The organism is Arthrobacter sp. ZGTC412 (assembly GCF_002929215.1).
GTDB lineage: Bacteria > Actinomycetota > Actinomycetes > Actinomycetales > Micrococcaceae > Arthrobacter.
This window is the reverse complement of the sequence record NZ_PJII01000005.1, coordinates 1-112741: the sequence shown is the minus strand read 5'-3', so window position 1 is coordinate 112741 and position 112741 is coordinate 1. Positions and strand designations below refer to the sequence as shown.

Sequence of the window (112741 nt, the reverse complement as noted above, 5' to 3'; positions counted from 1 at the left end):
CGGGTACGTAACCCTCGTGGGCCTGAAGGACGCGCCCTCCGCAATGCCGTACGACGCCTCCCGTCTGTACGCCAAAAACGTCGCCAACCTGCTGGCCCTCATGATCCGGGACGGCGCACTGGCCCCCGATTTCGCCGACGAGGTGCTGGCAGGTGCCTGCCTGACCCATGACGGCGCGGTGCGGCACCGACCCACCGCGGAACTGCTGGCCGCGAGAGCCGGCAGCCGGCGGGAAGGGATTCTCTGATGGACGGGATGAGCCTGCTGACCATCACGGTCCTGGCAGTTTTTGTGGGCTTCGAGGTGGTCTCCAAGGTCTCCAGCACCCTGCACACGCCGCTGATGTCCGGCGCCAATGCCATCCACGGAATCATCCTGGTGGGTGCCATTATTGTTGCCGGCCAGGCAACGGACCCGTGGATGCTCGCGGTGGCGCTCCTCGCCGTCGTCCTCGCCACCGCCAACCTCGTGGGCGGATTTGTGGTGACCGACCGGATGCTGCACATGTTCCACGCGCGCAAACAATTGGCCGGTAAAGAGGCCGCCACTAAAGCGGCAACGGGGGAGGTGGACGGAAAGTGACCCTCCTTGACCCGGTCTGGACTTCTCTCCTGTACCTTGCCGCGGCCGTTTTCTTCATCCTTGCCCTGCGCGGACTCAGTTCCCCGAGGACCGCACGCCGGGGCAACCTGATCGGCGCGCTGGGCGCCCTGATCGCCGTCGTCACCGTGTTCCTGTCCTCGCGGCTGGAGAACATCCCCTGGATCCTGTCCGCGATAGCCGTAGGCACAGTGGTGGCCGCCCCGGTAGCCCGCCGGGTCAAAATGACCCAGATGCCACAGCTTGTGGCGCTCTTCAACGGGGTGGGCGGCGGTGCGGCGGCCCTGGTCGCACTCCTGGAACTCAGCCATGCGGACGATCCCTGGGTCCGCCTGGCCATCGTTTTCACCCTCCTCGTCGGGGCCGTTTCGTTTGCCGGGTCCGGGGTCACCTTCGCGAAGCTGCAGGAACTGATGACCACGCGGCCAGTGGTCTTCCGGGGCCTTCCAGCAGTGATGGCCGCAGTGCTGCTCGCAGCGGTGGCGGCCGGCGTCGCCGTCATCATGTCGGGCTCTGCCGCGCTCGCGGTGCTGCTCCTCGTCTTGGGACTCCTCGCCGGAGTCCTCCTGGTGCTGCCGGTGGGCGGCGCCGACGTCCCCATCGTCATCTCGCTGCTGAACGCGTTCACCGGCCTGGCCGTGGCGGCGTCCGGCGTGGTGCTGGGCAACGTGGTGCTCGTGGTGGCGGGCACGCTGGTGGGCGCCTCGGGCACCATCCTCACCCGCGCCATGGCAGCGGCGATGGGCCGCAGCGTGGCCGGCATCCTGTTCGGCGCCTTCCGGGGAGGTTCGACGGCGGGATCCACCGCCATGAGCGAGCGTCCGGTGCGGTCCTCCAGCGCTGAGGACGTCGCCGTGCTCCTGGGTTACGCGCAGCGCGTGATCATTGTGCCCGGCTATGGCCTGGCGGTGGCGCAGGGCCAGCACACCGCTGCGGAGCTGGCCCTGGCACTGGAAGCCCGCGGCATCGACGTCGATTTTGCCATCCATCCTGTGGCCGGCCGGATGCCCGGGCATATGAACGTGCTCCTCGCCGAGGCGAATGTGCCCTACGAATCGCTGAAGGAGATGGGCGAGATCAACCCGGAGTTCAAGACCGCCGACGTGGCGCTGGTGGTGGGTGCCAATGACGTGGTGAACCCCGCAGCCAAGACCTCCTCCGGGTCGCCCATCTACGGGATGCCCATCCTGGAAGTCGCGGACGCCCGGCAGGTGGTGTTCCTGAAGCGGTCCATGCGGCCAGGCTTCGCGGGGATTGAGAACGACCTGCTCTACGAGCCCCAGACGTCCCTGCTCTTCGGCGACGCCAAGGAGTCGCTTGCCCAGGTTCTTGGAGCAGTAAAGACCCTCTAGCCGCCTGCCGCTGTCTGGCCGCGAGCAGGCAAGCTACTCTTCTTTGAGAAGCACCCTTTCCATTCGCCACCAGAGGACGCCATGACTGCCAACAGCTCCACTGCCCCCCAGCGCGCAGCCATCATCATCAACCCTGCCAAGCCGGTGGACATCGACGTACGCGGACTCGTCGCAAAGCACTGTGTCGAAAACGGCTGGGGCGAGCCCATTTGGCTGGAAACCACCAAGGAGGACCCCGGCGTCGGCCAGGCGAAGGAAGCCCTCGCGCAGGGGGCTGACATCGTCATCGCCGCCGGCGGGGACGGGACAGTCCGCTGTGTGGCCGAGGTCCTGTCCGGCGGCGAAGTCCCCATGGGGCTGCTTCCGCTAGGCACCGGAAACCTGCTGGCCCGGAACCTCGGCATGGATGTTACCGACTTCGACGGCGCCATGGCCGGCGCGCTGATCGGCACGGAGCGGAAGATCGACGTCGTCCGCGCCCGCCGCAGCGACCCCGAAAAGGAGCAGCTCTTCCTGGTGATGGCCGGTGTGGGGTACGACGCCACCATCATGGCCGATACCAACGAGGACCTTAAGCACAAGGTGGGCTGGCTGGCCTACGTTGACGCCGGTATCCGTAATTTGCCGGGCAAGCCGATCAAGGCAACCATCGTGATCGACGGCAAACGGGCAGTGCGCCGCGGCGTGCGCAGCGTCATGGTGGGTAACTGCGGCAAGGTCCAGGGCGGCCTGGAGATCTTCCCGGAGGCCAAGATGGATGACGGGCTGCTGGACGTCGCGGTGTTGGCCCCCCACCATGGCCGGCTGGGCTGGCTCTCGGTGGTCACCGGAATGATCGGCAAGGGCCGGGGCAAGGACACCGCCGTGGAGTACTACCAGGGCAAGACCGTGGAGATCACCCTCGAACACAAGGATGACTACCAGTTGGACGGCGACCACGAGGGCAAGGGCAAGCACGTCCTGATGACCATGGACCCGGGCGCCCTGACCATCCGGATGTAACCCAACATGCGAGCTACTTGGGAAACCCCGCCGCCGGCTGGTGTGACAGGATCTCGGCGAGCTCTGCGAGCCGGTGGGCCCGGGCCGACTCGGCGGGGGTGAACGGCTCCCCGGGCCGGACGAAGGTAATGGGGCCGTGCCAGGCGGTGGGGATTTTGAGCCGCGTGCCGGCCTCGTGCTTTTCCAAGGCGGCTTCTGCCGGCGTGAGGATCCGCGCCCGGAGCAGCTCAGCCACCGCAAGCGGAAGCTCATCGGGTGCGTCCGCGATCCTGGCCGCCAGGCTAAGTGCCCTGGTCTGCCCGTCTGCCATGGCCAACGCGGTGGTGGGCCAGACGTGCGAACGGGTGCCGCCGCCGTCGTGCAGTGCCTCCAGGAGCGCGCGCTCGCCGAGGTACCCCGGCGCCGAGAGGACAAACTCGTCCAGCACCCCGTCCGCCACCGGATGGACGTGGATGCTCAGGATGTTGGCCCCCGTACGGGCAAGCGCCTGGGTGACCTTCTGCAGGTAACCGGGCTCGTCGCGCAGTACAGTCCGGGCCCGCCAGAGCGCAGGCGCCGCCCCCAGCTTCCGTCGCTGGCTCAGCGCCGGCGCGTGCAGCCAGCCGCGCAGCATCCGGGCAGCCGAGGGCTCGGCCACCCAGATCACCAGAACCGTGGCGGTAAGGGTGAGCACCAGGACCTTGGCCAGGTAGGGCAGGTGGGTTTCCACCACCAGGGCGTGGACCAGGAGTTCGATGGGCAGCATCACGGCCACGTTGGCCAGGGTCAGTCGCGCCTTGGGAGGTTCCGGCATCAGGCCACAGACTTCACAGCTCAATTCAGCGGAGGGTGTGTTCCGTTCGGGAGGCTTCATGCCTCAAGCATCAGGTGGTGCTGTTTCAGCGGTGTTGCCCTGCGGTTCCATTCATGGGAACGCCGGGGGCTGTTGCGGCGGACTGCACCGTAGGATTTAGCAGGAACGTCAGCGCGGCCGCCCGTCAGAAGGCCACCCGCAGGAAGGCGCCCCACGTGAAGCTGCTCGCTGAGATGTTCAGCATCGGTCCCGGCAACAAGGACCACCACCCGGCGCTGAGGTGCGCCGTGGGCGTCTTCGTTCCGCTCCTCACGCTGGTTCTGCTGGGCCGCCTGGACCTGGCGATCTTTGCGTCCTTCGGCGCCTTCACTGGAATTTATGGCCGTGGTGAACCCCACGGGGCCCGGTTCGGACTGCAACTCCGGGCAGGACTGCTGATGCTCGCGGTCATCCTGCTGGCCACGCTGTCTGCCCGCGTGGCGGCGTCCCTGGAGCTGGACGGCGCCGGCACGGCATGGCTCCTGGTTCCCGCCACCACGCTGGTGGCCGGTGCCTGCTCACTGATCATCTCCTGGTGGCGGATGCGCCCGGCCGGCTCGCTGTTCCATATCTTCGCGTTCGCGGCCATCGCCTCCATTCCCAACCAGCCACCCCTGTGGCAGGCCATGCTGGTGGCCGTCCTCACCACGGCGTTCTGCCTGCTGGTTGGCTTTTCGTCCCGGATTCTGCCCAGCCACCGGACCCCCTGGATCCGGACCCGGCCGGTCCGCCGCACGTCCAACGAGAAGCGGGCCGCCTGGCTGGAGGGCCTCGGTTACCTGATAGCCGCAGGGCTTGCCGGCGCCCTGGCGACCTGGGCCGGCCAGCTGCTGGGCTTCGGGCACAACTACTGGGCCATGGTGGCGGCCGTTGTGCCGCTGGTGGGGCACACCACCAGGCATCGCGTCCGCAGGGGCATCCAGCGAATCATCGGTACAGTCCTGGGCCTGGTGATCCTGGCCGGGATTGTGCTGCTGAACCTGGAGCCCTGGCAGACAGTGCTGGTGATGGCGCTGTGCCAGTTCGGCGCGGAAATGTTCATCATCCGCCAGTACCTGCTGGCCCAGCTCTTCGTCACACCCCTGGCCCTGATTTCCACACTTCTGGTGGTCCCGTCACCGCCCGCGATCCTGCTCCGGGACCGCATCATCGAGACCGTTATCGGGGCTGCCGTCGGGATCGCCGTGGTGCTGGCGCCGGAAGTATGGCGCCGTGTTCGGGAACGTACGACGGCGGCACACTAGCGGGTGCCCCAGCCGCCTAGTTGTCGCGAGGGTAGGCTGGAAACGTCCCATTGAACGGAAACGGGGTGCGTGGTGGCCAATTCCGCCTCAGGCGATTCGGTGGTGGACAGGATCGTCCGACTGATCGCTGCCTTCCCGCAGGACGTCCACACCCTGCAGCTCTCGGAACTTGCAGAACGCGCGGGCCTTCCCCTCACCACAACCCACCGGCTGGTACGCCAACTCGCCGGACACGGGCTCCTGGAAACCGGCCCCGGCGGCACGGTCCGGCCGGGACTCCGGCTGTGGGAACTGGTCAACCGGACGTCCCCCACGCTTGCGCTGCGGCAGGCGGCGATGCCGTTTATGGAGGACATCCAGCAGGTCCTCAACCAGAACGTGAACCTGGCAGTGCTTGACGGCTGGGAGGCGCTTTTCGTGGAGAGGCTGTCCCGGCGGGGTTCGGTGGCCAACCGTGCGCAGGTGGCTGGCAGGATGCCAATTCACATCTCGTCCGCCGGGCTCGCGCTGATGGCCCACCAGGACAAGGCGCTCCAAGGCCAATACCTCGACCAGTTCGCCGACCCAGACGGGAAACTCACCAGGGACCAGGCCCGTGCACTGCTCGCTGAAACTGCCCGTCAGGGTTTCGCCCAGCTCAAAGGCATTGTCGATCCGGACACCTGGGGGATCGCCGTTCCCGTGCTGAACCGCCGGCAGCACGCGGTGGCATCGCTCGGCGTCGTGGTGCCCCTGCAGGAGATGCGCCTGCAGGCGCTGGTGCCCGCACTGCAGACCGCTGCCCGGGGAATCGCCCGGCGTCTAGCGGATTCCTAACTTCCCATTCAACGGAATCGCCGTGTCGGCGATCACTTCCCGTGCTGCACACTGATTGCCAGACCTACCAACCGGCACCGCCTCAGCGGAGCCCCGCAATGAAGCGAGACCAGTCATGGCAGCACGGAAGATCATCACCACCCAGGTGGCCATCATGGGAGCCGGACCCGCAGGGCTGATGCTCTCCCACCTGTTGGCCACATCCGGTATCGAATCCACAGTCATCGAAGTCCGCAGCCACAAAGAGATCTCCGAAACCGTCCGGGCCGGCATCCTGGAGCACGGGACCGTGAACATGCTGATGGACAGCGGAGTCTCGGACCGGGTGCTGCGCGACGGCGACCGGCACGACGGCATCGAGCTGCGTTTCAACGGCGAAAGCCATCGCGTCGACTTCAAGGAGCTGGTGGGGGAGTCTGTGTGGCTTTACCCGCAGACGGACGTCTTCCTGGACCTCGCCGCGCGCAGGAAGGCCGACGGGGGCGACGTCCGCTACAGCGTCACGGACACTTCCGTCCACGACCTTGAGGGCAAGCCGAAAGTTTGGTTCACCGACGCGGAGGGCGTGGAGTTCGAAATCCAGGCGGACTTCCTGGTGGGCGCCGACGGATCCCGCAGCCACTGCCGGTTCCAGATCCCGGAGGCGAACCGCAAGTGGTACTTCCACGAGTACCCGTTCGCCTGGTTCGGCATTCTGGCGGAAGCGCCGCGCAGTTCCGATGAGCTGATCTACGCCAACTCGGCCAACGGGTTCGCCCTGATCAGCCAGCGCACCGAGACGGTCCAGCGGATGTACTTCCAGTGCGATCCCAAAGAAAACGTCGCAGAGTGGGATGACGACCGGATCTGGGCCGAGTTCCGCAGCCGGGTCAACGGGAACGGCTTCGAGCTCAAGGAAGGGCCGGTCATCGAGAAAATGGTCCTGCCGTTCCGGAGCTTCGTCCACACTCCCATGCGCCACGGCAACCTGTTCCTCGCCGGCGACGCCGCGCACACCGTGCCGCCCACCGGTGCCAAGGGCCTCAACCTGGCCATCCATGACGTCAAGGTCCTCTTCGAAGGGCTGGACAGCCACTACAACTCCGGTTCCGACGTGCTGCTGGACTCCTATAGCGACCGCGCGCTGGAGCGGGTGTGGAAGGCGCAGCAGTTCTCGTACTGGATGACCACCATGCTGCACACCCCCGCCGAGGCGGACGACTTCTCCCGCGCCCGCCAGCTCGGCGAACTGCACTCTGTGGTGTCTTCCAAACATGGAATGGCTTATCTTGCCGAGGCTTACACCGGCTGGCCGGGCGCCGTTTCCTAGCAGTAAGAAGGCAGGCAGTACGACGGCGGGCTGACGCGGGCGGTGGCGACAGGCCGCCGTCGCAAGGGGGAACGCCTCAGGGAGACAGCAGCCGCCGGATCGCCGCGGCGATGGCCGCAGCGTCAGGTTGCTCGTCCCGCCTGACGGTGAGCAGATGGAGCACAACACCGTCACCGTAGTCCGCCACATCCCGCGCCCGGGCCGGGGCATCGGGCACTCCCAATGCGGCTACCGCCTGCTGCAGGCTGCCCACCAGGCGGAAGTGCCCGGCAGTTACTGCCTCGGGCCGGTCCAGCGAGAGGGCCAGCCGGGCGCGGGTGAGGCCGGCATGCCGTCCGGCAAGTGCCAGCACCAGACTGGCAAGCTGACCTGCCAGCTCGTCAATGTTCTGCGGCGGACCGGCCGGTCCTTGATCCTGCAGGAGCGCGGCGTCCAGCTCCAGTAGGCGGCCAAGCACCGCTTCGACGAGGGAGGCGCGGCTCCGGTAATAGTTGGAAGTGGTGCCTTCGGGCAGCTGGGCCGAAACATCCACCGCGCGGTGGGTAAGGCCTTTCATTCCCTTGTCCGCCACGACGGCCAGGGCGGCATCCATCAATTCCGTGCGGCGGTCAGGCATGGGCCCAGTGTAATTGACCCCTTCCTAACTACTACAAAAGTAGTAGAATTGCCGGCATGGTATCCATTTCGATTGTTGGTGGGGGAATAGCAGGGCTGGCACTGGCTGCTTGCCTGGACCAGGACCGCTTCGAGGTGACCGTATACGAGAAGCGCCCCGGGCTGCCCACTGTCGGTACCGCGCTGGGAATGTGGCCGAACGCGCAACGAGCCCTGGACCGGATGGGGGTGCTTGAGAAGGCGCGGGCCGTCGGCCCGTTGATTGGCAGCGGGTCGGTCCGGAACGCCGCTTCCGGCGAGCCGTGGGTTACCGTCAACGGCGGCGAGATGTTTGCCATTTCCCGGATTGACCTGCTGCGGCTGCTTGACGAAGCATTGCCCGTGGCGGTGCGCCGGGTCACGAGCCATGTTCGGGCGCTTCCCGCCGACGGCGGCCTGGTGGTAGGGGCCGACGGCGTGCACAGCCTGGTCCGCCGCGAGGCCTGGGGTGCCCGCACCGCTGCCAAGCTCACACCCTACCTCGCCCTGCGCGGGACCCTGCCTTCCCGGGTCAGCCCCGACTCGGTCGGCGAGTACTGGGGCCGCGGGGACCTGTTCGGTATGGCCGCCTCGTACGGCGGTATGTTCTGGTACGCCAGCTACCGGTCCGGACTTGGCCCCTATGGCATCGACGTAGCGGCAGTCCTGGAGGAGGCCCGGGGGCGCTATGCCGGGCACTCGCCAGCCATCAGGCAGGTGCTGGCTGCCGCTACGCCGGAGGACTCACTGGTGCAGCGGATCTGGACAGTTCCCCATCTCAAGTCCTTCGTCCGCGGCAGGGCCGTCCTGGTCGGCGATGCCGCACACGGCATGATGCCTACCCTGGGGCGTGGCGCCTGTGAGTCGTTGGTGGACGCGGTGACACTCGCTGACCTGCTCAATACGTTGCCCGAAGACCAGGCACTGCGTGCCTACGACCAGCAGCGTCGGCTGCGGACTCGGGCCCTGAGCCTGGCGTCCTCGGCGCTCGGGCGCGTCGCGCTCGCGGACGGTGCCCAGCCGCTCCGTGACCGGCTGCTGGGGCTGGCCCGATGCCGGCAGGCTCGCGCCGCCGTCGACAGCAGTTCCGGCGGCTGATCAACGAACGGTGACTGCCGGCTGCGCGGTGTCCTCACCCGAAGTAGGGACGCCGGCGTGGGCGGTGCCTGCGACCGGTGCGGCAGGCGGGATGCCCCCCGGCCCCTTCTTCGTTGACCCCTGCCGGCGGGTCCGGCCGTAGACCAGGTACATGGTCACGCCAGTGATGATCATCAGGAGCACGGTATAAACGAAGGTGTTGGCCACACCCTGCACGCCTTCGGCCCCGTCCGTATTGGCCTTGATCACCAGGCCCAGGGGCTGGACGAGCGGGTGGGCCAGGAAGATGGCTGTGTCGTAGTCGTCCAGCAGGCTGTTGAAGTTCAGGGCCGCGATGGCGGCGGCCGCCGGCAGTACCAGCGGCAGGAGGATCCGCCGGAACACGTAGAGGGTCTTGGCGCCCATGATGGCTGCCGCTTCCTCGAGCGACGAATTTACCGAGGCGAAGGAAGCCTTAAGCATGCGGAGCGTAAAAGGGATCTTCACGGTGACAAAGGCGATCAACAGGATGACAGTGGTTCCGGTGAGTACTGCCCCGCCCACCAATGGATTCGGGTGGTCGTAACTGATGATCAGGCCCAGGGCCAGCAGCGCCGACGGCAGGATCCAGGGAATATGCAGCAGGTATTCGAAGACATTGGCCACCCAGTTCTTGTACTTCTGCAGCAGCCGGGCCACGAAGAGCAGGCCGCCAACGGCGATCACGGCGGCCAGGGCGCTGTAGACCACACTGACGACGAACGGACGGAGCCCGGACTGCTGGGTGAGGACGCGTACGTAGTTGTCCAGCGTCAGGCTTCCGGGCGTAAGGTGTCCGGTCTGGATGGCGGCACCGTCCGCGAACGAATACAGGACGATCAGCACCACCGGCAGGGTGTACACAGCAAAGAGCAGGTAGGCCACAGCGTGGACGGCTATGTTGGCCGCCGGGTTGGTGACGTCCTGCTTCTGCAGGGCGGAGGAAACCTTTGACACCGAAAAGTAGGTGCCACCTTTTTCGAGACGGGACATCACAGCGAGCATCAGGATGGTGGCCACGCCCAGGATGACTGCCAGCAGTGCCGCCAGGTCGCGAGAGGTGGGGCTGTTCGTAAAGGTCAGGATCATCGGCGTGATGGTCTGGAAATCCCGCCCGCCCAACACTTGCGGGGCGCTCAGCGCACCGAGGCCGGTGAGGAAGGACAGGATGGTCACAGCGAACAGTGTCGGTTTGAGCATGGGCAGCACAATCCGCCGCAGGATGGTCCAGGTTGAAGCGCCGAGGTTTTTTGCTGCTTCAACGGTCTGGTAGTCAATGCCCTTCAGGGCGTTTGCCACAAACAGCATGTGGTTGGTGGTGGTGGCGAAGGTCATCACCACCAGAACCGCGAAGAAACCGGAGAACCACCCAGGGTCCATGGCAGGGAAGACCTTCACCAGCAGCGACGTGACAATTCCCTTGTCCCCGTAGATGAACTTGTAGCCGGCGGCCAGCACGATGCCGCCGTAGATGAAGGTGGAGGCGTAGCCCAGGAAGAGGATCCTGGAGCCACGGATTCGGAAGTAATGTGTCACCAGGACAATAAAAATCCCCACCAGGTTCACGGTGACGGACAAGGCCACCGCGAGCAGGAAGCTGTTTCCCAGTGCTTTCATGGCTCGTTGCGAGGAGAGGAGCTTCTCAGCCGCCCGTCCGGAGAAGTTGCCGTCCGGAAAGAAGGTGGCAATCAGGACGTTGACGTTGGGCCACACCAGGAATGCCGCGATGAACCACGTCAGCACAACCCCCACGATCAGAACAAAGGGGGAGCGGGCCATGCTGCGGGCCGGTGTCCCGCCCGTCACAGGGGTACCGCCTGGTCTTCCCGGGTCAGGGCGGCACCGGTCCCGGGATGGTACTGCAGCACGTGTGCAGGCTGTACGTAGACGGTGGTTTCCGTGCCGGGCTCGGGGTGCGCGCCGCCGTCTTCCTTCACCAGCAAACGGATCTCTGCGCCATGGCTCCGCACCACGTAGCGGCTGTGGAGGCCGTGGTAGGTGCGGGAGGCCACCGTGCCGGGAAGTCCGACGGCGGCGCTTCCGTCCGCCGCCGGGTTCAGGGACGCCTTTTCCACCCGGAGATAGGACTTGGCGTCCGTGCTGAGCCCCGCCCCTGTGAGCCGGTTCAGCTCCGTTACGAACTCAGGCGTCAACGCGGAACTATCCCCGATGAAGTTGCACACGAACTCGGTGGCCGAGTGATCGTAGATCTCCTGCGGGGTGCCCACCTGCTCCACGACGCCTTTGTTGAAAACAGCCACACGGTCGCTCATCGCCAGTGCCTCGTCCTGGTCGTGCGTGACGTAGACGGTAGTGATGCCGAACTGGCTCTGCAGGTCCTTCAGCTGCTGCCGCAGCTGGTGCCGGAGCTTCGCGTCCAGGTTGGAAAGGGGCTCATCCAGCAGCAGAATCTTGGGCCGCAGCACCAGCGCACGCGCCACGGCCACCCTCTGCTGCTGGCCTCCGGACAGTTCCGCCACATTCTTGGACAGCTGCTCATCACTGAGCTCCACGCGCCCGGCGATGTCACGCACCAGGCGGTCGCTGTCCGCCGGCTTCTCCTTCCGCACCCGCAACCCGAACGCGATGTTCTCCCACACGCTCATGCTGGGGAACAGGGCATAGTTCTGGAACACCATGCCCACCTGCCTCTTGTCACTCGGAAGCCGCGTGACATCCTTGCCGTCCACATGGACGGTTCCCCCGGACGGCTGGATGAAACCCGCCAAGGTGCGCAACGCCGTCGTTTTCCCGCATCCTGACGGGCCCAGCAACGTGAAGAACTCGCCGGGCCGGACGTGCAGGTCCAGGTGTGGAATGGCGGTGAAATCACCAAAGGTCACTTTGATGTTGTCCAAGCGGATCATGGCAAACCTGTCTGGGAAGCGGGTGGGATGGCTGGAGACCGGGGGCTACGTCATGTACTCGAGCTCGATCTTCTCTACCCAGGCGCCCATGTTCTGCTGTACGAATTCCCAGTCGATGTCCTGCTGCTTGAGGTCCGCGAAAAAGGCCACCACCTCGGGGTTGGCCTCCGATTCGGCGGACTTGTTCACCGGCATGGAATTGAACTGCTTTGCGAACTCGCCCTGTACCTTGGCGCTGCCGAACCAGTCGATAAACTTCTGGGCCTGTTCCTTCTTCTCAGTGCCCTTAACCAGGGCGATCTGCTCTACGGCAAGCGGAACTCCGACGGACGGGATTACAGTCTCAACGTTAACGCCGAAGGACTTTTCACGCTCGGCGATGATCGAGGACGGCATTTGGCCCATGTCCACTTCGCCGGAGGCGATGCGGGCAAAGAGGTCCGTTTTGGCGACCGCGGGGCTGCCGTTCTGGAAGTACTGCTCCACCTGCTTCCAGCCTTCGTCAGAAATGCCAAGATCGCCGGCGTCGTCCCGGTAGCGGCTGAGGATGCCGGCGAAGACCAGCTGGGCTGTGGCCGTGCCCAGTCCGGTAACGCGCTCGTAGCGGGCCTTGAACTCGTCCTTTGCCCAAAGGTCAGTCCAGTCCTGCGGGGCGGCGTCCTTGGAGACTTTGTCGGAGTTGTAGCCCAGGAGGATGGCCTGCTTGACCAGCGGCCAGTAAGTCTCCCCGTCGCCAAGTTCCTTGTCGACTTCCCCGGCCCAGGCAGGCTCGTAAGGCTCAAGGGCGTCTTCGGCTTTGACCTGCGAGAAGTACATGTTGTTCAGCCCGAAGGCTACGTCCGCAATGGGGTTGTTCTTCTCAGCGATCAGCTTATTGGTGGCGTCTGCGCCGCCGGCACCGACAATCTCAATCTTGAAGCCGGCCTCGGCAGCCTTTTTGGTCCACCACTCACCGCGGCCTTCGCCATTGGAGTTGGTGTAGACAACGAGGGTTTCCCCTGAACCTCCCGCCGGAGACGAGGAGGCTTCACCGGAGGCCGCTGGTGTTGCTGTGCCCCCGCCGCATCCGGCGAGAAGGGTGGCGGCAACGGCCGCGGCAACCAAAGTCTGCAATTTACGCACGATCAGGACTCATTTCTGGACTGGAATCGGAGCATGTCCGGCCAGCCTATAGCCGGGCACGCCGAAAGTCCGGCTGTACTGCTATCGATTCGATAAACAGCCGGGCTGTCCACTGTGGTTTAGTCGCAGGAACGGCTGGTGCCGGGCGCGTGAACGGAAGGTAAATGTTGCAGCCGACGCGCCGCCGTGGCAGCACCTGCCCGCACCGTTCCTGCTTTGTGGTGGTCCTGCTGCGTCAGTCCTGCTGGAGTGTGTCTGTCAGGTGGTGCGTGGGGATCCGGTCCCGGTCATAGGTGATCTCGGTGTAGCCGTGTGGCTCCGGCTTGCCGGAGGCGCTCAGGTTCACAAAAACAATCTCCTCGATGGTGAGGATGCTCTGCCGCGTGATCATGTTCCGGACCTCGGCGCGCATGGTCAGGGACGTCCTGCCGAACCGGGTGGCGGTCAGGCCCATCTCGATCAGGTCACCCTGCACCGCGGAGCTGACGAAGTTGATTTCAGAGATGTACTTGGTGACGGCGCGCCCGTTGCCGAGCTGGAGGATGGCGTAAATCGCCGCTTCCTCATCAATCCACTTCAGCAGGCTGCCGCCGAAAAGGGTGCCGTTGGCATTGAGGTCCTCGGGCCGGACCCACTTTCGGGTGCGGAAGGTAATGTCTGCTGATTCCATAGGCCGAGGTTAGCCGAGCAGCGCCGGCGGCACCGAGTGTGACGGTCCCGTCCACTCGTCCCGGTCCCGCCCACGCTACGCCATGGCAGTGTGGGCAGCGCTGCGGGCATTAATGCTCTTGGCGTAGCAGTAGGAGTGCTTCACGCCGGCGTAGGCACCGAAGTTGGGGACGGGCTCGAAACCGGAGTTCTCGTAGAAGTTCCGCCCATCAGGCTGGGCGGAACCGGCTTCCGCCTTGATCCGGGTGATCCCCAGCTTAAAGGCCTCCGCTTCCAGGGCCGCCAGAATGGAGCTGGCTACGCCTGACCCCCGGGTATAGGGGAGAACATACAAACGCTTTATTTCTGCTGTCCGGTCATCCAGGAGCCGCAGGCCGCCGCAGCCGACAGGCTGTCCGGATCCCTTGTCATACGCCACCAGAAACACGGCGCAGTCAGCTTCCGACGGCGGGGTGCCGGGTTCGTGGTCAGGGGTACCAAAGCGGGCATCGAGTTCGGCCTGCTGCGCGCGGCGCAGGTCCGCGCCCACCGGGTTGGACCAGGCAACCTGCCGGATGTTCAGGCGCGGGTTGGTTTGCATGTCTGCCTCGATTCGCTGAAGGGATATGCACACCTAGCGTAGAAGCGCGGGGTTACGCTCGTGTTTCTGCCCGGTAAGCACACGAAGAACGGACCGGCGGCTAACTCGCTTGGTTGTCTAGATACAAGCCGGACTAGAATGTTTTTATGGTTTCAACCGGTAATGAAGGCTCTGGCTATTGGTATGGGCCGGACGGGCAGCTTGACTACAGCGCGGCAGTCCTGAAGTCCCTGCGGGACTACCGGGCTGCTGAAACGGCCGTGCGGAGGACCACCCGCGACTCCATGGGCATGGGCGAGACGGACATCCTCGCCCTCCGCTACCTCCTGCGCATGCAGGCCTCCGGGAAAGCGACAGCGCCGAAGGACTTGAGCCAGTTCCTCGGAATCACCAGCGCGTCCACCACTTCGCTCATTGACAGGCTGGTGGGCAGCGGCCACGTGCGGCGCGAGGCGCATCCGACGGACCGCCGCTCCGTGGTAGTGGTTCCAACAGTGGAATCCGATAAGGAAGTCCGGGTGACCCTGGGGGCGATGCACCGGCGGATGATGAGGGTTGCGGAAGAACTGAGTGCAGACGAGGCGCATGTCGTGATCGAGTTCCTGCAACGCATGGCCGATGCTCTTGCGGACATTGAAAGAGGGTACGAGCAGAAGTAGCTAGCCGAACTAGCTAGATTGGCTAGTAATATGTATGCTTACGATTAATCCTGAAATTTCTTCAGCTGGAGTCGTGAGTGTATTGGTAAATTTTACTGAGCTTGGCGCTCGGCATGCCTTGTCCAACAGGGCCTTGCAGGACGGCGCCGAGCACGCGTACGCCGGGTGGGAAGGCGCCGCTGTGCATTGCGGAACCGCCATGGAACTCGTGACGCCTGCTGTAGGTCCCACCGCCGTCGGCTATAGCTTCGAGCCGGACGACGGCGGTCCTGTCCAGCTTCCTCCTGTGTGGCGCTGCGCCTGCGGGTTTCAGCTCGACGCCTGGTTTCACTCGCCTTACGCTTCCCGTGACCTGGGTGTTGGTCCGGGAGCTGTGCATACCCCGGCCCTCTCCGCATGACTTTCGCCGTCGCGGAGCTGCAGCATCGCGGGGCCGGCCTTCTTTGCCGGGTGCCAGTGGTGGCGGGCCGTTACGAGCTCAAAGAACGCTTGGGCCGCGGCTCGTTGGCAGAGGTGTTCCGCGCTGCCGACCTGGAGGGTGGTCCTGATGTTGCCGTCAAAGTTGCCGTCGGCGACTCCGGACAGCACGTCGAGCGGATCCGTAATGAAGCCGCCGTCCTGGCAGGACTGAACCACCCCTCCATCATCAGATTCATCGCCCGGTCTGTCATCCCCGCCGCGAACCCGCTCGCCGGCCGTCCACTCCTTGTTGAAGAGCTGGCGTTCGGCGCCAGCCTTGCCGCGGCAACCCGCACCGGCCTGCCGCACCCCGGGGACGTGGCCGCCTGGGCCCGCGGCCTCTTCGACGCGCTTGCCCACCTGCATGAACAGGGGCTTGTGCACCGTGACATCAAGCCAGCGAACCTGATGCTCAGCGGTCTGCGACGGAGTCCGGTGCGCATCATCGACTTCGGCATCGTGGCTGCTGCCGGAGCGGCTCCGGAGCCAGGCATCTCGTCCGGAACGGTGCACTACATGAGCCCTGAGCAGGCGTCGGGCGGACCAGCCCGGGCTTCCTGGGACGTCTACGCCATGGGCCTGGTCCTGCTGGAGCTTCTCACGGGTTCCAAGGCCTTTCCCGGCACGGCCATTGAATCCCTCGTCGCCAGGACACTTCGGAGTCCCGAAATCCCGGATTCCCTGGGGCCGGGATGGTGCGCTTTTCTCAGGGCCCTTACCGCTACGGACAGCGCTGCACGGCCGACGGCGGCTCAGGCGGCCGTTATGGCCGGGAGGCTCGTTCCTCCGGCAGCCCAGCTGACCAACAGCACCTGCAGAAAAATGGCGGTGTTCCCGGCCCGCCGGATCAGGCAGCTGGTTTAGGGCTCCGCCACATTCCGTCCCATAGGGTCCTCAGCGGTCGGATCGGCGAGTGCCAGTCCGCCCACCGGGCTGCCGTCCCAATGGATCAGCCGCCACCCGCTGTCCGGATCACCTTCCAACGCCACAATTCCGGTATTGGCCAACACGTGCTTCGCGGCGAACTCGTGGTCTGCCTCCTGAGCGCGGCGCCCGGCCCAGGTGCGGATGGCCGCGCCGTGGCTGACGACTGCTGCCGTTGCCTGCTCCCCGGACGTACGTTCCAGGACGCGCGCAATAGCGGCATCAAACCGCTCGAAGAAATCATGGCCGTCCGGCCCGGCAGGGATGCGGCGGTCAAGATCACCGGCGGCCCAGGAAATCACTGTCCCCATGTACCGCTTGTGCGACTCGTGGTCCGTCAGCTTTTCCAGTGACCCGGCTTCGATTTCGTGGAGGCCGTCCATCACTTCGACGTCAAGGCTGTGCAGCCGGCCCAGCGGCGCTGCAGTGATCTGGGTTCGCACCAGGGTGGAGGCATAGAGCGCCTCGATCGGCTCGTTGGCCAGCGAACGGGCCAGGGCCTCCGCTTGCCGCTCACCCAGCTCCGTGAGCCCGGGACCGGGGTGGGCGGTGTCCAATTGGCCAAGCACGTTGCCCGGGGTTTGCCCATGGCGGATCAGGAGCAGCTTCATGTCTCCAGTTTCGCACTTGGAGGCGGGCCGCCTGCTGGGCCACAAGGAAGGTGGGGACGAAGAAGGCGCCGGGCCTTTTTGCCCGGCGCCATCGTCGTACTTCTACCTCAGGTGGTCCACCAGTTGGTCAGCGATGCCGGTGTATTTGCCGGGCGTCAGCGCGAGGAGCCTCGCTTCGGCTTCGGGTGAGAGGCCAAGGCCCTGGACGAATTCCTGCATGCGGGCTGCGTCCACACGCTGTCCGCGGGTAAGGTCCTTGAGCCGCTCGTAGGGGTTCTCCATGCCTTCGACGCCGGCAATCGCTTCGGCCCGCATGACCATCTGGATCGCTTCACCCAGGACTTCCCAGTTGGTGTCCAGGTCCCCGGCCAGAACGTCCTCCGCCACGTCCAGCCGCTCCAGGCCCTTGGCCACGTTGGAGATGGCCAACAGGGAGTGGCCGAATGCCACACCGATGTTGCGCTGGCTCGAGGAGTCGGTGAGGTCGCGCTGCCAGCGTGAGGTAACCAGCGTGGAGCCCAGTACGTCCAGCAGCCCGGAGGAGATCTCCAGGTTGGCCTCGGCATTTTCGAAGCGGATGGGGTTTACCTTGTGCGGCATGGTTGAGGATCCCGTCGCACCGGCAACCGGAATCTGCGCGAAGTAGCCGATGGAAATGTAGCTCCAGATGTCCGTGCAGACGTTGTGCAGGATGCGGTTGAAGCGCGCGACGTCGGCATAGAGTTCCGCCTGCCAGTCGTGGCTTTCGATCTGCGTGGTCAGCGGATTCCAGGTCAGTCCCAGGGCCTCCACGAAGGATTTGGACACCTGCTGCCAGTCGGCGCGGGGAACGGACGCAACGTGGGCAGCGTACGTGCCGGTGGCGCCGTTGATCTTGCCCAGGTACTCGGTTTTTTCGATCCGGTCCAGTTGCCGGGTGAGGCGGTGGGCGATAACCGCGAGTTCCTTGCCGAGCGTAGTGGGAGTGGCGGGCTGGCCGTGGGTGCGGGACAGCATGGGGACGGCGCGGTTGTCATGGGCCATCCTGGTGATCTGGGCCACCAGGGCGCGTGCTGCCGGAAGCCACACGTCCTCCACAGCGCCCTTGACACCCAGCGCGTAGGAGAGGTTGTTGATGTCCTCGGAAGTGCAGCCGAAGTGCACCATGGCCGTGAGGTTTTCAATGCCGATGGCCGGGAGGCGGCGGCCGATGTAGTACTCCACGGCTTTTACGTCGTGGACCGTTACGGCTTCGATGTCGGCCAGTTCCGCCACTGAATTGCTGTCGAATTCGGTGACAATGGCGCGCAGCTGGTCCTGCTGCCGGGACGTCAGGGGACCGGCGCCCGGAAGGACGTTGTTGCTGGTCAGGTGGATGAGCCATTCAACTTCCACTGCCACGCGGTCGCGGTTGAGCGCTGCTTCCGACAGGTAGTCCACCAGCGGGGCGACGGCGGACTGGTAGCGGCCGTCCAGCGGGCCGAGCGCGATTTTTTCCGGGGACGCGGCGAGGGCCAGGCGTCCTGAGGGCGTGCGGGTGTCAGCTGTGGCGGCAGTTTCAGGCATGTGCTGATTCTTTCATGAACTCCTGCGGCGGCTTTAGCCCTTCCCGGGACGTTACTTGTCCACATAGACGACGCCGGCGGTTGGGACGGCAGGGTGTCCTCCGTAGCCTTCATCCCAGGCAAGGCTTGCTGGCATGCGCCGTGGACGCAGGCCATTGAGGAAAGGGAAGAGCGATGGGCGGCCAACTGACGGGGGCGGAGTTGCAACAAGACATGCTGCGCGCTTCGCAGGTGGAGCAGTTGGCTGGCCGCGTAGCCTTCTGCGCTGGCCGCGGAGAGGAGGTCTTGGACGGGTTCAGGGATATTCAGCTGCTGGAATGGGAATCTCCGGCGGGCCGTGCCTACCGGGACGCTGTTTCACTGCAGTCTGCTGCCCTGCGGCGGGCCCTTGAAGCGCTCACTGAGGCAAAGGCTGCGGTGGACCGCCATGCCCGCGAAACCTTCACCGCTGACTGCACCTCTACGGGCGGGTTCTAATGGCCGAAGCTACGCCTTCGGGCACAGGCTCCATCAGGGTGTTCAGTCCTCCCGGGGACGGGCCCCTCACCATCCGCGGCGGTGTTGGCGGCATAACCTTCCAGTTGGAGGAGCTGGCGGCGGGTGCGAGGAAGCTCGATGACCTGGCGGGCACACTCTCTGAACTGGAGGTTGAAGTCCGCCGGATTTGGGAGGACCTCGTTCCCTTCCAGGACCTGCCCCGCTGGTCCGGGACCATGGCATTGAACGCGGTGGGTGAGTCGGAGCGGAGCGTCCAGACAGTGCGGGCCGAGCTCCAGCGCATCAGCAGCCAGGTCCGCGCCTGCAAACAGGAGTACGAAGTGGCGGAGTGGCTTGCCGGCACTGCAAGATCCCTAGGCATAGTTAGTCCGCAGGACGTCCACGAGTCCTTGACGAATATGGCCTCCACCCGCGTCGTCGACAACAAGACGGCAGAAACCATAGCTGCCAGCCTTGGACTCGACGCGGCTGACGTGAAGCGGCGGGCCGAGGAGGAACCTTGGGTCTGGGATGGCTTGGAGCAGGCAGGCGCCTTTGGCCGCCGTTTGGCCACGCACCAGGAGGAGACAGTTCAGGTGGACCTGGACGCCTCCCCGGCTGGCCTGCTGGAGCGCATCCGGCTTATCGATGCGCGCGGTGCCGGGTTCATCGAGGTCATCGAAGTCGTCAACGGCGGGGAAAAGGCCTATCTCGTCGTCGTTCCCGGCACCCAGCCTGCTGGTTCCGGTGCCGGTGGAAAGAACCCGTTTGATGAAGCTGGAATAGCGGAGGCGATGGTTTACAGCTCCGACGACATGAGCGTTGCGGCGCTTGAGGCTCTGCGAGCGGCGGGCGCCGAGCACGGAGCCCCCGTGGTTGCCGTGGGATACAGCCAGGGCGGTATCCATGCCATGAACCTGGCTGCCGATCCGCGTTTTCTCCGCGACTACGACCTTCGGTACGTGCTCACGGCCGGCTCCCCGGTCGCTGGTATCAACCCCGTGCCGGGAGTGCAGTCGCTGCACCTTGAACATCGCACGGATTGGGTGCCGGGATCAGACGGTTCACCAAATCCGGACACGAAGGACCGCGTGACGGTTTCCTTGGGCAATGCCCCAAGGGCGGCAGAAGGAGAAGGGGGCCTCGGACCCGGCCACACCCTTAGTACCTACCAGGACGGAGCCCGCCTTGTTTCAGCGAGCAACGATCCGTCGCTGGTGGTGTCCACTGCCGCGTTGGGTGCTGTGCTTGGGGCTGGTGGCGCCGCCACCGCTACCCGCTTCTCGCTGACCCGGACCAGGGCTCCTGCGCCAAACCTCCACGCGGCAGACACCCGCAGGCAAGAGCGGGGGTATGGCGGACGGTAGCCGCAACCGCCCGCGTGAACTAGTGGGCAGCGCTTTTACAAGCGGGCGCAGAAGCCGCTGGTGTTCAGCTACCGCCGGGCCCCAGTAATCCGGCCGGCAACCAGCGAGATCAGGGTAATGATGATCGCAGCCAGAATGGCAGTCCAGAAGAAGGAGTCAATGGTGAAGCGCACTGGCGTGTAGCTGCTGATCCAGGATGTCAGGTAAAGCATCGCCGCGTTGATGACGATAGTGAACAGGCCGAGGGTCAGGATAGTGATTGGCAGCGCGAGGAGACTCACCAGCGGGCGGACCAAGGCGTTCACTAAACCGAAGATGACACCGATGAACAGGTAGGCGAGAACGATCCCGATGGTGTCCGTCCCCTGCGTCACACCGGTTTTTGCCACTGCATCGGTGGCTGCCGAGCTGGAGATCTCCAGTCCTGGCAGTATCCAGCTCGCCACCCAGAGGGCAAGTCCGTTGATAAGTACCCGGGCAAGCAGTCGCATAGGCCAATGGTTGCACACGTCCCTGAAGGTCCTTGCAAGGTTTCCGGCTCTACCTCTGGCGTCTTTTTGCCTGTGGGCCGGTGGCGGGACCAGCGGGTCCGGAAGTGACTTCCGAGAAAAGACGGTGTCAAAAATCAACTAAACCCTTGACAGGCAGAAACCGGTTTCCCATAGTTGAGAAATCGCTTTCTGAAATTGTCGGCGGTTTCCGGCCGGCACCGAAGCGTGGTTCATTCCAATGGAGGAAGAGAGATCATGCGTAAAAAGTTGCCAATAGCGCCCGTATCGGTCGCGGCGGCCATCGCCGTATCCCTGCTCGCAGCCCCTGCCCATTCGTCAGCAGCCCCCTCGCCACAAGCGGATCCAACAGCCCAGACAGCCCGCCAGGCCCTTGAGCGCCAGGTACTCGCACCACATGACGGCTGGGCAGCCTTGGGAACCGGCACCACCGGCGGCTCGGCCGCTACGGATGACCGGATCTACGACGTCTCCAACAAGGGACAACTTCTCGCCGCCCTCGCCACCGGCAGCGAACCCAAAATCATCAGGGTCCATGGGGACATTGCCGCCAACGCCAGCGCGGACGGCTCGCCGATCAGCTGTGAGGACTACGCCAGCGGTACCGGGTACTCGCTCGCCCAGTACCTTTACGACTTCGACCCGGCCCGGTACGGAACGACGAAAGAGCCGGAGGGCGCGCAGGAGAACGCCCGGCGGTTGGCGGCATCCAGGCAGGCCGCCTCAATCCGTTGGGACATTCCCAGCAACACCACCATCGTGGGCGTCGGCCCGGACAGCAGCATCACCGGCGCTGCCCTGAGGGTCAACGGCGCCGACAACGTCATCTTCCGGAACCTCACGGTGCGGGACGCCGCCGACTGCTTCCCGTCGTGGGACCCCACGGACGGTGCCACCGGTAACTGGAACAGCGAATATGACCTGCTGCAGATCATCAACGGCTCAAAGCACGTGTGGGTGGACCACTCACACTTCACCGATGCCCCAAACCTGGACAGCGCCCAGCCCAGCTACTTCGGCAGGCCGTACCAGGTCCACGACGGAGCAGTGGACGTCACCAACGGCTCGGACCTGGTGACGATGTCCTACAACCGGTTCTCGGAGCACGACAAACTCCTGCTCATCGGGTCCACGGACTCCACAAACCGGGGAGACGTGGGCAAGTTGCGCGTGACCATCCACCACAACGTTTTCGAGAACGTTGGCCAGCGCGCACCCCGCGTCCGTTTCGGCCAGGTGGACGTCTACAACAACCACTTCAAGACCACCGCCGAATCGGAGATCCCGTATGGGTACACCTTCGGTGCCGGCGTTGAATCCCATCTGTACGCCGAGGCCAACGCCTTCACCCTCCCGGCGGACATCCCGGTGGAGTCACTGATCTCCTACTTCAAGGGGAAGGTCATCAGCACCAGCGGAAACGCGGTCAACGGCAAGATCGTTGACCTGCGCGCCGCCTACAACGCGGCCGCGCCTGCCGACAGGCAGTTGGGTGCCGACGAAACCTGGGCGCCAGTACTGCGGACGCACGTAAACGCAGCCCAGGCCGTTCCCGCCCTCCTGGCGGACGCCGTCGGGCCCGTCTTCGCGGCGGGGGATGCTCGCTGATGCGCCGTTTCGAACCCAACCGCCGCTCAATGCTGGCTGCTGTGGCCGCGGGAGCAGTCACCGCTGCCGCCGGGCTCGCGGGCCCTGGGGCTGCACGCTCGGAGGCCGCAGTCCGGTCCGTAGCGCTGCCACCGCAGGGCCGCACCAGGCCGGTGATCTTCGTTGTGGGCGACTCCACGTCCTCCGCCTACCAGCACTCGGAACGTCCGCGGGCCGGCTGGGGGCAGGCCCTCCCGCTGCTGCTGGGGCCACAGGCCGACGTCTTTGACTACGCCTGGTCCGGTGCTTCGTCCAAGAGCTTCGCGGACGCCGGCCTGCTTGACGAGGTGGTCGCCTTGCTCCAGCCTGGGGACTACCTCCTGATCTCCTTCGGGCACAACGACGAAAAGGTCGAAGATCCGGCCAGGGGCACCGATCCGCAGACCACCTTCAAGGAGTACTTGCAGCAGTACATCGACGGTGCCGCAGGCCGTGGCGCGAAGGCTGTACTGGTAACCCCGGTGGAACGCCGCCGGTTCAGCGCCCTGGGTGTCGCCCAGGACTCCCATGGTGCGTACCCCCAGGCGGTGCGGGAACTCGCAGCTGCCACGGGCACACCACTTGTCGACCTCACCGTGTCCTCGAAGGACCTGTGGCAGAAGCTCGGGGCAGAGGGAACCAAGTCGCACTTCCTTTATGCCTCCCCGGGCCAGTATCCGCAGTACCCGCAAGGCGTGACCGACAATACGCATTTCCAGGCGGAAGGCGCCCTGGCCGTGGCCCGGCTTGTTGCCTCGGAACTCCGGGCACAACAGACACTGCCGCCCGGGTACTTCCAGCTCGACGCCGGACTGGACGCCCGCGAGGGCATCTACTGGCCCAGCGAACGTCCGGTGGACAAGCCCGTTGTTGTAGACGTGGGCAAGGGGCTGGCGTTCCAGACGGTGCAGGCGGCCATAAACAGCGTGCCCGAAGGCGGCACCCGCCGGACCCTCATCCGGATCCAGCCGGGCATCTACAGGGAGGCCATCAGGGTGCCGGCCAGCAAGCCCAGAATCTCGTTCCTGGGGCTGGGGGAGAAGGCGCAAGACGTTGTACTGGTTTACAACAACGCCTCCGGCACACCCAAGCCCGATGGCGCCGGACCCTATGGGACGGGCGGAAGCGCAAGCGTGCGGATTGACGGGCCGGATTTCACGGCTGCAAACCTCACGTTCAGCAACGACTTTGACGAGGCCGCCAACCAGGACATGAAGAACCGGCAGGCGGTGGCACTCTTCCTCACGGGAGACCGTGCAGTTCTTAGCAACGTCCGGTGCCTGGGCAACCAGGACACGCTGCTGGTTGATTCACCGTCCCGCGGGGTACAGGCGCGGTTCTTCTTCCGCGACTGCTACATCGAAGGCGACGTGGACTTCATCTTCGGCCGGGGCACGGCGGTCTTCTCCGGCTCCGAAGTCCGCTCCCTGGACCGCGGATCAAGCAGCAACAACGGCTACGTTTCGGCCGGCAGCCTGAACGTTGGAATTAAGCACGGGTACCTGTTCACCGGCTGCCGCTTTAAGTCCGACGCCGCAGCGGGATCCGTGCACCTCGGCCGGCCCTGGCACCCCAGCGGGGACGTGGACGCCATAGCCCAGGTGCTGATCCGGGATTCCTGGCTGGGTGCGCATATTTCCCGCGCTCCGTGGACAGACATGAGCGGGTTCTCCTGGCGCGAAGCCCGGTTCCACGAGTTCAACAACAACGGCCCGGGATCCCGTATCACCGCCGACAGGCCGCAGCTTGACCCGGCGCTGGCGAAGGAGTTCACCCTGGAGGCGTACCTCCACGGAACCGACGGCTGGGCTCCCCAGTTGGCAGGCACCCGGGCAGACAGCACTCAGCGGGTGTAGGGAGGACCCCACCGACAAGGTGGACTCGGATGGCGGACGGGCCTGTCTTTGTGCAGCGCCCGTCCGGCCGCCGTCCCAGGGGGCCGGGGAGTGCACTTCGCGCGGGAATGCCGCCTTACGTCCTGCAGCCGGAGAAGTAGGCTGGTCTCCATGACGTCATCAGAGACCCTCGCCGGGGGCATCCAGCCGCGCCCTGTAGTGGCAAAGCTGCCCCGCTACGCCGCCGGCAAACCGCCCGTCGCCGTGGACGGATTGGCCAGTTACAAGCTGTCCTCCAACGAAAACCCGCTGCCCCCGATCCCGGCGGTCGTTGAGGCAATTGCTCAGCAGACAGACTTCAACCGCTACCCGGATCCTCTGAGCAGCAGGCTCCGCACAAAGCTCGCCGCATTCCTCGATGTTCCCGCCGCCGACATCGTCACTGGCGCAGGCAGCCTGGGCGCCTTGAACCAGTTGCTGGCCGCATTCGCGGGGCGGAACGAAGACGGCAAACCCGACGAAGTGATCTACGCGTGGCGCTCCTTTGAGGCGTATCCCATCAGCGTTGGTCTCTCGGGTGCGGAAGGTGTCCCCGTTCCCCTGGCTGCCGGCGGCCGCCATGACCTCAAGGCGATGGCTGCGGCAGTAACAGCCCGTACCAAGGTGGTCCTCCTCTGCACTCCAAACAATCCCACGGGCCCTGCGCTGGCAGCAGCCGAGACAGAGGCCTTTATCCGCTCTGTGCCGGCAAACGTGGTGGTGGTGATCGACGAGGCCTACCAGGAGTTTGTGCGGGCAGCAGATGCCGTCGATGGGATCGCTCTGTACCGGAAGTACCCCAACGTGGTTGTGCTCCGGACCTTCTCGAAGGCCCACGGGCTTGCCGGCCTGCGGGTTGGCTACAGCATCTCCGATCCCGGGTTGACCCAACACCTCAGGGTCGCTGCCACACCGTTTGCCGTGTCGCAGATTGCAGAAACTGCCGCACTTGTTTCCCTGCAGAATTACCCCCAGGTTGTAGAAAGGGTACAAAGGCTCGTGGACGAGCGGGAACGCGTCACGGCCGGGCTGAGGAAGCTGGGCTGGGCCGTTCCGGACGCGCAGGGCAACTTCGTCTGGTTGGACCTCGGAGCGGACAGCGCCGGATTCGCAGAACTGGCGGGTACGCAGGCCTTGTCCGTCAGGGCGTTTCCCGGGGAAGGAGTCCGGGTGAGCATCGGCGAGACCGAAGCAAACACGCGGTTCCTCAAGCTGTGTGCGAACTATACAAAGGCCCCCCGCGGTTCCTAGCACTTAACAAGTAGCCTCGCGGTTACTTACTGAAGATAAAGTTAGGATCAGTAAGCCAATATATATGCCGCAGCAGGAATCTATTCCTTTTGAGGCATATATCCCAGCGACATTGCATTGCATCCGGATGCGGCAAGCAAGGAGACGGTATGGGCACACATCTGCCTGCCACCGAGTTCGATGGAACAGCTGTAGACGACCAGCGTGAGGCTGATGCCGAAGCCGTCATGGGCGAACCCCCGGCACAGATGGTCCAGCTCCTCGGACCCGATGGGAAACTGGGCTTTGATCCCGTTTACACCGGATACGCCGAAAAACTCACCCCCGAGAAACTTCAGGGACTCTACGCGGACATGGCCGCCATCCGCCGCTTCGACGTCGAAGCCACCGCCCTGCAGCGCCAGGGCCAGTTGGCGCTCTGGGTTCCGTTGACGGGCCAGGAAGCCGCCCAGATTGGTTCGGGCGGTGCCAGCCAACCGCAGGACTACATCTTCCCCACATACCGGGAACATGGCGTAGCGTTGACCCGCAATGTGGACCTGGCCGAGCTCCTGCGCCAGTTCCGCGGGGTCTCCAACGGCGGATGGAACCCGAAGGACACCAACTTCCACCTCTACACGCTGGTTTTGGCGGCCCAGACGCTTCACGCAGTGGGCTATGCCATGGGCATCCAGCGGGACCAGAAGCTCGCCGCCTCCAGTGCTGCCGCTTCCCAAGCTGCCGGCACTGAAAGCGAGGCGGCCAAGCCCAACGCCGCGGTCATCGCCTACTTCGGCGACGGCGCCAGCTCCGAGGGTGACGTCCACGAATCCATGGTGTTTGCGTCCTCCTACAACGCCCCCGTGGTGTTCTTCTGCCAGAACAACCACTGGGCCATCTCCGTCCCCACCAACGTGCAAACGCGCGTGCCGCTTTCCAACCGGGCCAAGGGCTACGGCTTCCCCGGCATCCGGGTGGACGGCAACGACGTCATTGCCGTGCACGCCGTCACCGAGTGGGCATTGGAGCACGCACGCCAGGGCAAAGGCCCCGTTCTGATCGAGGCTTTCACCTACAGGGTGGGTGCTCACACGACGGCGGATGATCCCACCAAATACCGCGAGTCGGCGGAGGAGGACGCCTGGCGGGCCAAGGATCCGCTGGCACGCCTGGAGAAATACCTGCGCTCCGAAGGCCTGGCGGACGAAGCGTTCTTCGCCAAGGTCAAGGCCGACGGCGACGAGCTCGCAGCCTACGTCCGGCGGACCACCCATGACCTGGAGACTCCGGATATCCGGTCTGCCTTCGCCAACACCTACGTGGAGGCCCACCCCCTGGTGGCAGAAGAGCTGGCCTGGTTTGAGGCGTACTCGGCGGGCTTTGCAGGCGAAGAGCCGGCAGAAGAACGGCACGCAGTAACAGCACAGGCGTCCCAAAAGGCAGGCCACTGATGACCACCATGACCATCGCAAAGGCCATCAACGAGGGCCTCCGCGCAGCACTGACGGACAATCCGAAATCCCTGCTTATGGGCGAAGATATCGGCGCCCTCGGCGGCGTCTATCGTGTGACGGACGGGCTAATCCGCGAGTTCGGCTCGGATCGCGTGGTGGACACTCCGCTGGCAGAATCCGGCATCATCGGCACCGCGATCGGCCTCGCACTTCGCGGCTACACGCCGGTATGCGAGATCCAGTTCGACGGCTTTGTTTTCCCGGGGTTCAACCAGATCACCACCCAGTTGGCCAAGATGCACGCGCGCAGCAACGGCAACCTCACCGTTCCAGTGGTCATCCGCATTCCCTACGGCGGAGGCATTGGCTCGGTGGAACACCACTCCGAGTCACCCGAGGCACTTTTCGCGCATACAGCAGGGCTGCGGATCATCACGCCGTCCAATCCGCACGACGCCTACTGGATGATCCAGCAGGCCGTGGAGTGCCAGGACCCGGTGATTGTTTTCGAGCCCAAGCGCCGTTACTGGCTCAAGGGCGACGTTGACGTGGAGTCGCCGGGCCGGGCGGATGACCCTTTCAAGGCCCACGTTCTCCGGGTGGGGACGGACGCCACCATCGTGGCGTATGGCCCGCTGGTACCGGTGGCCCTGGCCGCGGCGAACGCGGCGGAGGAGGACGGGCGAAGTGTTGAAGTCATTGACCTGCGCTCCATCTCGCCCCTCGACTTCGATACCGTCACAGCCTCGGTGGAAAAGACCGGGCGCCTGATCGTGGCCCACGAGGCACCCACCTTCGGCGGTATTGGCGGTGAAATCGCTGCCCGAATCAGCGAGCGGGCTTTCCATTCCCTGGAGGCGCCCGTGATCCGCGTAGGTGGCTTCCACATGCCTTATCCCGTTGCCAAGGTGGAGGAAGATTACCTTCCGGACATTGACCGCATCCTCGAGGCGCTGGACCGCGCCCTCTCCTACTGAGGACACCATGACTCTCAACAAGTTCAACCTGCCTGACGTAGGCGAGGGCCTCACCGAGGCGGAAATCGTCGCCTGGAAGGTCAAGCCCGGCGACGCCGTCGGCATCAACGATGTCCTCTGTGAGATCGAAACTGCCAAGTCGATCGTGGAACTGCCCTCGCCGTTCGCGGGCACCGTCACTGAGCTGCTGGTCCCCGAAGGCGTGACCATCGACGTCGGCACCGCCATCATCAGCGTCAACAGTGACGTTACCGGTGACCCCACCCCGGCCGACGTCCGTGCCCCCGAGACTCCCGTGCAGCCGCTATACGGCAAGCTTCCGACGTCCGACGGCGGCGCGCCGGAAAGTGCGCCGGGCACAGACAGTGCTCTGGCCGGCGGCCCCCTGGTGGGCTCCGGTCCCAAGGCCGACGCCGTCAAGCGCCGGCCTCGCAAGGCCGCACCCGTGCCCGTTCCTGAAATTTCGGCAGCCCCAATCACCGGCACCCCGACGGTAGAGCCGGTCCAGCCCCATTCCGCGGCCGAGGTGGTGGAGCCTGACGAGAACCGGTCCGCCGAAGCGGGGGACAACCGTCCCACCTTTGGCGGTGCCATCACCGGCCTGGTGAACAAGGTCCTGGCCAAGCCGCCGGTCCGCAAGATCGCCCGCGACCTCGGCATCGACCTCGCAGACGTGGTGGCAACCGGGCTGCGCGGCGAGGTGACCCGCGAGGACCTGGTCAGCTACCAGGCCCAGCGTGACGCCGAACTGGACAAGGCCGACGGGTTCTGGGGCAAGGCAGGAAAGCCGCAGGACCAGCGGATAGAGCGGATCCCCGTCAAGGGCGTCCGCAAGGCCACCGCGAAGGCGATGGTGGAGTCGGCATTTTCCGCACCCCACGTGAGCATCTTTGTGGACGTGGACGCCAGCCGGACCATGGAGTTCGTCAAGAGGCTCAAATCCTCCCGCGACTTCGAAGGCATCCGGGTATCGCCGCTGCTCATCCTCGCCAAGGCCGTGATCTGGGCGGCTGCCCGGAACCCCAGCGTCAACGCCACCTGGGTGGACAACGACGAAGGCGCCGCCGAGATCCAGGTTAAGCACTACATGAACCTGGGAATCGCAGCGGCCACCCCGCGCGGCCTGATGGTCCCCAACATCAAGAACGCCCAGGACCTCTCCCTAAAGGAGCTGGCGCTGGCGCTGAACAACCTCGCCACCACCGCCAGGGCCGGGAAGACCCAGCCCGCGGAAATGCAGGGCGGCACGCTGACCATCACCAACATTGGCGCCCTCGGTATCGACACCGGTACACCGATCATCAACCCGGGCGAGGTGGCGATCGTCGCTTTCGGAACCATCAAGCAGAAGCCCTGGGTCCTGGACGGCGAAGTGATTCCCCGCTGGATCACCACTCTTGGCGGCTCGTTCGATCACCGCGTGGTGGACGGCGACCTGTCCGCCCGCTTTATGGCCGACGTCGCCGCCATCCTGGAGGAACCAGCGCTGCTGCTGGACTAGGAAAAGTGACAGCAGTGGTGATGAACGCCGGGGCCATCCGTGCCAAAAACAGGACAGCCACATGGATCACGGAGGCGCTCCAGCCGCCAGCGGTGGTCAGCGTACAGCTGTTGTTCAGCCCGCTGACCCAAGCCGGCTTTCCCGGAACCATGGCGTACGGTGCCTTGGCAGCCTTGTTCGTGTGCGTGATCCCGTTGTTGCTGCTGCTTGTCCTGGTGAAGCTGGGTAAAGTCACCGACCATCACGTCAGCGACCGCAAACAGCGGGCGCCCGTGTTGTTGATGGCCTTGGCCTCAATTGTGGCCGGGCTGCTGGTGCTGAATGCGGCAGGAGCTCCGCAAAGCGTTGTGGCCATGGTCCTGGCGGTGGTGGGCGGCGTAGTGGTCCTGGCCGGCGTCAGCCCGTTCTGGAAGATCAGCGGGCACGCCGCCGCCATTTCCTCGTCGGCCGTGATTGCCGTGCTTATGCTCGGGGCGGCGTGGCTTCCGTTGCTGCTGCTCATCCCGGCCGTCGGCTGGTCCCGGGTGGTGTTGCGCGCCCACACGGTGGCGCAGGTGGTTGCCGGCTCGTTGTTCGGCGGGGTGGTGATGGCCGGGATCTGGTGGGTCCTGCAGGGCTGGATGGTGCCTTAGCCCAGGGAATGCCTAGTAGATGGTGTAGGCCGAGAGCATTTCAACGGTGGTTGGATCCGTCATTGATCCGAGCGCAACCGCTGCTGTCACCATCAATGCACCCATTCCCGCAGCCACGGCCCCGCAGACGGCCAAAATCTTCCAGTCTTCACGCAGTACGCTGCCCACCGTGGCGGGAAGTTCGAGGCCCGGGGCAATGAGGTTCGGTGCGCTGTCCACGGTTCCGTCGTCCAGCAGAGCCACCACCCTGCCGCTGCTGCGGTCAACGCGCATGGAACAGATGTGGTTTCCGTGGCGGGCCAGGAGGATGTCGTGCCCTACGAGCTGGCGGCGCTGAAGAGTAATCAATGGAGCCCCTTGAAGACGGTGAATGCTGGATGTCCGCACCATTGGGGGCTTATTCAATTTTATCTCCGGCTTCAGCTCCAAAACCCTGCTTTCCGGGTGAGAACGGACACCATGGGGCGGGAAAATACCGCCCCATGGTGTCCCTGTCCGCGCTAGTCGGCGTCGTAGGTGTTGGCGATGTAAACGTCGCAGGGAGCGTTGTGGGCCACGCTGTTCGCAACGCTGCCGAGGACCCGCCCGATCCCCTGCATCCTGCGGTTTCCCACCACGATGATCCGGGCTTCCATCCGGAGGGCCTCCTTGATGAGGGCGTCAGCCGGGCGGCCGCGGGCTGCGGAGTAGGTCACTTTGATGTCCCGGCCCAGTGAATCCGCCACAGTGCGGGCCACGTGCTCGGCGGCATCGGCGTCGGACACGATCCACTGGTCGCTGCCGCTGCCAAAAACCTCGGTGCGGTCGCTGTCGAAGGCCGAGACCACGTGCAGCGAGGCGCCGAGCGCTGCGGCGAGGTCACGGGCGGACTCCGCTGCCTTCTTGGCCGTACCGCTGCCGTCAACCCCTACAACGATGATTCCGCTCATGTGTTGCTCCTTTGCTTGGTTAGTGCGGCTTGAGTCAGTGAGGCCAAGGCTACAGCCCTGCGATGGCTTCCCGCAGTACCGGCGCCAGGCGCCGTACGCCTTCGGTGATGGCTTCCGGCGGCACGGCGCTGTAGGCCAGGCGGAGCTTGTTGGACGGCTCGTCCGACGGCGTGAAGGCGGCCCCCGGGATAAACACCACCCCGGCATCGATAGCCTTTTGCAGCAGCGGGTAGGTGTCCACGCCTTCCGGCAGCGTCACCCAGACGAAGAATCCGCCTTCCGGGCTGGTCCAGCTGGTCCCGGCGGGCATGTGGGCCTCAAGGGCAGCGAGCATGGCGCGGCACCGCTCCGCATAGAGTCCGCGGTACGTTTCGATCTGGCCCCGCCAGTCGTAGTCACGCAGATACGCGGATACCAACATCTGGTTCAGCGCGGGCGGGCAAAGCGTCACTGCTTCCGCTGCCAGGTAGTAGCGGCGCTGCAGGTGTTCGGGGACGAGGGCCCAGCCGATGCGGAGTCCGGGGGCGAAGATCTTCGAGAAGGAACCCATATAGATGACGTCCGCGGGGTTGTCGGCGCGGAGCGGCGCCAGCGGTTCTCCCTCGAAGCGCAGGAGTCCGTAGGGGTTGTCCTCGAGGATCAAGATATTCGCATTTCGGCATATATCCACGACTTGCTGCCGCCGCTCCCGGGCCAGGGTTATCCCCGAGGGATTGTTGAAGTTGGGGATGGTGTACAGGAATTTCACGCTCTTACCGGTCAGCTGCAAAGTGGCGATTTTTGCTTCGAGGAGATCCGGAACCAGGCCTTCCGCGTCCGTCTCCACTGTTTCCACCTGAACCTGGTACGCCTCGAAGGTGTTCAGTGCGCCCACGTAGGTGGGGTCTTCCACCAGCACTACGTCCCCGGGGTTGCAGAAAACCTTCGTGGCAACGTCCTGGGCCGACTGGGAACCCGCGGTGATTACAACGTTCCGGGGCAGCGCGTCGAGGATGCCCTCGGCGGCCATCACCTCACAGATCTGGGCGCGCAGCTCCTCGCTTCCCTGGCCGCTGCCGTACTGCAGGGCCGTCAGGCCGTCCTCGGCAATTATTGCTGCCGCGGTGGCAGCCAGCCGGTCAAGGGGGAGCGACTGCAGGTAGGGGCTTCCACCTGCAAGGGAAACCAATCCGGGGCGCAGGGAGATGTCGAAGACATCCCTGACGGCGGACTGCCGGATGTTGGCGGCGCGCTCTGAGAAAAGTTCCTCATGGCGGTGCGCGGACGTCGCCGCCCGTTCGATGGCGTCAATGGCTTCGGCAGGCAGCGTCCGTGCTGCGGCGTCGAGTGTCTCGTGGCTCACACCAACAGGATACAGCCGGGTGTTGCTGCGGAGGCAACAGACGTTGATTGACGATGCACGCCCGGCAGCTAGGGGCACTCAGTTGAGCTGCAAGGCCTCACTGAGGCTGCGCCCGTTGACGTAGATTTCCGCCCGGATCGCCCCCACCGCCGAAACCGCCGTCTGCGTCAGCTGGGCCTCCACCCGCGGAAGGTCACAGACCCCTCCCATGCTGAGCGTTCCGGCGAGGTACACCGTGACGGTTGTGCCGTCGAAGCTTCCCGAGAGGAACTTCAGCTCGGAACCTGAAAGTGCGTTGTAGACGTCCGGCGACGGCGGCGGTGACTCTACTGCCTCAGCCTGCGCGTCCAGCAGGGCCCGAACGGCAGCAGCAAGCGCATCCTCCCCGGCGGAACTGATGTGGGCTACCCCCACCAGGCTGTCATTGCAGCCGAATCGCACACCGTTGCTGCCGCCGTCGTCCAGGAGCACGTAGAAGGCGGTCACAGTTTGCAGTCCTGCCGCCTTGCCTGACGGAGCCGATGCGGAAGGCAGGGGGTCCTCCGATGCCGGTACCTCCGGCGCAGGGGCTGTGGCCGTGCCGCCTGGTGCGGTCACCGCCGGGGCCGCGGGTGCGCCGCCCTGAGTCGCCGACGCCGGGGGCGGGACCGCCGTTTCGGTGGGCGGCGGAGCCTGCGGCTGGGGAACCGGGACAGTGGGCGCGGCTGCCGGGGTTGGGGTGGCGCGGGCATCAACGAGGGGCACCGAGGAAGGCGGTGTTTCTTGGGGAGGGGGGGTGGTGCAGGCGGCGGCCCACAGTGGAAGTGACAGGGCGGATGCCGCCATCACAGCGCGCACCCCCGCCATCCGCCTTCCAGCCATTGGCCGTTTTGCCATCCCTGCACCGCAATCCCGTCCCGGTACGTCCGTGGATTAACGTTACGGCTGGCCCGTCCGCCAAAGAATGTCCGGGAGGTACCGGTTGGGACAAGAGTTGGTCACGGCAGCACCGCCCGGGCGCGCGCCCCACGAGTCAGGATCGCGGGCGGCCCGGCCACTCCTTGCCTTCCCAGGGGTCATAGTCGGCAATGAGTTCCTCCTGCGCGGGACGTTCTTCATCGGGGATGTGCTGCAGGTTCACCCGCACCCGGTACCAGAGCGAACTCGATCCGCGCATTCCGTCCACAAGCACGTCCGCGGGGTGCAAGGCAGGAATCAGGTCCGCGTGCCTGGACTTCCATTCGCCGAGCGCCGCCAGTGCCTCGGGTTTGGTTTTGGTGCGTGCCACCTCGATGAGCGGCATCACTGACTGCCGGCGGCCGGCGCCGTCACCGCTGCGCGGCGCTTTCTCCGCAGGGCCCAACTCGGCTGCCAGTGCGAGGAGGCCATCCAGTTTGCCCACAGCTTCGTCGATGCCGGCATGTGGGTCCCCCACGTCCGCGAAGCGTCCGGGTACCGTGCGTACCGTGAACTGATCGGGACGGGCGGAGCGCACCTCGTCCCACGAAAGCGGCGTCGAGACCCGGGCATCGGGGAGGGCCCGGACGGAATAGGCGGATGCTACGGTACGGTCCTTCGCGTTCTGGTTGAAGTCGACGAACACACTCTCGCCGCGCTCCTCCTTCCACCACCGGGCGGTGGCGAGGCCGGGCGCGCGGTTCTCGACTTCGCGCGCGAGGGTCTCGGCGGCGAGCCGCACATCGCGGTAGGACCAGTGTGGAGCGATGCGCACCAGGATGTGGAGTCCCCGCGAGCCGCTTGTTTTCGGCCAGCCCACCAGTCCCGTGTCGTCGAGCACCTCCTGCGCCACATAGGCGACATCCACGATCTGTGACCAATCGACCCCCGGCATCGGATCGAGGTCCACCCGAAGTTCGTCAGGATGCTCCAGGTCCTCCGCCCGAACGGGGTGTGGGTTGAGGTCGAGGCAGCCAAGATTCACCACCCACGCAAGGCCTGCGGGGTCCCGGATAACGGCCTCCTCGGCTGACGTTCCGGACGCGTAGTGGAGTGTTGCCGTGTCAATAAATTCGGGGTGGTTCTCGGGCACGCGCTTCTGAAAGAAGGGTTCGGCGTCGATGCCCTTCGGGAAACGCTTGAGCACCATGGGCCGCCCGCCGGCGCCGCGCAGCGCGCCGTCCGCGACCGCGAGGTAGTAGCGCACCAGGTCCAGCTTCGTGAGCCCGGGTTCGGGGAACACCATCTTGTCCGGGCTTGAGATGCGGACCTCTGCGCCGTTGATGTCGAGGATCTCGGCCGGGGTCTTCGAGGGGCTCATTCCGTCACGCTAGCAACGATTGAATGTCACAGCCAGAGCACGGGCTGACGACGTTATAGGCAGACCAAAGGTCCTCGGACACGGCGGTGCCCGGCACGGTATTCCGCGCCGGGCACCGGGAAGGCTGGTTATGCGGCAGGCTGGGCAGCTTCGAGGGCATCGAACACGCCCTTGATCTGCTCCACAACCTCTGCGTCATCCTTCGGGTGGAGTTCAGCGAAACGCACCATGGAACCCGGCACTGCGAGCTTGACGTCCTCAAGGATCTGGGCCCCGGCGATTCCTGCTGCCTTGCGGGCCTCGTCCTGGGCCCACACTCCGCCGTACTGTCCGAAGGCAGTGCCGACGACGGCGGTGGGCTTGCCGGCGAGGGCGCCTGCGCCGAAGGGGCGGGACAGCCAGTCGATGGCGTTCTTCAGTGCTGCAGGCACGGTGCCGTTGTGCTCGGGAGTGACCAGGAGGAGCGTGTCGGCGTCGTTGGCTGCGGCGCGCAGGGCGGCAGCGGCCGCGGGAACCTGGCCCTCAACATCGATGTCCTCGTTGTAGAAGGGGATGTTGCCCAGGTTGTCGTGGATGACAACGTCCACTTGCTCCGGCGCGTTCAGCTGGATGGCTTCGGCCAGCTTTTGGTTGGTGGACTCGGCGCGGAGGCTGCCGACGAGGGTGAGTACGGTGCTCTTGGTCATGGGAACTCCTGGGGTAGGGGCGACGGGAGGGGTCCGCCGGCCGGTGACAGCTGAGGCTTGTTCATGCCTTCACCCATCTAAACGGACTACGGTCCGCTTCTTATTCCCGGGGTCTAGAATGTGGATTGTGAGCTTTATCCCAATGCGCCCCCGGTTATCCCCGGACGAGGCGGTGGAACGCAGCGACGCTGCCCGGAATCGGGAGCGCCTGCTCGAAGCGGCCCGCGACCTGATCGGGGAATGCGGGGCAGAAGGGCTCACCATGGACCGGCTCGCCGAGCACGCCGGGGTGGGCAAGGGCACCGTATTCCGCCGCTTTGGCAGCCGGGCCGGACTTATGCTCACCCTCCTGAGCGAATCCGAGGCCGCCTTTCAGGCGCGCTTTATGTTCGGTCCGCCGCCTTTGGGGCCAGGCGCGCCGGGGCTGGAACGCCTCATTGCTTTCGGCATTGAACGGATTGCCTACGTCATGGAGTTCGGTGACCTGGCCCTTGCCGCGGAGAATGCCTCGCGGGGCCGGGTTGAAGTACCGGCCGCTGCCCTGTGGTACCGCCATATCGAGGTGCTGCTCACCGAGGAAGGCTTCGCGGCGGACCCCTGGCTGATGGCGCGTTCCCTGGGGGCCACACTGGCTCCGGACCGGCTCCTGAACCTGGTCCGGGTGCATGGCGTGGATGCTGACCGCCTCAGTGACTCCTGGAGGGAGCTTGTTACACGGGTTGTCACCGCCGCGTAGGTCACGCCGACCGAATTCTTTCAGCCTAGTCACACTGAATTTACAGAATTATTCATAACGATCTGATACGGGCGGGTGGGTTTGGCCACAACGGGCCCTTTTCAGGGAGCGGCTTGTGATAGTTTCCTCTGGAATGTGACCCGCGACATAGTCCATAAGGGCGAGGCCTGCAAAGGCTGCGGGAGCCAGCTACCCGCTGGCAAAGGACCCGGTGAGGCGGCACAACCCCCGCTGACCCGGGGATAACGGAAGGATCCAGCACGTGATTGTTGATTTGCCCAACAGCCTGGCCCGCCTGCTGACACCGCGGGGTTTTACCGTCCAGCTGCCGGCGGCTAAGCAGATCTAACGCCATGCTCAGGTACCTTGCGAAGCGCGGCATCACGTACGTTTTTATGATCTTCCTGACCACCTCGGCGGGATACTTCCTGGCGGTCAGCTCCCTCAAGCCTGCGCTGCTTGAACAGGAACGGATTCCCCGGCCCACCCCGGAGCAGGTGGCCAACTCGATGCGCCTCAAGGGCCTGGATCCGGACCTGAGCCCGTGGGAGCGTTACGTGGAGTGGCTTACCGCCATTGTCACCCGCTGGGACTGGGGCCGCAGCCCGAACGGTGCCTTCATCAACGCGGAGTTCGGTGACCGGGTATGGATCTCCACCCGCCTCTTTTTGGCCTCCATCATCCTGACGCTCGTTATCGGCGTGGCACTCGGGGTCTATTCGGCAGCGCGGCAGTACAAGTTCCAGGACCGCGTCATCACGTCCTACAGCTACCTCGCCTACATCGTGCCTGCCCCCATCGCCTACTTCCTGGTGCAGTTGGGCGCCATCAACATCAATGAAACGGTGGGGGAGCGCATCTTCTTCGTCACCGGCATCTCCACCCCCGGCATGGAGCCGGGCTGGGCGCAGTTCGTGGATATGCTGGCGCACTACGCTGTTCCAACCATCGCCATCACGCTGGTGGGCTGGGGCTCCTACCAGATTGCGCAGCGGCAGTACCTCCTGGACAACGTCAACGCAGACTTTGTCCGAACGGCACGCGCCAAGGGACTCACCCGCAACCAGGCGATCTCCCGGCATGCGCTGCGGGTCTCGTTCATTCCAGTGGCACAAAGCATTGCCTTCACCATCCCGGCCATTTTTGCCGGCGGATTCTTCGCGGAGAAGATCTTCGCCTGGCCCGGTGTGGGCTCCTGGAGCATCGACGCCATCTCGCTCCAGGACGTCAACGCCGCCACTGCCACGCTGGCCTACGGGTCAGTTATCTTCGCCCTGGGGGCCATCCTGGCGGACTTCGCCACCACGCTTGTTGACCCGAGAGTGCGGGTGCAGTAGCCATGACCAACCTCAACGCCGTAGACCCGGCCGCCGTCGCACAGGACGCGCACCTGGAGAACGCCGACGTAATCATCGGCAAGAACACCATCATCTTCCGCCGCTTTATGCGCAATAAGACGGCCGTGGCGGGCCTTGCTATCTTCCTTGCCCTCACCGTCTTCTCCTTCGTGGGCGGCTACTTCACCCAGTGGGACAAGGAGACCATCGATCCTTTCAACATCGGCATGCCTCCATCAGCCGAGCACTACCTCGGAACGTCCCAGGCAGGCATCGACCTCTACGCCATGACGGTGGAAGGCACCAGGATCTCCATCCTGATCGGCCTGATCGTGGGCCTTGTTTCCGTCCTCATTGCCGCTGTCTACGGCTGCACCATGGCCTACTTCGGTGGCAAGGTGGACAAGGTGATGCTCTTCATCCTCGAAGCGCTCATCATGATGCCCGCACTGCTGGTGGTGGCGGTTGCCACCAGCGGCGGAGGCGAAGGCCTGAAGCGGGACCTGCCCTCCTGGCTGCTGCTGATCATCGTGCTGCTGGTCTTTAGCTGGATGGGCACCGCCAGGCTGATCCGGTCGCTGTCCATGTCCCTGATGCAGCGCGACTACGTCAAGGCCGCCCAGTACATGGGTGTCCCCCCGCGCCGGATCGTCTGGCGGCACCTGGTTCCCAACATCGGTTCCCTGCTGGTCCTGGACATCACCCGCGGTGTTACCGGCGCCGTCCTTGCGGAGGTGGCCTTCTCCTTCATCGGTATCGGCATCAAGGTTCCCGACGTCAGCCTGGGTGTCCTCATTGGCGGTGCCACATCGCAGGTACAGACCTTTCCCTGGATGTTCTGGGTGCCGTTGACTGTGATGTTCCTGCTCACGGGGTCGCTGGCCATGATGAATGACGGTCTGCGCGACGCGTTCGACCCCAGCTCCAGCTCAAGCGGAAGCGCCAAAAATCGCAGAGCCCTGAAGAGCCGAGCTAAGGGGAAGTCCTCATGAGCAGCAACCTTGACGCCGGGCCCGCCGAGCAGCCCCAGTCAGCCGTAGAACGGTTGCACGTCGCCGGGCTGCACGCCCCCACGGACGCAGTCCTGTCCGTCCGGGACCTGCACGTCCGCTTCAACACCGAGAACGGCGTGGTCCACGCGGTCCGTGGTGTTGATTTCGACCTCCTGCCCGGAAAGACGCTGGGCATCGTGGGTGAATCGGGTTCCGGCAAATCCGTTACGTCCCTGGCCATCATGGGACTCCTGCCCACCACGGCTGAAATTTCCGGCTCCGTCCGGCTCAAAGGCAAGGAGCTGCTGGGCCTCACCGACAAAGCAATGTGCGAGTACCGCGGCAACGAGCTGGCCATGGTCTTCCAGGACCCGCTGTCATCCCTGACGCCGGTGTATACCGTGGGCACCCAGATCGTGGAAGCACTCACTATCCACAACCCAACGATGAGCAAGCAGGCCAAAGAAGCCCGCGCCGTCGAACTTCTGGCAATGGTGGGCATTCCCAGCCCCAAGGACAGGCTGAGGGCCTTCCCGCATGAGTTCTCCGGCGGCATGCGCCAGCGCGTGATGATTGCCATCGCCATCGCAAACAACCCGCGCGTCCTCATAGCTGATGAGCCGACGACAGCCCTGGACGTCACCATCCAGGCCCAGGTGCTGGAGGTGCTGCATACCGCGCAGGAGGAGACGGGCGCCGCCGTCGTAATGATCACCCATGACCTGGGCGTGGTGGCCGGGATGGCAGACGACATCATGGTGATGTACGCCGGCAAGCCTGTGGAGACAGGGGCGGTGGATGACATTTACTACAACCCGCGGATGCCGTACACCATGGGCCTGCTCGGCGCTGTGCCGCGGGTGGACGTTGCGGAGAAGTCATCGCTGATTCCAATCGAGGGCATGCCGCCCAACCTGATCCATACGCCCACCGGCTGCTCGTTTGCGCCCCGCTGCCCGCTGGCCTCCGACGCCTGCCTGGACGGCGAGCCTCCGCTGGCGCCGGTACCCGGAAGCACGCTTCACCACGCCGCGTGCATCAAGTCCGGGGCCTTGGGCGGTGAAGTGGACGTCCACGACGTCTTCTCCGCTCCGCCGGTGCCGGTGTCCCGCTTTGATGCCATTCCACGCGGGGAGCGCGCGGTTGTCCTGCAGCTCAAGGACGTGCGTAAGCACTTTCCCCTGAGCAAAGGCGCACTGCTCAAGCGCAGGATCGGCACCGTCAAGGCCGTGGACGGCGTCACCTTCGACATCCGGGAAGGCGAGTGCTTCTCCATCGTGGGCGAGTCCGGTTCCGGAAAGACCACCACCCTGCTGGAAATCATGGAATTCCACAAGGACCAGGACGGCGAGGTGGTGATTGGCGGCATCAGCAACAAGCAGGCAGCCGATGCCAGGACCAAAGCCGCCATGCGCCGCGAGCTCCAGATGGTGTTCCAGGATCCTACCGGGGCGCTGGATCCGCGGTTTACCGTGTACGAAGTGCTCGCCGAGCCGCTGCAGAACGCCGGGATGGACAAGCAGGCCATCAAGAAGCGCATCATGGAACTGATGAAGCTGGTGGGCCTGCAGCCGGACCACGTCAACCGCTTCCCCAACCAGTTTTCCGGCGGACAGCGCCAGCGTGTCGGCATTGCCCGGGCCCTTGCCGTGAATCCGAAGCTGGTGGTCCTGGACGAGCCTGTCTCCGCCCTTGATGTTTCCGTCCAGGCCGGGGTGATCAACCTCCTGGACAAGCTCCGGGCCGAACTGGGCCTCAGCTACCTGATGGTGGCCCACGACCTGTCCGTGGTCCGGCACATCTCCAACCGCGTGGCCGTGATGTACCTGGGCAAAATCGTGGAAATCGGTGAAGTGGACCGGGTGTTCGACAATCCCCGCCACCCCTACACCCGGGCCCTGCTCTCGGCCATCCCGGTGCCGGACCCGCACGTCGAGCAAACCAGGGAGCGCATTATCCTGCGGGGCGACCTGCCCTCACCGCTGGACGCCCCCAAGGGCTGCAACTTCGCCACCCGCTGCCCGGTCTTCGCGGCCCTGCCGCCGGCCAAACAGGAAAAGTGCCTCACCTTGGAACCCCCGCTGGAGCCAGTGGCACCCTCGGCAGCCGCCCAGGCCCTGGCCGCGCATGCGCTGCCGGTCCTGGACCAGCGCTTCGCCTGCTTCTTCCCCGACGGGGAACTGGACGAGGACATGCTGGTCGTCCACGAATCGGCGGACCACCATGCACCTTAAGTTTTTCCGACCCAACAGCATCACCACCCGCACCAATGAAGGGAACACCATGAGGAATCTGAACAAGATCGGCGGAGCGGCGGCCATTGCCGCTGCTCTGGCGCTGACTGCCTGCGGCGGCGGCGGTGGCGGGGCCACCGGGCCGGAGACGGCAAAGGGCCAGGAGGCGGGCAGCGACCTGTCCAAGCTCATCAGCATCAACGAAAAGCCCGCCGCCGATCTTGAACAGGGCGGCAAGGTCACCCTTCCGCTGGGGAACATCGGCCCGGACTTCAACGGCTTCTCCAACAACGGCAACAGCGCAGACAACTCCGCGCTGATGGCCCCGATGAATCCTGTTGCGGTTTCGGGCGGCGGCATCGGCGGCTGCTGGAAGGTCGACTTCGAGGGCAAGGCAACGCCCAACAAGGACTTCTGCGAGGAGGTCAAGAACGAAGTCAAGGATGGCAAGCAGACCATCACCATCCAGGTGAACGAAAAAGCCACGTACAACGACGGCACCCCCATTGACGTCAAGGCTTTCCAGAACACCTGGAACATCCTCAAGAGCCCCGATGCCGGTTACGACATCGTCACTTCCGGATCCTACGAATTTGTTGAATCCGTAGAGGCCGGCAGCAGCGACAAGGAAGTCATCGTCAAGACCAGCCGGCCGGTGTATCCGCTGGAGGACCTCTTCTTTGGCCTCATCCACCCCGCCGTTAATACGCCGCAGATCTTCAACGAGGGCTTCAACGGCGAACTTCACCCGGAGTGGATGGCGGGCCCCTTCAAGCTGGACCAGTACGACACCGCAGCCAAGACCGTGAGCCTGGTGCCCAACGAAAAATGGTGGGGCAACAAGCCGGTCCTGGAAAGCGTCGTCTTCCGTCAGCTGGAGACAAGCGCCCAGATTGCTGCTTTCAAGAACGGCGAGATCGACGGCGTATCAGCCAACACCGTCTCCCTCTACAAGCAGTTGGAAGGCACCAAAGATTCTGAGGTCCGCCGCGGCCAGCGCCTGTTCGCCGGCGGCTTGAACCTGAACGCCCAACGCATCACCGACGTTGCAGTCCGTAAGGCGATCTTCGCGGCAGTGGACCGTGAGGCCCTGCGCAAGGTGCGCTTCAACGGCCTGAACTGGGAAGAGCCCAGCTCCGGCTCCATGATGCTGCTGCCCTTCTCCGAGTACTACCAGGACAACTACCCCGTGAAGGAAACCGGTCCGGATGCTGCCAAGAAGGTACTGACGGACGCCGGCTACACCGCGAATGCCAACGGAATCATGGCGAAGGACGGCAAGCCCGCCGCCTTCAAGATCAGCAACTTCGGTGACGATCCCACCACCCTCGCCTTTGCCCAGACCCTGCAGAAGCAGCTCCAGGCCGGTGGCATGGATGTTGGCATCGACCAGCGTGCCTCTGCTGATTTTGGCAAGGTCCTGGGTTCACGTGAGTTCGACATGAGCGTCTCCGGCTACACGGTAGGCGCGGATGCCACATCGGCCGCCAAGCAGTACTACGACTCCAAGACCAACGAGAATCAGCTGGGCGACGCCGAGCTGGACAAGAAAATCGCTGACCTCGCGTCCATCGAGGACAACGCCGAGCGCAACAAGGCAGCCATGGAGGTTGAGAAGGCGCACATGGCCAAGTACTACTCCATGGGCGTGGTCATGAACGGCCCGCAGATATCCTTCGTCCGCACCGGCCTGGCGAACTACGGCCCGTCCCTGTTCCAGAGCCTGTCCCAGGTTCCGGACTGGACCACCCTCGGCTGGGAAAAGAAGTAACAGCCCGCGCTGACTAAAGATCAACTGAATACACGCACCACGGCAAGGCCGGCATCTCCTGGAACATCGGGGGATGCCGGCCTTCGCCGTTCCAGACGCTCTCTCACTTTTCGCGGGTTTTCCTGCAACGCTCTCTCACTTCATGCGGGTTTTCCTGTAACGCTCTCTCGCTTTTGAGGGGTCCGGCCGACGGTGCGCGGGGGTACCGTAGCCCTATGACTGACTCCGCCGCTCCACGCACCATCCGCACAGCCGTCGTCGGCTACGGCCTGTCCGGCAGCGTCTTCCATGCGCCCCTGATCGGGTCCGATGCACGCTACTCGCTGGATGTCATAGCCACATCCAACCCGGAAAGGCAGAAGGCGGCCATTGCCCGCTATCCGGGCGTGAGGACAGTGCACGACGGCGATGCCGTCCTTGCGCGCGCCGCTGACCTTGACCTCGTGGTGCTGGGTACGCCGCCGGCTACGCATTACCCGCTCGCCCGGGCCGCACTGGAGGCAGGGCTGGACGTGGTGGTGGACAAGCCGTTCGCCGTGACCAGCGGGGAAGGGCAGGAGCTTGTTGCCCTCGCCCGGCAACTGGGCCGGGTGCTGACGGTGTTTCAGAACCGGCGATGGGACGGTGACTTCCTGACGCTCCGGAAGCTCCTGGCGGCGGACGCCGTGGGGAAGGTGACCAGGTTCGAGTCAAGGTTCGAGCGGTGGTCCCCCGCCATCGCCAAGGCCTGGAAGGCTCACGCCACCGCGGCCGACGGTGGCGGCGTCCTGTTCGACCTCGGGAGTCACCTGATCGACCAGGCACTCCTGCTGTTTGGTCCCGCAGCCGTGGTCCATGCGGAGCTGAAGGCCCGGCGGGCGGATGAACGCGCGGATGACGACGTGTTCCTGGTGCTGCGGCACGACTCCGGGGTGGTGAGCCACCTCACCATGAACATGCTCTGCGCGCAGCAGGGCCCGCGGTTCCGCGTCCTGGGTTCCGTGGGCGGCTTCACCAAGAACGGTGTGGACCCGCAGGAGCCCTACATTGTGGCGGGCGGCAGCCCCCTTGATGCAGGGTACGGTGAGGAGGCGCCGGAGTGGGCGGGCCTCCTGGGCCGTGACGGCCACCTGGATGCCCTGCCCACCGAGCGCGGCAGTTACCCGGAGTTCTACCGGCTCCTGGCGGACAAGATCCTCGACGGGGGAGCGACCTCAGCCCTCCCCGTTCCAGTAGATCCGGCAGGACCAGTAGAGGTCCTCAAATTAATAGAACAAGCACGTGAACTGTCCTCGGCGAGGAGCTAACCTCCAGCGCGGGACATAAGACTTACGCCGAGACCAGCTCGTGCCAGTCCGCTACGAGGGGCAGGTCGTGGGCCTCGGACACGGAGTGGTGCGCCACGTGGCCGGCGGCGATGTTCAGGCCGGCTGCGAGGGCGGGGTCCCGGTCGAAGGCGGCCTTGACGCCGAGGTTGGCCAGCGACACGGCGTACCGCAGGGTCACGTTGGTCAGGGCGTAGGTGGACGTGTTCGGAACAGCGCCGGGCATGTTGGCCACGCAGTAGAAGATGGTGTTGTGGACCTTGTAGGTGGGCTCCTGGTGCGTGGTGGCGCGGGTGTCCTCGAAGCAACCGCCCTGGTCCACGGCGATGTCCACGAGAACCGAGCCGGGCTTCATGCGGGCCACCAGGTCGTTGGTGACCAGCTTGGGGGCCTTGGCGCCCGGGATCAGGACGGAGCCGATCACCAGGTCGGCGTCCACCACGGACTTTTCGATTTCGTACTTGTTGGACGCCACGGTCTTGAGGCGGCCCTGGTACTGGGCGTCCAGTTCGCGCAGGCGGTTGATGTTGATGTCCAGGATGGTGACGTCGGCGCCCAGGCCAAGTGCCATGGCAGCGGCGTTTGTGCCGGCAACGCCCGCGCCGAGGACAACCACCTTGGCAGGGCGGACGCCCGGGACGCCGCCCAACAGCACACCCTTGCCGCCGGCGGGAGCCATGAGGGAGGAAGCGCCCACCTGCACGGACAGCCGGCCGGCCACCTCGGACATAGGGGCCAGCAGCGGAAGCGTCCGGCCTTCCTGCACCGTCTCGTAAGCGATGGCCGTGACGCCGGAGTTGATGAGCTCGCGGGTGAGTTCAGGCTCGGCGGCGAGGTGGAGGTAGGTAAAGAGGACCAGGCCCTTGCGGAAGCGGTGGTATTCGGCCTTGATGGGTTCCTTGACCTTCATGACCATGTCCGCCCGGGCCCAGACGTCATCGGCTTCATTGACGATCTCGGCGCCGGCGATGGCGTATTCCTCGTCGGTGATGCCTGAGCCCAGCCCTGCCCCGCGCTCCACCAACACGGTGTGGCCGTGGGTGCGGAACTCGTGGACACCGGCAGCAGTGATGGCTACCCGGAATTCGTTGTTCTTGATCTCTTTGGGGACACCGATGATCATCGTAGGCTCCAGGTTCTCGGCAGGTAAGCCGGAAAGTGCGGAAGGATTGCGTGTTTCCACGATAAGTCCGTTTGTGAGCCAGCTGACACGGTGTGGTCAAGGGGGCTCCAGCAAAACCCCGGGATTCAGCGGATTTTGTCCATGCGCCCTCGACATCTGTTCAGCGGCTAAGCGTCAGGTGTCGCCTCATGTTCGTTCGTCCGCCAGGGCGCAGAAGCAGTAGTGTTGGCCCATGCAGCAGGGTGTGGAGCAACTGGTTGAGCAGGTGGCGCAAATGCTGGGTCGCGGCCTGTCCCTGGAGGACCTGGACGGCGTGCTGCTGGCTTACAGCTCCAACCAGTCCCATGCGGACCGCGTGCGCGTGAACTTCCTGCTCAGCAAAAAGGTGCCGGCCGACGTGAGCGCCTGGCAGCTGTCCCACGGCATTGCCACAGCAGTGCGGCCGGTGGTGGTTCCGGCGAACCCGCACCTGGGAATGCTGGGCCGTGTTTGTGTCCCGCTGATGGTCCGCGGCTTCCGGGTGGGTTACCTCTGGGTGCAGCAGGACTCCGTGGAGGAAAACCCGACGGCGATCCTCACCCAGTTGCCGTCCGTCAACAACGAGTTGGAAATGCTCTCCGGGCTGCTGCTCGACTCGAACACCGCGGAATCCGAGTTCCGGCGGGGGCGTGAGCGGGAGTTCCTGGCTGCGTGTGCCGGGGAAGCAAACGCGGTGGCGGCAGTGGCAGGGTGGAAGGAGGTGCAGGGCCGCGGACCGTGGCAGATGGTTACAGTCCTCGACGCCGACGGCTGGGCGGGCGGGCCCGATCCCATCGCTTCGACCCTGATTCACCGCTCGGCAGCTCTGCAGGCGACCGTGGGCGTCGATGCCGTCCTCTTCAGCGCCGGGGCGGAGACGCACTCGGTGGGGCTGTTCCGCGAGTCCTCCGGCAGGGCAAACCATGCGCAGGTTCTGGTCCACTACCAGCTGGAGTTGGCCAAGCGCTCCGGCCGGCCGGTCCACCGGATCATCCTGGGGATCAGTGAAGGGTTTGCCAGGCCGCGGGAGCTCGCCGAGGCCTACCGGCAATCAAAAGTGGCTGCGCAGGCCGCTGCCGTGGATCCGCAGCTCGGGGAACTGGTGGACTGCCGGTCCACCGGTGTTTACCAGCTCCTGGCCTCTGCCGGGGGAGGGGCCGGCGCCTGGGCTGACTCTGGATCCGTCTACTTCCGTATGCTCGAGGACCACGACCGCAACGGAGAACTCATCCCGGTCCTGGAACTGCTGTACGACAACGACGGCTCCGTCCAGGACGTGGCTGCGAAACTTCACCTGCACCGCAGCAGCATCTACAACCGGCTGGGCCGGATCCGCCAGCTGTTGGGCGTGGACCCGTTGAAGGGGCTGCCCCGCCTGGAACTCCACGCTGCCCTCAAAATGCGCCGCTGGGCACTTCGGCCCCGAATTTAGCGCAAGGATCAGCTGCCGTCGGCCTCATTGCCGGCAGCCTGATCTGTGGCCGCCTTCTTCTTCCGGTCCTTCTTCTGCCCCTCCAGCCACGCCATGATCGCCGCCAAGGGGATCCGCCGGTGGCTGCCGCGGTACTCAACGGGGATCTCCCCGCGGTCGGTCATGTTGCGGAGGTAGGTGTGCGAAATTCCCGCCAGTTCTGCAGCCTTGGACGTGGTCAGCATTTCCTCCACACTGCTCACCGTCACCGCCTCGCCGCGGCTGAACCGCTGCAAGAGGTCAACGACGGCGTCCCTCGCCAGGGGTGGCAGGCGGTGGACGGTGCCGTCCACAAAAACCGTGATGTCGTCGCTGCCGGCCAGCGCCTGCTGGAGCTTTACGGCCTCCTCGGGCGGAAGGGCGCCGGCCATCCTGGGAGCAATGAGTGCCATGGCCCCAGCCTACCGGGGCGTCCCGGCCAACCGGTGCGCCCCCCGGTCCGGCGGTATGCTCGGCTGATGGCATTGAGTGATGGCAAAGACGTGCATTCCGGCGGTTTACAGGGAAGGCTTTACGCCTCCGTCCATCCGGCGGAGACTGGAGCGCGGCCGGCTTATGTCCTGCTGCACGGCATCGGTGTTTCCCACCGCTACCTGGCCCGGCTGCATCAGGAACTGGCCAAAGAAGCGGACGTCTACTCCTTCGACCTGCCCGGCTTCGGAAAGGCGTCAAAGCCCGGGCGCCAGGTGCAGGTTGAAGAGTTTGCGGCGTTCGTGAGCGCTGTCCTGGCGGAATCCGGAGTGCATAACTACGTGCCGGTGGGCCACTCCATGGGCACACAGTTCGCAGTGCAACTGGCGCTGCAGGAACCCGGGCGGGTGGACGGCGTCGTTCTGATGGGTCCGGTGGTGGAGACCAGCAGGAAGTCGGTGGGCAGGCAGGCGATGGCACTGACGCGGGACTCAATGTTCAGTGAGTCACTAACCTCGAACGCCATCGTGTTCAGCGACTACTTCCGGGCCGGCCCGCGCTGGTACCTGACCGAATTGCCCGTAATGATGGAATACCCGCTGGAGGAACGGCTCGCGGAGGTCACGCAGCCGGTGCTGGTGCTCCGCGGCACCAAAGACCCCATTGCCCGCCGCCCCTGGTGCGTGAACCTCGCCGAGGTTGCCCGGCAGGGAACCATGGCCGAGATTCTGGGCCAGGGCCACGTCTTCCAACACACTGCCCCGGAAACCGCTGCGCAGGCCATCAGCGGCTGGGTCAGGGCCGTCAACGGCTTCGACGTCGCGGCCTGACAGAAACCCCCGCCTTCACGGCGGGGGCAGGGCGTCAGAGCCCGAGTTCTTCCAGGACCGGCAGCTTTTCCCGCACCCACGCCCGCGCCTCGGTGGCGCTGGGGGCAGACAGGGCAAGCTTGGCCAGCTGCTGCGCCTCATCGAGGGTGACCGTCTTCAACACCGCTGCAACGGCGGCGAGGGACCGGGCCGTCATGGACAGCGTTGCCACGCCCAGGCCCGTCAGTACGACGGCGAGGGCCGGGTCCGCGGCCGCCTCACCGCAGACGCCCACGGGTTTGTTACTGCCCTCAGCACGTGACCCCTCAACGGTCAGCCCGACCAGGCGCAGGACGGCCGGCTGCCATGGAGTGTTGAGGTTGGCGAGGGGGCCAAGCTGGCGGTCTGCGGCCATGGCGTACTGGGTCAGGTCGTTGGTGCCAAGGCTCGCGAAACCCACTTCGCGGAGGATGGCTTCGGCAGTCAGGGCGGCGGAGGGGACCTCCACCATCACGCCGGGGGTCTTGATGCCGGCGTCTGCGCACATGGAGGCGAAGCGGGCAGCCTCTTCCGCCGTCGAAATCATGGGGGCCATGACCCACACGTCCGCTTCGGACTGTTTTTCTGCCAGCGCGATGGCTTCCAACTGGCGGTCCAGGACGCCCGGGGTGGTGAAGTCCGTGCGGTAGCCGCGGACACCCAGGGCCGGATTGGGCTCGGTGGAGTCGGTCAGGAACGGGAGTGGTTTGTCGGCGCCGGCATCGAGCGTCCGCAGGACCACTTTCTTCCCCGGGAAGGCGTCGAAAACGCTCTTGTAGGCCGCGGCCTGCTCTTCCACCGAGGGTTCGGTATCCCGTTCCAGGAAGCAGAACTCGGTGCGGAAGAGGCCCACGCCCTGGGCGCCCAGCTTTGCAGCCGCCTCGGCGTCCTTGCCGCCGCCCACGTTGGCGAGCAGGGGCACAAGGTGGCCATCCGCCGTCGCGCCCGTTCCGCTGAACTCTGCCAGCAGTGAAGCGGTAGCCGCCCATGCCTCCGCTGCTGCCAGCAGGGACTCGTCAGGCTCGGACGTGATGCTGCCTGCCGCGCCGTCCACGTACACTTCGGTGCCGTCCGGAAGTTCGTCCACGCCGACGGCGGCGACGACCGCGGGAAGGCCGAGGGAGCGGGCGATGATGGCGGTGTGGGACTGGGGGCCGCCGCCCGCGGTGACAAGGGCCAGGACCTTGTTCGGGTCCAGGGTGGCGGTGTCGGCCGGTGCCAGGTCCTCGGCCACCAGGACGAAGGGTGTGCTCGACGCCGGAATGCCGGGCGCGGCAACACCGCGCAGCGCGGCGACGATGCGGGCGCGCACATCCAGGACGTCGGTGGCGCGCTCGGCCATGTAGCCGCCCAGGTTGTGCAGCATTTCAGAGACGGAGGAGCCGGACTCCCAGATGGCACGCTCGCCCGACATACCGCGGGCAATGAGCTTGGCGGCACCCTTGATAAGCATGGTGTCCTTGGCCATCAGTGCAGTGGCTTCAAGGACTGCCTTGCCGTCGCCGGTGGCGTGGGCCGCGCGCGCCTTGAGTTCGTCGTGCACTGCCTGGGATGCCGCCTTCAGGGCTGCGGTGGCTTCCTCGGCGGTGGTGCCTGCTGCCAGTTGTTCGCCGGCGGGAGGTTCGCTGATGGGTTTGGGCATCTGCCGGACGGTGCCGATGACGCGGCCTGGACTGACGCCTACTCCTGGGAAGTTCTGCACTGAAGGTCCTCATTCTCTGCCGGTTGCCAGGCCCGCCGATATCATCCGGCGTTATGCCGGTCCGCCGGAGGACTGCTACGTCCGGAAGCGGGAAACGTGCCTGAAAAAAATTGTATGTGATTCAGTTCATATAGCAATGCTATAGGTGCTAGGGTAGCGGTTATGAGTTTGGATGGCCAGCTTCCCCCCAAAATGCGGCTGCTCCGTGCAGCGGCGGAATTGCTGGCAAATTCTGCGGGAGCGCCCGTTTCCACCCGCCAGATCACGCAGCTGGCAGGGGTGACAGCTCCCACGCTGTACCACCACTTCGGTGACAAGGAAGGTCTGTTTGACGCCGTCGTCGCCGCAGGGTTTGAAGAGTATGTTGCGGGCGAAAGGGATTTCGCCCCCTCCGGACAGCCGCTCGAGGACATTCGGAGAATGTGGGACAACCACGTGCAGTTCGGGCTCAACCAGCCGGAGCTGTACTTGGTGATGTTCGGCAACATCCGCCCGGAAAGCCGCCCCGCCATCGTTGCCGATGCCGAGGCGCTCATGGAGGAGATGCTGAACAAAGCAGCGGTGGCGGGCCAGCTGAACGTCCAGCCCAGGGAAGCTGCCAGGTCCATCCTGGCCGCGAACGTGGGCGTGACGCTGATGCTGATTGCGGAACCCGCCCCTGACCGGAACCTCGAACTGTCCACCATGACCCGGGACGCCATGATCTTCGCGGTGTCCGCCGAGCCCGCTAACGGCGCGGCCCCGGGCGACAACGGAAGATCCTCGGTGGTGGTGGCAGCGATCGCCCTGAACGCCGCACTTCAGGCCTCGCACTCAGACCAGCTCTCCAGCTCGGAACTCAAACTCTTCCTCGAATGGCTTCACCGCATCTCCACCAGCCCGGCCGGCTGAAACGCGCCACCCAGTTCCACCAGTACGTCGTCGTAAGTATCGGACCATCCTGCGGAGCAGCGGGAATGACGGTTAGGAAATCACATGGCAACAGAGACAGTTGCAAAACCCCGCACCAGCATGCGGGTTGGTGTCCAGAAATTCGGGACGTTCCTGTCGGGGATGATCATGCCCAACATCGGTGCCTTCATTGCCTGGGGCCTCATCACGGCCCTCTTCATTGAAAAGGGCTGGCTGCCTGTTCCGCAGCTGGGCGGCTTCGGCGAGACAAATGGTGTGCCGAACACAGGCCTCGTTGGGCCGATGATCACGTACCTGCTGCCCCTCCTGATCGCCTACACCGGCGGCAGGATGGTCTACGACGTCCGTGGCGGCGTGGTGGGCGCCATCGGAACCATGGGCGTGATTGTGGGTGCCGGCATCCCCATGTTCATCGGCGCCATGATCATGGGCCCGCTGGGCGGCTGGACCATGAAGAAGATCGACTCCATCTGGGACGGTAAGATCCGCCCCGGCTTCGAGATGCTGGTCAACAACTTCTCGGCGGGCATCTGGGGCGCCCTGCTTGCACTGCTTGGGTTCTATGGCATCTCGCCGCTGGTTACCGCCTTCAGTACGGGCGCGGGCAACGTGGTCCAGTTCCTGGTCAACAATGGCCTGCTGCCCCTGACCAGCATCTTCATCGAACCTGCAAAGGTCCTCTTCCTCAACAACGCCATCAACCATGGCGTGCTCACTCCGCTGGGCGTGCAGCAATCCCTGGAGCAGGGCAAGTCCATCCTGTTCCTGCTTGAGGCGAACCCCGGCCCCGGCCTGGGCATCCTGCTCGCCTACATGTTCTTCGGCCGCGGCGTTGCCAAGGCTTCGGCGCCCGGTGCCGCGATCATCCATTTCCTGGGCGGCATCCATGAGATCTACTTCCCGTACGTGCTGATGCGCCCGCTGCTGATCCTGGCTGCCATCGCCGGTGGCATGACCGGCATCGCGACGCTGGCCATCACCAATGCGGGCCTGGTTGCCCCGGCTGCCCCGGGTTCCATCATTGCCGTTCTGGCCCAGACCTCGCGCGACAGCTACATCGGGGTCATCCTCGCGGTCCTGCTGGCCACGACGGTGTCCTTCCTCGTGGCCTCGGTCATCATGAAGACCACCCGCCACAGCGACGAGGGCGACCTGAACGCGGCCACCTCCAGGATGGAGCAGATGAAGGGCAAGAAGAGCTCCGTCTCCTCCACCCTGACAGGTGCCGGAGCTGCTGCCGGTGGCGGCGGGGTCGGTGTCCTGGCGGGACCCGTGCGGAACATTGTGTTCGCGTGCGACGCCGGCATGGGCTCAAGTGCCATGGGTGCCTCCGTGCTGCGCAACAAGATCAAGGCTGCCGGCTTCCCGGACGTAAAGGTCACCAACGCCTCCATCGCCAACCTCAAGGACGACTATGACGTTGTGGTCACCCACCAGGACCTGACCGAGCGCGCCAAACCGGCCACGTCCAGCGCGGTCCACTACTCCGTTGACAATTTCATGAGCAGCCCGGAATACGACGAGATCGTGGAGCTGGTCAGGGAGAGCAACACCGAAGGGACCGTGGCAACGGAAGGCCCGGACGCCGGTGCGGGAACGCCCGGCGGAGCCGCAGCATCCGGACCCGCAACGGGAGTGGCAGCCGGCGCAGCTGCCGCCGGCACCGCCGTCGGAACATCCGAAAGCGAAGCGCCAGCAACCGGAACCTCCGAAATCCTTGCCCGGGAAAGCGTGGTGCTCCGCGGAACAGCCACCACCCGTGACGCCGCCATCGACGAAGCCGGCCGGCTCCTGCTGGCCCGCGGCGCCGTAGATGAGGATTACGTCCGGGCCATGCACGAGCGCGAGCAGTCAGTGTCCACGTACATGGGCAGCTTCCTGGCCATCCCGCACGGAACCAACGCGGCGAAGGACCACATCCGGAAGTCCGCAGTGTCCGTGATCCGCTATCCGGAAGGCATCGACTGGAACGGCAAGCAGGTCAAGTTCGTCGTGGGCGTCGCCGGCATCAACAACGAACACCTGCACATCCTGTCCTCCATCGCGAAGGTCTTTACCAACAAGGAACAGGTGGCCCGGCTGGAGGCCGCAACGTCCGAGGACGAGGTCCTGGAGCTCTTCGGAAAGGTCAACGCATAGTGAAGGCAGTACATTTCGGCGCCGGAAACATCGGACGGGGCTTCGTGGGCCTGCTGCTGCACAACGCAGGCTACGAGGTGGTGTTCGCGGATGTCGCCGAGGAGCTCATCAACCAGCTCGCCGAGGCGGACAGCTACGCCGTGCATGAAGTGGGGGAGAACCCCGCGGTGCGGACCGTGAACAACTTCCGGGCATTGAATTCCAACACCCAGGAAGCAGAGCTCATCGCGGAAATCGCGACGGCGGACATTGTCACCACCGCAGTGGGGCCGCACATCCTCAAGTTCGTGGCTCCGGTCATCGCCAGAGGCATAGTGGCAAGGGGAGCCGGGCTGGCCCCGCTGCAGGTCATGGCCTGTGAGAACGCCATCAACGCCACCGACATCCTGGCTAAGGAGGTGGCCTCCCAGCCGGGTGCGACCGCCGGAGTGCTGGACGGCAAAGCGGTGTTCGCCAACACCGCCGTGGACCGCATCGTCCCCAACCAGGAAGCGGGCCAGGGCCTGGACGTCACGGTGGAGACATTCTACGAATGGGTCATCGACCGCACTGCTTTTGGCGGTGCCGCCCCCGAGATTCCTGGTGCCACGTTTGTGGATGAGCTTTCGCCGTACATCGAGCGGAAGCTGTTCACGGTCAACACCGGCCACGCGTCGGCCGCCTACTTCGGGTTCGAGGCGGGCCTGGAGAAGATCTCCGAGGCCATGGCGGACCAGGATGTTGCAGAGGACGTGCGGGCGGTGCTGGAGGAGACCAAGCAGCTCCTGGTGGCAAAGCACGGCTTCAGCAACGACGAGCAGGAGGCCTACGTCCAGAAGATCCTGGTCCGGTTCTCCAACCCGTACCTGCCGGACACTGTAAACCGGGTGGGGCGGGCTCCGCTCCGCAAGCTGAGCCGGCACGAGCGGTTTATTGGGCCCGCCGCGGAACTTGCCGAACGCGGTGTGGTGCCCGAGGCGCTTCTCGGCGCCATCGCCGGCGCCCTGCGGTTTACCGATCCTGCCGATGCCGAGGCAACAGAGCTGGCCGGCATCCTGGCGTCGGCCAGCCCGGAAGACGCCACTGCCCGAATCACCGGCCTGGAGCCCGGGCACCCGCTCTTCAACGCCGTCGCCACACTGGTGGAGGAGCGCCAGGCGGAGGTAGCCCGCACTCCCGCCTGAACGCCTGCTCACTTCCTGCGGCTTTTCGGCAACCCTCCTGCAATGACGACGCCGGCACTCGCCTGAGTGCCGGCGTCGTTCTGTGTGACCTCTCCCACTTATGACGGATTACGGCTGCTTCCGTTTTGAAGTAAGCCTTCCCTTACTTATAGGCTCTGGGTCATTAGGCAACGAAGTTGTGATGTATTAGCCGAGCGGAGATAAACGTGAAGAAGAAGCTGTCGAGCTATTTGGGGGCACTTGCGGCGGGAGCGGCACTTTTGACCCTGACCGCCTGCGGAGGAAGCGCGACGGCGACGCCCGCTGAAGAAGCGACCTCTATCACCGTGGAGCACGCCCAGGGCAGTACCGCCAACGTCCCCGTCAACCCGGAGAGGGTCTTCACGTTCGATCTCGGCGTCCTGGACACCCTGGACGCACTTGGTGTCGAGCCTGCAGGCGTGCCGGAAGCCGCCTACCCCGAGGCGCTCAGCAAGTACGCCGACGCGAAGTACACCAAGATCGGTTCCTTGAAAGAGCCTGACTTCGAGGCCGTCAGCGCAGGTGACCCGGACCTCATCATCATCTCCGGCCGCACCGCCGGGGCCTATGAGGAACTGAGCAGTATCGCCCCCACCATCGACCTGTCCATTGATGCGGCCCAGCCGCTGGAAAGCTTCGAGTCCCAGACCGAAAAGCTCGGAACCATCTTCGACAAGTCAGCGGAAGTGGAAGAGAAGCTCTCCGCCGTCGACGCCGCCATCTCCGAGACCAAAACCAAGGCTGCCGATGCCGGTAAGGGCCTCATCGTCCTGACCTCCGGCGGCGAAGTCACCGCCTATGGCGCCGGCTCACGCTTCGGCATTATCCACGACGTCCTGGGCGTGCCCACCGCCGCCGACGTCAAGGTCGACGGCAGCCACGGTGAGGCAATCTCCTTCGAATACATCAAGCAGGCCAACCCTGACATCCTGTACGTGATCAACCGCGATACCGCGGTAGGCACCGAAGGCTCCGCCGCCAATCCCATCCTCGACAATGAACTCGTCCAGTCCACCAGTGCCGCCAAGAACAACAAGGTCATCAACCTTGACCCCGCTGGCTGGTACATCGTGGGTTACGGCCTGAACAACGTCAAGGCCATGGTTGACGCCGTCGCCGAGTCTGTCGCCTGACGCCGCAACTTAGTTCAACACCCGTGACCACCACCGCCGTGCGCCCGCTTGCGCCGGCAACCCGCAGCCAGGCCCGCCACGGTGCAGGCCTGGCTGCGGCCGCAGTTGCAGTCCTTGTCCTCGCGGCCGCCAGCATGTTTGTGGGCGTCAGCGACGTCTCGCTTCCGGCCCTCCTGGCGGGTGACCCGGCCACGGTGGAGGTCTTCTGGATTTCCCGTGTTCCGCGGACCCTCGCAGTGCTGCTCGCCGGGATGGCGGTGGCCGTCGCCGGCCTGATCCTGCAGCTTATGGCCAGGAACCGCTTTGTTGAGCCTTCCACGGTGGGGACGGTTGAATCCGCCACACTGGGGATTCTGGTGGTCACCGTCTTCGCCCCGGAGGCCCCGGTTCTGGTCAAGATGCTCGTGGCCAGCGCCTTCGCACTGCTGGGAACCGCGCTCTTTTTGGCCATCCTGCGGCGGCTGCCTGCCCGCAACACCCTGCTCATCCCGCTGGTGGGAATCATGCTGGGTGGCGTCATCGCTGCCGTCACCACGTTCTTCGCCTACCGCTACGACCTGCTGCAGACCCTCAGCAACTGGATGATCGGCGACTTCTCCGGGGTCCTGCGCGGCCGATACGAGCTGCTCTGGATCGTCGCCGTCCTGATGCTGCTGGGCCTGCTCGCCGCCGACCGTTTCACCGTGGCCGGCATGGGCCAGGACTTCACCACCAACCTGGGCCTGAACTACGGCCGGACCATGCGGCTGGGACTGATCATCGTCTCGCTGATCTCGGCGGTAGTGGTGACCACCGTGGGGGCCGTTCCCTTCCTGGGGCTGGTGGTTCCCAACATCGTGTCCCTCATCTTCGGCGACAACCTGCGCCGCGCTGTTCCCTGGACTGCCCTGTTCGGGGCCGCGTTCGTGCTGGTGTGCGACGTCATCGGCCGGACCATCCGTTACCCGTACGAGGTGCCTGTGGGAATGGTGATGTCCGTGCTGGGCGCCGTGCTCTTCCTCGCCCTGATCCTGAGGAAGCGCAATGCCTGAGAGCACAACGCTGCTGCCGCCCGTGAAAAAGCCAGCCGTAAAAGGTCCGATGGCCGGAGTGCCACGCCGGCTCCAAGCGGCCGTCCGCAACGCCTCGCCCCGCCTGGTGGTGGGCGTCCTGCTCGCGGCCACGGCCGCCGTCGTCTGCCTCTTCCTGTTCTTCGAGCTCAAGGGCAACGTTGGCTACATCCTGCCGCGCCGCGCCATCAAGGTGGCCGCGATGCTGCTGGTGGCCGTTGCGGTGGGCGTATCCACGCTGCTGTTCCAGACCGTCACCGCCAACCGCATCCTCACGCCGTCCATCATGGGCTTCGATTCGCTGTACATCCTGGTGCAGACGGCCATGGCTTTCACGCTCGGGGCCGCCGCGGTGGTGGCCGCCCCGCCCACACTCCAGTTCGGCGTCGAAGTGTTGTTGATGGTGGCGTTCAGCGCGTTGCTGTACCGCTGGATGTTCACGGGTGCCACCCGGTCCCTCCACCTGCTCTTGCTGGTGGGTGTCATCCTGGGCAGCCTGTTCCGCGGACTGTCCTCTCTGCTGCAGCGGCTGATGGAGCCGAGCGAATTCATCATCCTTCAGGACCTGTTCTTCGCGAGCTTCAACAACGTGGACCCCTCGCTGCTGGGCGTCTCGGCGGCCATAGTTGCCGTTGTTTGTGCTCTTGTCTGGCGGGCCCGGCACACGCTCGATGTCCTGGCGCTGGGCCGCGATGTTGCCATCAACGTGGGCGTGGACCACCGGAAAGTGGTGATGCGGGTCCTTCTGGGGTGTTCTCTGCTGGTGGCGGTGTCCACTGCGCTGGTGGGGCCCGTGACGTTCTTCGGGCTGCTGGTGGTGAGCCTGGGCTACCAGCTGTGCCGCGGCTTCAGCCATGCCTGGCTGTTGCCCATCGTGGTGCTGATCGGCGCCGTCGCCCTGGTGGGAGGGCAGCTGCTCCTGGAAAAGGTGTTCGGCTTCGGCACCGCCCTGAGCGTGGTTATCGAATTCGCGGGCGGCATCCTGTTCCTTTACCTCCTCCTGAAAGGGTCCCTGAAATGACCTGCCAACTGCGTGGCGCCGGAAGCCTGGCCGTAACCCGGGGAGCCCGGCCATGATCGACGTCCGGAACGTCTCCAAGAGCTACGGCGGCCAGGCCGTCCTCGACGACGTCAGCTGCGTCATCCCGCAGGGCGGCATCACCTCCATCATCGGTCCCAACGGGGCGGGCAAGTCCACCCTGCTCTCGCTGATCAGCCGCCTGCAGCCGCTCGAGGCCGGCGCTGTCTCCGTGGCAGGCTTGGACATCGCCTCCACGGACAGCCGCGAGTTGGCCAAGACCATGGCCATCCTGCGGCAGGAGAACCACTTGACCATGCGGCTGACCGTGCGGGACCTTGTGGCTTTTGGCCGCTTTCCCCACTCCGGCGGGCGGCCCACTGTGGAGGACCTCGCCAAGGTGGAGGAGGCTATCGCCCACCTGGACCTGACGCCCATGGCGGACAAGTTCGTGGACGAGCTCTCGGGCGGCCAGCGCCAGCGGGCTTTCATCGCCATGGTCCTGGCCCAGGACACCCAGTACCTGCTGCTGGATGAGCCGTTGAACAACCTGGACATGAAGCACTCGGTGGAGATGATGCGGCTCCTGCGCCGGTTGGCCGACGAGTTCGGGAAGACGATCGTCTTGGTGGTCCACGACATCAACTTCGCGTCCTGCTATTCGGACACCATCCTGGCCATGAAGGACGGGCGGCTGGTGCACCAGGGCAGCCCGCGGCAGATCATGCAGCAGGCAATGCTCCGCGATGTCTACGACATCGACATCCGCATCGAGGACATCGACGGCAACCGGATCGGCGTCTACTTCGCCTGACCGGAGCGCCGCCTTCTATTCCTCGGCGTCCCGCCGTCGTGATTGTTCACTGATCCAAAAGTACAAACCCTCCTTCACAGGCCGTGAAGGAGGGTTTGCCGTTAGCTGCGGAAAGTGAGAGAGCGTCGGAAGAGAACGCCCGATAAGTGATAGAGCGGTGCTAGGGCTTCTTGGATCCCTTTGCCACAAACAGCGTCTCCGCCTGTTCCAGCGACATGCCGTTGGTCTCCGGCACCTTGAACATCACAAAGAAGAAGGACGCCGCCGCGAACAGTGCGTACATGGCGTACGTCAGGGGCAGCGAACCGGCGGCCATAACGGGGAAGCTCAGCGTGATGGCAAAGTTCGCCACCCACTGCGCGGCGGCGGCCAGGCCAAGGGCGCGGGCGCGGATCCGGGACGGGAAGATCTCACCAAGGAGGACCCACACCAGCGGGCCCCAGGACGCGCCGAAGCTGACCACAAAAATGTTCGCTGCCACCAGGGCCACCGGACCCCAGGCGCCCGGCAAGGAAATCTCTGGGCCGGAGCCGACAGCAGAGGAGAACGCCAGGGCCATGGCACCGAGGGACACGGCCATACCTACTGAACCTGCCAGCAGGATGGGCCGGCGGCCGATGCGGTCCACCAGCGCGATGGCCACAAGGGTGACCAGGATGTTGGTGACGGAGGTGGCCACCGAGATGGTGAGCGAGTCCTTCTCCTGGAAGCCCACCGCCTTCCACAGCGTGGTGGAGTAGTAGAAGATCACGTTGATGCCCACGAACTGCTGCAGGACGGACAGGATGATGCCCACCCAGACAACCGCCTGCAAGCCGAACGTCTTGCCGCGCAGCGAGCCTTTCTGGCCGGCCAGTTTGTCCTCGTCGATCGCTTCGCGGATCTCGCGGATGTGCCGGTCGGTGTCCTCGGCAGGAGCGATCGAGTCAAAGACCTTGCGGGCTTCGTCTTCCTTGCCCAGGAACACCAGGAACCTCGGCGACTCGGGCAGGGTGTAAGCCACCCAGCCGTACACCACCGCGGGCAGGGCGGCGGCCAGGAACATCCAGCGCCAGGCCTCGATCCCCAGCCAGAACGGCTGGTCTGCGCCGCCGGCGCTGGTGGCGAAGAGCGCATCAGACAAGAGCGCGGCAAAGATACCTGTGGTGATGGCAAGCTGCTGCAGCGATGCCAGCCGGCCGCGGACCTTGCGCGGCGAAATTTCCGAGATGTACGCAGGGGCAATCACCGAGGCCAGGCCGATCCCCAGCCCGCCCACGAGGCGCCAGAAGATCAGGTCCCAGACGCTGAACGCGAAGCCGGTGCCGAAGGCGCTGACCAGGAAGAGCAGCGCACCCAGCTTCATGGCGGGGATGCGGCCGTAACGGTCGGCGACCTTGCCGGCCAGGTACGCACCGGCGGCGCAGCCGAGCAGGGCGATGGCCACCGCGAAGCCGGTGACAGCCTCGGACAACGCGAACTCGTCCTTCATGGCATCAACAGCGCCGTTCACCACGGACGAATCAAAGCCGAACAGGAATCCGCCCACCGCACCTGCAAGCGCCAGCCAGATCACCCGCCGCGGTATCTGGGCGGTTGTCTGCTTTTGGGCAGTGGGCATGGTTCTCCCTTGGTCTGGAGGTGTGTTGGATGCGGTGCGGACGTCGTCGGCTGCGGAACCGGCCACCTGGCCGGCGCACACGCGTTACACAGTGTTCCACGCCACCGCGGACTGTTCCAGTCGAGGGGGTGCCGGGTGCCTGCCTGGCCCCCAACAGAAGAGGACGACGACGGCGGGAGGGGCCTGCAGTCGTCGTCCTCTCGTGCCGGACAGGAAAGGTCAGTGAACTACGGCAGGCTCCTGCGGTGCCGCCTTGGAGTCGGTGAGCTTTTTGTTCGGCAGCGCGAAGCTGATCAGGAACGCGATGCCGGTGAGCGCTGCTGCGGTGAGCATGACGGCGTCGATCGCGTAGGCAAAGCCCTCGGTGATGGGCCGGGTCAGCGTGCTGTTCGCGGTGTGGAGCCAGCTGGTGTCGTTGAGGGACTCGTTGGAGGCCCCGTTCCGGAAGAACTCATACAGCTTGGCATTGGCGGGGTCTCCGGCTACCGCGGGATCCTGAAGGACCGCCTGGTACTCCGCGCTTCCCATGGCCGACTTCATGGTGTCTGCAATCCGGCTCGCGGCCAGGCTGAACAGCATGGAGATGAACACCGCCGTGCCCACCGCGCCGCCCATGGAGCGGAAGAACGCGGCGGAGGAGGTGCCCACGCCCATGTCCCGGCGCGGCACGGACACCTGCATGGCCAGGGTGAGTGGCTGCATGCAGAAGCCCAGGCCCATGCCGAAGAACACCGCGATCAGTCCCGGAACCCACAGGCCGGTGTCCACACCCAGGGACAGTCCCATCGCCACGGCGGCGGCAGTGAGGATGGCCGTGCCCATGATGGGGAAGATCCGGTATGTGCCGGAGGATGAAATGGTGCGGCCGGCCGTGATGGAGCCGCTGAGGATGCCGACGGTGAAGGTGATCATCATCAGGCCAGCCTCGGTGGGGGTGAGGCCTTTGACCAGCTGCAGGTACATCGGAAGCATCGCGATGGCCCCGAACATGCCGATGCCGATGATGAAGTTCAGCAGTGAGGACAGGCCGAAGGTCGCGTTCCGGAAGAGCCGCAGCGGGATCAGGGCGTAGTCCCCGGCACGCTTTTCGGCAAGCAGGAACCAGATGATGCCCACCACACCGAGGCCGTAACAGAGGAAGGAGTTCAGGGACGCCCAGCCCCAGCTGCGGCCCTGCTCTGCCACCAGCAGGAGCGGCACGATGGCCAGGGTGATGGCGGCCGCACCCCAGTAGTCGATTTTTTGTTTAACGTGCTTGGCCGGCAGGTGCAGGAACAGGAACACCACCGCCAGCGCGGCCAGGCCGATGGGCAGGTTGATAAAGAACACCCAGCGCCAGCCCTCGAAGCCCAGGATGTTACCGGAACCGGCGAACGCGCCGCCCACCACGGGTCCCAGCACCGAGGAGATGCCGAACACGGACATGAAGTAGCCCTGGTACTTGGCGCGCTCTTTCAAAGAGACGATGTCGCCGATGATGGTCAGCGCCAGTGCCAGCAGGCCGCCGGCGCCCAATCCTTGGACGCCGCGGGCCAGAGCCAGTTCAGTCATGGAGTGGACCGAGCCTGCGTACAGGGATCCCGCCAGGAAGATCACGATGGCGGCCAGGTACAGCGGGCGGCGGCCAAAGATGTCGCTCAGCTTGCCGTACAGCGGGGTGCTGACGGTGGACGTGATGAGGTACGCGGTGGTGGCCCACGCCTGGAGCGAGAGCCCGTCCAGGTCGTTGGCGATGGTGTAAATGGACGTGGACACGATGGTCTGGTCCAGCGATGCCAGGAACATGCCCAGCATCAGGCCCACCATCACGGTGATAATTTGGCGCTGCGTCAGGGTTTCTCCGGCGGCGCGCGCGGGAGTGGGTTTGGACATGGGTGCTCCAAGGAAGAGGAAGAAAGCGATAGTTGCTTTCAGTAACTATCCTGCGCCCCGGCCTATTCCCGGGAGGGGAAAATTCCCGGCCTCCCCGGAAGGCGATCAGCGCTCCACGAGGATCCCGTCCGGGTCGCACCAGATCATCACGCCGGTCCGGATGGTCACGCCGTCAATGTCCACGTCCACGTCAACTTCGCCGGCGCCGGCCTTCGCACTCTTTCGCGGGTTGCTGCCCAGTGCCTTCACGCCGAGGTCCAGCTGGGCAATCGCTTCGCGGTCCCGGATCGCTCCGTTGATGACGACGCCGACCCAGCCGTTCGCCACGGCACTTTCGGCGATCATGTCCCCCATCAGAGCAGACCCCAGCGATCCGCCGCCGTCCACCACCAGCACGTTGCCGTTGCCCGGGGTTGCCAGGGTGGACTTCACCAGGGCGTTGTCCTGGAAGCAGCGGATGGTCCGTACCTGTCCCCTGAAGTGGGAACGGCCGCCCAGGGACTGGAATTGCAGTGACACCGAGGCCAGTTCGTCGCCGCGTTCGTCGTAAAGGTCTGCGGTGTTGACGGGGGTTGCTTGGCTGGGGGTGGACGCTGCGCTCATGTGGTTCTCCTCGGGGCTCCGGCTGCCGCCGTTGGTGGCTGATCCGCCGTCAGGACGCAGCGGCACGGTAACGCCCACGATAGTCTGATTTTCAGAACCGCCAACCGTTTCAGGGGGAGCCAGCCATGAGCCTGTCCAACACACCCGCACCACCGGATCCCGGCGCTGCAGCGGACAGCACGACGGCGGCGCTCGCCGAGCCGACAACAAAGGTCACGGCCCGCTGGGTCACCGGCTTGGTCCTGGTCAACGTGGGCATTAACGCCGCCTTCTTCGGCCCCATCAACGTGTTCATCGGACAGCAGGCCATCAGTATTGATGAGCCCAGCAAGGAAGCCATCCTGTCCCTCGTGACGGGTTGCGGCGCGGCTGTGTCCCTGGTCGCCAATCCTTTGTTTGGCGCTTTCTCTGACCGGACCACCTCACGCTTTGGCCGCCGGTCCCCGTGGGTCCTGGCCGGGGCAATCCTGGCAACGGCTGCGCTCCTGGCCATGTCGGGCGCCACGACCGTTGCCCTGATGGTGCTGTTCTGGTGCCTGGTGCAGCTGGGGGCCAACGCCGCCTACGCCGCCATCACGGCTGCGGTCCCTGACCGGGTCCCGGTGCTGCAGCGCGGAGGAGTGGGCGGCCTGGCTGCCATGGGCCAGACGGTGGGAATCCTGATCGGCGCGGTGTTTGGCGCCGTGGTCACCGGCAACTACGCGGTGGGATACGCCCTGTGCGCCGCGGCGCTGATCTTTTCCGTGGTCCCTTATCTCTTCCACCGCAACGATCCCCAACTGCCGCACAACGCCCGCCCGCCTTTCGCCTGGGGCAGCTTTGTCCGGAGCTTCTGGATCAGTCCTGTCCGCTACCCGGACTTCGCCTGGGCCTGGCTCACCCGCTTCCTGGTGAACGTCTGCAACCAGATGACCATCGTGTATCTGCTCTTTTTCCTTCGGGATGTCCTCAAGCATGAGGACCCGGCCCTGGGGGTCCTGACCCTGACCGGCATCTATGCGGTGATGGTCATGATCACTGCGGTGGTGGCGGGGCCGTGGAGCGACCGGCTGGGCCGGCGGAAGCCGTTCGTGATTGGGTCCTCTGCCATCATCGCCGCGGCGGGGCTGACGATGGCCTTCTTCCCGTTCTGGACCGGCGCCCTTGTTGGAGCAGGCATTTTGGGCGTGGGGTTCGGAGCCTACCTGGCCGTGGACTTCGCGCTGCTGACCCAGGTCCTGCCCTTGGCCGCCAACCGGGGCAAGGATATGGGCATCATCAACGTGGCGAACTCCCTTCCCCAGGTGATCGCGCCCCTGCTGGCATTCCTCGCCGTTACGTACCTTGGCGGGTACCTGACGCTCTTCGTCACCGCCGCCGTCATCGGCCTGCTGGGCGCTGTGTTTGTCGTGAAGATCAGGAGCGTCCGCTGACCTGTCGAAGGGCAGGAACTAAGGCACCTGACTAATTACGCCACATTGCCGTGCCGTATAGTTGAACCGGATCGCAGGCGGTCCGGGATGGGGACGCTCCTGGCTGCTGCACCGTCAAACACAACCCGGAATACAGATGCCTGAGACTTTTCCAGACCATCCGCCCATGGCCGCCATGCCCTCCGCTCCACGCCAGCGGCTCCGCTACGCGCGCATCCTCGAGGCTGCCGCCGGCTTCGCCCGGAAGGGCCTGGACGCAGTGGAGCTGCCCGAGGTGGCGGCCAGGGCTGACGTGCCCCTCGGAACGCTGTACCGCTACTTCCCCACCAGTACCCACCTGATGCTCGCGCTCTACCGCCACCAGCTCGGGGAGTTGCAGGTCGCCGGGCGAACCACGGCTGCGCGGTTCCGTGGCAGGGCAGTGGGCGGATTGGTGATGGAGATCTTCCACATGCGCGTCATGCAGCCGGCCGTCGAGCAGTGCTTGAGCCGCGGCGTTTACCTTCCGGACAGGGACACCACTGTCCTCCTGCGCGAAATCGACGTGCTCAGCGAAAAGCTGGTGGCCCACGCCTGCGGTGACGCCACCGCAGCCAGGGTGCTCCTGCTGACGGTCACTGGTCTGGTCCAGTCCGTCCGGAACCGCCGCCTTTCCCTTTTCGAGGCCGAGGAAGACCTCAAAAAGGCCTGTGCGCGCCTCGCCCCGGCCGCGGAGGGAAGCTACACACTCCACCAAAGCGCGTAATCGGTCTAGACCAATTAGCCAATAAATCGGGCGTATTGCCGTGACGTGGATCACCACCCTCGTTGGAAAACCGTTTTGGCGCCGTCGACAGCTGTCAAATCGTGCAACAGGGCCCCAACCCGCTGCCTACCATGGTCGCAGCGGAGCAACAGAGCCCATCCCCGAAGCTCCCACGGACCCGCCACCCCAGGGTTTTCCACCGCACCACTCCGACTCAGGCCTGTGTGGGCCTGAGCCCCACGTGCCGTGTGCCAACGGCGAACACCAGGAGACAACGACGTGTCCATTGACGCAATCGCAGCCACTGATAATTCCGCAGCCACCGCTCTGAGCGAAGCCGAGATCTTCGACGCGCACCAGGGCGGCAAGCTCTCCATCGCCAGCACCGTCCCGCTGTCCAACAAGCGCGACCTGTCCATCGCGTACACGCCTGGTGTGGCCGAGGTCAGCCGGGCCATCCACGCCAAGCCCGAACTTGCCCGCACCCTCACCTGGGCCGAGCGGCTCGTGGTCGTGGTCAGCGACGGCACCGCCGTCCTGGGCCTGGGCAACATCGGAGCCAGCGCCTCACTGCCCGTGATGGAGGGCAAGTCCGCCCTGTTCAAGACCTTCGGCGACCTGGACTCCATTCCGCTGGTGCTCAACACCACGGACGTGGACGAAATTGTGGAAACCCTGGTCCGACTGCGTCCCAGCTTCGGCGCGGTCAACCTCGAGGACATCTCCGCACCCCGCTGCTTCGAGCTTGAGGAAAAGCTCATCGAGGCACTGGACTGCCCCGTGATGCACGATGACCAGCACGGCACCGCCGTTGTTGCCCTCGCTGCGCTGACCAACGCCGCAAAGGTGACCGGCCGCGAACTGGACAGCCTGCGCGTGGTGGTCTCCGGGGCGGGCGCGGCGGGCATCGCCGTCGCCGAAATCCTGCTGGCAGCCGGCATCACCGATGTGGTCCTGCTGGACTCCCGCGGCGTCATCAACAGTGCGCGTACCGACCATGCCGCGGACCAGGCCAGCAAGAAGGCCGACATCGCGGGACGCAGCAACCCCCGCCGCGTCGAAGGCGGCCCGGCCGAGGCCCTCGCCGGGGCGGACGTCTTCATCGGCGTCTCCTCCTCCAAGCTGGACGAGGAGCACCTGGCCCTGATGAACCAGGACGCCATCGTCTTCGCGCTGTCCAACCCGGACCCCGAGGTCCTGCCGGAGGTCGCCGTAAAGTACGCCGCTGTGGTGGCCACCGGCCGCAGCGACTTCCCCAACCAGATCAACAACGTGCTGGCCTTCCCGGGAATCTTCCGCGGCGCCCTGGACGCCGGGGCCCGGCGCATCACCCCTGCGATGAAGCTTGCAGCTGCCTACGCCATCGCGGAGCTCGCGGCGGAAGACCTTTCGGCGGACTACATCGTGCCCAGCCCGCTTGACCCGCGGGTTGCTCCGGCCGTCACCGCGGCCGTCGCCGCTGCTGTGGAAGCGGAGTAGCGGCCCTTCGCTTTCCGGAATGACGACGGCGGTGCCTTCCCCTGCACGGGAGGCACCGCCGTCGCGGGCTAAGCGGGCCCCAACCATAGACTGGGGATCATGAACTCGGAAACCGTGGTGACCGTCCTGTGCGGCCTGGCAATTCTTGTAGGCGTGGCAGGCACCGTGATCCCGGTGCTTCCGGGCAGCATCCTGATCGGCGCCAGCCTGCTGGCATGGGCCATTTGGGGCGGAGCCGGCACTGCGGGCTGGGTGGTGTTCGCCATTGCCATGGTGTTCGTGGTTGCCGGCATGGCGGCCAGCGCCGTCCTCACGGGCAGGAAGCTCAAAGAGCACGCGATACCCAGCCGAAGCATCGCCGCCGCGCTGGTCACGGGCGTAGTGGGAATGTTCATCATTCCTGTCGTGGGGCTCTTCGTCGGTTTCGCCGCGGGCCTGCTGCTCAGCGAATTCCTCCGCACGCGGAACATCGGTACGGCGACGACGTCCAGCTGGGCTGCCCTCAAAGCCACCGGGCTGGGCATGCTCGCCGAGTTCGGGCTGGCCTGCCTGGCGGCCAGCACCTGGGTGATCGGCGTCTGGGTCGCCGCCGCCAACGGCTGAAGCGCTTGCGGCCCGTACGCTGAAGGGCGTAGAACGGCACCATGACTGAGCAAAGTTCAGCGCGGAAGCACGTGTCCGCGTGGATGGAAAAGTACCAGGCCGCGTGGACCAGCAACCGGGCTGAGGACATCCGTGCACTCTTCACCGAGGATGCAAGGTACGAGACGCGGCCCAATGACCCCCACGCGTGGCAGGGGCAGGACGGCATCGTTAAGGGATGGACGGCCGCCCGTGATGCCCCCGGCGACTGGACCTTCAGCTGGGAACTGCTGGGCACGGACGGCGCCACCGCCTTTATCCAGGGCGTCACCATCTACTCCGGCGACCGGCCCACCTACGACAACCTCTGGGTCCTCCGGCTGGACCCCACGGGGCGGGCTTCCGCCTTCACCGAGTGGTTTATGGAACGAGGCTGAGCTAGAGGCCCAGCCCTCCAAGCTTGTCCCCCAGGCCGCCGGGAAGTTTTCCCAGCAGATCCGCGGGGTTGATGCCCAGTTTGGACAGGATTCCTGCATGCTGCTCGGTGTCCACCTGGTCGGGCAACTCCGACTCGGCCTGGGCGGCCTTGTCGTTGTCTCCCTGGTTTCTGAGGAGCTCGAGGATCTGGGACTTATCGATTTGCACGGCGTTCTCCTTGCTGATCGTGGAACTGCTGAGGGCACTTACCAGCCTGGCGGAAATCTATTGCCGCAACAAGTGCCGGCTTGCCCGGGCAGTGCCGGGGGTAGGCATCTGCGGGGACCGGTCCCTGCTGTCGGAGGTCCCGGTTAGCATGGAACGATGACGCCCGGGGACCCTGCACCGATCTATTGGGACAGCCGCGACCTCACACCCTTCGGCCAGCCCCATCTGCGCACGCCCGTCCACGACCTCGCGGGGGGAGTGGGCGGCCTGCTCACCGGCGTGCTCGGAGGACGCCACCCGGCGTTGCTCTCCGTGGACGGTGAGATCCCGCGGCTGAAACGGATGCCGCCCAAACCCGCCAAGGCTGTGCACGAGGCGGTCTTTACCAGCCGCCAGCCCGAACAGCTGATCACGCTGGCACGCGCGTATCCCGGATGGGCCGGGCTCTGTTACCTCATGGCCGGACTGCTGGTCTACAAGCAGGGCGGCTACCTGCGCGCGTCGGAACTTCTCCAGCGCGGGCTCACCACCAGGAATGAAGACGAAGCCAACCGCTATTCGTCCACCTATCTCACCAGGATCATCACGAACATCGAGCTGGCCGAGCGCGTGGAGATCCCCGTCCTCTTCAGCGAGGAGTCGGTATTCCTGGCATTGGCGCACTCATTGCGGGAGACGGGGCGCACGGAGGCCGCGCTGGACGCCCTTGCCGGGTTGCCGCCGTCGCTCCCCATGGCCCTGGCGCGCTGCTCGCTGGCGCTGACCCTGGGCCGCAGCCGGACAGTAATCGACTGGACCGACGGCCTGCTCAACGCGGACGATCTTTCGGCCGCCCTGTTGATCGTGCGGGCCCGGGCCCTGCGGCGGGAGGGTCGTCTGGAGGCGGCGAACCGGGCCCTTGCAGAGGTCCTGCGCCGGCGGAAGACGCACCTGACCCTGCGGAACGACGCCCTTACGGACCGGGCGCTGCTGCTTTTGGACTCCAGCCGGAGGTCGCTTAACCCGCGGGACTGGGGGCGGCGGCACGAGGACCCGGTGCCGCAGCGGGAGATCGCGGCGCCGGTGCCTATCCGCAAGGACGAGGAGATGCGCCGGATCTGGGAACAGGACTGGAACAAGCTCAGCGACGACTAGGCTCGCTGGCCAGGCACCGGCAACCTGGGCTCCCTTAAAGGAGCGGCAGGAGTTGTTCGCCGAGCAGTATGGCCCCCAGCATCACCATGATCACCCCGCTGGCAAGAGTCACCAACCGGGCCGCACCCGGCCGGCTCTGCAGCAGGGTCCGGGACAGGAGGGCGACGGCGGTGTACACGATCCCCGCAAGCAGCACAAACGTCATGCCCAGCAGGCCCGACTGGACCGGGACGGGCAGGGACGCCTCCGCGCTGACGAACTGGGGAACGAGTGCCACGTAGAAGAGCAGGCCCTTGGGGTTGATGCCGCTGGTTCCCATGCCCTGCAGGAACGTGCGGAGCCGCGTGTTCGCGTCACTGCCGGCTCCTGCCGAGAAGCTGGCTCCGCGCCAGGAACGAAGCGTACTAACGCCCAGCCACATCAGGTACCCGGCTCCGGCCAGGGTGATCCAGCCAAGGACCCCGGGCATTCCCGTAAGCAGGGCTGCAAGCCCCGCCACCAGCAGCACCGTGTGAAGGACGTATCCGCCACAAAGCCCTGCCACCGCCGGCACAAAGCTGCGCTGCCTCAGGCCTGCAGCGATGGAGTACGCCCAGTCCACGCCCGGCGTGCAGGCCAGGGCGGCGGCAACCAGCACAAAGGCCAAAAACAGCTCGGGGTTCATTGTTTCTCCTGCCAACGGGTCCGTCAGGAGAAACCCTAGATATTTTCGCGCCGGAAGTGCTGTCCTTTTTCGCCCGTTACCGGTGTCAAGCGGTAAGGTTTTTGCGTGATTGACCATATTGACAGAAATATCTTGCGCCACCTCAAGGAGGACGGGCGGATGACCGCCACTGCCCTCGCGGGGAAGGTCGGTTTGACAGTGGCTCCTTGCCACCGGCGGCTGCGTGACCTGGAGCAGTCGGGGGTGATTCGGGGCTATCGCGCAGACATTGATCCCTCAGCCGTAGGGCTGGGGTTCGAGGCGATCGTGTTTGTCACCCTCCGGCAGGTGGACCGTTCCACCATGGAGGTCTTTGAAAACCGCGTGGCGGACAACCCCAACATCGTGGAGGCCCAGCGGCTCTTCGGATCACCCGATTACCTGCTGAAGGTCATCGCCGAGGACCTGCCCGCCTACCAGCGCTTCTATGACGCCGAACTCACGTCCCTGCCCGGGGTTGAGCGGCTGACCTCCACCCTGGTTATGAAGAACCTGAAGTCCAACGCCGGCCCGCCGGTGTAACTGTCAGTCGTTGAGCAGGCCGGTGGTGCGGTAGGGGATGACTTCACGGAGGAACATGCTGGTGGAGGTTCGCACGATGCCCGGGCACAGCCTGATTTCCTCGGAGACCCGGTAAAGGTCGTCCGGGCTGGTGGCCACCACGCGGATCAGCAGGTCGGTATCTCCGGCCGGCGCATGGCATTCCAGCACCTCCGGAATCTTGCGGAGGGCGGCAATGGCTTCGTTGAGGTGGCTTTGGTTCAGTTCGGCGCTCACGGAGGCCGCCACCCCGCGTCCCAGTGCGGCGGGAAGCACCCTGCTGCTGTTGGGGCGCAGCGCTCCCGACGCCGTCATCCGTTCCAGTCTGCTCTGCACTGTTCCGCGGGCAAGGCCCAGCCGGTGTGCCAGGACCATGACGGGAACGCGCGGGTCTTCGTCCAGGCCCTTCAGGATGCGCTTGTCGGTGGCGTCGAGTTCCTGCAATATGCTCAGTTCCTGTCGGTACCGGGGGTGGAGTTTGATCAAACTGACCAGTGGAGGCCATGCTTGTTGTTCCAACTGTAGGGGTTCTGCTCAAATTGTGGCAACGAAGGCAAAGCTACCGCTGAATCCTGAAGGCTTACAGGCTCCCCGGCACACCACCCGGGTTCTGGACACCGCTTCCCGCAAGGAGGCCGCCGCTGATTGACACTTGTTCACACCACGGTCAGTCTGCAAACACGGCAAGAGCCCCTGAGCTACCGACGTCGGATTCCCGAAGTCGGTAGCTGAGGGGCTCTTGTGCTGTCCCTGCGCACCTTTTAGTCCCGCATAGGGTTGATCCATGACCTCCGCAGGACGCTTTGCCCCCAGCCCCTCAGGTGAACTCCATGTGGGAAATCTTCGGACCGCAATCCTTGCCTGGTTGTTTGCCCGCTCCACGGGCCGGAAGTTCCTGCTCCGCGTGGAGGACCTGGACCGCGCGCGGGCCGGCGCAGAGGCCGAGCAATTGCGGGACCTGGAAGCTGTCGGTGTCACCTGGGACGGCGACGTGGTGCGCCAGACTGCCCGCGGCCCCCTCTACGCCCGTGCGATCTCCCGGCTGGCGGCTGCCGGACTGACCTACGAATGCTTCTGCACGCGGCGCGAAGTCCAGGAGGCTCCCTCTGCCCCGCACGCTCCGCAGGGAGCTTATCCGGGCACCTGCCGCAATCTCGACTCCGCGGAACTGGAGTTCAAGCGCTCTACGCGGCCCGCTGCCATCCGGCTGCGCGCCGACGTCGCCGAGTACACGGTGCACGACGTGCTGCACGGTGCCTACGCGGGGCTGGTGGACGACTTCGTGCTGCGCCGCAACGACGGCGTGACCGCGTACAACCTCGCCGTGGTGGTGGACGACGCGGAGCAGGGCATCGACCAGGTGGTCCGTGGTGACGACCTACTCCCGTCTACCCCACGGCAGGCATTCCTCGCTTCGCTTCTGAATATTCCGATTCCGGAATATGCGCACGTACCGCTGGTGGTGAATGCCGACGGCGTCCGGCTGGCCAAGCGCGACGGCGCGGTGACGCTGCGGGATCTGGCAAAGGCGGGAAACTCCGCCGCTACCGTGCGGGACCGGCTGCTGGAATCGCTGGGACTGCCGGCCGGACCGCTTGAAAAGGCTGCGGAGGCCTTTGAGCCGGCCGCCCTGCCCCGCGAGCCCTGGGCGTGGAGCGCGATGCGGCCCTCCGGCAGCTGAGCTCCGGCTTCGTCTGCACTGTGCGCACCCGCACTGTTTGTCAACTTTCGTTGACGGGCCTTCCGCTGTCAACTAGTGTTGACGCCATGGAGGTGGAACGCATGAAAACACTCGTGGGATCAATGGATGGAATGGGGCCGGCAGAGGCGCTGCACGCCGTCGCCGAACTGCAGAAGGAAGTGAACCGGACGGAGTCTTCGCTGGTCCGGAGCGCACGGCAGGCTGGATTGTCCTGGGAAGCCATCGCGCTGTGCCTGGGAGTCAGCAAGCAGGCAGTTCATCGGAAGTATGGCAAGCAATAGCCCGGAAAGGCTGAAGCCGGTTGAGCCCAGGCTGCCTGTTCAGCCTAGGCTTAGGACATGTCAGACCAGCAGGCCGCGGAGCAGAGCCCGGCGCCCAAATTCAGGGTAGAGACCGCAAAGGTCCTTGCCGAGGTGGCCCACAACCGGCAGAAGGACAAGCTCAAGCGCCCCTACCGGGAGCATGTCCTCGCCGTCGGTGACGCCCTTGCCGATTTCGACGACGATGTCCGGATCGCTGGATACCTGCACGACATTGCCGAGGACACGCCGATCACCCGCCAGGCCCTGCTGGACATGGGCGTCTCCGAGCGGGCGGTGGAGATTATTGAACGCGTCACCAACCGGCTGCACAGCAACCCGGACGACTACCAGGCCGGGATCCGCGAGATCGCCGAGGACCATGACGCCGCCCTGGTCAAGATCGCGGACAACGCCCACAACTCGCTGCCCGAGAGGGTCAAAGCGCTGGCTGAGAAATGGCCGGACAGGCCGCCGGTCACCAGGTACCGCGATGCCCGTGCTGTGCTGTACGCCGCCGTGGAGGTTGAGGAGGTCCGGAAGATCCTTGCCCGGGTGAATCCGTGGCTGCTGGAGGAGCTGGACGAGCAGCTGGACGAGGAAGACACCACGGATTACGAGAACCTGTCCTATGAGGAGCCGGATGCCGCGGGTGAGGCGGCGCCGGGACGCTAGGACGGGCGGGGAACGGTAGCCTCCCCCTCCAGCTTCTCCAGGGCGTGATGCAGCCGCTCGGAGCCGCGGCGCTCATCAATCACGATTGAAAGGCCGAGTGCCAGCACAATCACCAGCAGGCACACCGGGACCGAAACCCCGGCAGCAGCCAGTCCAACTGCTGCAGCCAGCGCCACCAGCACTATCCCGGCCACGGTGATAACGGTGCAGTCCGGGCCGACCATGGCGCTGTACAGCCAGGTCAACGAGCCCTGGAAAAGTGCCACCGGAACCGCAATGCTGGCCACGGCCACCGCGGCGCTGATGTGTGCCTCGTGGTCGATGTAGTACGCGGCCACATGCAGCCCCGCGCCGGTGGCCGCGATTGCGGCGAAGAGGGGGATGTGCCCGTACCCGAACAGGAACGACCGGTGCCGGCGCAGGTGCAGCGCCCGTCCGGCGGGCAGCATGAAGTAGATCCACCACATCGCAAATGCCAGGGCCGTTCCGCCAAAACCGACCAGCGCAGCGTCTACGCTCCAGCCGTGGTTGGCAACGATGGCCCGGAGGGTTTCGATGGCGCCGATAAGGCATTCGCCGAGGGCGATGATGGCCAGCAGCCCGTACCGCTCGGCAATATGGTGTGCGTGCCACGGTGTCCTGGCTTTGCGCTCGGCCGCATAGGGGGTGGCCATCTCCAGCACGATCAGGGGCACAACCATGAGGAACGTCGTGAGAACGTCGGCCTCGATAATCAGGACTGCGATCCAGCCGAGCTGCACCAGCGCGAGGTACCTCGCGTAACGCAGGCAGGTGTCACGGCGGGCGGGATCTTGCCGCGCTGCCCGAAGCCACTGGGCCACAAGTGCGAGCCGCATGACCACGTAGCCGCCCACGATCACGGCGTTGTCTACGTGGTCCCCCTGCACCAGGGAATGGAACATCGGCTCGATTCCCATGGCGAGGATCAGGACCCCCACGATCTGGACCATGGTGACTACCCGGAAGATCCAGTCATCGGTGTCGTAGGCACTGGCGAACCAGGTGAAGTTGATCCAGGCCCAGATCACGGCGAACATCGCGAAGGAGAAGCCCAGCAGCCCGGGGATGAAGTGCGCTTCCGCAATCTCATGGGCGAACTGGCTGCCCGCTACGCCGAACGCAATCACAAAGGTCAGGTCGAAGAATAGTTCAAGCGGGGTGGCTGCCCTGTGCTTTTCGTGCGGATCGCGGCCGCCCATGCGCGCCATGGCATGCCGGAGGGGGTTGGAGGACATAAGTCAAAACTACACGCGGCCCAGGGCATCGATGTCTTCCAGGAAGTCCTGGTGCACTTCGGCGCTGACGGTGGTCCGGGTATCACCGATGGCGTCCAGATAATCCTGGGTTGAGGGGCCCTTCCGCACCGCCTCGCGAACGGAAAGCGTGCCGCCGGAAGCGAGCCCGCCGTCGTCGTACACTGCCTTCTCCAGCGCACGCTGCGACGCGCTGCGTGCGGCGTACTCGATGTCCGCCGGCGAGAAGCCTTCGGTGCGTTCCACGAGCAGTTCCACGTCCACGGCGTCCACCACCGGCGCGGGGATGAAGCGCTGCCACATAGCTTCGCGGGCCTGCCGGTCGGGGAGCCCAATGGGGATGACGTAGTCGAAGCGGCCGTGGCGCAGGAAGGCGGTGTCCAGGGCGCGGATGAAGTTGGTGGCGCAGACCAGCAGGCGGCCGGGCTGTTCACGGAACGCGGGGATGATCTTGAGCAGCTCGTTGGTGACGCCCTGCAGCGGCGACGGCGGCTCTCCCGAACGCTGGGACGCGATTTCCTCCACCTCGTCGATGAACACGACGGCGTGCTCCAGCTCCGCGATCTCGAGGAACGTCTCGCGCAGCGCGCCGGCCAGGCCTTGTGGATCGGCGGCGAGCCTCGACGGGAACACTTCGACGAAGGGCCATTCCAGGCGGGAGGCGATGGCTTTGGCGAAGGTGGTTTTGCCGGTGCCGGGCGGGCCGAAGAGTACGACGGCGCGCGGCGGGACGACGCCGAATTCGTCGGCGAGGTCGGCCTCGGCCAGGGGCAGGACGAGGCGGCGCTCCAGCAGTTCCTTCTCTTTGCGCATGCCGGCCACGTTTTCCCACAGGTCCCGGGCCAGGACACGGCCGCCGAGCTGTCCCAGCGCGCCGAGCTCCTGCCGCTGGACGGGAATGGTTCGCTCGAAGTACCTGAGGTTCTTCTTCAGTGCGAAGCCCCGGCCCAGGAAGGCCTCCACCCGGGTTTCGGACTCGGGCATCAGAGCCGAGAGCTTGTTCAGGCCGTGTGGGGCCATGCGGTTTTCGACGGCGGCCAGCAGCGAGGTGCCGATGCCGCGGCCACGGTATTCGGGCAGCGTGGCCAGGAAGACGATCCAGCCCTGGTCGTGCGCGGCACGTCCGACGGCGGCACCCACCACCTTATCGCCCTGCACCGCCACCACGGCGTGGTCCTTTTCGCAGGACGCGAGGACCTCGGACAGCGCGTACACGGGTTCGACGTTGTGCGACTTGAGCGTCTCCCAAAGGTGCAGGATCCCGTCCAGGTCCGCTGAGTGGAAGTCCCTGATCCGCCAGTTGGTCATACCGTCTCCCGGTGTGGTTCGTCGTTGAACTGCTCACTGAACAGCACCCCTACGGGCGCCGGCGCCGAAGGGCGCTCTGCTGAGCATAGGGGATCGGCTCCCAGCCGGGAGTTGCGGGAGCATTGCGTTACGCCCGGGAGGTCGGGACTACAGCTTCGCGGCGTCCTTTCCCTTGGAGCGTCTCCAGAGATGGTGCGGGCGGTGGCCGCCGTCGACATGCACCACCAGGACCGGGCACGCAGCGTGCGAAACGCATGCTGCGCTTACAGACCCAAGGTGCATGCCAATGAAGCCCCCGTGCCCCCGGCGGCCTACCACCAGCATTGCGGCGTCCGCGCCGGCTTCGACCAGTTTGGCGGGCGCCGGGCCGCGGACTGTCTCCTGGCTAATATCCACGGGGGCATCGGGCCCGAACGCTTTGCCGAGTGCCTCGGCCAAAGTATGCGCTGCCGCTGCTTCGAAGGCGTCAAAGTCGGGCGGGACGTAGCCAGCGTAGATCTGCGGAAAATCCCAGCAAGCTACAGCGTGGATGCGCGCGTTGAGTGCGGGCGCCAGCCGGGCTGCCAAACGCAGGGCCTGCACCGAGGAATCGGAGCCGTCCACACCTACAACAACTTTTGATTCCGGGTTGTCCATCAAGGTTCTCCTTCAAAGATGGAAACCAACGACGGCGGCACTTCGGGCCCCGGGTTCACGGAACGGGTGTGCCGCCGTCGGGCTGCTGCCTGATCAGACCTTGATGGGAACGGGGTGGACCTCGTCTGCGGGGTGACCCGCACGCTCATGGATACGCCGTACAGCGTCTGCTGAGGGGGCTTCCGACAGGCAATAGACCAGACCGGACTCGGGATCGGCCCAGGCAGATTTGAATTCAACGCTTTCGTCGCTTTGAATCGCGACATCCGCGTCATGGGCCGCTTGAAGGGCCTCCTTGGTGATTCCGTTCATGTTGCGGTGAACATCCATAAATTCCGGCATGAAATTGATGCTCCTTAACTGGGTTCGCCGTCAAAACGGCGGGATGGGGCTGAGGATAGACCTGTGCCTTGCGCCCGTCAAGAGGACGGGCACGACGGCGGCACTCCCGTTTCGAAGGCAGGTAACAGGGGGTAGGCCCGGCCGTTGAGTGTCCCCTGTCCTAGGAGTAGCGTGTGATCTACCTCACATTGCACAACTCAGGAGCGACCATGCCACATATGGGACGCCGGCTTGCAGCCATGACGGCGGCGCTGGCAATGAGTGTAACCACAGGAGCCTTAGTGAGCCCCGCTTCTGCCCATTCCGGGCAGGCCGATGAGACTAAAAAGACCCCTACCGCCACGGGCTACGGCGGCGCCGTGAGCACCGTGGACCTGGACGCCTCCGCGGCGGCCATAGAAGTTCTCCGCAAGGGTGGCAATGCCGTTGATGCCGCCGTTGCTGCGGCGGCAACCCTGGGCGTGACGGAGCCCTATAGTGCCGGTGTCGGAGGCGGCGGCTACTTTGTGTTCTACGACGCCCGGAAGGGTGAAGTCAGCACCATTGACGGCCGCGAGACTGCCCCGGCGGCGATGCCCCGGGATGCTTTTGTAAAGCCCGGCACCACCGAGGCCTATCCCTTCATCAAGCAGGCAACCAGCGGCATGTCCGTGGGTGTTCCCGGTACGCCGGCCACGTGGGAGCGCGCACTGGACCGGTGGGGAAGCCTCAGTCTTGGCGAAGTCCTGAGGCCTGCCATTGAAGTGGCAACCGATGGGTTTGTGGTGGACGAAACGTTCCGCCAGCAGACTGATGAGAATGATGAACGGTTCAGGCCATTCGCCGCAACCACGGAGCTGTTCCTCCCGGGAGGCCAGCTTCCAGTGGTCGGTTCCGTCCTGAAGAACCCGGACCTGGCGGGGACGTACCGGCTGCTGGCCGAAAAGGGCGTCGATGAGTTTTACGAGGGTCCGATCGCCGACGAGATCGTCACGACAGTCCGGAACGCGCCCACTAACCCGGATCCCAACACGCTGCCCGGGCCGGCAGGAGTCATGACAACCGAGGACCTTGATGCGTACAAGGCTTTGGACCAGGATCCCACCCACGTGAACTACCGCGGCTACGACGTCTACGGCATGGCGCCCTCCAGCAGCGGCGGCACCACCGTTGGCGAGGCACTGAACATTCTTGAAGTGTTTGATCTCCCCGCTCTTGCGAATGACAAGCCAAAGGTCCTGCACCACTACCTTGAGGCAAGCGCACTGGCGTTCGCGGACCGCGGCAAGTACGTGGGTGACCCGGCATTCGTTGACGTTCCCACCGAGGAGCTGCTGGACCCGGTCTTTGGCAAGGAACGGGCCTGCGAGATTGATCCGGCCAAGGCGGCCCCGAAACCGGTGGCCGCGGGTGACGTCAACGCTTATGACGGCGCGTGCCCAGTTGAACCGGCAGCGCTTTCCGGCAATTCGGACACCGAGAACATCAACACCACCAACCTCACCGTTTCAGACAAGTGGGGCAACGTGGTGGAGTACACCCTCACCATCGAGCAGACCGGCGGGTCCGGCATTGTGGTTCCAGGCCGCGGCTTTATCCTGAACAACGAGCTGACGGACTTCTCGCCGGTGTACAGCGAAACCGACCCGAACCGCATCGAGCCGGGCAAGCGTCCCCGTTCGTCCATGTCGCCCACGATCGTGCTGAAGGACGGCGAACCGTTTGTGGCGCTCGGTTCTCCAGGCGGCGCAACCATCATCACCACTGTGCTGCAGACACTCATCAACCGGATCGACCTCGGCATGGATATCTCGGACGCACTTGCCGCGCCGCGCGCCTCGCAGCGCAATTCGGCAACCCCGCAGGCCGAGCCGGCGTTCATCGCGGCCTACGAGAGGCAGCTCAGGGAGTACGGACACCCGGCTTTCAGCTCCGTTGCTGAACTTGGCGCAGCCACAGCCATCGAGTTCCTCCCTGACGGAAGGGCAGTGGCGGCGGCCGAACCAGCAAGGCGTGGCGGCGGGTCGGCCCTGGTGGTCAAGCCCTCGCCATAGCCCGCAACTAATCAGATAACAACGACGGCGGCACCCCGGTTCTGTAGCTCTGGAACCCGGGTGCCGCCGTCGTGGGCTGTGAAGTGGCGTTACTGCTTGAAGGTGTCCGCCGGCGGGTTGGCGACTACAGGGGAAATTCCGGTGAAGCCTTCGCGGATCTCAGCGATCTCACGAATGCGTTTGCGGCAGGCGTACCAGCCGAAGACCATCAGGACCGAGGCGATGGCGGTGACAAGCATCGTGAGCGGGGATTCGATGAACACCATCACCAGCACGCCGACGAGGAAGAGCAACGAGAGGTAACCGGTGTACGGGGCGCCGAACATCCGGAACGAGGGGCGCTTGAGCCAGCCCTTGTCGGCCCAGCGGTGCAGCTGGATCTGGCACAGCACGATGGTTGCCCAGGTCATGATGATGCCTACGGAGGCGACGTTGAGGACGATTTCGAAGGCGTCGGCGGGCACGAGGTAGTTCAGCGGGACGCCCAGCAAAGAGACACCGGCCGTGATGGCAATGCCGCCGTAGGGGACCCCGGCCTTGTTCATCCGGCCAGCGAACTTCGGGGCGGAGCCGTTGACGGACATGGAGCGCAGGATGCGGCCGGTGGAGTACAGGCCGGCGTTCAGGGAGGACAGCGCGGCGGTGAGGACCACGAGGTTCATGATGACGTCCACGCCCTGGATGCCGATGGAGCCGAAGAACGTCACGAACGGGCTGACGCCCTTTTCGTAGGACGTGTAGGGCAGGAGCAGGGCCAGCAGGATGACGGAGCCGACGTAGAACACTGCGATCCGGAAGACCACGGAGTTGATGGCCTTGGGCATGATCTTTTCCGGATTTTCGGTTTCGCCGGCCGCGGTGCCCACGAGCTCAATGGACGCGTACGCAAACAGCACGCCCTGCATAAGGATGATCATGGGGAGCAGGCCGTTGGGGAAGATGCCGCCGTTGTCCGAGATGAGGCTGAAGCCCACCTGCTGGCCGTCCACCGGGGTGCCGAAGATGACGAAGTAGGTGCCGACGACAAGGAAGACCACCAGGGCGGCGACCTTGATCAGGGCGAACCAGAATTCCATTTCGCCGAAGACTTTGACCGAGACCAGGTTCAGTGCCAGGACCACGACGAGGGCGATCAGGGCCCACGCCCACTGCGGGACGGCTGCCATCCAGGGGATGTAGTTGCCGAAGAAGTTCATGTAGAGCGCGGCGGCGGTGATGTCCACGATGGTGGTGGTGGCCCAGTTGATCCAGTAGAACCAGCCGGAAACAAACGCAGCCTTTTCGCCGAAGAATTCGCGGGCGTAGGAAACGAACGAGCCGGACGACGGGCGGTGCAGCACCAGTTCGCCCAGGGCGCGGAGGATCAGGAACGCGAAGAAGCCGCACACGGCGTAGGCGATGACCAGGGAGGGGCCCGCGGCGTTGAGGCGGCCGCCGGCACCGAGGAACAGGCCGGTGCCGATCGCGCCGCCGATGGCAATCATCTGGATCTGCCGCGGCTTGAGGTTCTTGTGGTAGCCCTTGTCCTCGGCGTGCAGGGCAGCCTCGGAGGCGTGCGCCTGGGGCGGGACCGTGTGGTCCGTGATGGGGGAGTTTGTCATGGGGGAGTCCTTTGGGGGATTTACTTGCTGAGGTTGGCTAGGCGTTCGGGGCTGAGGAGTTCCTGGAGTTGGGTGCTCGTCAGGAGGCCGTGTTCGAGGACTAGTTCGGCCACACCCTTGCCGGTGGCGAGTGCTTCCTGCGCGATGGCGGTGGCGGTGGCGTAGCCCAGGTGGGGATTCAGGGCCGTGACCAGGCCGATTGATTGTTCTACCGTGCGGCGGAGGTGGTCAGTGTTGGCGGTGATGCCGCGGATGCAGCGCGCCGTGAGGGTGCGGCAGGCCGCTTCCAGGTGGGAGATGCTCTTGTGGAGGCTGTGGACAATGACGGGCTCGAAGGCGTTGAGCTGGAGTTGCCCGGCTTCGGCGGCCATGGTGATGGTGACGTCGTTGCCGATCACTTCGTAAGCCACCTGGGAGACTACTTCCGGGATTACCGGGTTGATCTTGCCGGGCATGATGGACGAGCCGGACTGGACGGCCGGCAGGTTGATCTCGCCGAAGCCGGCGCGGGGGCCGGAGGAGAGCAGGCGGAGGTCGTTGCAGATTTTGGAGAGCTTCACGGCCACCCGCTTCAGCACTCCGGAGAGGTGAACGAAGGCGCCCACGTCCTGCGTTGCTTCGATCAGGTCCGGGGCGGTGACCAGCGGCAGGCCAGTGACCTCGGCGAGGTGCCGGCAGGCTGCTTCGGCGTAGCCCGTCGGGGCGTTCAGCCCGGTGCCGATGGCGGTGGCGCCGAGGTTGATTTCGTGGATCAGCAGGTCGGCTTCGGCAAGGCGGAGTCGGTCCTCGCCGATGGTGATGGCGTAGGTGCCGAATTCCTGGCCCAGGGTCATGGGCACGGCGTCCTGCAGTTGGGTGCGGCCCATCTTGACCACGGTGCGGAACTCCAGCGCCTTTGCCGCGCAGGCTTCCTCGAGTTCGGCCAGGGCGTCCAGCAGTTCCCGGGCGGCGAAGATGGTGCCCAGCTTCACGGCCGTGGGGTACACGTCGTTGGTGGACTGGGACAGGTTCACGTGGTCGTTGGGGTGCAGGCGGGTGTAATCGCCCTTGGGGTGGCCGAGGATTTCCAGCGCACGGTTTGCGATGACCTCGTTGGCGTTCATGTTCGACGACGTTCCGGCGCCGCCCTGGATGACGTCCACTACGAACTGGTCGGCAAGCCGGCCGTCCAGGATGTCCTGGCAGGCCTGCTCGATGGCGTCCGAGCGTTCGGCGTCCAGCAGCCCGAGTTCCCGGTTGGTGCGGGCGGCGGCAAGTTTCACTGCTGCCAGGCCGCGGACCAAGTGCATGTTGGAGGACAGCTTCTGGCCGGTGATGGGGAAGTTCTCCACGGCCCGGAGGGTGTGCACGCCCCAATAGGCGTCGGCCGGGACGTCGCGATCACCGAGCAGGTCATGTTCGGACCGGACGGGCGCGGTGGTGTCAATGGTGGTCATGGGGTCCTTACAGGGCTTCGCTGGCGGGTACAGATGGGGAATGTTGGAACAGGAAGTCGGTGGCTTGCAGCAGGCCCACCTGGTGGCCGCCGCCCAGCACCGGGGCAGTGGCGATGCCGGAGAGCGGAGCCGTGTCCACACCCAAAGCCCTAAGCAGCTTGACGGTGGCGGGCATCCGGGCGCGGTCACCGCCGTCGGAAATTTTCACGGCCACGGCACTGCCGTCGGCCAAACCCACCAGCTGGACGCCTTCAAAGCCGTCCTTGGCCACTGAGCCCGGGAGCAGGCGCATCAGCCCGGTGACGTCGCGGCTTTCTCCGGCCACCATGTCCGGGTGCTGCTGCATGGCAAGCCCGACGGCGGCTTCCGCACTTTGGGGAGCCAGCCCGCCGTCGTCGTTGGTGGCGGCGGAGTCCGAGGCGGCACCCGCGATACGGCCGAAGGCACGGGCCATGCCCCGCAGGGTGAGGGCAAACAGGGGAGTGCCGCAGCCGTCGATGCTGACGGTGAACGGTTCCTCGCCAGTCAGGTCCCTGACGGTTGTGGCGACGAGCTGCTGCAGCGGGTGGGAGGGATCCAGGTAGCCGCGGACCGGCCAGCCGTTGATCACGCAGGTGGCGGCCATGGCTGCGTGCTTGCCGGAGCAGTTCTGGGTGAGCTGGGTGGCCGCGCCGCCGTGGCGCAGCCATTCCTCGCGCTCGCGGATGCCATAGGGAAGGTCGGTGCTGTTTTCGAAGTCAGTGACGCTGAGCCCGTGCAGGTCGAGGATCCGCAGCGCTCCTTCGCGGTGCTTGGCTGCGCCGGAGTGGCTTGCCGCTACCAGGGCAAGGAGATCCGCCGGCAGCTCGAGGCCGGCCCGGACCATGGCGACTGCTTGGAACGGCTTGAGGGAGGACCGGGGATAGAAGGGCGCCAGGGGCTCACCCGCGGACGCCACTGTTGAGCCGTCCGCTGCAATGGCGATGGCTGATCCGTAGTGAACGCTTTCGATGAGGCCGTCGCGGACGGCGGTGACCAGGGGTGCGTGCTGCGGAAGCATTGCAGCAGTGTGGGCAGCGGAGAGCGCAGGGGATGGCATGGGGTCCTTGTGGGTGATGGCAGTTCTGTTGCGGACGTCAGTTGTTGTTCAGGATGGAGTCGAGGGCAACGCCGACGGCGTGCAGGTGGTGGGCCATGGCTTTGCTTGCGGCGTCCGCCGCGCCTGCCTCGATGGCCGCCAGGATCTCCTGGTGTTCCAGGTCTGAGGCGTGCTGCCGGTCCGCCACCATGTTCAGGGTTTCGGACTGGTGGGCCAGGGCGCCGCGGATGTCAGCCACTACGCTGGCAAACACCTTGTTGCCGCTGGCGCGGGCGATGGCGGCATGGAAGCTCGAGTCCAGGGCCACCCAGGACTCGGGATCGGTTTCGGTGGTCATCGCGGCAACGATGTGGCGGAGTGTTTCCAGCTCTTCGTCGCTGCGGCGTTCTGCGGCCAGCCCCGCCGCCGGAACCTCAATGTGCGGGCGGGCTTCGGTAAGGTCCCGCGCTGAGTACTGGCCGAGGGTGAGGTCGTTGGCCACTTTGTTGGCGACGACGAACGTCCCCTTACCCGTTTTGGTTACCGTAAGACCAAGGGCGGTGCAGGAGCGGAGCGCTTCCCGGATGACTGACCGGCTGACCCCGTACTGCTGGGAAAGGGTTGCCTCCGAGCTGAGCTTGCTCCCGACTACCAGCCGTTCGGACTCGATGTCCTGGCGGACTGCGTTGAACACCGCTTCGGCAGCACTAAGCCGTGCAAGCGGAAGGGCTGCAGGCTGTCCTGCTGTCCGGCTGTCTGACAGGTTCACACCTTAAATATGGCAGGGGTCACAACAGCTGTCAATGTGGGGCGCTCGGTCTTACTCCTTCCTGCGGCGGTAGCCCGCTAGAAGCGCCACTGGACGTGTGGGCGCTCCGGAACGATCGTGCCGGAGCGGCCCTGTACAGTGCTGGTGTCGGCGCAATAGAGTTTCAAAGGAGACTTAATCGGAACGCTCGTGCCGAAGGAGGTTCGCATTGAAAGCATCGTTTTCTGCCTACCTCGCGGCAGAAGTCCGTGCCCGGCGAGCCGCCCTCCACCTGACGCAGCACGATCTCGCCCAGCTGGCCGGGGTGTCGGAGCGATTCGTACGGTTCGTTGAACAAGGGAAACCAAGTGTCCAGCTGGACTCACTCCTCGCGCTGCTGGATACGCTCGGTTTGGAACTCCAGCTGACGACGCTGATTCGAACCGCAGCCGCTCAGGTCAGGACGGCGAAAGCAGCCGTGCAGGAAAGCCAGCCATGAGGCACCGGATTGCCGACATCTACAAGGCAGGTGTGCTCGCCGCACGGCTTGAACGGCACGACGGCGGCACCAGGTTCAGCTATTTGGCGAGCTACCTGGCCGCCGGTGGGCACGCCGTCGCCACTTCCTTGCCGCTCACCACCGAACCTGTGCTATCCGGCGCGGGCGCCGCACCGCCTTATTTCACCGGACTGCTGCCGGAGGGCCGCCGGCTGAACGCCCTGCGCCGTTCGATCAAGACCAGTGCTGATGACGACCTGTCGCTGCTCATCGCAGCAGGTGGAAATCCTGTGGGAGACGTCCAGATTGTTGGTCACGGGGAGCCCTTAAACCCGGATGACCACGCAGTCCGCCTGGATCCCCACCAGCCTCTGGATTTCGACCAGTTGCTCGGCGACCCGGACCTTATTGATCCCGTAGCCCTGGCCGGTGTTCAGGACAAGCTTTCCGCCGGGATGATTTCGGTGCCGGTGGCCAGCACCGGACGCCAATTCATCCTGAAACTCAACGCGCCGGAGTTTCTGCATGTGGTGGAAAACGAGTTCGTAATGTTCCGGTACGCCGCTAAGCTTCGGATTCCCCTGAGCCCCGTCCAGCTGATCCGCGATATCGCGGGCAGGCCTGGGCTGCTGGTGGAGCGCTTCGACCGTGTCGCCGTCGCGGAGGCTGGGCCCGACGGCGTGCGGCGTCTGGCCGTGGAAGACGGGGCCCAGGTGCTGAAGCTCTACCCGGCGGACAAGTACAACGTTGGGTACGGCCAGGTCTGCCATGCGCTCGCAGACTACTGTTCGGCGCCGCTTCCCGCCCTTCGAAACCTGGCTATACAAGCGGCGTACGCATGGTTGACCGGCAATGGCGACCTTCACGCCAAGAACGTATCGATGGTCCAGCAGCCCCACGGGGAGTGGGTCATCGCCCCGGTGTACGACATCCCCTCAACAGTGGTCTACGGGGATAAAACTCTAGCCTTGACCCTGAACAGCAAGCGGACCGGGATCTCGCGCCGCCACTTCCTGGGCTGGGCCACGGAGCTGGGACTTAGCGACCGGGCGGCAGCCCAGATTGTGGACATTGGGCTAAAGGCGTCGGGCCCTTTAATCGCGGATTTGGAGTCCGGGGCCGCCTTCAGTGTGCTGCGCGGGGCAAAGCAAAAGGGTAACGACGACGGCGGCTCACCGTTTCCTGACATGGTCACCAGAGCGTGGGTCAAGGAGTTGAAGCACCGCCGGAGGCTGATGGAAGGCTAAGCAGGGCAAAAGTTATGTGCCTTCGTACCACCGCAATACGCGCAGTGCGCGGAGTGTGTTCCAGCGGCTTGGTTGTCCGTCGCCGTCCTCCAGCGGGAAGTGCACCTTGCCGGCATGAGTGTTCTCCAACAGCCACCTGCCGTCGGGCTGCTCCTTTGACCGCACAACCTGCACTGCCTCTTCGAGGCGTTCATCAGGTGTTCCCCCGGCGGCGCGGAAGTAGTCGAGCCCACGAAGGACGTCGTAGTACCAGCGGGTGGGATAGGAGAACTGCAGCCAGTTCCTGCTGATCAGCTCACCGGTAGATTGGTGGCGTAGCAACCTGCGCTCCAGGAGATACTCCTCTCCGCGGAGCCTCGCCTCCCGGGATTCCTGTGTCCCCCCGGTGGCATGCTCGTGCTCGATAAGCCCCTCCAAAACGCAGATGGTGGTGTGAAAGGAAGATCGGGTGGAACCTCTCTCGGCCTCACAGTTCCAGCCACCGTCAGCCAGCTGTTCTCGGGTCAGCCGCTCCACCACCCGGTCCACGTTCTCACCGAAGTAAGCACCCAGGGCCGCGGTCATCCCATTGATGCATGGTTCCACTTCGCCTTCGAAGAACGGCTGGTTACCTTCCTCCCAGCGGCTGTTGTCACGGACCATCTCGATCGCTTGCCGGGCTTCCCGGCTGGCGGGGTACAGGCCAAAGTCGCGCAGGAGCAGCAAGCTGTAGGTGGTGGCCGTCCAAGGCTGGTTGTCAGGATCATCGTCGTCCGATGGCCAATAAGTGGCCCCGGCCCATTGTCCGTCCGTGCCCTGGAGGGCGAGGAGTCTGGCACCCCAGCCGTGGTGCGCAACCCGCTCCCGCTCGGCCTGAATCTCTTCAGGCGAAGCGTCGGTGAGGCCGCGCAGGACCTGCCAGCGGATGGCGGGATCGGAGTCGAGCAGCCAGTCAAGCACGGCCATCGGCGTTACCAACTCAGAGGTGCTGGATGCCTGCCCGTTGCATCGCATCCTTGTAGATGTCCACGCTCTTGGCCAAAAGCTCTTCCTGTTTAGCGTCCGAGACGGCGAACGCGCGGCCGCCAAGGGCTGTGGCCTTGTATACCTTGATGCCGCTGTTCTTCAGTGACGAGTGGTAGGTCTTCTCGAACAGGGTGAGGAAGGTTGAGGCATCCGTGCCGTGGGCAATGATCGCGGAAACCCGGGAGTTGATCTTGAGGAACTGGCGGAAGGGCCGCAGACCGTCGGTCTTTTCCTGCACACTCAGCGCCGACGGCAAACCCGAATCGCGGACCCAGGGGTAGGCATTCCACGGCATCACGTATCGGGGGTCGAGTTCCGCAAGCTCATAAATCTGGGTGGCCCGGCGGGCCGCTTCGTCGTCGTTGTAGTGAGAGACGAAGCCGGACTCGGTGCCCTTTCCCGGGCTGACCTGCAGGCTGACGATCCGGCATTCATCTTCGTCGTGGACCGGGTCGATGTAGGGGACAGTGGAGCCCGGCTTCTTTTCCATCAGTTCGTCGCAAAGCTGGGTTACCTTCGCGATGTTCGGTTCCTGTAGCAGGGCCTTTTTTTCGTCCCAGTCAATCGTCACGATTTCTCCCTCAGCAGCAAGGCGTCCAGAATCAGGCGTCTTAGGCCACTCTACGCTTTTGGGCGGAGGGGTGGGCAGGGCAAATTGCGCTTCGCCCTGCTCTCATGCCGCCGTTAGTACTCGGCGGGCGCGTTTGAGTGCCTTGGCGCGGTGCCCTATTTTCCGCCGACGGCGCGACAACGGTTCCGCACTAAGGGTCGAGGCAGTGCCGGGCAGGGGCGGAGCAGTTGAACGGTAGGTGTGTCCGGTGGGCGTTCGGAGTTCTACGGAATGCCGCGGGCCAGGAACTGGTCTTGAGGCCCAGCCGGGTGCTTCTTTGGTGTGGTTGCAGGCTTCGCACAAGCCTTGGCCGTTGCTGCTGGTGGTCGATCCGTCGTTGTGCCAGGGGATGATGTGGTCGTGGTGGCGGATGGGCGCGTCGCAGTAGGCGGTGCGGCAGGTGTCGTCCCGGACTTGAAGGAAGCGTTTCAATCCCGGTGGGAAGAGTCGGGCTTTTGAGTCCATTGCAACCAGCTCACCGTCCGCCGGGGCTGTATACAGGCGGCGAAGCCAGACGCTAAGCCCGGGACTTTCCGCAGCGGCCGCGGATCCTGGACCGTCTGCTCGGCTGCCCGCACCTCTCGAACCGAATCCACCGAGTATGGCTTTCCTGGCCCACTCCCCGGGGACGACCCCGTAGCCGGTGAGTCTGGCGGGTTCGCAGTCGCCCTGGAAGAGGGTGCGGTCGGTCATGACGAGTTGGATGTCGATGCCGGTGACCCCGCCCGGGGTGCCGGTGACACGTTCAACCAGTTCGTCGGCCATGATCGCACCCTTGGAACGCTCATCGCCTGAGGACTTCAAAGTATTGGCGCGGCGGGTGAGGGCGGCGAAAGCGGCAACTCCCTGCGCGACGGGTAGCAGTGCCGTCAGGTACGTCATGGTGTCCGGCGCCGGGCGCAGGCTGACGGTACGTTCATTGACGGCACGAGAAGCCCGCTTCACCACCGATTGTGGGTCGCACCGGCACGCGGCTGTCCGGACGGATGAGATGATGGCCCGGTCACCGGCGCCGGCCAGGGTGCCAGCGTCCGCGGCGATTTCTTCGTCCACGGCGGCCCGGTCCTCGGCGGACAAACAGGCTGTTTCCTTCACCACCAGGGTGGCCCGCCATTCGTTCAACTGCCCGGACTGCAAAGCTGCGAGGGTGTGGGGCATCTCGATGACCAGGGCTTTGGCTGTGCCCAGCAACCGGCCACCGCGGGAGGGGGCCTCGCGCCTCGCCAATGCGATTTCTGCACCTACCCCGGCGCCGATCTCATCCGCCGGCACACCTGCTGCGGCTTGCTCCCGCCGTACTTCAAGGTGATAGGCCACCGCGATCCGTGCCTGCTTCGCGGCCACCGCCGACTTCACGTCCTCGAATTCCCGCATCTGGTCGATTTTTCCCGGCCCGTCCTCAGCGACAGGAACACCAGCCAGCAATTCAAGGACATCAGCAACAGAAGGAACAGCACAGTTACCCGCCGGGACCGCCCCTGCCAATTCCTGATCCGCTGCCATAACCAAAGTCTTCCAGCAGGGCCAGGCAAGGGCACGGATCCTCCAGCCCTATGTGGATAACCGCTTCGCTTAGATAAAGCGGACAACGCTTCGACGCCATGCTGTTCAATGTAGGGATGCAGTTCACCAGGAAGGGCCTGAAAGCTGACGGCTTTGCAGGCTTCAGGTCATTCAAGGACCTTGAGGTCATGCGGGTACCGCAGCGAACGGGCGTCTTCGCGGTCCTGCGGCCGGAAGAGTTCCAGCCGGTGTTCCTGAAGAAAAGCACCGCCGGCGTCTTCAAGAAAAAGGATCCATCAATGCCGGAGCCTGCGCTGGCAGCCGAATGGGTGGATGCCGCCGTCGTCCTTTATCTGGGCAAAGCCGGACCGGGCAGCAAGGGCAACCGCGGCCTGCGGCGGCAGATCCAGGAGTTCCTGGACTTCGGGCACGGCAAGCCGCCAGGGCACTGGGACGGCCGCCTGGTCTGGCAGCTAAAGGACGCCGGGCAGCTGCTGATCGCCTGGAAGGAACTGCCCGCCGAAGCCCTGAACAAGGCCGAGGCCGAGTATCACACAGCCTTCATTGAGGAGCATGGGAAGCTGCCCTTTGCCAACCTGGTCCGCGCCCGGCCCAGAAACTAGGCGAGAAAACACCCGGGCAAGCCCCGGTCATGCCCCGCGGAGGCGTTCCATCTCCCGGCGGTCCTTCTTGGTGGGCCGGCCAGCGCCGCGGTCCCGCTGCGGCAGGCCCAAGGCAGGGGCAACAGGCCGCGGCGGTGTGTGGTCCGTGAAGCAGTGGGAGGCGGCCTCCGCGCCAACGCGCTTGTTGATCAGCCGGCGCACTTCGAGGATGCGCTCGTAGCCGGACATTCGGACCGTGACCGTGTCGCCAGTGACCAGCGTGGCGGACGCCTTTGCCGGGCCGCCGTTCAGCCGCACATGACCGGCGCGGCATGCGGCCGTAGCCGCAGAGCGGGTCTTGTAGGCGCGGATTGCCCACAGCCACGCATCAATGCGGACGCTGGCGGGGGAGGAAGGAAGGCTGGTCATGGCTGGCACCGAGTATAGCCCCGGTGCCCCGGCTCGGGACGCCGCGGTCCCGAAAGCGCAGTCAAACCTGCTCAACCATTCCCATAACTAAGCGGCCTATTCCACCTGGACACTGATCCGCTGCACCACATTGTTGCCCAGTCCCTGGTAGTTCCAGTTCTGCTCCAGGGGCTGGGTGGCGCCGGTGGCATCCGTGGCGCGGCACGCCAGCTCATGCTCGCCGGGGTCAGCCACCCACGGCAGTGTCCATTTGCGCCACGCGAACCCTCCTGCGGACTCTTCCAGGTGCGCGGGCAGCCATTTCCCATCGACGCCCACTTCCACAGCAGTCACCGCCGCGTGCCCGGACCATGCCCGGCCCTGCAGCATCACGGGACCGTGCGGCAGCACCCGCTTGCGGGTGAAAAAGTCCGGGATGCCCGGCGGGACCATCAGCGAACGCACCCTGATCCGCGAAACCGGCGTTCCGGCGTCGTCCGCTGAATCCTGATAGCGGTACGCGACCGCCTGCTGGTAACCGGTGAAGGGGGCAGTGACCACCTCGATCGATTCCAGCCACTTCACGCTCGTCATGCCGTACCACCCGGGGACCACCAACCGGAGCGGGTAGCCGTGCTGGGGAGGCAGTTCGTTGCCGTTCATCTTGTAGGCAAGTACGACGTCGGCACGCATCGCTTCATGGATCGGCAGGCTGCGGGCGTACCGCTGGGTGGCGCCGCCCTGGATCCCGGCATCCGCTCCTGTGAAGACTACCTCGACGGCGTTCGGCAGGACCCCGGCCTTCCCCAAAAGATAAGCGAGTGGAACCCCCGTCCAGGCGGCCGTGCCCACTCCTTCGAGGACCCAGGGCTGGCTGAGCGGCCTGGGCTTCAGGAGGGACCGGCCGTTGCCCGCGCACTCAAGGGTGACCGGCACGGTGATGGCGGGGTCCTTCCGCAGCGCCGGCATGCTCAGCTCCAAGGCGCGCTCCACCGCGCCGTTGATCCGCAGGTGCCAGTGGGAGGGGTCGATAAACGGGATGTCGAAGTGCGTGAGGACGTAGTGGAGCCCGGGCGGGGTGAGGTCGCGGCGGAGCGCCTCCAAGGGCATGGAGTGGTTGCGGGCGCCCAGTTGGAGTTCCTCCGGGGTGAGCGGCCCTGTTGTCGGTCCTGCTGCAAGGTCTGCGGGGGCCTGCGCGTGCTCGTCGCGCGCTGCCATTTGGCGGGTGGACGGTGGGTTCGGCTGGATCTGGGTCATGGCGCTGCGATTCTGACGAGGGATCTGCTCGGCGGGCTGGACGCTCCCCTGCCTCAGGTTTACGCCCGCGCGCCAGACCCGTCAACGTCCAACCGCGGTATGCCGCCGCTACAGCTGCGGCTGCTTCAGGAACTCGGCCAGGCTCAGCGGATCCCGCCCGGTCAGCCCATGGATGTCGGGTGAAATACCTGCCATCTCTCCGGCTGCCATCGCGGTGTAGGTGCTGACCCACGCGTCCACCTGCCAGGGCGGCGCCCCGTAGGAGGCCCGGGATGCATATGCTTCCTCCACCGTCTCCGGGTGGTAGCTGATGCTGCGCCCGGTACCTTCGGTAAGGATCCGGGCAGCATCCGCCAGGGTGAGTTCCTCCGGCCCTGTCAGGTTGTACGTTCTGCCTTTGTGGATGACGGGATCGCGCAGCACCGCTACGGCGCAGCGCGCTATGTCCTCCCGGGCAACCCCGGAAAACACCCCAGTGCCGGCAGGCCCGCGGATCACGCCGTCCTCGCCCGCCAGAAGCGGCAGGAAATCAAGGTAGAAGTTGTTCCGGAGGAACGTGTAGTCCATCCCCGACTCCCGGATGTGCTGCTCGGTGCCGTAGTGGTCCCGGGCCAGCGTGAAGGTGGCGTCCGGCGCAGCACCGTAGAACGACGTGTACACCACGTGCTGCACGCCGGCGGCCGCTGCCGCGTCAACAAAACCGCGGTGCTGCTGCAGCCGGTCCTCTGTCTCCGCCGCCGACACCATGAACAGGACCTTGACGCCTTCCAGGGCCGCCCGGGCAGCAGGGGAATCAGAGTAGCTGCACACGACTGCCGGAGCGTTCTCCAGTCCGGGTGCACGTCCGGCGTCGCGGACCAGCAGTCGCTGGGCGGACCCAGCCGCGGCGAGCTGCCGCGCCACCATTCCGCCCAGGCCGCCTGTGGAACCGGTGACGGCGAGATCCGGCAGTTCCGGGTTGGAGCCCGCCACCTAGTGTTCCCGTTTGGCCGGGGACTTGGTCTGCTCGGGATCACGTTCCGCGAGGGAGCCGATGGCGTCGTCGATCTTCTTCAGCACCTCCGGTTCCAGCTTCACCCCTGCCGCCGCAACGCTGTCCGCGATCTGCTCCGGCCGGGAAGCACCAATGATGGCCGAGGACACGTTGGGATTCTGCAGCACCCATGCCACGGCCAGCTGCGGCATGGAGAGCCCGGCTTCCTCGGCGATAGGCTTGAGTTCCTGGACTCCGGCCAGGACGTCGTCACGCATCCAGCGCTCGATCATCTTGGCGCCGCCCTTCTGGTCCGTGGCCCGGCTGCCTTCCGGTGCGGGCTGGCCGGGCAGGTACTTGCCGCTGAGGACGCCCTGGGCCATGGGGGACCAGACGATCTGGGACACACCCAGTTCCTCCGACGCCGGAACAACCTCGGCCTCGATGACGCGCCACAGCATGGAGTACTGCGGCTGGTTGGAGATGAGCTGGAAACCGAGCTCCTTGGACAGCGCGTGCCCGGCACGGAGCTGATCGGCGGACCACTCGCTGACGCCGATGTACAGGGCTTTGCCCTGCCGGACGATGTCCGCGAACGCCTGCATCGTCTCTTCGAGCGGGGTTTCAAAGTCGTAGCGGTGGGCCTGGTACAGGTCCACGTAGTCCGTCTGCAGCCTGCCTAGCGAACCGTTGATGGATTCCATGATGTGCTTGCGGGACAGGCCCAAATCATTCTTGCCCTTGGGGCCGGTGGCGCCGAAAACCTTGGTAAAAATCTCTATCGACTCGCGGCGCTCGCCCTTCAGGGCTTCGCCGAGGACGGTTTCGGCAGCCGTGTTGGCATAGACGTCCGCCGTGTCAAAGGTGCTGATGCCTGCATCGAGGGCAGCCCTCACACACTGGGAGGCGACGTCGTTCTCCACCTGGGAGCCGTGCGTGAGCCAGTTGCCGAAGGTGATTTCCGAGACTTTGAAGCCACTGTTTCCGAGGTATCTGAATTCCATGGGTTTCACGCTAACCCAGATGGTTGCTCAGGGTAAGGGCCGTTTGCCCTTCTGTGGATTGCCCTTCGACGGAGAGCCCTTGGGAGCAGTTCCCTTGGTCGCAGTGTCTTTGGGAGCGGCGCCCTTGAGCGCCAGCACCTGCGCCCGGCCGGACAAAGACACCAGCGATCCCGTGTTCAGTGGAGCAAGCGGACGCGGAGCCTGCGCCTTCTTGAACGATCTCGGCACCCGGCCGGGGCGATGGTTGTCCAACGCCGACTCTACGAGCGGGGCGACCTCAACCACCTTGTCGGCAGGCACGCGGGGATCGGGCAAGTCCCGAACGGAAAGCTTGATTTCCGGTGCAGCGGCCCGCGCCCGCGCCATTGCCCTCGCGTCCGCCTCAGCAACAGCGGAGGCCCAGTCATCGGCAAGGACGGGAGGTACGGGCCGTGCGGCCGTCACGGCGGGGTGATGTACGACGGCGGTGCGCAGCGCCGAACGCAGGTGCGCGGGCTTCAACGCTCCCCGCCAATCCCGGGGCTGACGTTTGGGTTTAGGGGTTTTGACAACGGGCGGGCCTGCATCAGGGGCGCCGGCAACCGAAACCGGAGCGCCGTCGTCGTGCGAAGTCCTGAACGGTCCGCCCAGGCGGACGAGGGGGATGCTCTCCCGGCTGGTGCGCCGGCCGAACAAGGCCATCAGCGCGACGACGGCGAGCCTGCCCACCCCCGCGAGCACCAGCGTGATGACGCCAAGTAAAAAGAGGACCAGGAACATCAGGAAAGCCACTCCCACGGTGCCCAAAAAGGTCAGGTTGAGGATGAGCGTATCCGCATTTTCCACGTCATCTCTCCTCTCTGCCGGGCGCGCGCCCGCACCTGCGCCCCTCTGCCAAGGCAACAGCTCCTTCTCCACCATACGGATTTTTGCGGAGCTGTGCCGACTGGCGGAGGGGCGCGTCCGGGGTTGTTTCAAAGCTGTTACCCGATATGACAGCATCAGGTCATGGCTGAAGTCCCGGGACCCGAAAACTGCATGTGCCTGTCCGGCGAGCAATACCGCCTGTGCTGCGGGCGGTTCCACTCCGGCGAGGCAGAGGCAGCCACTGCAGAGCAGCTGATGCGCTCCCGGTACAGTGCTTTCGTGCTCCTGGACGGGTCATATCTGCTGCGCACCTGGCATCCGGAAGAAGCTCCCGCGAACCTGGACCTGGAACCGGACCTGCAGTGGCGGCGCCTGGACATCGTCTCAACCAACCGCGGCGGTCCGCTGGACGTTCAGGGCACGGTGGAGTTCAAAGCCTGGTTCCGGCATGGCAGCGAGCGCGGCACCCACCACGAGGTGAGCCGGTTCGTCCGGGAAAACGGCCGCTGGTTCTACGTGGACGGAAAAATCCTGGCCTGACTATTCGTCGTCGTAATCCTCATCCGGAGTGAAGCCCGCTTTGTCCACCTTGCGGTGGAACCGCATGCCTGCCAACCCGCCGAGTACTGCACCAGCCAGCGCCACCAGGGCCACCACAACGGCCGCGATAATGCTCGTGGTGGTCAGTTGCCCTTCATTGATAGGGATTCGCGGAAAGCTGTTGAGGTTGGCCAGCACGTTGAACTGCTGTCCGGCCACAAGGCCCAGGATGGAGACGAGGACAGCCACGATCAGCGCCCAGATCCACACCATGAGGCCCTGCTTGGCGCCGTTGAAGCGCGCCATGCGGCCTGCCACGTAACCGCCGCAGTAATAGGAGAGAAGAAGGATGACCAGCAGGACGATGATGCCCACCAGGCCAACGGTGCCGGTGTTCGAGGCTGCCTGGTTCACCGCCTCATTGACGTCCGTGTTGGTGGCGAGGCCCACAGCCGTCCCGGCCGCTGCCACGAGGGCGGTCAGCAGCACAGCCATGCCCGTGGCGGTCAGCCAGCCGAAGAATGCCGAGCCCACCTTGATGCCGCCGAACCGTTCCTTTTCCCTGGCGACGGCGGTCTGCCGGTCTGTCAGGTTCGGATCCACAGCGGGTGCAGAGGCTGCCGGGACATAGTCCCGTTCTGCGGAGGCGCCGGGTGATTCGGTACGGGTGTCGGGCACGCGCTCGTAGGTGGAGGTCGGAGTGGCATCGGCTGCCGGCGTCTGATCATACGTGCGCGTGGCATCATCGTCAGCCGCGGCGGCACGATAGCTTCCGCTCCGGTCCGCGTCCTCCCGGGCGCGTCGTGGGGGCAGGTTCTCTGGGTCCGTTGAGCTGCTCATGGCTCAACTCAACCATCCACCTATGGAGATAGCAAGGATGCTTACTATTTTGTGATCTGTGGCGTCAGCGGTAGTTGCGGTGCAGGTTTTCCCTTTGGGAGGGCCCGGGGGAGGCATCCGCAATCCACGGACCCGTGCCTTCCGACTGGTCCAGGACGCCGGCCTCCAGCCACGTGTAATTCCCGGCGAGCACCTTCCGGGTCAGGAGGTGGTCGCCGTCGTCCGTGTTCCGCCACAGCTGGTCAAAGTACTCGTCCACGCGCACACGGGCCTGCTCGCAGTATGCCTCCGCTAGTTCGTAGGCGCCCGCGGCCTTTTCCGGAGCGGTGTGCAGCAGCATCTCGGCTCGTGAACAGCAGGCCGTCATGGCGAACAGTTCCGCGCCGATGTCCACCACGCGGCCCAGGAATGCCTGCTTGCGTTCCAGCTTCGCCTGCCACCGGCCCATTCCGTAGAACGTTTGCCGGGCCAGGCGCCGCGATGAGCGCTCCACGAACCGCAGGTGCTTGGCCAACCGTCCGAACTCGCTGTACGAGCGCGGATCCATCCCCGCGCCGGCCACCAGCTTGGGAAGCCAGCGGGCGTAAAAGCCGGAAGCGCCGACGGCGGCCCTCGCTTTGTCGGACAGGCTCGCGTCCATGGACGCAAGGTCGCCCGCGGCGGCCAGGTGGGCATCCACCGCTTCCCGCGCGATGAGCAGTCGCATGATCTCCGAGGAACCCTCAAAAATCCTGTTGATCCGCAGGTCCCTCAGCTGCTGCTCGGCCGGGACCGCGCGCTCTCCGCGCGCAGCCAGCGACTCCGCCGTCTCAAAACCCCGCCCGCCGCGGATCTGCACCAGTTCGTCGGCTATCCGGCAACTGATCTCCGTGGACCAGAGCTTCGCAAGGGCAGCCTCGATCCGCACGTCCTTCTGGCCGGCGTCGGCAAGTTCAGCGGAGAGCTCGAAGACTGCGTCCAATGCGAAGGCGGAAGCGGCGATGAAAGCGATCTTCTTGCCCACCGCTTCATGCTCACCCACCGGCCTCCCCCATTGCGTCCGGGCGTTGGACCACTCACGGGCGATCTTAAGGCTCCAGCGGCCTGAGCCGACACACAGGCCCGGGATGGAGAGCCGGCCGGTGTTGAGGGTGGTGAGCGCAATTTTCAGGCCCTGGCCCTCCCGTCCCAACCGGTTGGCCGCCGGGACGCGCACCTGGTGGAAACGGGTGACGCCGTTCTCGATGCCGCGCAGGCCCATAAACGAGTTCCGGTGTTCCACTGTGATGCCCGGTGAGTCCATCTCCACCACGAAGGCGCTGATGCCGCCCTTGTGCCTGGTGCCGTCCGCGTCCGTGCGGGCGGGCACCACGGCCATCACCACCACCAGTTCGGCGATCACCCCGTTGGTGGTCCAGAGCTTGACGCCGTCCAGAAGGTAAGCCTCGCCGTCGTCCGTGGGCGTTGCGGTGCTGCCCATCCGGGCGGGATCGCTGCCCACGTCAGGTTCCGTGAGGAGGAACGCCGTGACCGCACCGGCGGCGCAGCGCGGAAGGTACTCCCGCTTCTGCTCGGGCGTGCCAAAAACTTTGACCGGCTCGGGAACGCCGATGGACTGATGTGCTGAAAGGAGGGCGCCGAGGCTGGGGTGCACGCTGCCCAGCAGAGCCAATGCCCGGCCGTAATACACCAGCGACAGACCAAGGCCCCCGTACTCTTCAGGGATCTTCATGCCGAAGACACCGAGGCCTGCCAGGCCCCGCAGGTATTCGTCAGGAACCTTGGCCTCGCGCTCGATAACCCGACCATCCATGGTGCGGGCATATTCCGCCAGGCGGGCCATAAAGGCCTCGCCCCGTTCCACGTCTGCGGGGTCCGGGGCGGGCCAGGGGTGGACAAGGCTCAGGTCGAAACTGCCCAGGTAGAGCCCTTTGGCAAAGCTGGGGCGCTCCCAGCCGGTTTCGCGGGCGGCCTCGGCAACCGCCCTTGCCTCATCAGCAGTGACTCCGGCGCCGATCTTTCCGGCGGGAACCGGGGTTTCCTCCGGCGGTGCATCTGTTGCCGCGGTGCTGGTGGAAGTGGTGGTGGTGGTTTTCGAGGGGCTGTCAGTGGCGGAGCTCATGGGTTATCTCCTTGGCCGGATAGCTTTCTTAGCCAGGATCCGCCGGGTTGGAGAACCCTTCAGCTGTCTCTCAATATTACCCGCGGGTAGGTTCCCGTGCTAGGGGAGGGCTGCCCCTGAAAGTCCCCAGCGGGGTCGAATGTGGCGGCGTGGCGCACCAGCCGGTCCCAGCCGGCGTTGATGCCGTGGACCACGGCCAGGAGCGACTTGGAAACCACAGTCCAGCCGAGCTTCCCCGTGCCCAGCAGCACCAGCGCCACCAGTCCCGCGGTGAGAACGAAAACGGTAAGGACAAACGCGAACACCAGTGTGCCCGCGAATACCAAGGTGGCGGTCTCCATTGCGCTTAGATCGAACTGCATAAGTCCCCCTGCTGCTGCGTTGCTTTGGTTGAGATCAGTAGCTTGAGCGTAGGGGCAGACGCGCTGACCAGCCAGAGCCGCAGCGGGCTTAAAGGGCTCTTGATATTGGATCGAGATACTACGGCGAAGTAGGTCACGGAGCGGTCGCGGCCGCCTGCGTTAACCTTGTTGTTGGCAGTTTTCCGTTTGGAGCCCCTGCCCAGCCCCTCAACAGTCCAAGGAGAGTGTGTGCCCCGCTCCGCCAGGTCAGCCGCTGACGCCATCAGCGCCCGGCTCCGGGACCTCGAACTCCTGACCAAAGGACCTGCTTGGGCCCTGACACGCTCGGCCCCGTGGGTGATCGCGGTGCTCCAGGCATCCTTCACCCGCACCCGGCCACAGCTGCCCCTCGAGGAGTTCCACGCCGACGTCGACTCCTTCCTTGAGGAGCTCCGCCGGCAGGAGCCCGGGCTGGGAGGCGGCGCCAGTGGGAAGGCCTTTGGTGACGAATGGACGCGCCGGCAGTTCCTGACGCGGCGGAACCAGTCGGGCCAGATCGTTTACGAGGTCACCGAACCGGCGGCACGCGTACTCGCATTCCTCGACAGCCTGTCCAGCGAGCGGTCCACCCTCAATGGTTCGCGCCTGGGCACACTGCTGGGCGACGTCGAGAAGCTCGCCAACGAAACCAACCCGGACCAGAGCGCCCGCCTCGAATCCCTCGAAGACGAGATCGAAGAGCGCCAGCAACTGATCCAGGACATCAGCTCCGGCGAGTTCGACGGCCTGCTGGATGACGACGAAGCCGTTGAAGCTGCCGGAAATATCCTTGACCTCGCCGCGAGCCTGCCCGCCGACTACAAAAAGATGCGCGACCGGATCGAGGAACTGGTGGGCGGGCTGCGCAACCAGATCATCGAGGAGTCGCTGACCAAGGGCGCCACCATGGCGCAGGTGCTGGAGGCGGACAAGCGCCTCCGCCAGAGCCCGGAGGGCAGGACTTTCCGCTCCTTTACGGCGTTCCTGGAGGACCCGCAGCAGCAGCTGAGGTTCCGGTCGGCGATTGGCGAGGTCCTAAGCCGGCAGTTCGCAGACGACCTGTCGCCGGAGGACCGGGAAACCCTGAAGAACCTGGTGGCAGAACTTCGCCAGCAGCACAGCCAGATCCAGCGCATTTACGGCAAACTCAGCGAAAGCCTCAACACCTACGTCCAAAGCGACGACTTCCGCCAGTCCGTCCGGCTCCGGCAGGTCCTAAGGGAAGCCGAGCAGGCCATCCGGTCCCTTCCGTACGAACGCGAACGTCCCGGCCTGGTCCGCGGACCTGTCCTCTTTAATGCAGGGTTCGAGTCACTGTCCATGGTGAAGCTCTTCGATCCCGATGAGTTCGCTGCGCCGCCAAAGCTCGCCGACCCCATCGCCTTCAGCGACTCGGACCGCGTGCGCTCGCCGAGGACCGGCAAGGCCAAGCCCGAGGCCATCCGCTCCGCCATGGCAGGCGCGTCCACCCTTTCCGAGGCGTGGCAGCAGCTGCCGCCGGAGGAGCAGCACATCAACACCATCCGGGCGCTCCTCTCGCACGCCCTGCACGAAGGCGCGGTCTTCAACACTCAGGCTGTGGACGCCCTGGACTTCGAACAGATAGACGGCACCACGCGCAGGGCCTACCTGCCGCTGGTCACGCTTCCAAAGGATTGACATGACTGAAGAGATGACGACGACGGCGGCCCCGGCGGGTGCCGAGCGTGCCGATGACCCGACGATTGAGCAGGCGGCGGCATCCGGCGCTGAGCGGCCCTTCTCGGTCACGCCCCGCGACACTTTCATTGACGGTGCGGCCCTCTTTCCCGGTGATACGGGGGTGCTGTCCACGAAGGTCCGGCAGGCGCTGGTGAAGCTGCTCAAAGGTCCCTACGTGGACGGCGGCCGGGACGAGAAGCTCTGGACCGTCCTGCTGGACAACCAGGTGATTCTGCGCAGCCGCCTGTCGGAGCTGTTCCTCACGATGCAGCTGGACCACGAACGGAAGATCGCCGTCCTGCGCCCGGTGGATCCGGACGCAATCGGAGGCAGCACCCGCTCCAGTATCCTCCGGCAGCAGCGTGCACTCAGCAGGGTGGAGACCATCGTCCTGCTGAGGATGCGCCTGCTGCTGGACAGACACGTCACCGCCCAGACAGATCCCACCATCACCCGCGAGGAAATCGCCGACCTGGTCACGCACTACCAGCCCGCGGGCCAGCAGGACGCGCTCCGCGACTCCGACGTGGTTAACCGGGCCATCACCAAGCTCCTCGCCCGCCAACTCCTCCTGCCCACCGGCCTGGACGACGTCTACACCATCTCCAACGCCCTGCCCCTGGCGCTCCCCTTCGAAAACATCGGCGACATCCCGGCGCAAATAGAAGCCCTGGCGGCAGCCACCACAGACGCCACAGGCACTGAGGCCCTGATAGACCTCGACCAGGACCCGGTGGTTGAGCCTGTCGAAACTGAGGACGCAACCGAATCGGAGGACGCCGAGTGAGCATCGCAACCATGCTGCCGATGGGCGACCTGACGAACCCGGGCCAGATGCGCCTTGCCCTGGTGCAGGTGGTCAACTGGGGCACTTTCCACGGGGCGCACACAATGCACGTGGACCGCAACGGCACGCTGCTCACGGGCAACTCGGGCGTGGGCAAGTCGACGCTGTTCGACGCCATGCTGCGGGTTTTCGATGCGAGGCCCAGGTCGAACGAAGCCGCCGCCCAGCGCTCCGGCGGTGCGGTCGAGGACAAGCGGACCACGTTCACGTACATGCGCGGCAAGGTGGGCGACAAGGCCGTGGGGGAGGGCTCGGCGAGTGCCTTCCAGCGCCCGGGTGCCACCTGGTCCGCCGCCGCGCTGACGTTTGATAACGCTGCCGGCACGCGGGTGACGGTGTCGGCGCTGTTCGACCTGCCGAAAAACGGCACAGAGTCGAGCGTCGGCCGTTTCTACCTGATAGACCACGAGCCGCTGGACCTGGAGGCGCTCGAGGGCATCGCCGACAAAAGGTTCACTAAGGCCGCCCTCGAGACAATCTTTTCGGACGCCCAGGTCTTCGACGTGCACAAGGCCTTTGCGGAACGGTTCCGCCGTCTGCTGGGAATCAACTCGGACCAGGCCCTGCCGCTCCTGCGCGTCATCCAGGCGGGCAAGGGCCTGGGCGGCAGCGTCAACACGTTCTTCCGGGACCAGGTCCTGGACGCCCCGGCCACGCTCGCCGCTGCGGACGACGTCGTCGAGGAGTTCAGCAACCTGATGTCCATCCGGCAGCGGCTGGAGGACGTCCGGCAGCAGCGGGACCAGCTGGCACCGGTGCCGGGGCTGAACAGGGAGTACGCGCAGGCGCTGCTGGACGCGAACCGGCTGAGGGACCTTGCGGGAGAGGAATTTGAGGCCTTCAAGCAGCAGCTGGCCGTCACGGTCCACCAGAAAATGCTGGCCCGCTTCAAGGAGCTCGCCCAGGCAAAGGCCAAGGAGCTAGGGGCCGAGCGATCAGTCCGGGACGGCCTGGCCAAGGAGCTGCGCCAGCTGGAGACGGATTACAACAACCAGGGCGGCAACGCCATCTCCGCGATCGAGCAGTCGCTGGAAAACGCCCGGGTGGGAATGAAGCTCCGCCAGCAGGTGGAGGAAGCGGCGCGCAAGGCCCTAAGTGACGCCGGCCTCCAGCTTGAGTGGACCGCTGAAGGCTGGGAGCAGGCGCACGAGCAGGCGGCGGCGAGGTCAGCCGAGCTCAAGGACGATTCCCAGGCCCTGCAGGAACTCCGCTTTGAAGCCTTCGACGCCCACGCAACGAAGAAGCGCGAGCTGGCCGCGGCTGAGCAGGAGCTCGTGTCGCTGAAGACGCGCAAATCGCTGCTGCCGCCGTCGAGCATTGAAAACCGGGCAGCGATCGCGGCTGCGACAGGCATTCCGGAGGACCGGATGCCGTTCGCCGGCGAACTGATGGACCTCGCCGAGGGAGAGGAGAAGTGGCGCCCCGCCGCCGAGCGTGCGCTCCGCAACCTCGCCACCACCCTGCTGGTACCCGGCGAATACTTCGCGGCAGTGACCCGCTACCTCAACGACCACAACGTGCGTGGCGCATTGCGCGCAGTGGACGTGTCCAAGCGGCTCTCCGGCGGCGGGCTGGCGCTGGAGGACGTGCACGACGGCGACCTGCTCAGCAAGCTGGACATCCTCACCACGGGCGTTGCCGCCGAAGCCGGGGCTTGGATCCGCGAACGCATCGCGCTGGACTTTGCCTACCCGTGCGTGGAGGACCCGGATGAGCTGGCGCGGCTGGACCGCGGCCTCAGCCTTGGCGGCGTGGTCAAGCGCAACCGCCACACAGTGGAGAAAGATGACCGCTTCACCAGCCGGCAGGATTACGTCCTCGGGTTCGACAATGCCGCCAAGCTGGAACTTGTGGCCGGTCAAGTGGACGACCTGCGGCAGGAGGTTGCAAAAGCGGCAGAACTGGCGCAGGCCCGCGAGGATTCGCACCAGGGCATGAGCCGGCAGCTCGACGCCCTGCGCCGCATCGCCGAGGACCACCGCTCCTGGGAGCAGGTGTCGGCGGCAGTTGCGGCGGAGGAGCTCGCCCGGATCGAACAGCGGCTCAAGGATGCCCTGGCCGCGCAGGCGGACCTGGAGCCCCTTCGCGCCAGCATTGAGGATGTGCGGCATAAACACCAGTCCAGCACCGAGGCCGCTGCTGTGCTGCAGAGCGAGTACAAGGCCCTGGACCGGCAACTGACCGCTGCCGACTCCCTGCTGGAAGCTGCACGCGAGCGCCTCGCCCAGGCGCCGCCGTCGGACGCCACCGTCACTGCGCTGGGACCATACTTTGCCGATTTCGGCGACGTGACGGAGATGCATGAGCTGGACAACCTCGCCAACCGGGTGCGGACCGCGCTGTTGGGTGAACTGCATACGGCGGAGTCCCGAGGCCAAACCACAGCAGAGCGGCTCACCAGGATTTTCGAGGGCTTCGTCCGCGAGTGGGGCAGCGCAATCTCTGCTGACCACGGCACCACCATCGGCGCTGCCGGCGAGTTCGAGACCCGCTACCACGCGATCGTAAGCGACGGCCTGCCCGCCCAGGAGGCAGAGTTCCGGCAGTTCTTCAACCAGCGCACGCACGAATCCTTCAGCACGCTGCTGCACCTGCTCGATGAGGAGCGCCGCTCCATCACCAGCCGCATCCTGCCGCTGAACGGCATCCTCTCGCAGGTTAACTTCCACGAGGGCAGCTTCCTGGAACTGGATATCAAGCAGACCCTGCCTCCCACGGCCAAGCAGTTCAAGGACGCCATCCAGAACGCCCTCAAGGCGCGGCACAGCCGGCCGGCAAAGTCCGAAGGTTCCCGCGGTGAAGCCGTGAGCGGTGAAAAGGACGACGACGCCGAGCTCACAGCCCGCTATAAGTCCCTGGAAACCCTGGTCAAGCGGCTGGGTTCGCAGGCCCCGGAGGACAGGCGGTGGCGGGCCGAGGTGCTGGACGTGCGAGGGCACCTGTTCATTCAGTGCAAGGAGCACCGGGAAGTTGCCGGGCCGGCGTCGGGCAAAAAGGGCGGGACTAAGAAGACCGAGGTCTTTATGCACGCGGACACAGGATCCATGTCCGGCGGCGAGCGCCAGCGATTTACCGCATTCATCATGGCCGCGGCGTTGAGTTACCAACTGGGCATCGCCGAGCAGGGCTTCACCACCTACGGCACGGTGATGATGGACGAGGCCTTTGTGTTGGCGTCTGAGGAGTTCGCAGGGGCCGGAATTAAGGCGCTGCACGAATTCGGTTTCCAGCTCCTGCTGGCCGCCCCCGAAAACGTCATAGACCTGTCCCGGCACCTTGGTTCCGTGACCGAAATCCTGCGTGACAAGCGGACCAACCGCTCAGGAGTGCTGACGGCGCCGGTCATCAAGCCACGGGTGGGCGAAGAAGGCACGTGGCGGTCGGAGGCCAACCCGGTGGACATCGTTTTGCGCTAGCTGTAACCCTTGGGAGACCTGTATAACAAATCGATGGATATAGCGCTGGAACGCTAGTGGAGCTGTTTTTTCCGGTGGCATGCTGATGGGTATCAACACTCGCCTTCATCCTCCCGATGGGTGGACGCGGAACGCTGGGACCTGCGTCTGACGCCCGACGAGGTTGACGGCCTTCTTTTGAAAGGCACCACGAATGCGCCCAGCACACCGCGCCACCACCAACCTGGCGCTCACCGCCGTCGCGGCTCTCACGCTTTCGGGCTGTGCGGCTGGTACCTCATTGGAAACCGCCGGTTCCCAGGCCCCCGAGACACCAGCCCCGGCATCCACGAGGGGTCCCGCCGCTGTCACACCAAGCCCGACGGCGGGTGGAACGCAGCCGGTTCCGCCCGCGTTCCACCCTGACAGCCCGGTGACCGTCACATTTCCGGACGGCAGGCTTTCGTTCCAGCACCCGAAGGCGTGGCACGTGGAGTTTTTCCAGGCATCCGAGTCGCCGTTCGTGGGCACAGCAACGGTGTCAGATCGCGTCGGCCCGGCGAAAATTGCCGTCTACACCGGCCAAATCGCAGATGTCGTGGCCAGCAACGCTGACCGGACGGTACTGGAAACGGACCCGGTACCGGGACTTCGAGGGCATTCTGTTCCCACGCCCCATTCGTCGTTCTTTGTAGATCGCAGCGGTGGGGCCGCGAATTACCGAATGGGACTTACTGCCGGACTGCCAGTCTCGCCGGACGGGAAGGTGCAGGACGGGCTCATTATGCTCGGCGACCGCGTTGTGACCGCGGACGTGGTGTTCACGGGCCAGCCGTTCGCCAATGATGAGGAGGCGAAAGCCTGGTATTGGGGTGCGGAGGGTCAAGCTTTGAAGGCTGTGCTAATGAGCTTCTCCTACCGCTAACTGACAAATGACCCGGCAGGTTTTCTTGAAAGGTACTTCCATGCGTTTGGCACAACGTGCAATCTTCCTGCTCTCGGTGACCCTGTCAGCGGCGCTCGCCGTGACCGGCTGCCTGTCCAACACCCCGGCCGGGAACGGTAGCGCGACTACAGCCGCCGTGCCCCCGTCCGCCTCGGCGCGTGAGCCCGCCGCGGTTGCCAGTCCGCCTGCATCCATCGTTCCCGCCGCTACCTCTTCCCCCATTCCCAGAGGGCCGGTGACCTTCACGTTCGCAGATGGCCGCCTGTCCTTTGCCCACGCGGAGGGCTGGCGCGTGGAGCATGAGCAGGTTTCGGCATCCCCTGCGGTGGAGACTGCGACTCTCTACGATGCCAGCGGCAACGAGCGCATTGCCATGTACTACAGCCAGATCGGCGACGCCACAGCCGGCAATGTCTCCAGGTTCATACTCGAGACGGACCCGGTGCCCGGATTGGTCGGGGCTGCGGTTCCCACGCCCAGTTCGTCGTTCTTTGTTGATCACGCCTTTGGCACTGCTACTTACCGCATGGGGCTAACGGCGGGATCGCCGATATCGCCGGACGGGAAAGTGCAATACGGGCTCGTGATGCTCGGCGACCGCATTCTGACCGCAGATGTGCTGTTCGCAGATCAACCGTTCGCGAATGACGAGGCGGCGAAGGAGTGGTACTGGGGTGATGAAGGACGCACCCTGAAGGCTGTGCTGATGAGCTTCACGTACCGCTGACCGGCAGGGAAGGGAAGCCCTCCTTCGCATTGTCGAGGGAGGGTTTCCTCACATCCGGATTGCACCGTAGCAAAGTGTCCTTGGTCACGGAGGACGATTAAGTTACGGAACCCTTGCGTAATAGCAGCGAGGCTAGGCTAGCCTTACTTGAGTTCGCTTCATTGACTTAAGGAGTTCCGTGACTTCCCCCCTCTTCCCCGGGCCAAGCGCCACCCGCCGCACGCTGTTGAAATCAGCCGGCAAGGCAACAGCCGTTCTGGCCGCCGCGGCGCTCACCCTCTCCGCCTGCTCCACCGGCCCAGCCACTTCAAGCTCCGACTCCACAGCGTCCAGCTCCAGCAGCACCCAGTTCCCGGTAACCATCGAGCACGCCTTCGGCAAGACCACCATCGAAAAGCAGCCCACACGGGTCGCCACCGTCTCTTGGGTCAATGACGACGTCTCCATCGCCTTGGGCGTTGTACCGGTGGGCGTCCCCAAGAACGAGTGGGGCGGCAACGAGCAGGGCTCCACCCCATGGAAGGACGCCGCACTGGAGGACCTCGGCGCAGGCTTTGGCTCCGACAAGGCTCCCGCGCAGTACTCCGAGGCAGACGGCATCAACTTCACCGAGATCGCCAAGCTCACCCCGGACGTCATCCTCGCCGCCTACTCGGGCCTTACCGAGGAGGACTACAAGAAGCTCAGCGAAATCGCGCCGGTTGTGGCCCACCCCGAACTGGCCTACGGAACCTCCTGGCAGGACGCCACGTCCATCATCGGCAAGGCCCTCGGCAAGGACGCCGAAGCCACCAAGCTCATCTCGGACACCGAAGCGACCGTCAAGGAAGAAGCCGCGAAGTACCCGCAGATCCAGGGCAAGACCTTCATCTACGGTTACGCCATGCCCGCCGACCCGACGCAGACCGGCATCTACACGGCCAATGACAACCGGCCGAAGTTCCTGACCTCCATCGGAATGAAGCTTGCTCCGGTTGCCGAGGAAGCATCTGCCGGCTCCAAGGAATTCTTCGTGCCGTGGTCCGCTGAAAAGGTCAACGAGCTCGAGTCCGACGTCTTCCTTAGCTCCGTCGAAAATGCCAGCGAGGCGGAAGCCATCAAGAACGATCCGCTGCTCGGACAGATTCCGGCGGTCAAGAACGGCGCATTCGTGGCGGACGCGAACAAGAGCCTGGTCCTGGCAATCTCCGCTTCCTCCCCGCTGAGCCTGCCGTGGGCTTTGGACACGTTCCTGCCGGAGTTGGCCACCGCAGCGGATGCTGTGAAGTAAGCACCGTTTCATGGCGCACAGTACGACGACGGCGGCCCCCGGGCAGGGGGCCGCAGGCACCCCGGTGCCGGCAAAGGGACCTGACGGTCCTTCCCGCGGCCGCGCTTTCGGGGGGAAGCGCGCCGCCTGGCTGCTGGCCGCCGTCGTTGTACTGGCGCTGCTGGCCCTGGCATCCCTGGCCATCGGCGCGAGGGGACTGTCGCTCGGCACGGTGTGGCAGGCGCTCACTGCGTTTGATCCCGCCAACGGCGACCACGCTGTGGTCCACGCCCGCATCCCTCGTACCGTCCTCGGCGTCCTCGCCGGCGGCGCCCTGGGCCTGGCGGGTGCAGCCATGCAGGGTGTGGCGCGGAATCCGCTGGCTGATCCCGGCATTATGGGCGTCAACGCCGGCGCCGCCCTCGCGGTAGTGACCGGAATCTATGTGTTTGGCGTGGGCTCGCTCTCCGGGTACATCTGGTTCGCCTTCGTCGGGGCAGCAGCCGCTGCCGTCGTGGTTTACCTCGTGGCATCCCTGGGAAGGGACGGCGCCACTCCGATCAAGCTCGCGCTGGCAGGAGCCGCACTGAACGCAGGCCTTTACTCCCTGATGAACGTCATCCTGGTCTCGAGCCAGGACACCCTGGACAAGTTCCGCTTCTGGCAGGTGGGCGGGCTCGCCGGACGCGACTGGTCCGTGGTGCTGTCCGGGCTTCCATTCCTGGCCGCCGGCGCACTCATCGTCCTGCTGACCGGCCGGATCCTCAACAGTCTGGCCCTTGGCGATGACATTGCCCGCGGGCTCGGCCAGCGCGTGGGCCTGGTCCGGGGAATCACTGCCTTCGGAATCGTGCTGCTGTGTGGTTCCGCCACAGCGCTTGCGGGGCCCATCGGCTTTATTGGGCTGGTCATCCCGCACGCTGTCCGTTTCCTCACCGGGCCCGACTACCGGTGGATCCTGCCCTTCTCGCTGGTCCTGGCGCCGGTGCTGCTCCTGGGCGCCGACATCATCGGCCGCGTGGTGCTTCTTCCCGGCGAAGTCCCGGCCGGCATCATGACGGCCCTCGTCGGAGCGCCTGTCTTCGTCTGGCTCATCCACCGGGGCAAGGGGGCCGGACTGTGACACTCACCTCTAAAACCCCTGTTGACCTATCACATAACGCTGCCAAAACCGGGTCAAAGGGACCAAGGCTGATAGGGCAACGCCGGAGCAGGGCGCACCTGAACAGGACCGCCATCCTGGCAGCCGCCGTCGTGATCCTGTTCGCCGTGTCTGTCCTGCTGGGCAGCTACACGGTTACCATCCCGGACTTCTTCAAGATCCTTTTCGCGCATCTGACCGGTGGTGAAAAGATTCCCGGCGCCAGCTTCATTGTGATGGAGAACAAGCTGCCGCGGGCAGTCATCGGCACCATGATCGGCCTCGCATTCGGAATGGCAGGCGCTCTGTTCCAGACCATGCTTCGAAACCCGCTGGCCAGCCCCGATGTCATCGGCATCAGCTACGGCGCCAGTGCTGCCGCCGTAGTGGCCATAGTGATCTTCGGTGCCTCGGGTGCCGTGGTCTCGGGAGCTGCCCTCGCCGGCGCGCTCGGTGTGGCAGCCATTATCTACGCCATTTCCAGCGGTGGAGTTAGCGGAACCAGCCGCGGCGACGCTGCCGGAAACCGGCTCATCCTGGCAGGCGTAGGAATCGCGGCCGCGCTGCACGCAGTAGTCAACTTCCTGATGACCCGCGCGGACATCCGGACCGCGGCCGACGCCCTGGTCTGGCTCAACGGGTCCCTGAACGCCGCCTCCTGGGACCGCGCAGTTGTCCTTGCCCTCGCCCTCGCCGTCCTGATCCCCGCCGTGGTTGCCATCGCCGGCCCCCTGCGCATCCTGGAACTTGGCCCCGACGCCGCTGCTGGCCTGGGGATCCGGGTAGGTGCCACGCGACTGGCGCTGGTGATCATCGCAGTGTCGCTGGCAGCAGTCGCGACGGCGGCAGCAGGCCCGGTCTCGTTCGTCGCCTTCCTTGCCGGGCCCATCGCCCGGCGCTTCACCGGCAAAGCCAGCCTCCCGGCGTCGGCCCTTGTTGGTGCTGTTATCGTCCTTGCCGCGGACTACGTCGCCGCCAACCTTGCCCCCCTGCTGCTGGACGGCACGGTGCTGCCGGTGGGTGTGATCACCGGCGCGCTGGGCGCCCCGTTCCTGCTGTGGCTCCTGGTCACGGCCAACCGAAAGGATGCCTGACGTGGCAGTTCTCAACGCCAAGGACCTGACGCTGAAATACGACCAGCGTTGCGTGGTGGACGGGCTTACCGTCGAGATCCCCGAAGGCAAGGTGACCATGATCGTGGGTGCCAACGCCTGCGGGAAGTCAACCCTCCTCCGTGGCCTGTCCCGGCTCCTTAAGCCCGCGGCCGGCGTGGTGACCCTGGACGGCAAAGACATCCATTCGCGCCCGGCACGCGAACTGGCCCGCACCCTTGGCCTGCTACCGCAGCACCCCACGGCTCCTGACGGCATCGTTGTCCGCGACCTCGTGGGCCGCGGACGCTACCCGCACCAGGGCTTCTTCCGCAGCTGGAGCGGCAAGGACGATCTCGCCGTGCAGCGCGCGCTGGAAGCCACCGAGACGCTGGCCCTCGCCGAGCGGAACGTGGACGAACTCTCGGGCGGGCAGCGGCAGCGCGTCTGGATAGCCATGGCCCTCGCCCAGGAAACCGACGTCCTGCTTCTGGACGAACCCACCACGTACCTTGACCTGGCGCACCAGGTGGAGGTCCTGGACCTGGTGACGGACCTCAACCGACAACGTGGCACCACAGTGGCCATCGTCCTGCACGACCTGAACCTCGCCGCCCGATACGCGGACAACGTGATCGCCATGAAGGGCGGCGCCGTTGTTGCAGTTGGCGCGCCCAAGGAGGTGGTCACCGAGGGGCTGGTCCGCAGTGTCTTTGGCCTCGAATCCCGCGTCATCCCGGACCCCATCTCCGGAACACCCCTGATCATTCCCATCGGCCGACACCACGTCCCCGCCAACGAACTGGAGCTCGTTTCATGAAGACCCGCGACATTGCCGCAGCCTCCACCGAGCCGATGACCCTCGCTTTTGAGGTCACTGTTTCATCCGTGCAGGAACTAAGCCCGAACTTCCGTAGGATCACGTTCGGCGGGTACTCGCTGCGGGACTTCGGCGTCAACGGCGACACCCTCGACCTCCGGGTCAAACTCATGATCCCGTCCCTCGCCGCGGACGGCACAGAGCTTCCGCTGCCCGTCTTCGAGATGAGCATGTCCGGCTGGTACCGGGAATGGCTGGCCATGGACCCGGCGGTGCGCGGCTCGATGCGGACCTACACCGTCCGGCACGCCCGGCTGGACACCGTCTACCCCGAGATCGACGTCGACTTCGTGATGCACTTCGATGACCAGGGCAACGGCGGGCCCGCCGCCAACTGGGCCCTCAACGCCAAACCTGGTGATGCCCTTACCCTCATTGGCCCCAACAACCGCGCCGCACAGTGCGCCACAGCAGAGGCCTACGGCGGCATCGAATGGCGGCCCGGGCTGGCACAGCGTGTCCTGCTCGCCGGCGACGAGACAGCCATCCCCGCCATCTCCGCCATTCTTGAAAGCCTGCCCGACTACATGACCGGCCACGCCTTCCTGGAGGTCCCCGAAGCAGGCGACTTCCTCGAACTCTCCTCGCCCGCCGACATCGAGATCACCTGGCTGGCGCGGGGGGCCGCGATCGGACGGTCCCGGCCGAACGGGGAACTGCTCCAGGAAGCGGTGCGCAAGGCAGTCCCGGTGCCCGGCTGGGTAGGAATCAAGGCGGCCGACGGCGGCGCAGGCCCCGAGCCGGAGGACGTCAACGTGGACGTTGACATCCTCTGGGAGACTCCCCAGCGGATGGAGACCGCCGAAATCCAGGCCACAAAAAATCCCGACATGCCCGCAGGCGCCATGCCTTTCTACGCCTGGATTGCGGGCGAAGCCGCCGTCATCAAGGACATGCGGCGGTACCTTGTCCGGGACGTTGGGATCGACCGGAAGCAGGTTGCTTTCATGGGGTACTGGCGTCAGGGCAAGGCCGAGGGGTAAGTCTTCCCGGCTTGGGTGGCCGGTTGCGTTATTTTGCCGTCGCTTAGACACCTACGCTTTACCTCGGCTTTCCCTGCGCGCTTCTTGTTCGGGCTAGGTTGAATCCGTGCGTCCTGAACCTTTGCTTCCTGAGTCTGGGCGGCGGGTTTTTGTTGCCTTGGGCGACTCTTTTACTGAGGGGGTTGGGGACCGGGACGAGCGGTTGCCCAATGGTGTGCGGGGCTGGGCGGACCGGGTGGCGGAAAAACTGGCCAAGGCCCAGCCGGGATGGCGGTATGCCAATCTCGCTATCAGGAGCAAACGGCTCCGGCATGTGATCGGCGAGCAGCTGGAGCCGGCGCTGGGCATGCGGCCCACCCTGGTCACGATCTACGCAGGCGGCAACGACATCCTGGACGTGAAGACCGACATGTCAGCGCTGATGGCCGACTACGAAGGGCTCGTGGCGCAGCTCGCGGAAACAGGTGCCACGCTGGTGCTGTTCACCGGCTTCGACGTGAAAGTTTCGGCGCTCCTGGAGCCGTTGAAGAAGCGCAACAACTTCTACAACGAACAGGTGCGGGCCATCGCAGCCAAATACGGCGCCGTGCTCGTGGACTACTGGTGCCTGGACGCGTTCCACGACCGCCGGATGTGGGACTCGGACCGCCTCCACATGTCCAAGGCCGGACACAAGTACTTGGCCGGCCAGGTGCTGGACCAGCTGGGAGTGCCGCACAAGATCCGGCTGAAAGACTGGGAACCGCCGGCGAAGCTCAGCCTGCGGGAGTGGGAACAGCGCCAGCGCCGCTGGATCCACGACTGGGTCCTGCCGCTGTTCGGCCGGAAATTGCGCGGCGTCACGTTGGGTGACCAGCTCACCCCGCGGTGGCCGGAACCAGTCAAGGTGCCGCGAAAAGGCGGCCTGAAAAAGGTTGCCGCAAAATCGCCGGCGGGGAGTGCCGGGTCCTAGCTGTCCAGCAGGTTCTCAAAACCCGATGCAACCCTCGCAGCGTGGAACTCTACAACCTCGAAGTCGGCAACACCGTTGGAGTAGAACGGGTCCTGGGCCAAACTGGCGTCAAGGGTGGCGCGGTCGGCCCGGGAGAGCAACATACCGCCCGTCCGCGGAACCTTGCGCCCCGCGGCGATGAACACGCCGTCGTCGAAAGCCTTCTTTAGCCAGGCGACGTGCGCATCGTTGTGGAAGTCCACGATGTCCTGGGGAACCCGGTAGGTCAGGGTGACAACATACATGCGCCCAGCCTACCGGTGGCACCGCTGCTACTTGAAGGATCAACCGCCTACTTCTCGTAGAATGGGCACATGACCGAACCCCGCTGGCTCTCCGCCGACGAACGCCGTGCCTGGCTGGCCCTGGTAAGCATCAATACGCTCCTGCCGGCGGCCCTTGATACCAAGCTCCACGCAGCGGGGAAACTGTCCCTTTTCGACTACACCGTCCTGGCCATGCTGTCCGAGGCGGAAGAGCGGTTCCTGCCGATGAGCGAGCTTGCCGCGCGCAGCAGCGCATCCTTGTCGCGGCTTTCGCATGTGGTGACCAAACTGCAGAAGCGCGGCTGGGTGGAACGCCGCCCACACCCCCACGATGCCCGCGTCACCACGGCCCACCTCACCGAAGAAGGCATGGCCACCATCGTTGGACTCGCGCCGGGTCACGTTGAGACCGTTCGGGACCTGTTCTTGGACGCCCTGACCGAGCAGGACGTGTTGGATCTGGCGCGCATCGGTGAAAAGGTCGTGGGCCGGTTGGACTCCGACCATTGGATCCTGCGGGAAGGCTAGGCACAGTCCCGGTTGGTTTGCTCCCAGCAACTGATGGCAAACTGGCCGAATGGATTTCACTACCCGGTTCGTGGCCCTTGGTGACTCTTTCACCGAAGGCGTGGGCGACGACGATCACACCCGTCCGAACGGTGTCCGCGGCTGGGCGGACCGCGTGGCTGAGCAGCTGGGCGCCGTTGATCCCGGCTTCGGGTACGCGAATCTCGCCATCCGCGGAAGGAAACTCCGTCAGATCATGGCTGAGCAGGTGGACGCCGCCGTCGAACTTCAACCTACTTTGGTGAGCATTTACGCGGGCGCCAACGACATCCTCCGGCCAAGGATCGACATCGACGAGCTTCTGGTGGAGTACAACAACGCCATCGCCAAACTGCGCGCCACCGGCGCCACTGTGCTCATGTTCACCGGCTTCGACTCCAGGGGATCCAAAGTCTTCAGCACCACCCGTGGGCGCACGGCCATCTACAACGAACTGGTACGCGGTATCGCCGGAGACCACGGTGCTTTGCTGGTGGACTACTGGCGCTTCAGCGAGTACTACGACTGGGGCATGTGGGCGCAGGACAGGATGCACATGTCCGCCGCGGGGCACGCCAACATGGCCAAGCGTGTGCTGGACGTCCTGGAACATGACCACTCCCTTGAGGTTCCGCCGATGACACCTGTGCCTGAGCTCAGCAGGGTGGACGCCGTCCGCGCGAACGCCCGCTGGGTGCGGGAGTTCGCCGGCCCGTGGGTTGTCCGCCGGGTCACCGGGAAGTCCTCGGGCGACGGCCTGAAGCCGAGGTACCCCCAGCTCACGCGGCTCTAATCGCGGAGCCGCCTTATACACCCTCCGAGGCCGGATTGGTCTTTAATTGCGTGAACTCGTAGACTTGGTAGGCGCTAAGTGCGCGGAGCGTGCGCAATTGCTCCGGTTGCCCGGTAATTTCTCCAAGGCGGCCGGTAGTTAGGGGCTCAAGTTGCGTGACTAACCGTTGCCCTTCTCTTATTTTGGGTCGCCCTTAGCAGCATGGTCCAGCAGCAGATATGCGGATCATTACTTTCAATTCTTGAGGAGAAGTCATGGCAGCACACTGCCAAGTGACCGGAGCCGAGCCGGGCTTTGGGCACAGCATTTCGCACTCGCACCGCCGCAACAAGCGTCGGTTCGATCCGAACATTCAGAAGAAGCGCTACTGGGTTCCGTCCCTGCGCCGTAATGTCACGCTGCAGGTTTCTGCAAAGGGCATCAAGACCATCGACGTACGCGGCATCGACGTTGTCGTCGCCAGCATTCTCGCTCGTGGGGTGAAGCTCTAGTGGCTAAGGACAAGGACGTACGTCCGATCATCAAGCTCAAGTCGACTGCGGGCACGGGTTACACCTACGTAACCCGCAAGAACCGTCGTAACGATCCGGACCGTATGGTCCTGAAGAAGTACGACCCCAAGATCCGCCAGCACGTCGAATTCCGAGAGGAGCGCTAAACATGGCTAAGAAGTCCAAGATTGCTCGCAACGAGCAGCGCAAGGTCATCGTTGAGCGTTACGCAGCAAAGCGCCTCGAGCTGAAGAAGACCCTGGTTGACGAAAACGCAACCGACGAAGCACGCGAAGCAGCCCGCCTGGGCCTGCAGAAGCTGCCCCGCAACGCGTCCCCGATCCGTCTGCGTAACCGCGACATCATCGACGGCCGTCCCCGCGGTACCTTCCAGAAGTTCGGCATCTCCCGTGTTCGCTTCCGCGACATGGCTCACCGCGGTGAGCTTCCGGGCATCACCAAGTCTTCCTGGTAATCCAGCCCTGCTGATACCAACTGCTTGAGAAAGGGCCGGCAACCTCACGGTTGCCGGCCCTTTCTGCGTTTAAGGCCGCCGGTTGTGCCAGCCGCCGTGAGCCAGCTTGTGATCGTTGATTGCGCCTGTCGACATCCGGGTGTCGCAACGCACAGTAGGAAAGTCCGACGGCGGATGCTTGGCTTGGGCGCCCACGGCCGCTTTTGCCGCGGGATGGCGCGGAACAGGACCACGTGAAAGGGGATTTGCGGAGGGGCCGGAGGAGGTGTATTGTTTTCTAAGTCGCCGCGAGGGAGACAGCGAAGAGCTGGTTACCCCGGGCGGCCAAAACCCCCAAATCAATACCAAATTCTGGTAGGGCTTTCGAGCGCTTCCTGATGAGGTGGAGACGACCTCCCGCCGATGGAAATCCTGAAACACGGATTTGATTCGGAGTGTAGGTTCGGGTAAGTTTGGAAAGTTGCTCCGGAGCGATTCATGACTGTGATGTTGTGGTGGTGCCGGGTGTGTCTGTTGTTTGAGAACTCAATAGTGTGCCAAGTTTGTTGATACCAATTGTTTTAGTGATTGGTTGAATTGACT

At 65.1% G+C, this 112741-nt stretch carries 111 protein-coding genes (1 of these 111 cut by a window edge); 66 read left to right on the top strand and 45 right to left on the bottom strand.

What is annotated here, in order from left to right:
• The 4 genes from CXQ88_RS08785 to CXQ88_RS08770 all read left to right on the top strand — a co-directional run.
• Nucleotides 1-247, top strand: the 3' end of a protein-coding gene (locus CXQ88_RS08785) for a Re/Si-specific NAD(P)(+) transhydrogenase subunit alpha (RefSeq protein WP_104043783.1). It extends 923 nt beyond the left edge of the window; 247 of the gene's 1170 nt are visible here — the last part of the coding sequence; the start codon falls outside the window, past its left edge; the stop codon is at nucleotides 245-247.
• The gene (locus tag CXQ88_RS08780; RefSeq protein WP_104043782.1) at nucleotides 247-582 is read left to right on the top strand and encodes an NAD(P) transhydrogenase subunit alpha; all 336 of its coding nucleotides are present in this window, start codon (nucleotides 247-249) and stop codon (nucleotides 580-582) included. Before CXQ88_RS08785 ends, CXQ88_RS08780 begins: the two co-directional genes overlap by 1 nt.
• Entirely contained in the window at nucleotides 579-1952 is a 1374-nt protein-coding gene (locus CXQ88_RS08775) for an NAD(P)(+) transhydrogenase (Re/Si-specific) subunit beta (protein ID WP_104043781.1), read from the top strand. Before CXQ88_RS08780 ends, CXQ88_RS08775 begins: the two co-directional genes overlap by 4 nt.
• An 81-nt stretch (nucleotides 1953-2033) precedes the next feature.
• A complete protein-coding gene (locus CXQ88_RS08770) occupies nucleotides 2034-2954 on the top strand; it encodes a diacylglycerol/lipid kinase family protein (RefSeq protein ID WP_104043780.1) in 921 nt (306 codons plus the stop codon).
• Between the two features lie 13 nt (nucleotides 2955-2967).
• On the opposite strand, the gene CXQ88_RS08765 is transcribed toward CXQ88_RS08770, so the two are convergent.
• A complete protein-coding gene (locus tag CXQ88_RS08765) occupies nucleotides 2968-3807 on the bottom strand; it encodes an ACT domain-containing protein (protein WP_104043779.1) in 840 nt (279 codons plus the stop codon).
• A gap of 155 nt (nucleotides 3808-3962) precedes the next feature.
• On the opposite strand from CXQ88_RS08765, the gene CXQ88_RS08760 reads away from it, so the two are divergent.
• The 3 genes from CXQ88_RS08760 (at nucleotide 3963) to CXQ88_RS08750 (ending at nucleotide 7155) form a co-directional block, all read left to right on the top strand.
• Nucleotides 3963-5030, top strand: coding sequence for an FUSC family protein (locus CXQ88_RS08760; RefSeq protein ID WP_104043778.1), 1068 nt, complete (start codon nucleotides 3963-3965; stop codon nucleotides 5028-5030).
• A 72-nt stretch (nucleotides 5031-5102) separates the two neighbouring features.
• The gene (locus tag CXQ88_RS08755) at nucleotides 5103-5846 is read left to right on the top strand and encodes an IclR family transcriptional regulator (RefSeq protein WP_104043891.1); all 744 of its coding nucleotides are present in this window, start codon (nucleotides 5103-5105) and stop codon (nucleotides 5844-5846) included.
• Nucleotides 5847-5961: 115 nt separating this feature from the next.
• On the top strand, nucleotides 5962-7155 hold the full coding sequence (locus tag CXQ88_RS08750) for a 4-hydroxybenzoate 3-monooxygenase (protein WP_104043777.1): 1194 nt from the start codon (nucleotides 5962-5964) through the stop codon (nucleotides 7153-7155).
• Between the two features lie 76 nt (nucleotides 7156-7231).
• Here CXQ88_RS08750 and CXQ88_RS08745 read toward each other — a convergent pair whose 3' ends face one another.
• On the bottom strand, nucleotides 7232-7771 hold the full coding sequence (locus tag CXQ88_RS08745) for a TetR/AcrR family transcriptional regulator (RefSeq protein ID WP_104043776.1): 540 nt from the start codon (nucleotides 7769-7771) through the stop codon (nucleotides 7232-7234).
• Nucleotides 7772-7827: 56 nt separating this feature from the next.
• Here CXQ88_RS08745 and CXQ88_RS08740 point away from each other — a divergent pair, with 56 nt between their 5' ends.
• Nucleotides 7828-8886 (top strand): FAD-dependent monooxygenase, encoded by a 1059-nt coding sequence (locus CXQ88_RS08740; RefSeq protein WP_104043775.1) that lies wholly within the window; start codon nucleotides 7828-7830, stop codon nucleotides 8884-8886.
• On the opposite strand, the gene CXQ88_RS08735 is transcribed toward CXQ88_RS08740, so the two are convergent.
• The 5 genes from CXQ88_RS08735 to CXQ88_RS08715 all read right to left on the bottom strand — a co-directional run bounded on the left by CXQ88_RS08735 (nucleotide 8887) and on the right by CXQ88_RS08715 (nucleotide 14142).
• Complete coding sequence (locus CXQ88_RS08735; RefSeq protein ID WP_104043890.1) at nucleotides 8887-10683, bottom strand: ABC transporter permease; 1797 nt, start codon at nucleotides 10681-10683, stop codon at nucleotides 8887-8889. It abuts the gene before it with no gap.
• A 23-nt stretch (nucleotides 10684-10706) separates the two neighbouring features.
• Complete coding sequence (locus tag CXQ88_RS08730; protein WP_104043774.1) at nucleotides 10707-11771, bottom strand: ABC transporter ATP-binding protein; 1065 nt, start codon at nucleotides 11769-11771, stop codon at nucleotides 10707-10709.
• A gap of 45 nt (nucleotides 11772-11816) precedes the next feature.
• Entirely contained in the window at nucleotides 11817-12893 is a 1077-nt protein-coding gene (locus CXQ88_RS08725) for an extracellular solute-binding protein (RefSeq protein WP_104043773.1), read from the bottom strand.
• A 235-nt stretch (nucleotides 12894-13128) separates the two neighbouring features.
• Nucleotides 13129-13563: an acyl-CoA thioesterase gene (locus tag CXQ88_RS08720; RefSeq protein ID WP_104043772.1), complete on the bottom strand. Its 435-nt coding sequence runs from the start codon at nucleotides 13561-13563 to the stop codon at nucleotides 13129-13131.
• 75 nt (nucleotides 13564-13638) lie between these two features.
• A complete protein-coding gene (locus CXQ88_RS08715; protein ID WP_104043771.1) occupies nucleotides 13639-14142 on the bottom strand; it encodes a GNAT family N-acetyltransferase in 504 nt (167 codons plus the stop codon).
• 146 nt (nucleotides 14143-14288) lie between these two features.
• Here CXQ88_RS08715 and CXQ88_RS08710 point away from each other — a divergent pair, with 146 nt between their 5' ends.
• From CXQ88_RS08710 to CXQ88_RS08700, 3 genes are all read left to right on the top strand, one after another.
• Nucleotides 14289-14801: a MarR family winged helix-turn-helix transcriptional regulator gene (locus tag CXQ88_RS08710; RefSeq protein ID WP_104043770.1), complete on the top strand. Its 513-nt coding sequence runs from the start codon at nucleotides 14289-14291 to the stop codon at nucleotides 14799-14801.
• Nucleotides 14802-14883: 82 nt separating this feature from the next.
• Complete coding sequence (locus tag CXQ88_RS08705; protein ID WP_258061777.1) at nucleotides 14884-15201, top strand: hypothetical protein; 318 nt, start codon at nucleotides 14884-14886, stop codon at nucleotides 15199-15201.
• Nucleotides 15198-16124, top strand: a complete 927-nt coding sequence (locus CXQ88_RS08700; RefSeq protein ID WP_104043769.1) for a serine/threonine-protein kinase — start codon at nucleotides 15198-15200, stop codon at nucleotides 16122-16124. Before CXQ88_RS08705 ends, CXQ88_RS08700 begins: the two co-directional genes overlap by 4 nt.
• On the opposite strand, the gene CXQ88_RS08695 is transcribed toward CXQ88_RS08700, so the two are convergent.
• Both CXQ88_RS08695 and purB read right to left on the bottom strand, forming a co-directional pair.
• Nucleotides 16121-16795, bottom strand: a complete 675-nt coding sequence (locus CXQ88_RS08695) for a histidine phosphatase family protein (RefSeq protein ID WP_104043768.1) — start codon at nucleotides 16793-16795, stop codon at nucleotides 16121-16123. The two genes, CXQ88_RS08700 and CXQ88_RS08695, sit on opposite strands and share 4 nt — an antisense overlap.
• Before the next feature lie 102 nt (nucleotides 16796-16897).
• The gene (gene purB / locus CXQ88_RS08690) at nucleotides 16898-18340 is read right to left on the bottom strand and encodes an adenylosuccinate lyase (RefSeq protein WP_104043767.1); all 1443 of its coding nucleotides are present in this window, start codon (nucleotides 18338-18340) and stop codon (nucleotides 16898-16900) included.
• A gap of 173 nt (nucleotides 18341-18513) precedes the next feature.
• Between purB and CXQ88_RS08685 the strand changes: the two genes are divergently transcribed.
• On the top strand, nucleotides 18514-18816 hold the full coding sequence (locus tag CXQ88_RS08685) for a hypothetical protein (RefSeq protein WP_104043766.1): 303 nt from the start codon (nucleotides 18514-18516) through the stop codon (nucleotides 18814-18816).
• Nucleotides 18816-20183, top strand: coding sequence for a hypothetical protein (locus CXQ88_RS08680; RefSeq protein WP_104043765.1), 1368 nt, complete (start codon nucleotides 18816-18818; stop codon nucleotides 20181-20183). Before CXQ88_RS08685 ends, CXQ88_RS08680 begins: the two co-directional genes overlap by 1 nt.
• Before the next feature lie 68 nt (nucleotides 20184-20251).
• Here CXQ88_RS08680 and CXQ88_RS08675 read toward each other — a convergent pair whose 3' ends face one another.
• Nucleotides 20252-20674: a phage holin family protein gene (locus CXQ88_RS08675; RefSeq protein WP_104043764.1), complete on the bottom strand. Its 423-nt coding sequence runs from the start codon at nucleotides 20672-20674 to the stop codon at nucleotides 20252-20254.
• A 255-nt stretch (nucleotides 20675-20929) separates the two neighbouring features.
• Between CXQ88_RS08675 and CXQ88_RS08670 the strand changes: the two genes are divergently transcribed.
• From CXQ88_RS08670 to CXQ88_RS08640, 7 genes are all read left to right on the top strand, one after another.
• Complete coding sequence (locus tag CXQ88_RS08670; protein WP_104043763.1) at nucleotides 20930-22300, top strand: pectate lyase family protein; 1371 nt, start codon at nucleotides 20930-20932, stop codon at nucleotides 22298-22300.
• Nucleotides 22300-24174 carry a pectinesterase family protein gene (locus tag CXQ88_RS08665; RefSeq protein ID WP_104043762.1) on the top strand — a complete coding sequence of 625 codons (1875 nt, stop codon included), beginning with the start codon at nucleotides 22300-22302 and terminating at the stop codon, nucleotides 24172-24174. The genes CXQ88_RS08670 and CXQ88_RS08665 overlap by 1 nt, the downstream gene beginning before the upstream one ends.
• A 150-nt stretch (nucleotides 24175-24324) precedes the next feature.
• Nucleotides 24325-25443, top strand: coding sequence for a histidinol-phosphate transaminase (locus CXQ88_RS08660; protein ID WP_104043761.1), 1119 nt, complete (start codon nucleotides 24325-24327; stop codon nucleotides 25441-25443).
• A gap of 149 nt (nucleotides 25444-25592) precedes the next feature.
• A complete protein-coding gene (pdhA, locus tag CXQ88_RS08655) occupies nucleotides 25593-26873 on the top strand; it encodes a pyruvate dehydrogenase (acetyl-transferring) E1 component subunit alpha (RefSeq protein ID WP_104043760.1) in 1281 nt (426 codons plus the stop codon).
• The gene (locus CXQ88_RS08650) at nucleotides 26873-27853 is read left to right on the top strand and encodes an alpha-ketoacid dehydrogenase subunit beta (protein WP_104043759.1); all 981 of its coding nucleotides are present in this window, start codon (nucleotides 26873-26875) and stop codon (nucleotides 27851-27853) included. The genes pdhA and CXQ88_RS08650 overlap by 1 nt, the downstream gene beginning before the upstream one ends.
• Nucleotides 27854-27860: 7 nt before the next feature.
• Nucleotides 27861-29354, top strand: a complete 1494-nt coding sequence (locus CXQ88_RS08645; protein WP_104043758.1) for a dihydrolipoamide acetyltransferase family protein — start codon at nucleotides 27861-27863, stop codon at nucleotides 29352-29354.
• A 20-nt stretch (nucleotides 29355-29374) separates the two neighbouring features.
• Nucleotides 29375-29986, top strand: coding sequence for a phosphatase PAP2 family protein (locus CXQ88_RS08640; protein WP_104043888.1), 612 nt, complete (start codon nucleotides 29375-29377; stop codon nucleotides 29984-29986).
• Nucleotides 29987-29998: 12 nt separating this feature from the next.
• Here the strand turns inward: CXQ88_RS08640 and CXQ88_RS08635 are convergent, their stop codons facing one another.
• The 6 genes from CXQ88_RS08635 to CXQ88_RS08610 all read right to left on the bottom strand — a co-directional run bounded on the left by CXQ88_RS08635 (nucleotide 29999) and on the right by CXQ88_RS08610 (nucleotide 35200).
• Entirely contained in the window at nucleotides 29999-30334 is a 336-nt protein-coding gene (locus CXQ88_RS08635; RefSeq protein ID WP_104043757.1) for a hypothetical protein, read from the bottom strand.
• A gap of 152 nt (nucleotides 30335-30486) precedes the next feature.
• Complete coding sequence (locus CXQ88_RS08630; RefSeq protein ID WP_104043756.1) at nucleotides 30487-30915, bottom strand: universal stress protein; 429 nt, start codon at nucleotides 30913-30915, stop codon at nucleotides 30487-30489.
• A gap of 49 nt (nucleotides 30916-30964) precedes the next feature.
• Nucleotides 30965-32257, bottom strand: a complete 1293-nt coding sequence (locus CXQ88_RS08625; RefSeq protein ID WP_104043755.1) for an aminotransferase-like domain-containing protein — start codon at nucleotides 32255-32257, stop codon at nucleotides 30965-30967.
• A gap of 78 nt (nucleotides 32258-32335) precedes the next feature.
• A complete protein-coding gene (locus CXQ88_RS22260; protein ID WP_258061776.1) occupies nucleotides 32336-33001 on the bottom strand; it encodes a hypothetical protein in 666 nt (221 codons plus the stop codon).
• A gap of 268 nt (nucleotides 33002-33269) precedes the next feature.
• Entirely contained in the window at nucleotides 33270-34514 is a 1245-nt protein-coding gene (gene ligD, locus CXQ88_RS08615; protein WP_104043754.1) for a non-homologous end-joining DNA ligase, read from the bottom strand.
• A gap of 128 nt (nucleotides 34515-34642) precedes the next feature.
• On the bottom strand, nucleotides 34643-35200 hold the full coding sequence (locus tag CXQ88_RS08610; RefSeq protein ID WP_104043753.1) for an NAD(P)H-dependent oxidoreductase: 558 nt from the start codon (nucleotides 35198-35200) through the stop codon (nucleotides 34643-34645).
• Nucleotides 35201-35327: 127 nt separating this feature from the next.
• On the opposite strand from CXQ88_RS08610, the gene CXQ88_RS08605 reads away from it, so the two are divergent.
• The 6 genes from CXQ88_RS08605 (at nucleotide 35328) to CXQ88_RS08580 (ending at nucleotide 43556) form a co-directional block, all read left to right on the top strand.
• Nucleotides 35328-35936 carry a TetR/AcrR family transcriptional regulator gene (locus tag CXQ88_RS08605; protein ID WP_373637732.1) on the top strand — a complete coding sequence of 203 codons (609 nt, stop codon included), beginning with the start codon at nucleotides 35328-35330 and terminating at the stop codon, nucleotides 35934-35936.
• A gap of 353 nt (nucleotides 35937-36289) precedes the next feature.
• A complete protein-coding gene (locus CXQ88_RS08600; protein WP_104043751.1) occupies nucleotides 36290-37273 on the top strand; it encodes an ABC transporter permease in 984 nt (327 codons plus the stop codon).
• A gap of 2 nt (nucleotides 37274-37275) precedes the next feature.
• Nucleotides 37276-38265 carry an ABC transporter permease gene (locus CXQ88_RS08595; RefSeq protein ID WP_104043750.1) on the top strand — a complete coding sequence of 330 codons (990 nt, stop codon included), beginning with the start codon at nucleotides 37276-37278 and terminating at the stop codon, nucleotides 38263-38265.
• Nucleotides 38262-40499 (top strand): ABC transporter ATP-binding protein, encoded by a 2238-nt coding sequence (locus CXQ88_RS08590; protein ID WP_104043749.1) that lies wholly within the window; start codon nucleotides 38262-38264, stop codon nucleotides 40497-40499. The genes CXQ88_RS08595 and CXQ88_RS08590 overlap by 4 nt, the downstream gene beginning before the upstream one ends.
• 49 nt (nucleotides 40500-40548) lie before the next feature.
• On the top strand, nucleotides 40549-42270 hold the full coding sequence (locus CXQ88_RS08585) for an ABC transporter family substrate-binding protein (RefSeq protein WP_104043886.1): 1722 nt from the start codon (nucleotides 40549-40551) through the stop codon (nucleotides 42268-42270).
• 215 nt (nucleotides 42271-42485) lie between these two features.
• Nucleotides 42486-43556, top strand: coding sequence for a Gfo/Idh/MocA family protein (locus tag CXQ88_RS08580; protein ID WP_104043748.1), 1071 nt, complete (start codon nucleotides 42486-42488; stop codon nucleotides 43554-43556).
• 22 nt (nucleotides 43557-43578) lie between these two features.
• On the opposite strand, the gene ald is transcribed toward CXQ88_RS08580, so the two are convergent.
• Nucleotides 43579-44697 (bottom strand): alanine dehydrogenase, encoded by a 1119-nt coding sequence (gene ald, locus CXQ88_RS08575; RefSeq protein WP_104043747.1) that lies wholly within the window; start codon nucleotides 44695-44697, stop codon nucleotides 43579-43581.
• A gap of 232 nt (nucleotides 44698-44929) precedes the next feature.
• On the opposite strand from ald, the gene CXQ88_RS08570 reads away from it, so the two are divergent.
• The gene (locus CXQ88_RS08570; protein ID WP_104043746.1) at nucleotides 44930-46147 is read left to right on the top strand and encodes a PucR family transcriptional regulator; all 1218 of its coding nucleotides are present in this window, start codon (nucleotides 44930-44932) and stop codon (nucleotides 46145-46147) included.
• An 8-nt stretch (nucleotides 46148-46155) separates the two neighbouring features.
• Here the strand turns inward: CXQ88_RS08570 and CXQ88_RS08565 are convergent, their stop codons facing one another.
• Nucleotides 46156-46578, bottom strand: a complete 423-nt coding sequence (locus CXQ88_RS08565) for a helix-turn-helix domain-containing protein (RefSeq protein ID WP_104043745.1) — start codon at nucleotides 46576-46578, stop codon at nucleotides 46156-46158.
• Nucleotides 46579-46644: 66 nt separating this feature from the next.
• On the opposite strand from CXQ88_RS08565, the gene CXQ88_RS08560 reads away from it, so the two are divergent.
• The gene (locus CXQ88_RS08560) at nucleotides 46645-47427 is read left to right on the top strand and encodes an alpha/beta fold hydrolase (protein ID WP_104043744.1); all 783 of its coding nucleotides are present in this window, start codon (nucleotides 46645-46647) and stop codon (nucleotides 47425-47427) included.
• 34 nt (nucleotides 47428-47461) lie between these two features.
• On the opposite strand, the gene ptsP is transcribed toward CXQ88_RS08560, so the two are convergent.
• Nucleotides 47462-49147, bottom strand: a complete 1686-nt coding sequence (gene ptsP, locus CXQ88_RS08555) for a phosphoenolpyruvate--protein phosphotransferase (RefSeq protein WP_104043743.1) — start codon at nucleotides 49145-49147, stop codon at nucleotides 47462-47464.
• 162 nt (nucleotides 49148-49309) lie between these two features.
• On the opposite strand from ptsP, the gene CXQ88_RS08550 reads away from it, so the two are divergent.
• The 7 genes from CXQ88_RS08550 (at nucleotide 49310) to CXQ88_RS08520 (ending at nucleotide 57396) form a co-directional block, all read left to right on the top strand.
• On the top strand, nucleotides 49310-50038 hold the full coding sequence (locus CXQ88_RS08550; protein WP_104043742.1) for a TetR/AcrR family transcriptional regulator: 729 nt from the start codon (nucleotides 49310-49312) through the stop codon (nucleotides 50036-50038).
• An 84-nt stretch (nucleotides 50039-50122) separates the two neighbouring features.
• Entirely contained in the window at nucleotides 50123-52198 is a 2076-nt protein-coding gene (locus CXQ88_RS08545; protein ID WP_104043741.1) for a PTS mannitol transporter subunit IICBA, read from the top strand.
• Entirely contained in the window at nucleotides 52198-53361 is a 1164-nt protein-coding gene (locus CXQ88_RS08540; protein ID WP_104043740.1) for a mannitol-1-phosphate 5-dehydrogenase, read from the top strand. Before CXQ88_RS08545 ends, CXQ88_RS08540 begins: the two co-directional genes overlap by 1 nt.
• Nucleotides 53362-53567: 206 nt before the next feature.
• A complete protein-coding gene (locus CXQ88_RS08535; protein WP_104043739.1) occupies nucleotides 53568-54515 on the top strand; it encodes a siderophore ABC transporter substrate-binding protein in 948 nt (315 codons plus the stop codon).
• A 23-nt stretch (nucleotides 54516-54538) separates the two neighbouring features.
• Entirely contained in the window at nucleotides 54539-55546 is a 1008-nt protein-coding gene (locus CXQ88_RS08530; protein ID WP_104043738.1) for an ABC transporter permease, read from the top strand.
• Nucleotides 55539-56585 (top strand): iron chelate uptake ABC transporter family permease subunit, encoded by a 1047-nt coding sequence (locus CXQ88_RS08525; protein ID WP_104043737.1) that lies wholly within the window; start codon nucleotides 55539-55541, stop codon nucleotides 56583-56585. The genes CXQ88_RS08530 and CXQ88_RS08525 overlap by 8 nt, the downstream gene beginning before the upstream one ends.
• 52 nt (nucleotides 56586-56637) lie before the next feature.
• On the top strand, nucleotides 56638-57396 hold the full coding sequence (locus tag CXQ88_RS08520) for an iron ABC transporter ATP-binding protein (RefSeq protein ID WP_104043736.1): 759 nt from the start codon (nucleotides 56638-56640) through the stop codon (nucleotides 57394-57396).
• Nucleotides 57397-57556: 160 nt separating this feature from the next.
• Here the strand turns inward: CXQ88_RS08520 and CXQ88_RS08515 are convergent, their stop codons facing one another.
• From CXQ88_RS08515 to rraA, 3 genes are all read right to left on the bottom strand, one after another.
• On the bottom strand, nucleotides 57557-58996 hold the full coding sequence (locus tag CXQ88_RS08515) for a sugar porter family MFS transporter (RefSeq protein WP_104043885.1): 1440 nt from the start codon (nucleotides 58994-58996) through the stop codon (nucleotides 57557-57559).
• A gap of 219 nt (nucleotides 58997-59215) precedes the next feature.
• Nucleotides 59216-60868: an MDR family MFS transporter gene (locus CXQ88_RS08510; protein ID WP_104043735.1), complete on the bottom strand. Its 1653-nt coding sequence runs from the start codon at nucleotides 60866-60868 to the stop codon at nucleotides 59216-59218.
• Nucleotides 60869-60973: 105 nt separating this feature from the next.
• Nucleotides 60974-61471 carry a ribonuclease E activity regulator RraA gene (gene rraA / locus CXQ88_RS08505; protein WP_104043884.1) on the bottom strand — a complete coding sequence of 166 codons (498 nt, stop codon included), beginning with the start codon at nucleotides 61469-61471 and terminating at the stop codon, nucleotides 60974-60976.
• Nucleotides 61472-61596: 125 nt separating this feature from the next.
• Between rraA and CXQ88_RS08500 the strand changes: the two genes are divergently transcribed.
• The 5 genes from CXQ88_RS08500 (at nucleotide 61597) to CXQ88_RS08480 (ending at nucleotide 66126) form a co-directional block, all read left to right on the top strand.
• Nucleotides 61597-62883: an MFS transporter gene (locus tag CXQ88_RS08500; protein WP_104043734.1), complete on the top strand. Its 1287-nt coding sequence runs from the start codon at nucleotides 61597-61599 to the stop codon at nucleotides 62881-62883.
• Nucleotides 62884-63019: 136 nt separating this feature from the next.
• Nucleotides 63020-63628: a TetR/AcrR family transcriptional regulator gene (locus tag CXQ88_RS08495; RefSeq protein WP_104043733.1), complete on the top strand. Its 609-nt coding sequence runs from the start codon at nucleotides 63020-63022 to the stop codon at nucleotides 63626-63628.
• 279 nt (nucleotides 63629-63907) lie between these two features.
• Nucleotides 63908-65107, top strand: a complete 1200-nt coding sequence (locus CXQ88_RS08490; protein ID WP_104043732.1) for an NAD(P)-dependent malic enzyme — start codon at nucleotides 63908-63910, stop codon at nucleotides 65105-65107.
• A 99-nt stretch (nucleotides 65108-65206) separates the two neighbouring features.
• Nucleotides 65207-65710 (top strand): DUF456 domain-containing protein, encoded by a 504-nt coding sequence (locus CXQ88_RS08485; protein ID WP_104043731.1) that lies wholly within the window; start codon nucleotides 65207-65209, stop codon nucleotides 65708-65710.
• 41 nt (nucleotides 65711-65751) lie between these two features.
• Complete coding sequence (locus CXQ88_RS08480; RefSeq protein ID WP_104043730.1) at nucleotides 65752-66126, top strand: nuclear transport factor 2 family protein; 375 nt, start codon at nucleotides 65752-65754, stop codon at nucleotides 66124-66126.
• Nucleotide 66127: 1 nt separating this feature from the next.
• Here CXQ88_RS08480 and CXQ88_RS08475 read toward each other — a convergent pair whose 3' ends face one another.
• Nucleotides 66128-66334: a hypothetical protein gene (locus tag CXQ88_RS08475; RefSeq protein WP_104043729.1), complete on the bottom strand. Its 207-nt coding sequence runs from the start codon at nucleotides 66332-66334 to the stop codon at nucleotides 66128-66130.
• 156 nt (nucleotides 66335-66490) lie between these two features.
• On the opposite strand from CXQ88_RS08475, the gene CXQ88_RS08470 reads away from it, so the two are divergent.
• Nucleotides 66491-67468, top strand: a complete 978-nt coding sequence (locus CXQ88_RS08470; protein ID WP_104043728.1) for a hypothetical protein — start codon at nucleotides 66491-66493, stop codon at nucleotides 67466-67468.
• Between the two features lie 34 nt (nucleotides 67469-67502).
• On the opposite strand, the gene CXQ88_RS08465 is transcribed toward CXQ88_RS08470, so the two are convergent.
• Complete coding sequence (locus CXQ88_RS08465; RefSeq protein WP_104043727.1) at nucleotides 67503-68132, bottom strand: LysE family translocator; 630 nt, start codon at nucleotides 68130-68132, stop codon at nucleotides 67503-67505.
• 105 nt (nucleotides 68133-68237) lie between these two features.
• Here CXQ88_RS08465 and CXQ88_RS08460 point away from each other — a divergent pair, with 105 nt between their 5' ends.
• On the top strand, nucleotides 68238-68693 hold the full coding sequence (locus CXQ88_RS08460) for an Lrp/AsnC family transcriptional regulator (protein WP_104043726.1): 456 nt from the start codon (nucleotides 68238-68240) through the stop codon (nucleotides 68691-68693).
• Nucleotides 68694-68696: 3 nt separating this feature from the next.
• Here the strand turns inward: CXQ88_RS08460 and CXQ88_RS08455 are convergent, their stop codons facing one another.
• Complete coding sequence (locus CXQ88_RS08455) at nucleotides 68697-69155, bottom strand: Lrp/AsnC family transcriptional regulator (protein ID WP_181037450.1); 459 nt, start codon at nucleotides 69153-69155, stop codon at nucleotides 68697-68699.
• 340 nt (nucleotides 69156-69495) lie between these two features.
• Here CXQ88_RS08455 and gluQRS point away from each other — a divergent pair, with 340 nt between their 5' ends.
• The 3 genes from gluQRS (at nucleotide 69496) to CXQ88_RS08440 (ending at nucleotide 71387) form a co-directional block, all read left to right on the top strand.
• Complete coding sequence (gene gluQRS / locus CXQ88_RS08450) at nucleotides 69496-70392, top strand: tRNA glutamyl-Q(34) synthetase GluQRS (protein WP_104043725.1); 897 nt, start codon at nucleotides 69496-69498, stop codon at nucleotides 70390-70392.
• A gap of 86 nt (nucleotides 70393-70478) precedes the next feature.
• Complete coding sequence (locus CXQ88_RS08445; RefSeq protein ID WP_104043882.1) at nucleotides 70479-70694, top strand: transcriptional regulator; 216 nt, start codon at nucleotides 70479-70481, stop codon at nucleotides 70692-70694.
• Nucleotides 70695-70751: 57 nt separating this feature from the next.
• Nucleotides 70752-71387 (top strand): HD domain-containing protein, encoded by a 636-nt coding sequence (locus CXQ88_RS08440; protein WP_104043724.1) that lies wholly within the window; start codon nucleotides 70752-70754, stop codon nucleotides 71385-71387.
• Here the strand turns inward: CXQ88_RS08440 and CXQ88_RS08435 are convergent.
• The 4 genes from CXQ88_RS08435 to CXQ88_RS08420 form a co-directional block, all read right to left on the bottom strand.
• Complete coding sequence (locus CXQ88_RS08435) at nucleotides 71384-72643, bottom strand: low temperature requirement protein A (RefSeq protein WP_104043723.1); 1260 nt, start codon at nucleotides 72641-72643, stop codon at nucleotides 71384-71386. The genes CXQ88_RS08440 and CXQ88_RS08435 overlap by 4 nt on opposite strands.
• A 9-nt stretch (nucleotides 72644-72652) precedes the next feature.
• Entirely contained in the window at nucleotides 72653-73969 is a 1317-nt protein-coding gene (locus CXQ88_RS08430; protein WP_104043722.1) for an ATP-binding protein, read from the bottom strand.
• Nucleotides 73970-74116: 147 nt separating this feature from the next.
• The gene (locus CXQ88_RS08425) at nucleotides 74117-74605 is read right to left on the bottom strand and encodes a universal stress protein (RefSeq protein WP_104043721.1); all 489 of its coding nucleotides are present in this window, start codon (nucleotides 74603-74605) and stop codon (nucleotides 74117-74119) included.
• 93 nt (nucleotides 74606-74698) lie between these two features.
• The gene (locus CXQ88_RS08420) at nucleotides 74699-74947 is read right to left on the bottom strand and encodes an SCO4226 family nickel-binding protein (protein WP_104043720.1); all 249 of its coding nucleotides are present in this window, start codon (nucleotides 74945-74947) and stop codon (nucleotides 74699-74701) included.
• A 209-nt stretch (nucleotides 74948-75156) separates the two neighbouring features.
• Between CXQ88_RS08420 and ggt the strand changes: the two genes are divergently transcribed.
• A complete protein-coding gene (gene ggt / locus CXQ88_RS08415; RefSeq protein ID WP_104043719.1) occupies nucleotides 75157-76980 on the top strand; it encodes a gamma-glutamyltransferase in 1824 nt (607 codons plus the stop codon).
• Nucleotides 76981-77069: 89 nt separating this feature from the next.
• On the opposite strand, the gene CXQ88_RS08410 is transcribed toward ggt, so the two are convergent.
• The 4 genes from CXQ88_RS08410 to CXQ88_RS08395 are packed head-to-tail and all read right to left on the bottom strand — an operon-like array spanning nucleotide 77070 to nucleotide 81843.
• Nucleotides 77070-78581, bottom strand: a complete 1512-nt coding sequence (locus tag CXQ88_RS08410) for an amino acid permease (protein WP_104043718.1) — start codon at nucleotides 78579-78581, stop codon at nucleotides 77070-77072.
• 20 nt (nucleotides 78582-78601) lie between these two features.
• The gene (locus tag CXQ88_RS08405) at nucleotides 78602-80017 is read right to left on the bottom strand and encodes an aspartate ammonia-lyase (protein ID WP_104043717.1); all 1416 of its coding nucleotides are present in this window, start codon (nucleotides 80015-80017) and stop codon (nucleotides 78602-78604) included.
• A gap of 7 nt (nucleotides 80018-80024) precedes the next feature.
• Nucleotides 80025-81095: an asparaginase gene (locus tag CXQ88_RS08400; protein WP_104043716.1), complete on the bottom strand. Its 1071-nt coding sequence runs from the start codon at nucleotides 81093-81095 to the stop codon at nucleotides 80025-80027.
• Between the two features lie 37 nt (nucleotides 81096-81132).
• Nucleotides 81133-81843 (bottom strand): FadR/GntR family transcriptional regulator, encoded by a 711-nt coding sequence (locus CXQ88_RS08395; RefSeq protein ID WP_104043715.1) that lies wholly within the window; start codon nucleotides 81841-81843, stop codon nucleotides 81133-81135.
• Nucleotides 81844-82051: 208 nt separating this feature from the next.
• Between CXQ88_RS08395 and CXQ88_RS08390 the strand changes: the two genes are divergently transcribed.
• Together CXQ88_RS08390 and CXQ88_RS08385 are read left to right on the top strand one after the other, a co-directional pair.
• Entirely contained in the window at nucleotides 82052-82321 is a 270-nt protein-coding gene (locus tag CXQ88_RS08390; protein ID WP_104043714.1) for a type II toxin-antitoxin system Y4mF family antitoxin, read from the top strand.
• Nucleotides 82318-83568: a type II toxin-antitoxin system HipA family toxin gene (locus CXQ88_RS08385; RefSeq protein ID WP_104043713.1), complete on the top strand. Its 1251-nt coding sequence runs from the start codon at nucleotides 82318-82320 to the stop codon at nucleotides 83566-83568. Before CXQ88_RS08390 ends, CXQ88_RS08385 begins: the two co-directional genes overlap by 4 nt.
• Nucleotides 83569-83580: 12 nt before the next feature.
• Here the strand turns inward: CXQ88_RS08385 and CXQ88_RS08380 are convergent, their stop codons facing one another.
• The 3 genes from CXQ88_RS08380 to CXQ88_RS08370 form a co-directional block, all read right to left on the bottom strand.
• Nucleotides 83581-84513 (bottom strand): hypothetical protein, encoded by a 933-nt coding sequence (locus CXQ88_RS08380; RefSeq protein ID WP_104043881.1) that lies wholly within the window; start codon nucleotides 84511-84513, stop codon nucleotides 83581-83583.
• Nucleotides 84514-84526: 13 nt separating this feature from the next.
• Nucleotides 84527-85144, bottom strand: coding sequence for a uracil-DNA glycosylase (locus tag CXQ88_RS08375; RefSeq protein ID WP_104043712.1), 618 nt, complete (start codon nucleotides 85142-85144; stop codon nucleotides 84527-84529).
• A gap of 102 nt (nucleotides 85145-85246) precedes the next feature.
• Complete coding sequence (locus CXQ88_RS08370) at nucleotides 85247-86686, bottom strand: HNH endonuclease (protein ID WP_104043711.1); 1440 nt, start codon at nucleotides 86684-86686, stop codon at nucleotides 85247-85249.
• Between the two features lie 116 nt (nucleotides 86687-86802).
• Between CXQ88_RS08370 and CXQ88_RS08365 the strand changes: the two genes are divergently transcribed.
• A complete protein-coding gene (locus tag CXQ88_RS08365) occupies nucleotides 86803-87309 on the top strand; it encodes a hypothetical protein (RefSeq protein WP_104043880.1) in 507 nt (168 codons plus the stop codon).
• A 27-nt stretch (nucleotides 87310-87336) separates the two neighbouring features.
• On the opposite strand, the gene CXQ88_RS08360 is transcribed toward CXQ88_RS08365, so the two are convergent.
• The 5 genes from CXQ88_RS08360 to CXQ88_RS08340 form a co-directional block, all read right to left on the bottom strand.
• Nucleotides 87337-87717, bottom strand: a complete 381-nt coding sequence (locus CXQ88_RS08360; protein WP_104043710.1) for an RNA-binding S4 domain-containing protein — start codon at nucleotides 87715-87717, stop codon at nucleotides 87337-87339.
• A gap of 96 nt (nucleotides 87718-87813) precedes the next feature.
• Complete coding sequence (locus CXQ88_RS08355; protein ID WP_104043879.1) at nucleotides 87814-88914, bottom strand: sulfite oxidase; 1101 nt, start codon at nucleotides 88912-88914, stop codon at nucleotides 87814-87816.
• Nucleotides 88915-89061: 147 nt separating this feature from the next.
• A complete protein-coding gene (locus CXQ88_RS08350; RefSeq protein ID WP_258061771.1) occupies nucleotides 89062-89925 on the bottom strand; it encodes an SDR family oxidoreductase in 864 nt (287 codons plus the stop codon).
• A complete protein-coding gene (locus tag CXQ88_RS08345; protein WP_104043709.1) occupies nucleotides 89926-90930 on the bottom strand; it encodes an aldo/keto reductase family protein in 1005 nt (334 codons plus the stop codon). It lies immediately after the preceding gene.
• A 27-nt stretch (nucleotides 90931-90957) separates the two neighbouring features.
• Nucleotides 90958-91755, bottom strand: coding sequence for a hypothetical protein (locus tag CXQ88_RS08340; protein ID WP_258061769.1), 798 nt, complete (start codon nucleotides 91753-91755; stop codon nucleotides 90958-90960).
• A gap of 162 nt (nucleotides 91756-91917) precedes the next feature.
• Between CXQ88_RS08340 and CXQ88_RS08335 the strand changes: the two genes are divergently transcribed.
• On the top strand, nucleotides 91918-92316 hold the full coding sequence (locus CXQ88_RS08335) for a YchJ family protein (RefSeq protein ID WP_258061768.1): 399 nt from the start codon (nucleotides 91918-91920) through the stop codon (nucleotides 92314-92316).
• Here the strand turns inward: CXQ88_RS08335 and CXQ88_RS08330 are convergent, their stop codons facing one another.
• The 3 genes from CXQ88_RS08330 to CXQ88_RS08320 form a co-directional block, all read right to left on the bottom strand.
• Nucleotides 92317-93156 carry a hypothetical protein gene (locus CXQ88_RS08330; protein WP_104043707.1) on the bottom strand — a complete coding sequence of 280 codons (840 nt, stop codon included), beginning with the start codon at nucleotides 93154-93156 and terminating at the stop codon, nucleotides 92317-92319. It abuts the gene before it with no gap.
• 64 nt (nucleotides 93157-93220) lie between these two features.
• Complete coding sequence (locus tag CXQ88_RS08325) at nucleotides 93221-95257, bottom strand: acyl-CoA dehydrogenase family protein (protein ID WP_104043706.1); 2037 nt, start codon at nucleotides 95255-95257, stop codon at nucleotides 93221-93223.
• Nucleotides 95258-95316: 59 nt separating this feature from the next.
• Nucleotides 95317-95619 carry a hypothetical protein gene (locus CXQ88_RS08320; RefSeq protein WP_104043705.1) on the bottom strand — a complete coding sequence of 101 codons (303 nt, stop codon included), beginning with the start codon at nucleotides 95617-95619 and terminating at the stop codon, nucleotides 95317-95319.
• A 228-nt stretch (nucleotides 95620-95847) separates the two neighbouring features.
• Between CXQ88_RS08320 and CXQ88_RS08315 the strand changes: the two genes are divergently transcribed.
• The 11 genes from CXQ88_RS08315 (at nucleotide 95848) to CXQ88_RS08265 (ending at nucleotide 109549) form a co-directional block, all read left to right on the top strand.
• Entirely contained in the window at nucleotides 95848-97296 is a 1449-nt protein-coding gene (locus CXQ88_RS08315) for a DUF3375 domain-containing protein (RefSeq protein ID WP_104043704.1), read from the top strand.
• Between the two features lies 1 nt (nucleotide 97297).
• The gene (locus CXQ88_RS08310) at nucleotides 97298-98125 is read left to right on the top strand and encodes a DUF4194 domain-containing protein (RefSeq protein WP_258061766.1); all 828 of its coding nucleotides are present in this window, start codon (nucleotides 97298-97300) and stop codon (nucleotides 98123-98125) included.
• A complete protein-coding gene (locus CXQ88_RS08305; protein WP_104043703.1) occupies nucleotides 98122-101601 on the top strand; it encodes an ATP-binding protein in 3480 nt (1159 codons plus the stop codon). Before CXQ88_RS08310 ends, CXQ88_RS08305 begins: the two co-directional genes overlap by 4 nt.
• 193 nt (nucleotides 101602-101794) lie before the next feature.
• Complete coding sequence (locus tag CXQ88_RS08300; protein WP_104043702.1) at nucleotides 101795-102505, top strand: hypothetical protein; 711 nt, start codon at nucleotides 101795-101797, stop codon at nucleotides 102503-102505.
• Nucleotides 102506-102545: 40 nt separating this feature from the next.
• Nucleotides 102546-103253, top strand: coding sequence for a hypothetical protein (locus CXQ88_RS08295; RefSeq protein ID WP_104043876.1), 708 nt, complete (start codon nucleotides 102546-102548; stop codon nucleotides 103251-103253).
• 178 nt (nucleotides 103254-103431) lie between these two features.
• Complete coding sequence (locus tag CXQ88_RS08290) at nucleotides 103432-104523, top strand: iron-siderophore ABC transporter substrate-binding protein (RefSeq protein WP_104043701.1); 1092 nt, start codon at nucleotides 103432-103434, stop codon at nucleotides 104521-104523.
• A 10-nt stretch (nucleotides 104524-104533) separates the two neighbouring features.
• Nucleotides 104534-105625 (top strand): FecCD family ABC transporter permease, encoded by a 1092-nt coding sequence (locus CXQ88_RS08285; protein ID WP_104043700.1) that lies wholly within the window; start codon nucleotides 104534-104536, stop codon nucleotides 105623-105625.
• The gene (locus CXQ88_RS08280; RefSeq protein WP_373637729.1) at nucleotides 105622-106737 is read left to right on the top strand and encodes a FecCD family ABC transporter permease; all 1116 of its coding nucleotides are present in this window, start codon (nucleotides 105622-105624) and stop codon (nucleotides 106735-106737) included. The genes CXQ88_RS08285 and CXQ88_RS08280 overlap by 4 nt, the downstream gene beginning before the upstream one ends.
• A gap of 1 nt (nucleotide 106738) precedes the next feature.
• Nucleotides 106739-107554, top strand: coding sequence for an ABC transporter ATP-binding protein (locus CXQ88_RS08275; protein WP_104043699.1), 816 nt, complete (start codon nucleotides 106739-106741; stop codon nucleotides 107552-107554).
• On the top strand, nucleotides 107551-108597 hold the full coding sequence (locus CXQ88_RS08270; RefSeq protein ID WP_104043698.1) for a siderophore-interacting protein: 1047 nt from the start codon (nucleotides 107551-107553) through the stop codon (nucleotides 108595-108597). Before CXQ88_RS08275 ends, CXQ88_RS08270 begins: the two co-directional genes overlap by 4 nt.
• Before the next feature lie 106 nt (nucleotides 108598-108703).
• Nucleotides 108704-109549 (top strand): SGNH/GDSL hydrolase family protein, encoded by an 846-nt coding sequence (locus CXQ88_RS08265; RefSeq protein ID WP_104043697.1) that lies wholly within the window; start codon nucleotides 108704-108706, stop codon nucleotides 109547-109549.
• On the opposite strand, the gene CXQ88_RS08260 is transcribed toward CXQ88_RS08265, so the two are convergent.
• A complete protein-coding gene (locus CXQ88_RS08260; protein WP_104043696.1) occupies nucleotides 109546-109833 on the bottom strand; it encodes a YciI family protein in 288 nt (95 codons plus the stop codon). The genes CXQ88_RS08265 and CXQ88_RS08260 overlap by 4 nt on opposite strands.
• Before the next feature lie 69 nt (nucleotides 109834-109902).
• Between CXQ88_RS08260 and CXQ88_RS08255 the strand changes: the two genes are divergently transcribed.
• The 5 genes from CXQ88_RS08255 (at nucleotide 109903) to rpsN (ending at nucleotide 112159) form a co-directional block, all read left to right on the top strand.
• Nucleotides 109903-110382 (top strand): MarR family winged helix-turn-helix transcriptional regulator, encoded by a 480-nt coding sequence (locus CXQ88_RS08255; protein ID WP_104043695.1) that lies wholly within the window; start codon nucleotides 109903-109905, stop codon nucleotides 110380-110382.
• A 49-nt stretch (nucleotides 110383-110431) separates the two neighbouring features.
• Nucleotides 110432-111193: an SGNH/GDSL hydrolase family protein gene (locus tag CXQ88_RS08250; protein WP_104043694.1), complete on the top strand. Its 762-nt coding sequence runs from the start codon at nucleotides 110432-110434 to the stop codon at nucleotides 111191-111193.
• A gap of 254 nt (nucleotides 111194-111447) precedes the next feature.
• The gene (gene rpmB, locus CXQ88_RS08245) at nucleotides 111448-111684 is read left to right on the top strand and encodes a 50S ribosomal protein L28 (RefSeq protein WP_104043693.1); all 237 of its coding nucleotides are present in this window, start codon (nucleotides 111448-111450) and stop codon (nucleotides 111682-111684) included.
• Nucleotides 111684-111851 (top strand): 50S ribosomal protein L33, encoded by a 168-nt coding sequence (rpmG, locus tag CXQ88_RS08240; RefSeq protein WP_013602737.1) that lies wholly within the window; start codon nucleotides 111684-111686, stop codon nucleotides 111849-111851. Before rpmB ends, rpmG begins: the two co-directional genes overlap by 1 nt.
• A gap of 2 nt (nucleotides 111852-111853) precedes the next feature.
• Nucleotides 111854-112159, top strand: coding sequence for a 30S ribosomal protein S14 (rpsN, locus tag CXQ88_RS08235; protein ID WP_015938870.1), 306 nt, complete (start codon nucleotides 111854-111856; stop codon nucleotides 112157-112159).
• Nucleotides 112160-112741 lie beyond the last annotated feature (582 nt).

Coding starts and splice junctions, on each gene's coding strand:
- CXQ88_RS08580 (WP_104043748.1), top strand. CDS start 42,486: ATGACTGACTCCGCCGCTCCACGCACCATCCGCACAGCCGTCGTCGGC.
- CXQ88_RS08780 (WP_104043782.1), top strand. CDS start 247: ATGGACGGGATGAGCCTGCTGACCATCACGGTCCTGGCAGTTTTTGTG.
- CXQ88_RS08370 (WP_104043711.1), bottom strand. CDS start 86,686: ATGGCAGCGGATCAGGAATTGGCAGGGGCGGTCCCGGCGGGTAACTGT.
- CXQ88_RS08515 (WP_104043885.1), bottom strand. CDS start 58,996: ATGCCCACTGCCCAAAAGCAGACAACCGCCCAGATACCGCGGCGGGTG.
- CXQ88_RS08735 (WP_104043890.1), bottom strand. CDS start 10,683: ATGGCCCGCTCCCCCTTTGTTCTGATCGTGGGGGTTGTGCTGACGTGG.
- CXQ88_RS08750 (WP_104043777.1), top strand. CDS start 5,962: ATGGCAGCACGGAAGATCATCACCACCCAGGTGGCCATCATGGGAGCC.
- CXQ88_RS08710 (WP_104043770.1), top strand. CDS start 14,289: ATGGTTTCAACCGGTAATGAAGGCTCTGGCTATTGGTATGGGCCGGAC.
- CXQ88_RS08570 (WP_104043746.1), top strand. CDS start 44,930: ATGCAGCAGGGTGTGGAGCAACTGGTTGAGCAGGTGGCGCAAATGCTG.
- CXQ88_RS08250 (WP_104043694.1), top strand. CDS start 110,432: ATGGATTTCACTACCCGGTTCGTGGCCCTTGGTGACTCTTTCACCGAA.
- CXQ88_RS08740 (WP_104043775.1), top strand. CDS start 7,828: ATGGTATCCATTTCGATTGTTGGTGGGGGAATAGCAGGGCTGGCACTG.
- CXQ88_RS08310 (WP_258061766.1), top strand. CDS start 97,298: ATGACTGAAGAGATGACGACGACGGCGGCCCCGGCGGGTGCCGAGCGT.
- CXQ88_RS08260 (WP_104043696.1), bottom strand. CDS start 109,833: ATGTATGTTGTCACCCTGACCTACCGGGTTCCCCAGGACATCGTGGAC.
- CXQ88_RS08525 (WP_104043737.1), top strand. CDS start 55,539: ATGCCTGAGAGCACAACGCTGCTGCCGCCCGTGAAAAAGCCAGCCGTA.
- CXQ88_RS08285 (WP_104043700.1), top strand. CDS start 104,534: ATGGCGCACAGTACGACGACGGCGGCCCCCGGGCAGGGGGCCGCAGGC.
- CXQ88_RS08355 (WP_104043879.1), bottom strand. CDS start 88,914: ATGGCAGCGCGCGACGAGCACGCGCAGGCCCCCGCAGACCTTGCAGCA.
- CXQ88_RS08730 (WP_104043774.1), bottom strand. CDS start 11,771: ATGATCCGCTTGGACAACATCAAAGTGACCTTTGGTGATTTCACCGCC.
- CXQ88_RS08550 (WP_104043742.1), top strand. CDS start 49,310: ATGAGTTTGGATGGCCAGCTTCCCCCCAAAATGCGGCTGCTCCGTGCA.
- CXQ88_RS08585 (WP_104043886.1), top strand. CDS start 40,549: ATGAGGAATCTGAACAAGATCGGCGGAGCGGCGGCCATTGCCGCTGCT.
- CXQ88_RS08435 (WP_104043723.1), bottom strand. CDS start 72,643: ATGTCCTCCAACCCCCTCCGGCATGCCATGGCGCGCATGGGCGGCCGC.
- CXQ88_RS08410 (WP_104043718.1), bottom strand. CDS start 78,581: ATGACAAACTCCCCCATCACGGACCACACGGTCCCGCCCCAGGCGCAC.
- CXQ88_RS08765 (WP_104043779.1), bottom strand. CDS start 3,807: ATGAAGCCTCCCGAACGGAACACACCCTCCGCTGAATTGAGCTGTGAA.
- CXQ88_RS08430 (WP_104043722.1), bottom strand. CDS start 73,969: ATGACCAACTGGCGGATCAGGGACTTCCACTCAGCGGACCTGGACGGG.
- CXQ88_RS08675 (WP_104043764.1), bottom strand. CDS start 20,674: ATGCGACTGCTTGCCCGGGTACTTATCAACGGACTTGCCCTCTGGGTG.
- CXQ88_RS08745 (WP_104043776.1), bottom strand. CDS start 7,771: ATGCCTGACCGCCGCACGGAATTGATGGATGCCGCCCTGGCCGTCGTG.
- CXQ88_RS08495 (WP_104043733.1), top strand. CDS start 63,020: ATGCCTGAGACTTTTCCAGACCATCCGCCCATGGCCGCCATGCCCTCC.
- CXQ88_RS08650 (WP_104043759.1), top strand. CDS start 26,873: ATGACCACCATGACCATCGCAAAGGCCATCAACGAGGGCCTCCGCGCA.
- ggt (WP_104043719.1), top strand. CDS start 75,157: ATGCCACATATGGGACGCCGGCTTGCAGCCATGACGGCGGCGCTGGCA.
- CXQ88_RS08480 (WP_104043730.1), top strand. CDS start 65,752: ATGACTGAGCAAAGTTCAGCGCGGAAGCACGTGTCCGCGTGGATGGAA.
- CXQ88_RS08440 (WP_104043724.1), top strand. CDS start 70,752: ATGTCAGACCAGCAGGCCGCGGAGCAGAGCCCGGCGCCCAAATTCAGG.
- CXQ88_RS08665 (WP_104043762.1), top strand. CDS start 22,300: ATGCGCCGTTTCGAACCCAACCGCCGCTCAATGCTGGCTGCTGTGGCC.
- CXQ88_RS08695 (WP_104043768.1), bottom strand. CDS start 16,795: ATGAAGCTGCTCCTGATCCGCCATGGGCAAACCCCGGGCAACGTGCTT.
- CXQ88_RS08270 (WP_104043698.1), top strand. CDS start 107,551: ATGAAGACCCGCGACATTGCCGCAGCCTCCACCGAGCCGATGACCCTC.
- CXQ88_RS08400 (WP_104043716.1), bottom strand. CDS start 81,095: ATGCCATCCCCTGCGCTCTCCGCTGCCCACACTGCTGCAATGCTTCCG.
- CXQ88_RS08660 (WP_104043761.1), top strand. CDS start 24,325: ATGACGTCATCAGAGACCCTCGCCGGGGGCATCCAGCCGCGCCCTGTA.
- CXQ88_RS08295 (WP_104043876.1), top strand. CDS start 102,546: ATGCGTTTGGCACAACGTGCAATCTTCCTGCTCTCGGTGACCCTGTCA.
- CXQ88_RS08425 (WP_104043721.1), bottom strand. CDS start 74,605: ATGGACAACCCGGAATCAAAAGTTGTTGTAGGTGTGGACGGCTCCGAT.
- rpsN (WP_015938870.1), top strand. CDS start 111,854: ATGGCTAAGAAGTCCAAGATTGCTCGCAACGAGCAGCGCAAGGTCATC.
- CXQ88_RS08645 (WP_104043758.1), top strand. CDS start 27,861: ATGACTCTCAACAAGTTCAACCTGCCTGACGTAGGCGAGGGCCTCACC.
- rraA (WP_104043884.1), bottom strand. CDS start 61,471: ATGAGCGCAGCGTCCACCCCCAGCCAAGCAACCCCCGTCAACACCGCA.
- gluQRS (WP_104043725.1), top strand. CDS start 69,496: ATGACCTCCGCAGGACGCTTTGCCCCCAGCCCCTCAGGTGAACTCCAT.
- CXQ88_RS08700 (WP_104043769.1), top strand. CDS start 15,198: ATGACTTTCGCCGTCGCGGAGCTGCAGCATCGCGGGGCCGGCCTTCTT.
- CXQ88_RS08520 (WP_104043736.1), top strand. CDS start 56,638: ATGATCGACGTCCGGAACGTCTCCAAGAGCTACGGCGGCCAGGCCGTC.
- CXQ88_RS08255 (WP_104043695.1), top strand. CDS start 109,903: ATGACCGAACCCCGCTGGCTCTCCGCCGACGAACGCCGTGCCTGGCTG.
- CXQ88_RS08560 (WP_104043744.1), top strand. CDS start 46,645: ATGGCATTGAGTGATGGCAAAGACGTGCATTCCGGCGGTTTACAGGGA.
- CXQ88_RS08320 (WP_104043705.1), bottom strand. CDS start 95,619: ATGCAGTTCGATCTAAGCGCAATGGAGACCGCCACCTTGGTATTCGCG.
- CXQ88_RS08300 (WP_104043702.1), top strand. CDS start 101,795: ATGCGCCCAGCACACCGCGCCACCACCAACCTGGCGCTCACCGCCGTC.
- CXQ88_RS08510 (WP_104043735.1), bottom strand. CDS start 60,868: ATGTCCAAACCCACTCCCGCGCGCGCCGCCGGAGAAACCCTGACGCAG.
- CXQ88_RS08405 (WP_104043717.1), bottom strand. CDS start 80,017: ATGACCACCATTGACACCACCGCGCCCGTCCGGTCCGAACATGACCTG.
- CXQ88_RS08545 (WP_104043741.1), top strand. CDS start 50,123: ATGGCAACAGAGACAGTTGCAAAACCCCGCACCAGCATGCGGGTTGGT.
- CXQ88_RS08485 (WP_104043731.1), top strand. CDS start 65,207: ATGAACTCGGAAACCGTGGTGACCGTCCTGTGCGGCCTGGCAATTCTT.
- CXQ88_RS08385 (WP_104043713.1), top strand. CDS start 82,318: ATGAGGCACCGGATTGCCGACATCTACAAGGCAGGTGTGCTCGCCGCA.
- CXQ88_RS08770 (WP_104043780.1), top strand. CDS start 2,034: ATGACTGCCAACAGCTCCACTGCCCCCCAGCGCGCAGCCATCATCATC.
- CXQ88_RS08470 (WP_104043728.1), top strand. CDS start 66,491: ATGACGCCCGGGGACCCTGCACCGATCTATTGGGACAGCCGCGACCTC.
- CXQ88_RS08610 (WP_104043753.1), bottom strand. CDS start 35,200: ATGACCAAGAGCACCGTACTCACCCTCGTCGGCAGCCTCCGCGCCGAG.
- CXQ88_RS08420 (WP_104043720.1), bottom strand. CDS start 74,947: ATGCCGGAATTTATGGATGTTCACCGCAACATGAACGGAATCACCAAG.
- ald (WP_104043747.1), bottom strand. CDS start 44,697: ATGATCATCGGTGTCCCCAAAGAGATCAAGAACAACGAATTCCGGGTA.
- CXQ88_RS08445 (WP_104043882.1), top strand. CDS start 70,479: ATGGAGGTGGAACGCATGAAAACACTCGTGGGATCAATGGATGGAATG.
- CXQ88_RS08360 (WP_104043710.1), bottom strand. CDS start 87,717: ATGACCAGCCTTCCTTCCTCCCCCGCCAGCGTCCGCATTGATGCGTGG.
- CXQ88_RS08465 (WP_104043727.1), bottom strand. CDS start 68,132: ATGAACCCCGAGCTGTTTTTGGCCTTTGTGCTGGTTGCCGCCGCCCTG.
- CXQ88_RS08500 (WP_104043734.1), top strand. CDS start 61,597: ATGAGCCTGTCCAACACACCCGCACCACCGGATCCCGGCGCTGCAGCG.
- CXQ88_RS08600 (WP_104043751.1), top strand. CDS start 36,290: ATGCTCAGGTACCTTGCGAAGCGCGGCATCACGTACGTTTTTATGATC.
- CXQ88_RS08640 (WP_104043888.1), top strand. CDS start 29,375: ATGAACGCCGGGGCCATCCGTGCCAAAAACAGGACAGCCACATGGATC.
- CXQ88_RS08345 (WP_104043709.1), bottom strand. CDS start 90,930: ATGGAATTCAGATACCTCGGAAACAGTGGCTTCAAAGTCTCGGAAATC.
- CXQ88_RS08325 (WP_104043706.1), bottom strand. CDS start 95,257: ATGAGCTCCGCCACTGACAGCCCCTCGAAAACCACCACCACCACTTCC.
- CXQ88_RS08365 (WP_104043880.1), top strand. CDS start 86,803: ATGCAGTTCACCAGGAAGGGCCTGAAAGCTGACGGCTTTGCAGGCTTC.
- ligD (WP_104043754.1), bottom strand. CDS start 34,514: ATGAGCCCCTCGAAGACCCCGGCCGAGATCCTCGACATCAACGGCGCA.
- CXQ88_RS08595 (WP_104043750.1), top strand. CDS start 37,276: ATGACCAACCTCAACGCCGTAGACCCGGCCGCCGTCGCACAGGACGCG.
- rpmB (WP_104043693.1), top strand. CDS start 111,448: ATGGCAGCACACTGCCAAGTGACCGGAGCCGAGCCGGGCTTTGGGCAC.
- CXQ88_RS08685 (WP_104043766.1), top strand. CDS start 18,514: ATGGGCGGCCAACTGACGGGGGCGGAGTTGCAACAAGACATGCTGCGC.
- CXQ88_RS08630 (WP_104043756.1), bottom strand. CDS start 30,915: ATGAGCGGAATCATCGTTGTAGGGGTTGACGGCAGCGGTACGGCCAAG.
- CXQ88_RS08670 (WP_104043763.1), top strand. CDS start 20,930: ATGCGTAAAAAGTTGCCAATAGCGCCCGTATCGGTCGCGGCGGCCATC.
- CXQ88_RS08330 (WP_104043707.1), bottom strand. CDS start 93,156: ATGAGCAGCTCAACGGACCCAGAGAACCTGCCCCCACGACGCGCCCGG.
- pdhA (WP_104043760.1), top strand. CDS start 25,593: ATGGGCACACATCTGCCTGCCACCGAGTTCGATGGAACAGCTGTAGAC.
- purB (WP_104043767.1), bottom strand. CDS start 18,340: ATGCCTGAAACTGCCGCCACAGCTGACACCCGCACGCCCTCAGGACGC.
- CXQ88_RS08335 (WP_258061768.1), top strand. CDS start 91,918: ATGGCTGAAGTCCCGGGACCCGAAAACTGCATGTGCCTGTCCGGCGAG.
- CXQ88_RS08720 (WP_104043772.1), bottom strand. CDS start 13,563: ATGGAATCAGCAGACATTACCTTCCGCACCCGAAAGTGGGTCCGGCCC.
- CXQ88_RS08380 (WP_104043881.1), bottom strand. CDS start 84,513: ATGGCCGTGCTTGACTGGCTGCTCGACTCCGATCCCGCCATCCGCTGG.
- CXQ88_RS08590 (WP_104043749.1), top strand. CDS start 38,262: ATGAGCAGCAACCTTGACGCCGGGCCCGCCGAGCAGCCCCAGTCAGCC.
- CXQ88_RS08715 (WP_104043771.1), bottom strand. CDS start 14,142: ATGCAAACCAACCCGCGCCTGAACATCCGGCAGGTTGCCTGGTCCAAC.
- CXQ88_RS08680 (WP_104043765.1), top strand. CDS start 18,816: ATGGCCGAAGCTACGCCTTCGGGCACAGGCTCCATCAGGGTGTTCAGT.
- CXQ88_RS08565 (WP_104043745.1), bottom strand. CDS start 46,578: ATGGCACTCATTGCTCCCAGGATGGCCGGCGCCCTTCCGCCCGAGGAG.